The following is a 110,414-nucleotide window of genomic DNA, read 5'->3' on the forward strand; positions in this document are numbered from 1 at the left end:
GGGCGCGGCGCCATGGGTCAGGTGGCCGCCCGCGTCCAGGCTCATGCCCAGGATGGTGTCGCCCGGCTTGATCAGCGCCTGGAACACGCCCTGGTTGGCCTGGCTGCCCGAGTTGGGCTGCACATTGGCAAAGCCGCAGCCAAACAGCTGCTTGGCCCGCTCGATCGCCAGGTTTTCGGCGATGTCGACATATTGGCAGCCGCCGTAATAACGCCGGCCGGGGTACCCTTCGGCGTATTTGTTGGTCATCACCGAGCCCTGCGCCTGCATCACGGCGGCCGAGACGATGTTTTCGGACGCGATCAGCTCGATCTCGTCGCGCTGGCGCCCCAGCTCGGAGGTGATCGCCCCGAACAGCTCGGGATCACGCTCCGAAAGCGCCTCTGTGAAAAATCCGGGGTCCTGGTGGCTCGCGTTCATGACAGCTCCGCATGAGAAGGGTCGATTTCCGCGATTTCCTATCGGAAACCGGGGCAACGCAAAAGGCTGTAAAGCGACGAATTGGCCAACTGCGGCGTCAAGTCTGGCCACTGGGGGAAAGGTGTGGTTGTTTCGGAACCGAATGCGCAACACCGGAAACCTCGATAGATGCCCAAAAGAATCGCCTTTCTCGCCAGCGACGCGCCGGTGGCCCAGACCGCGCGTGCCGCGTTGATTGGCCGCTACGGCAACGTGGCCCCCCGCGACGCCGAGGTGATCGTCGCACTGGGCGGGGATGGCTACATGCTGCGCACCTTGCACAGCACCCAGCATCTGGATGTGCCGGTCTATGGCATGAACCGGGGCACCATCGGCTTTCTGATGAACGAATATGCCGAGACCAACCTGCTGGAGCGTCTGGCGGAGGCCGAGGAAGAGATCATCAACCCCTTGTCGATGACCGCGATGGATCAGGCGGGGCAGATACATCGGGCACTGGCGATCAACGAGGTGTCGCTGCTTCGCGCGGGGCCACAGGCGGCGCGGTTGAAAATTTCGGTCGACGGGCGGCTCAGGCTGGCGGAACTGGTTTGCGATGGGGCGCTGGTGGCGACGCCGGCGGGGTCGACCGCCTATAACTATTCGGCGCATGGGCCGATCTTGCCGATCGGGTCGGATGTGCTGGCGCTGACCGCCATTGCCGCCTTTCGGCCGCGCCGCTGGCGTGGGGCGCTGTTGCCAAAGACCGCCAAGGTCCGGTTCGATGTGGTCGATGCCGACAAGCGCCCGGTCATGGCCGATGCCGATTCAACGTCGATCCCGGATATCGACTGGGTCGAGATCCAGTCCGAGCCCACGATCCGTCACCGGATCCTGTTCGATCCCGGCCACGGCCTCGAAGAGCGGCTGATTTCCGAACAATTCACCTGATCTGTCATCCGTTTACGGAAATTTCGCAGATATGTGACCAACTTCACAGGAAAGTGTGCGGCTTTCTGGCAGCTTAGATCATGCCGATACATCGCATGGAGTGGAAGTGAGTGGCTGCTTCGTGTCGGGTGTTGGGACGAGTTCGCATGGTAAGCAGCGGACGCAGGTTTAGGCTTGCGTCCGCGCGTCCATCGACCGTCTAATTTTACTGAAGAGATGGCCCCGGGCAGTTCCCGTACCCCTTGCCCGGGGTCAATTTCGGCAAAACATCCCTTCGACTGTCATGCCATTAGTGCCCACAGATGCGGCGCCATGCGACCGACGCGCGCCTCGATCGCGGCGGCGGCGTCCACCGCCATATCCTCGCGCCAGCGGCGGGAGGTGATCTGCACGTTGATCGGTTGCGGCCCCTTCGGCAGAACCGCCAAGCGCGACGGCAGACAGGCGGCAGGCAGGCCCATGAAGTTCATCGCGTAGGACCAGACCGCGGCGCCCAGAACCTCGTGGACGCCCTCGGCGCCCTCGGTGTCGCGGTCGGGACCAAAGAAGGGCTGCGGCAGGAACGGACCCAGCACAAGGGGATAGCGTTCCAGAAAGAGTGACCATTCGCGCGCATAATGGCTGCGTTTGGCCATCACCTGCAAAAGTTCCGTACCGTGGAAGGGCGGGAATTCCTGGAAATAGACCTCGAAGATATCGCGCACGGTGTGCGAGCCAGAAGCGTCGACATCCGCCTTCATCAGCGCCCAGACCTCGCCCATCAGCGCACGGTATCCGGCGCGCCCGGCCTCGAAGGCGTCGGGGGTCTCGACCTCTTCGACCAGATAACCGGCATCGCGCAGCGCGTCGCGGGCGGTGTCCAGCGCCGCCTCGACCTCGGGATGCAGGTCATAGCCATAGGTAGCCTTGGTAAAGGCAACCCGGATCGGCCCTTCGACCGGCGCGCCGCGCCAGGGCAGGGGCACGTGGAACGGATCGCGCGGATCGGGGGCGATCAGGCTGGGCATGGCCAGGTGCAGATCGGCGGCCGAGCGGGTGATCAGCCCCTGTACCGACATTGATTGCGCCAGCATGCCACGCTCGGCCTTCTGGCTGGGGTTCCAGGCAGGCACGCGACCCAGACCGGGTTTCACGGTGACGGCGCCATTCGCTGCTGCCGGAAAGCGCAGCGAACCGCCGATATCGTTGCCATGGGCCAGCGCGCCGATCCCCGCCATCACCGCCGATCCGGCCCCGCCCGAGGAGCCACCGGGCGAGATATGCCGCCCCCAGGGGTTATGGGTCCGGCCATATAGCGGATTGTCGGTATCGGCGCGGAACGAGAACTCGGGCGTGTTGGTGCGCCCGATCACCACCGCGCCCGCATCTTGCAGGTTGCGCACCACGGGTGCGTCATCTGGCGCGATCATGTCCTTCAGCGCGGTCACACCGTTGGTGGTGGCATAGCCGGTCTGATCCACATTGACCTTGATGGTGACCGGCACTCCGTGCAGCGGCCCGCAGGGCTTGCCCGCGGCGCGGGCCTTGTCCAGCGCGCGGGCGCGGTCCATCGCCGCCTCGGCGCAGCTGTCGACCACCGCGTTCAGGTCAGGGTTCACCGCCTGCATCCGGTCGATGGCGGCACCGACCGCCTGTTCGGCGCTCAGCGCGCCGGTTGTGGTATGTTCCGCGATCTGGGTCGCGTCCAATTGCCAAAGCGCTGTCTCTGTCATGTCCGGGGCCTCCTGCCATCAGGTTAGGCGGCCCTTTGTCCAAACGCTACGCCCGGAACCGAAGGTGACGCTAGGTTACAACCCCTCGCTGCCCAGGTATTTGCGCGCCAGTTCCACCACCCGGTCCGAGCTGAGGATGGGCGGGAACAGGCTCAGCACCTCGCCCTTGGCGTCCAGCAGATAGATAAAGGCACCATGGGTATAGACCGGCCCGTATTCGGGATCGACATAGGCCAGTTCGCGCTCGACCGAATAGGCGCTATAGGCCGTCTGCAATTCGGCCTCCGATCCGGTCAGGCCGATGAAATCCGGGTGATAGCGCGCCAGGGGCGCGTTCATCTCGCCGGGGCGGTCGCGTTCGGGGTCGACCGTGATCATCACCGGGGTGACGGGGATGCCCGCATCCGCCAGCCGGTCCACCGCGTCGGCCATCATCGGCATTGCCGCCGAGCAGATGCCGGGGCAGGTGGCATAGCCAAAGAACAGAAGCTGCCCGTGCCCCTGAGGATCGGCCTGACTGCGCCTTGCGCCATACTGATCAGTCAGTTCGAAAGGACCGCCCACAGCGAAAGGCAACGGAGCGTTGCCCGCCTGTGCGGGAGCCGTCAGAACGGCCCCCATCAGCAGCGCGGCCCGAAGCAGGAGACGCATCAGAACCACTCCTTGATAAAGGCCTCGTCAGTTTCCAGACCCAGGCCCAGATAGCCCTTGTCCTCGATATGATTGAGAATGCGCGGATCGCGGCGGAACCAGGGGCCCTTGCCGGTGGCCTCGGGGTTCTCTTCCTCCCAGACCTTGGTGAACCGATTGGCGGTTTCCCATTCACTGCCGGGCAGGCGGATCTTTTGCACCTGATAGACATGCTTGGCGCCTAGATCGGGGTCGTCGATCAGCAGCCCGTCCACCTCGACCGTCTGGCCGCAATAGGGCGCCAGATCGGCGGCGGCGCCAGAAAACACCGGTTGGCCGTTCTTGAGCGGCAGGACCATCACGTTATCGGCGCTGCGCAACAGGCCCAACTGCCGCTTGCCCGCGCCGCAATCGGCGGGGCAGTCTCCGGTCAGCTCACACAGCAGATCGACCACCTTGGCCTCGAAAAACGCGGGCTGTTCGGCATAGAGGTTCCAGGGCTTGGCGGTGGACCCGGCCGAGAAATCCTGGGCGAAGGCGGGGCTGGCCAAGAGGGCCAATGCAAGCGAGAGGCGCTTCATTCCTTGGGCTCCGGAATGGCGAAACCGGGCACGGGACCATAGTCTTCGTGATTGAGGTTGGTAATGTCGAGATCGCTGATTACCTGATCGACGATCAGGTAATTGATACCGTCGCGCTGGTAATGCATCCCGTCCGCCTCGACCGTGTGCGAGGCGAGACGAAGCGCGGTATCGCCCCCGGCCAGCTGGTCGTCCTGCTCGATCTTGAGCACCATGTAGATGGTGCCGTCCTCGGCCTGCAATCCCACCGGGATGCCACCCGCCGAGCACCACAGGGCGCAGGTGTGATGTGCCGAGCCGACCACCGCCTCGGGGCCGCCCATGACACCGGAATAATAGCACCAGGTATCGATCAGTTCTCCGGTGACCTGGATGCGGTGCCCTTCGCTTGCCAGGGCGGGCAAGGCGGGCAGGGCGGCGGAACAGGCCAGTGCGGTCAGGAATGCACGCATGGGTAACCTCGTCAGTTGCAGCGATTGCGGTCAGGGTAGAAAACGGCCCAGAGTCTGGCAATCGCCGGGGCGATGACGGGCGATCACAAGCTGTTGGGCGGATGCGATGCGGGCAACAAAAAAGGCGCCACCCCGGGGGGGGCGGCGCCTGTTTTTGCGGTTGCGCTAGGGGTTACTTGGCGTAGCCCAGCGATTGCAGCGCGACCTTGATCTCGTCCAGGATGGCCGGATCGTCGATGGTGGCAGGCATCTTGTAGTCCTTGCCATCCGCGATCGAAACCATGGTGCCACGCAGGATCTTGCCCGAGCGGGTCTTGGGCAGGCGGTCGACCACGACGGCCAGCTTGAAGGCCGCGACGGGACCGATCTTGTCGCGCACCAGCTTGACCACCTCTTTCACCACATCCCCATGGTCGCGGTTGCAACCGTTGTTGAGGCAGAGGAACCCCAGCGGCATCTGACCCTTGAGGTCGTCGCTGACGCCGATCACCGCGCATTCGGCCACATCCTCATGGCTGGCCAGCACTTCCTCCATGCCACCGGTGGACAGACGGTGGCCCGCAACGTTGATGACGTCATCGGTGCGCGCCATGATATAGAGGTATCCGTCCTCGTCGATCATGCCCGCATCGCCGGTCTCATAGTAACCGGGGAAATGCTCCAGATAGGATTTCCTGAACCGCGCCTCGGCGTTCCAAAGGCCGGGCAGGGTGCCCGGCGGCAGCGGCAGTTTCACCGCGATGGCGCCCAGCTCGCCCGGTTTCATCTGGTGGCCGCCCTCGTCGAGGATCTGCACGTCATAGCCGGGCATTGCCTTGGCGGGCGAGCCCAGTTTTGTCGGCAGCTCCTCTATCCCCAGCGGGTTGCCGGCGATGGTCCAGCCGGTTTCGGTCTGCCACCAGTGGTCGATCACCGGCACACCCAGCGCCTTTTGTGCCCACACGATGGTGTCCGGGTCGGCCCGTTCGCCCGCCAGATAGAGCGCCTTGAGGCAGCTCAGGTCGTATTTCGCCAGCATCTCGCCCTTGGGATCTTCGCGCTTCACGGCGCGGATCGCGGTGGGGGCGGTGAAGAAGCTCTTGACCTTGTGCTCGGAAATCACCCGCCAGAAGGTGCCCGCATCGGGGGTGCCCACGGGCTTGCCCTCGAACACGATGGTGGTGTTGCCGTGGATCAGCGGGCCATAGCAGATATAGCTGTGGCCGACGACCCAGCCCACATCCGAGGCGGCCCAGAACACATCGCCCGGATCGACGTTATAGATGTTCTTCATCGTCCAGTTCAGCGCCACCAGATGACCCGCGGTCGGACGCAGCACCCCCTTGGGCGCGCCGGTGGTGCCAGAGGTATAGAGGATATAGGCCGGATGGTTGCCCTCTACGGGGACGCATTCGGCCGGTTCGACGCCATACTGGAACCCGTGCCAGTTGTAATCGCGGCCCTCGATGAGTTGGGCCACTTCCTGTTCGCGCTGGAAGATGACGCAGAACTCAGGCTTGTGCTTGGCCAGTTCGATGGCGCCGTCGAGAAGGGGCTTGTAATGCACCACGCGCCCCGGCTCCAACCCGCAGGATGCGGCGATGATCGCCTTGGGCTGGGCGTCGTCGATACGCACGGCCAGTTCGTTGGCGGCAAACCCTCCGAAGACCACAGAATGCACGGCGCCCAGACGGGCACAGGCCAGCATCGCCTCCAGCGCCTCGGGGATCATTGGCATGTAGATGATGACGCGGTCGCCCTTTTCCACACCCTTGGCGCGCAGGGCACCGGCCAGCATGGCCACGCGGTTGCGCAGCTCGACATAGGAAATCTGCCGCTTGGTATGGGTGATCGGGCTGTCATAGATGATCGCGATCTGCTCACCTCGCCCGGCCTCGACATGGCGGTCGACCGCGTTCCAGCAGGTGTTGACCTTGGCATCGGTGAACCATTCATAGAGCGGCGCGTTGCTGTCATCGAGCGCACGGCTGGGCGCCTCGACCCAGTCGATGCTCTTGGCGGCCTCCATCCAGAAGGCTTCGGGATCGCTCTTCCAGCTCTCGTAAACGTCCTGATATGCCATGGCGTCCTCCTCACGTTCGGCTGGATGGTGTGTTAGGCATAGCGGCGCCACCGGGCAAGCCGGACAAAGGACGTCGCGTCACATTATCGCAAGAAATTTGCAGAGGTTTCCTGATCGGGACTGCAAATTTTTGCAAAGCCGCTTTTCTCGTCTGGTTTGTCGGAAAATTCGAGCCTCTTTGCAAAGTTGCAAATGATTGATCTGCAAAGGTGCCGGAATCGCTTTTAGTCGGTCGTGCGGTCGAAGCGACGCAGATCGTCCTGCAAGTTCAGCCAGGGAAGTCGCGCGGCATGAAAGACGTGAAACCGGGGTGGGAGCACCGACGGGTCCTTCAGCGTTGCGGTATAAAGATGGATGTTCACGCGATCATCGGCGTTGCGATAGGCCATCTGGGTGCCGCAGGAGCCGCAGAACAGCCGCTCGACACGGTCTGATGAACGATAGATGCGCGGGGTATCGCCGCTCCACACGACGCTCTCATGCGGGAGCCCGAAAAACGCAGTGACAGGGGCAGCGCAATTGCGGCGGCAATCGGCACAGTGGCAATAACAGCTCCACGCGACCTCGCCGTCGCTCTGCCAGCGCACCGCGCCGCAATGGCAATGTCCCTTCATTGCGATCTCTCCCTATTGGCGGCAAGACGCCACCGGGATCAACCGTAGTGAGCGACCGGGGTTCCGGCAATGGCCGCCATGTTCAAAAGCCCGCGCGCGGTGATCGAGGGGGTCACGATATGCGCCTTGTTGCCCATGCCCATCAGGATCGGCCCGACCTCGATACCGCCCGCTTTCATCTTGAGCACGTTGCGGACGCCGCTGGCCGCATCCGCATGAGCAAAGATCAACACATTCGCCGCGCCGCGCAGTCGTGAATTGGGAAAGATGCGCTGGCGCAGTTCGGGGTCCAGCGCGCTGTCGAGGTTCATCTCGCCTTCATAGACAAAGTCACGGGCCTGGCTGTCCAGTATCTCTATCGCCTGCCGCAACCGCAGGCCCGAGCCTTCGGCCTGATTGCCGAATTGCGATTGGGAGCAAAAGGCGATTTGCGGTTCGATGCCGAAGCGGCGCACATGGCGCGCGGCGCCCAGCGTGATCTCGGCCAGTTCCTCGGGGCTGGGGCGGCTGCGCACATGGGTATCGGCAATGAACAGAGGCCCGTCTTCCAGGATCATCAGCGACAGCGCTCCATGCGGGCGCAGATCATGGGTACCCAGTACCTGCTGCACATAGTTCAGGTGCCAGCGATATTCGCCGAAGGTGCCGCAGATCAGGCTGTCAGCCTCGCCCCGATGCACCATGATGGCGCCGATGGCGGTGGTGTTGGTGCGCATGATCGCCTTGGCCAGATCCGGGGTGACGCCGCGCCGCTGCATCAGCTGATGATACGAGGTCCAGTAATCGTAATAGCGCGGGTCGTTTTCCGGGTTCACGATCTGGAAATCCTGGCCAGGGCGCACCGACAGGCCCAGTTTTTCACAGCGCGCCTCGATCACCTCGGGGCGGCCGATCAGGATCGGGGTCTCGGTGGTCTCTTCCAGAATGGCCTGTGCCGCGCGCAGAACGCGTTCGTCCTCGCCCTCGGCAAAGACCAGTCGCCGCGCCGCCTTGGCTGCCGCCTCAAACACCGGGCGCATCAGCAGGGCGGATTTGAACACGCTCTGGTTCAGCTTCTGGCGATAGGCCTCCAGATCGGTGATCGGGCGCCGCGCCACGCCGCTCTCCATCGCGGCGCGCGCTACGGCAGAAGAGACAACCCCGACAAGACGCGGATCGAACGGTTTCGGGATCAGATAGTCGGCCCCGAATGTCAGCTGCTCGCCCTGATAGGCCGCCGCCGCCTCGGCACTGGTGGTGATGCGAGCCAACTCGGCGATCCCCTCGACACAGGCGATCTGCATGGCGTCGTTGATCTCGGTAGCGCCCACATCGAGCGCCCCGCGAAAGATGAAGGGAAAGCAAAGGACGTTGTTGACCTGGTTCGGAAAGTCGCTGCGACCGGTTGCGATGATCGCATCCGGGGCCACTTCGCGCGCCGCATCGGGCAGTATCTCGGGCGTTGGGTTGGCCAAGGCAAAGATGATCGGGCGCTTCGCCATGCGCGCCACCATCTCGGGCTTCAGCACGTTGGGCCCGCTGAGGCCCAGGAACAGGTCAGCGCCCGCGATCACATCGTCTAGCGTGCGCAGGTCGGTGGTCTGGGCAAAGGCCGCCTTTTGCGGGTTCATGTCCTCGACGCGCCCCTCATAGACCAGCCCGTGAATGTCGCAGAGCCAGATATTCTCGCGCTTCACGCCCAGTTTCACGAGCATGTTCAGGCAGGCGATCCCGGCAGCGCCACCGCCGGTCGAAACGATCTTGATATCTTCGAGTGCTTTCCCGGCGACATGCAACGCGTTGCGCGCCGCCGCGCCAACCACGATGGCGGTGCCGTGCTGGTCATCGTGAAAGACGGGGATGTTCATCCGCTCGCGGCACAGTTTCTCGACGATGAAACAGTCGGGCGCCTTGATGTCTTCCAGGTTGATGGCGCCGAAGGTCGGCTCGAGCGCGCAGACGATATCGGCCAGTTTCTCCGGGTCGCTCTCGTTCACCTCAAGGTCGAAACAGTCGATGCCTGCGAACTTCTTGAACAGGACCGCCTTGCCCTCCATCACCGGTTTCGAGGCCAGTGCGCCGATATTGCCCAGACCCAGAACCGCAGTGCCGTTCGACACCACCGCCACAAGGTTGCCGCGCGCGGTATAGGCCTCGGCGCTGCTGGCATCCGCCTTGATTTCCAGACAGGCCTCGGCCACACCTGGCGAATAGGCGCGCGCCAGATCGCGGCCGTTGGCCATCGGTTTGGTGGCCCTGATCTCCAGCTTTCCGGGCTTGGGAAAGGCGTGGTAGTCTAGCGCCGCTTGGCGCTGGCTGGGCTGGTCGGACATCTCGGAAAATCCTCCTCGGGGAGCTAGTTTAGTATTAAACTAAATTTGACGCCGGGGAAACCGGGATTTTCGAGCAACAAGGTCGCAGCCCGGCTTGCCAAAGCGGTACTCTGCCGCCACTCTCGCGACCCGAGGGAGGATCCGATGACCGATACGATAGCCGAGATGCGCCTGCCGACGCAGGAACTGCGCGATGATATCCCTTTTTATACCAAGGTTCTGGGCATGCGGATGGACATGATCTATCCCGCTGACGACCCGCGCATCGCGGTGTTCTCGGGCCACGGCCTGCGCTTGCGCATCGAAAAGGGCGCGCCCGAGGCGCCCGGCACCCTGCGCATCCTTACCGAGAACCCGGATGAATTCGCCGATGGCCAACGCAGCCTGACCGCGCCCAACGGCACACGGATCGAGATCGAGGAACGCCACCCGCCGCTGGTGATGCCGCAGACCGAACACAGCTTTGTCGTGCGCCGGCTCAAGGATCAGGCGCCCTGGATCATCGGCCGCGCCGGCATGCATTACCGCGATCTGGTGCCCTCGCGCCTAGGTGGCTCGATCATCGCCAGCCATATCCGTATTCCCGATGGTGGGCCAGTGCCGGACATGGTGCATTTCCACCGCGTGGGCTTTCAGCTGATCTTCTGCATCCATGGCTGGGTCGATGTTGTGTACGAGGATCAGGGCGACAAGATGCGCCTGACCGCCGGGGATTGCTTCATCCAGCCGCCCGAAATCCGCCATCGCGTGCTCGAGGCCAGCGACAACGTGCAGGTGATCGAGATTGGCGTGCCGGCCGAGCATGTCACCGAGATCGACCACGAGATGACCCTGCCCACACCGCACCTGCGCCCCGACCGCGAGTGGCAGGGCCAGCGCTTTGTCTATAACCGCGCCGAGGGCGCCGAATGGGGCTCCTTCCGCTTGCCGGGCTATATCTGCCGCGACACTACCATCGCCGAGAATACCAAGGGCGTGGCCGGGGTGCAGGTGGTGCGCCGGGGGCAGGGCGCGCCGCAATGGACGGCCCATGACACCGATATCCTGTTCACCTTCGTGATGAACGGCACCGTGACGCTGATGGGCGAGGGGCGCGATCCCTTCCCGCTGGAACAGGGCGACGCATTCGTCATCCCGCCGGGCATGCGCACCTGCCTGTCCGACCCTTCGGATGATATCGAACTGCTTGAGGTCACCTTGCCCGGAACCTTCAATACCACGCTGGGCTAAAGCCGCTTCATTTCGCCAAAAATACTCCGGGGGAGTCCGCTGGACGGGGGCAGCGCCCCCTTGCCCGGCGGTTCCTCTCGCGCGCGGGTGCGGGATAGGCTATGCATTTCCGACCAGATGATCAAAAACCGGGGAATCGCCATGAGCCTCAAATCCGCCGCCCTGACCGTTCGTGAAAACGCCCATGCGCCCTATTCCCGGTTCAAGGTGGGCGCGGCGATCCGGGCCGCCTCGGGCGTGGTCTATGCCGGTTGCAACGTGGAGAACATCGCCTATCCCGAAGGCACCTGCGCCGAAGCGGGTGCCATCGCTGCAATGGTTGCCGCGGGCGAAAGCCGCCTGACCGAGGTCTATGTGGTCGCCGATAGCCCGGCGCCGGTGCCGCCCTGCGGTGGCTGCCGACAGAAACTGGCCGAATTCGGGGATCCGGATGTGGTCGTGACCATGGCCAATCTCGATGGGATCGAAACCGCGATGACCATCGGTCAGCTCCTGCCCGGCGCCTTCGGCGCGGCCCATATGGACAAAAGCTGAACCATGGATGCACGTGCCATCATTGCCCGGCTCAGACGGCACGAGGTGCCCAGTGCGGCTGAGCTGGCCTGGTTTGCCCAGGGCCTTGCCGACGGTTCAGTCAGCGATGCCCAGGCGGGCGCCTTTGCCATGGGAGTCTGCATGGGGCGGCTTGGCCCCGAGGGGCGCGCGGCGCTGACGCTGGCCATGCGCGATACCGGCGATGTGCTCCACTGGGATTTCGACGGGCCGGTGATCGACAAGCATTCCACCGGTGGCGTCGGTGATTGCGTCAGCCTGGTGCTGGCGCCCGCGCTGGCCGAATGTAGCGCCTATGTGCCGATGATCTCGGGCCGGGGGCTGGGCCATACCGGCGGCACGCTCGACAAGATGGAGGCGATCCCCGGCGTCACCACCCAGCTTGGGCCCGACCGACTGGCGCAGGTGGTGCGCGACACCGGGGCCGCTATTGTCGGCGCCACCGCCCGCATCGCGCCCGCCGACAAGCGGCTCTATGCCATCCGCGATGTGACCGCCACGGTCGAAAGCCTCGATCTGATCACCGCCTCGATCCTGTCCAAGAAACTGGCAGCCAGCCCCGATGCGCTGGTGCTGGACGTGAAACTGGGCAGCGGCGCATTCATGAAATCAGCGGACGAGGCCCGCGCGCTGGCCCACGCCCTGACCGAGACCGCCAATGCCGCCGGATGCAGGACCTCGGCCCTGATCACTGATATGAACCAGCCGCTGGCGCCGAGCCTCGGCAATGCGCTTGAAGTGGGCGAGGTGATGCGGGTGTTGACCGGCGGTCATGCCAACGACCCGCTGGCGCAGCTTTCGGCGGAACTGGGCGGCGTGCTGCTGACGGACGCGGGGCTGGCCTCGGATGCGGCCAGCGGCGCCGTGCGCCTTGCCGAAATCATCGCTGACGGGCGCGCCGCCGAACGCTTTGGCCGGATGATCGCGGCCGTCGGCGGGCCGGTGCAATTTGTCGAGAACTGGCAGCGCTTCCTGCCCGAGGCGACCGTCATCCGCGAGGTCACTGCGCGTGCATCAGGCTATGTCACCGCCATTGATGGCGAGGCGCTGGGCCTTGCCGTTGTGGCGCTGGGCGGCGGGCGGCAGGTCGAAAGCGATACCGTCGATCCTTCGGTCGGCCTGTCCCGCGTGATCCGTCTGGGCGCACCAGTCAGCGCCGGAACCCCACTCGCCACCATCCACGCCGCAAGGCAAGAGGCGGCAGAGGTCGCCGAGGCCACCCTGCGCGCGGCGATCACCATCGGGCCCGAGCGGGTGGCCGCGCCACCGCTGATCCATGAAAGGATCACGCCATGACCCGTGCCTTTCTGGTGGTGATGGATTCGGTTGGCATCGGCGGTGCGCCGGATGCCGGTACCTTCTTCAACGGCGACCGCCCCGATACCGGCGCCAACACGCTGGCTCATATCGCCCAGGCCTGCGCGCGGGGCGAGGCGGAGGAGGGGCGCAGCGGCCCGCTGCATCTGCCCCATCTCGACCGGCTGGGGCTGGGCGCGGCCACGCGATTGTCTTCGGGCGCGGCCACGCCGGGGCTGGCGGCGGACCCTTCGGGCCTCTGGGGTTGCGCGCGCGAACACAGCCGGGGCAAGGACACGCCCTCGGGCCATTGGGAACTGGCGGGCCTGCCGGTGCCGTGGGACTGGCACTATTTCCCCGACACCATTCCCGCCTTCTCGAATGATCTGGTACAGGCGGTGGCCGATGCCGCTGGCAGCGACGGCATCCTTGGCAATTGCCACGCCTCGGGCACGGTGATCATCGACCGCCACGGGGCCGAGCACATGCGGACGGGCCAGCCCATCTGCTATACCTCAGCCGACAGCGTGTTCCAGATCGCCGCGCATGAGGAAACCTTCGGCCTCGACCGCCTCTTGGAGCTGTGCAAGGCCGTCGCGCCGCGCCTGCATGCGATGAAAGTGGGGCGGGTGATCGCGCGGCCCTTTGTCGGCACGCCAGAGACCGGGTTCACCCGCACCACCAACCGCAAGGATTTTGCCATCACTCCGCCCGCGCCGGTGCTGACCAACTGGGCGCAGGATGCGGGCCGCCATGTGCACGGTGTCGGCAAGATCGGCGATATCTTCTCGATGCAGGGGATCGACGATGTGGTCAAAGGGTCGGATGCTGATCTGATGACCCATTTCGCCCGTTTGCTCGAAACCGCCGAAGAGGGCAGCCTGACCTTTGCCAATTTCGTGGAATTCGATAGCCTTTATGGCCACCGCCGCGACATTAGCGGATATGCACGGGCGCTGGAGTGGTTTGACCGCGAGATCGGACAAATCCTGCAAAGCCTACGGCCCGGCGACCTGATGGTTCTGACCGCCGATCATGGCAACGATCCCAGCTGGAGCGGTACCGATCACACCCGCGAACAGGTGCCGGTTCTGGTGGCCGGACGCGGGGCAGGGCAGATCGGACAAGTGAATTTCGCCGATATCGCAGCCTCGGTCGCGGCACATCTGGGCATTCCGGCACAGGGACCGGGGAGGAGTTTTCTGTGAGCGAAGAACAGCCCCCGGTTGCCGACCTGCCCAAGGTCGAATTGCACCTGCATCACGAAGGCGCCGCACCGCCCGCCCTGATCCGGCAGCTGGCGCATGAGAAAAAGATCGACCTGCGCGGCATTTTCAAGCCGGACGGGACCTATGATTTCCGCGATTTTACCCATTTCCTGAGCATCTACGAGGTCGCCTCCTCGGTGCTGACAGGACCCGAGGAATTCCGCCGCCTGACCTGGGCGATCCTGGAACAAAGCGCCGAGAACGGGGTGGTCTATTCCGAGACCTTCCTCAGTCCTGATTTCTGTGGCGGCGGCGATGTCGCCGCCTGGCGCGATTACCTGGCCGCCATCCGCGACGCGGCGGACGAGGCCGAGGCGAAATTGGGCATCACCCTGCGTGGGGTCGTCACCTGTGTGCGCCATTTCGGCCCCGATCAGGCCAAGCGCGCCGCCCGCTGCGCGGCCGAGACAGCGGGCGACTGGATCGTTGGGTTCGGCATGGGCGGCAACGAGGGCGTGGGCAAACAGGGCGACTATTCCTGGTCCTTCGACTGCGCGCGCGAGGCGGGCTTGCGGCTCACCACCCACGCGGGCGAATTCGGCGGACCGCAGAGCGTGCGCGACGCGGTGCGCGTGCTGGGGGTCGAGCGCATCGGTCATGGCGTGCGCGCCATAGAGGACGCCGACCTGGTACATGAACTGGCCGACCGGGGCATCACGCTCGAAGTCTGTCCCGGCTCGAACGTGGTGCTGGGCCTTTACCCCTCGTTTGCGGCCCATCCCATCGCGCGGCTACGCGATGCGGGCGTCCGCGTCACCATTTCCACCGACGATCCGCCGTTTTTCCATACCACGATGCGGCGCGAATATGAGATGCTGGCCAAGGCCTTTGGCTGGGGGGCTGAGGATTTCGCCGACCTGAACGCCACGGCGCTCGGCGCAGCATTCTGCGATGAAGACACCCGGAGCCGGGTTGCAAGGAGACTGGAGACAACATGAGCCAACATCTGACCGTCGTCGACCACCCGCTGGTGCAGCACAAACTGACCCTGATGCGGGACAAGGGCACCTCGACCGCATCATTCCGCCAGCTTCTGCGCGAGATCACATTGCTCCTGGCCTATGAGGTCACCCGCGAGTTGCCGCTGACGACGCGCGGCATCGAAACCCCGCTGGAAGAGATGGAGGCCCCCATCCTGGCGGGCAAGAAACTGGCGCTGGTGTCGATCCTGAGGGCGGGCAACGGCATGCTGGACGGGGTGCTGGAGCTGATCCCTTCGGCGCGGGTCGGCTTTGTCGGGCTCTATCGCGACGAGAAGACGCTGCAACCGGTGCAATACTATTTCAAGGTGCCCGAAGGTTTGCAGGACCGGCTGGTGATCGCGGTCGATCCGATGCTGGCCACGGGCAACAGCTCGGCCGCCGCCATCGACCTGCTGAAACAGGCGGGCGCCAACGATATTCGGTTCCTGTGCCTGCTGGCCGCCCCCGAAGGCGTGGCGCGGATGAAAGAGGCGCACCCCGATGTGCCCATCGTCACCGCCTCGCTGGACCGGGCACTGAACTCCAAGGGCTATATCATGCCCGGTCTGGGCGATGCCGGAGACCGCATGTTCGGCACGAAATAGGGCGAAACTGAGGCAAGTGCCGCTTTACTATCAATAGGTTTTGCGGCATCCTGACTTCCATATCTTGTGGGGGCAGGCATGAGAGTTACAAGGATTATTGCACTTTCGGTCATCGGTCTGAGCGTCGGGTTCAGCACGCTGAACGCTCAGACCTTGCGAAATGCCTCGCCGCCAGCGGAGTTTCCGCCTGCCTCCTACAAGGGAAAGCAATATGTGGACAGCCGCGGCTGTATTTATATCCGCGCCGGGATCGACGGCAATGTGACATGGGTGCCGCGTGTCTCGCGCGAGCGCAAGCAGGTCTGCGGATACAAGCCCACCGCCGTGGCGGGGGCGACCAGCACCGCGCCGCAACAGGCCGCGCCCAAGGTGATCAGCCTGGACCAACCCACCGCGAAACCCGCCGCCGCAGCGGCACCGAAGCCGCAGGTGCGGACAACGGCCAGCCCCGCACCCCGCACGGCGTCCACGCCCACGGTTCGGGCCACCACCGTGCGCCCTGCCGCTGTTCCAACCACGCGGACCACCACCGCACGCCCGACGCCCGTTATCGTGCCGGTCGCTCCGGCCCCGGCCCCGGCCCCGGTCAAGCCGCGCGCGGTGGCTCCGGCGGCGTCCTCGGGGGGCTGTCCCAATGCCTCGCCACTAAGCCAACGGTATATCAATCAGACCGGTGTGCGCTGTGGTCCGCAGGCAGAGCCGCCGATCACCTATGGTACCCGCAAGAGTTCCTCGCTGAAGGTAGGGGATACCGGTGTCAGGGTCTCGCTCAACACCCGCGTGGTGCCGCAGCATGTCTATGACAAGCGGCAGAACACCACCAATGTTCAGGTGCCTGCCGGATACCGTCCTGTGTGGAACGATGATCGGCTCAACCCGCATCGCGCCGAACGCACCCTGCGCCCGGCGATCCAGTACAGCAACTTTCGGACCCCCGCCGGGTTTCGGGCCGTCGATCGCGAGGATGACCGGCTGAACCCGATGCGCGGCATGCGTACCGCCGAGGGGGACGCGCAGATGGAACAGCTCTGGTCGCGCGATCTTCCGCGCACCTTGCTGCCGGTCGAGACCAATCCCAGAACCGTTACCGTCGTACATAGCGAGCGCTCTTACACCAATGGCGCCAAACCGCCATGGAACCTGCGCCTGTCGACGCGGAACGCTCCAGCCAAGGAACCCCCGGCGCCAACGCGCGGCCGCCGCTAAAGCGGAAGCGACCGAAATGGAACCGATCAGGCCGCCCAATGAGGCGGCCTGATCCGTTTTGTCCTTAGCCGCCGCAGATATCCTGCAATCGGACCCAGTCGCGGTCGGCCAGAATGGGTTCCAGCTTGCGCCCCGTCATCGGGTCTGCCTCGATCAGGCCAAGTACCGACTCGCCGGTGATGTCGAGGGCATAGGCATAGGGGGAAGAAGGGATGGCTGCCTGGCTGAACATCGCCAGCAACGCTTCGTCCGGCTGGTCGGGGCGCGTCTCGGCCAGCACCCGCTCGGCGTAACTGTCGAGAATTCCGGGCGTCAGCCCGCCTGTGGTCAAGAGCCGAAACGAGGCGAGCGGCCCCGCGCGATAGAGAAGGTCATCCAGCGGATCCTGCGCCTTGGCGCGGGCGCGCTCGGCCAGGATATAGCCGGCGGCGACCGAGCTGTCCTCGTGATCACCGATCAGCGCATGGTTCAGCACCACGATGCCGCCGGGCAGGAACAGGCTGTCGGCGCGTCCGCCGGGCACCACGACAAGCCGCTGTACGCCGGTGCGTTGGGCCAGACGGGACAGGATTGCGTCGGTATCCTCGCCCATGCAAGCCTGGCCGGTGACCCGCTCGATCCGGTTCAGCACGGCGCGGCCGATCTCGGCCCGCTTGATCTCGGGCACCACGGCGACCACATGTCGTCGCAAGGCACCCGGCAGCCAGAGTGTCAGGACTGCCAGCACAACCGTCACCATCACCGCCACCGTGATCCAGCGGATGCGTCCGGGATGCGCCCGGCGGCTGTCGATGGCCCGCTGCAACCGGTCGATGGCGGTGATCATTGTTGTCTCGCTCTCGGCCAGTTCCAGCGTCTCGCCGGGGTCGCCGTCGGGACAATAGATCGCCGGAAAAGCGCCGGGGTTCTGCCGTTCCAGCGCCGCCAGCGACCAATGCGTCAACGCGCGGTCGTTGAAGTCGGAAATCGTCAGCGTCGCCTCGCCGATCGAGACCACAACCTCGCGCCGTTGCGCATCGGGGGTGGGGCGCCAGAGGCCGGTTGCCTCGATCCGCTCGTATTGCTTGAGAGCTGTCATGCCTGGTACGGGATGCTCGTTCTTGTTTTTTGCCCAGACTACACCTTTGACGGGCCAGCGGCAAACGGCTTGCGCGGCGCCCGAAGTCGCAGGCAAAAACCCCTCTCAGGTGTCGCTACGGGACAAGACCGGGGTCCATGGCCCGGCTATCAGCTTGGGATGCAGGCAGAAAATCCTTCGGCCCCTCTGGCGGCGGCACTCTACATGATCGCGGCGATGAGCATCATCGGCGTGATCGATAATTTCGTGATCCGGCTGGCCGAGAGCATCGGGCTGTGGCAGTTCCATTTCACCCGCGCGGTGATGATGCTGCCCCTGGTGGCGCTGATGTCTCTGATGGGTCTGGGCGGGTTGTTGCCACGCCGCAAGGGCTGGGTGCTGCTGCGCAGCCTGTTGTTGACGGTGGCGATGCTGTTCTATTTCAGTGCTTTGGCCTTCATGCCGATCGCGCAGGCGCTGGCGGGGTTGTTCACCTCGCCGATCTTCGTGCTGCTGATCACCGCCTTTGGATTGCGTCAGCGGATCGGACCCTGGCGCATCCTGGCGGTTCTGATGGGCTTTGCCGGTATCCTGTTCGTGTTGCAACCCGATCCGAGCGCCTTCGATGCGACGGTGCTGATCCCGGTTGCGGGAGGGTTCTTCTATGCACTGGGTGCGGTGGTCACCCGCAACCACTGCGCGGGCGAGAGCACGGCGGCGCTGCTGGCGGCGATGGTGACGGCGCTGGGCCTGACCGGTCTGGCGGGATTGATCTGGCTGACGTTCTTTCCTGCGGCGCCGGTGCCTGGGCCGGACGGGTTCGTCGCGCGCGGTTGGGTATGGCCGATGGCCGAGGCATTGCCCTGGGTCGCGTTGCAGGCGGTGGGGTCGGCCACTGCGGTGTTCATGCTGATCCGTGCCTATCAACTGGGCGAGCCGTCCTATGTCTCGGTCTTTGAGTTTTCGGTGATGATCTTTGGTCCGCTCTTTGCGTGGGTCGTGCTGGGTGTGGGATTGGGGCCCTGGCAAATGCTGGGCATCGGGCTGATTGTGCTGGCGGGCGCGATCATCGCGCTCAGATCGGGTTGAGGGCCGCTGCCCGCGCCGCTACCGTGACGGCATGATCATCTCACCGGGTCGCGGCTATATCTTCGTGCATATTCCCAAGACGGGCGGCACCTCGCTGGCGCTGGCGCTTGAGGCGCGGGCGATGAAGGATGACATCCTGATCGGCGACACGCCCAAGGCGATCCGCCGGCGCGGTCGTCTGAAAGGGGTTCGGGCGCGCGGTCGGTTGTGGAAACATTCGACCCTGGCCGATATCGACGGGCTGATCGCGCCCGAGGTGCTGGCCGACCTCTTTGCCTTCACCCTTGTGCGCAATCCCTGGGACCGGGCCGTCAGCTATTATCACTGGCTGCGGGTGCAGGACTTCGACCATCCGGCGGTACATCTGGCCCGGCGGGTGGGGTTCGAGGCGTTTGTCACCGATCCCCAGACGCTGGCGGCCTTTCAGGCCACGCCCGCGGCCAGCTACATGCGCCGTGCCGACGGCGAGGAGCAATGCGCGGCCTATGTTCGGCTGGAGCATCTTGAGGCGGATCTGGCGCCGGTCACCGCGCATCTGGGTTTTGCGCTCAACCTGTCGCGGGCGAACCGGTCCGACCGCGCCGCCGATTACCGCGACTATTACTCGGACCGCGCCGCCGAAATGCTGGGTGCAGCCTGTGCAAGCGATATCGCGCGATTTGGTTATCGCTTCGATTGAGGCGCTGTTGCGCCCGTGGCGCCAATCCTCTGCCAGGTGGTGTATTGTCTGAAAAGACCCGGCCAATGCCACAAACTCGCCCTTGTCGTGGCATGGTTCTGGCATCCGAATCGCGTGTCCTGACCTCATAAATTGGTTAATCCGGCAAGCCAGGCTCTTGCTGCTGCCACATGTAGGGACGGCGCGAATGTTCGGATGGAAAAACAGGAAAGCGGGGGTGAGCCCGGCCGGTGGGGAAGCCATGGCGACCCTAGACGGGTTGCTCATTACCGGGCAATCGGGATTTTTGGCGGGGACAATGGTTGCCTCGAATCTCGGCTGGCGACCGGTCGAGACGCTCAAGGTCGGCGACAAGGTGCTGACCTTTGATCACGCGATGCAGACAGTCGCCGATATCCAGCGGGAAACGGTTTTGCTCCCGCATGGGCTGCCTGCGACGCTGCGTCCGGTGCGACTGCCTCGGGGCGTATGTCACAATCGGCGTGACCTGTGGCTGATGCCCGATCAGGGCCTGCTGGTGGAATGCGAGGCGGCACTGGACGTGTTGGGGGATCCTTTTGCGGTGGTCCCCGTACGGTTGCTGTGCGGTTATCGCGGCATCGATGCCGGTCGGCCCAGCGAGCGGGTCGAGATCACCACGCTGGCCTTTCACCAGGACGAGGTCGTCTATGTCGAGGGCGGTTTGCTTGCCCATTGTCCTGCGCCTCGGCAGGTGCTGGACGAAACCGATTCGTTGCAGCCCGCGCTCTATGAGCGGCTCACCGGGGCGGCGGCGCGGTTTCTGGTGAACTGTCTGATCGACGATGGTGACGATGACGCGCTGGGTTGCAATCCTGCCGATTTGCCGGGCCTGCCAATACGCCCCCCGCGCCCTGGCCGCCCGATTGCCGCGAACCCTTTCGGCTGACCGGTATGCGCGCGCGACATTTTCTTGCAAAGAAAATGTCTAAAGAAAATTTCAATTTTCTTTAGCAGAATTTCGCGGAAATTCTGCGCAGCTCCGATACGCTCGGGTATCAGCCTTTCATCAACCGGTCGGCCTTCTTGCGGACCAGCACCGAGCGCAGGTCGTGCATGGCCAGCAGCAGCGCATCAGTGACCTCTTCGAGTTGCGCGTCGCTTGCCTTGGACTGGACCCAATGGGTGGTCAGGTTCAGGTAATCCACCGCCCGGTGGATATCGTCGATATCACGCCGGGCGAGCAGATCGGTGCGCTCGGTCATCCAGCGCTTGATCTCTCGCAGATCCTCGGGGCTGAGCGTGCGCCCGCCCTGGGGCTTGATATCGCCATTCTTGATGTTGACGACGGCAATGTGATCCATTTCGATCCGGCGCTGGCGGTTTTCCGTGTCGACGCGAAAGACAAAGGCGCCATTTTCCCGGACCCGGAAGTAATAGTCTGGCAATTCGGCGCCCATTCCGGTGTCTCCCGTTTCAGGTCAGTGACGCGCAGAAGCGCTGGATGCGGGTGCAGGCCTCGGTCAGGGCCGCATCGGAGGCAGCGTAGCTGACACGGAAATTCGGGGAAAGCCCGAAGGCCGCACCAAACACCACCGCCACGTCGGCCTCTTCCAGCAATGCGGTGCAAAAGGTCTCGTCACTGTCGATCACGGTACCCCTGGGCGTGGTCTTGCCGATCAGGCCGGCAATCGAGGGATAGACATAGAACGCGCCCTCGGGGGTGGGGCATTCGATGCCGTCGATGGCATTCAGCATCGAGATCACCAAGTCGCGGCGGCGTTTGAAAAGCGTCGCGTTCGGGGCCAGGAATTCTTGCGTGCCGTTCAATGCTTCGACCGCTGCCCATTGGCTGATGGTGCATGGGTTCGAGGTGGATTGCGACTGGATCTTGCGCATGGCGGCAATCAGCTCCACCGGCCCGGCCGCATAGCCGATCCGCCAGCCGGTCATCGCATAGGCCTTGGAAACGCCATTGCAGGTCAGCGTGCGGTCATACAGGCCCGGCTCCACCTGTGCGGGGGTGCAGAATTCGAACCCGTCATAGGCGAGATGTTCATACATATCGTCGGACATCACCCAGACATGCGGGTGACGCATCAGCACATCAGTCAGGCCCTTCAACTCGTCCCGGCTGTAGCCCGCGCCGGTCGGGTTCGAGGGCGAGTTGAAGATGAACCATTTCGTGCGCGGCGTGATTGCGGCCTCAAGTTGCGCGGGCGTCAGCTTGAATGCGGTCTCCAGCGCGGTTTCCACCACCACCGGCGTGCCGCCGCCCAGCAGTACCATGTCGGGATAGCTGACCCAATAGGGGGCGGGGATGATCACCTCGTCACCGGGATTAAGCGTTGCCATCAGCGCGTTGTACAGCGTCTGTTTGCCGCCGCTGCCGACCGAGACCTGGGCGGGTGTGTAGCTCAGCCCGTGATCGCGCTGCATCTTGGCGCAGACCGCCTGCTTCAGCTCGATGATGCCGTCGGGCGCGGTATATTTGGTCTTGCCCGCCGCGATGGCGGCGGTTGCGGCGTCCTTGATGTTCTGCGGCGTGTCGAAATCCGGCTCGCCCGCGCTCAGCCCGATGATGTCGCGGCCTTCGGCCTTGAGTTCGGCCGCCTTGGCCGTCATGGCAACGGTGGGCGAGGGTTTGACGCGGGACAATGTCGCAGACAGGAAACTCATGGCGGCCTCGGTTTGAATGTTGCGCGTCCCTGTCATAGGGTGCGCCCAACCGACGATCAAGCAGGTTGCGGAGGCAACCGGAAAGGACCGCTATGAGCGACGAAACCGATTGGTACGGACCCGAGGCCGCGACCTTTGGCGACCGTCTGGCTGCGGCGCGCGAGGCCGCGGACATGACCCAGGCGCAACTGGCCCGCCGTCTTGGGGTGAAGAAGAGCACGATCAGCGGCTGGGAAAACGACCTGTCCGAGCCGCGCGCCAATCGTCTGTCGATGCTGGCGGGGCTGCTGAATGTCTCGATCGTCTGGCTGATCACCGGCGAGGGGCAGGGTGGTGAGGCGCTGAACGAGACCGATGAAACCGCCCGCGACATGGCGGCCTTGCTGACCGAATTGCGCAGCCTGCGCGCCGATCTTCAGGCCAGCGGCCAGCGTGCCGCGCGGCTGGAAAAGCAGCTGCGCCAGATCATGGAGCAAACCGAGTGAGCGAAAGCCGCGAAACCCGGATCAAACGGATGCGCATGCGCTCGATGCGGCGCGGGATCAAGGAGATGGACCTGATCCTGTCCGCTTATGCCGACCGCAATATCGAGGCGATGGATGCGGGCGCGCTCGATCTTTACGACGCGCTGCTGCACGAGAACGATCAGGATCTCTATCAATGGGTCACGGGGCAGGTTTCTGCCCCGGACCGCTATCGGGATTTGATCGCGGATATCGCGCAAACGTTTCAAAAATAACACAGTTTTCAACTTAACTGATTCTTTGGGTTTTCGTCTGAGAGTATTCGGCAAGCAGCAGCGAGTCGGAGAGACGGATGAGTATGGAGAGGCAGATCGCCCAGGCCGGCGCCAAAGGCTTCATGGCAAACTATCTGGAGGCGCTGTCGCTGGTCGAGCGGTTGCACCGGCTGCTGCTCGACGTCATCAAGGACGAGTTCGAGCGGGTCGGCGTGCTGGAAATCAACGCGGTACAGGCGCTTTTGCTGTTCAATATCGGCGATAACGAGGTGACTGCGGGCGAATTGAAAAGCCGCGGATATTACCAGGGCAGCAATGTCAGCTACAACCTCAAGAAGCTGGTCGACATGGGCTATATGCACCACCAGCGCTGCGAGATCGACCGCCGCTCGGTTCGGGTCAGGCTGACCCAGCGGGGGCGCGAGATCCGCGATGTGGTCGCCGAGTTGTTCATGCGCCATGCCGAGGGGCTGCAAAGCCGAGGCGTGCTGGGTCCCGACGGGATCGAGGAGATCACCTCGGCCCTGAAGCGGGTGGAGCGGTACTGGACCGATCAGATCCGGTACATTTATTGAGGCAGGACAGGCCTAGGCAGGACAGGCGCGTGTAGCTGCGTCGCGGTGCGGGCGGGAAGGGCAGAGAGAACCAGCCCCTCCAGCTCGCGCCTCAGTTTGCGCTCCATTGCGGCCTGATAGTCGTCATATCCCAGCGCAACCTCGACAAAGGCGCCGGGTCCCAGGATCACCCAGGCGCCGTAATAGGCCGACAGCTCTCCAATCTGGGTCTGGCGGAGGTCCGTGGAGGTCATGCTGTCCGCGCCAATGACCAGCGCGTTGACGGTCAGGCCGGTGTCCTCCAGCGCGGCCTTTACTGCGCGGGGATGCGGGCCCATGTTGTGCTTGCCATCGCCCGACAGGTCGAGCGTGCGTTTCCAGCAGTCAGGTTGTTGAGCCAGCAGGGCGGCACCATGACGCATCGCGGGGCCGATGGCGGTGCCCGGTGGCGCAGCGGCCCGGCGGGTGGCGCGCAGGGTGGCCGCGACCTCCTCAAGATCGGCGGCGGTGTCGATCTGCCGCCAGGGCAGGATCAGGCGCTGAAACCCTGGTTCGCTCCATTCATAGACGGCCAGCCGGATCGGTTGGCCAGGCATCGCAAGCAGGCGCGACTGAACCGCGGGCACCAGCAGCGCCGCGGCCAGCCCGTCGAGCTGCAACCGGTATTCACGCGCATCGACCGAACCGGAGACATCAAGCCCCAGCGCCAGCGCCTGCCGGCATCCGGCCCAGCCGGGCACGGGCAGCAGCAGGACCAGAAGGGCCAACACGCGGATCATCGCAGCCCCCCGATCACCAGCCCGGACAGTTCCCGCTCCAGCTTGCGCCGCATGGCGCGTTCGAAATCGGCAAAGCCCTGTGCCACCTCGAGAAAGGCGCCGGGGCCATGCAGCACCTCGGTCTCGAAATAGGGGATCAGCTGGATCTCGGTTTCGTATTCGGCACCGTTGATCGCCAGCCCATTGACGGTGATGTTGCCAAAGGCCGGGGCGGCATAGGCCGCGCGCGGTTCGAACCCCTCATTATTCTCGCCATCGCCCGACAGGTCGATAGTGCGGAACAGACAGTTTGGACCGCGCTCCAGCAGTGCGGCACCATAGGCAAGCGCGTGCCCCATGGCGGTAGGCGCTTCGGTCGTTGCTCGACGAGAGGCGCCCAGACGGGCGGCGGCAGCTTCCATATCGGCGCGCGTGCGTATGACTGTCCAGTCGAGCAGCAATTGCTGATCGGCCGGTCCACTCCATTCATAGGCGGCGAGTGCAACCGGCTGCGGTGTTGAAAAGGCGGCGCGCACCACCTCGGGGGCCAGCAACGCCGTCGCCAGCCCCTGCCGCTGCAACCGGTCCTCGCGCGCGTCGATCGAACGCGACACATCAAGCGCCAGGGCAAGGGCCAAGCGGCATTCCAAAGCCGACGCCTGCGTTGCCAGCAGTGCTAGCAGACAGGCAGCGGTGGCCCGGCACATCACCAGTGGCCGGTGCTGTCCATGCTGACCCAGGGCTCGGCCGGGTCCAGCGCGGCACCGTTCTGCAGCAATTCGATCGAGATATTGTCAGGCGAACGGACAAAGGCCATGCGCCCGTCGCGCGGTGGCCGGTTGATGGTTATGCCGTTCTCTTGCAGCATCGCGCAGGTTGCATAGATGTCGTCGACCCCGTAGGCCAGATGCCCGAAATGGCGGCTGTCGCTGGGCAGCCCGTCGTCACCATCCCAGTTATAGGTCAGCTCCAGCGGGGTCTCGTCCTGGCCGGGCGCGGCCAGATAGACCAGTGTGAACCGTCCCTCTTCGCTGTCGTAGCGGCGGATCTCGCGCAGGCCGAGCAATTCGTAGAAGGCCATGGATTTTTCCAGGTCCTTAACGCGGACCATGACGTGCAGATATTTGAGCGGCATCGCTTGTTTTCCTGTTCTGGGTGTCGCGACGAAGCCTAGCGCAGTGGCCGTCAATGTCGAGCCGCCTAGAACGCGGATTGGATGCCGAAATTCACCCCGAACCGGCGCGCATCATAAAGCGCGATGTTGCTTTCGGTGCGCGAGGCGCTGATGCGCATGGTGGGGTTGAAGCCATAATAGTCTATCTTGTTGAAGATCAGCGTGAAATCCGCCTCGTACTTGTCTTCCTGCCGGCCGTTGCGATCATGTGGCGACACGTCATAGTCGCGGCTGCGGGCCCACAGCCCCAGCTGCGCGGTGGCGCCAAGGATCGGTTTGGCAAAGGTGATCTGGGCGCGCAGCGCGATTTCGTCGAACTCGTCGGCGGCCAGGTTCGAGGTCGCCACCGCCCCGGTCAGATTGGTCCACAGCGTTGTCCCCCCCGCGAGCGGCAGGGTATAGGACAGATCGGCGCGTATCGTGTCCTGATCACTGCGGGTGACACCCCATTGCCGCTCGGTGGCGATGCGGGCGTTGATCTGGCGCCCCCTGTCCAGCTTGTAGCTTTGCCCCAGGCTGAGCCGCGCAAACCGGGCATATTCGTTGCCGCCATACCAGCTCTGCCCGACATCGACAAAGAAACGGTATTCGCCGCGCCGGTCGAAATTGATGCCGCGCTGGCCATAGCCCAGCGTGTAGGAGGCGAAGGAGAAATCGCTGGCACGGGCGGTGGGGGCAATGGCCTTGGCCTCGGAGGACAGCGAATAGGCGCGCAGATCGACCGACAGGATCAGGTCATGCGCGCGGGTCGGCAACTCGCGAAAACGGTAGCGGGTGGTCAGGCCCAGTGCGTATTCGATCCCCGACAGCGCCCGTGCCGATCCGCCCAGCTGATATTCGACTGGTTGGCCATAAAGGACTTCGGACAGTTTGTAGTTCAGGAACGAGGATCGTTGTGACGAGCCGTTGTTGATATTGCTGTCCGGGGTGATCGCAAAGGACAGCCTCGTCAGCCAGGGGTTGCGCGCCCGCACATAGCGGAAATCGCGCACGGCGATCCGGCTCAACTCCTCGGTGGGGGCGTGTTCGACGGCGCGGCGCAGCCACCATTGAGCCAATGTGCGGCGGTCATCCGAGGCGAGTGCCTGGGCCATGACCATCGAGCTTGCGAATTTCTGCTCGTCGGTTTCGGACAGCCGCCAGGCCTGTTGGGCAGAGCTGCGCGCCTCGTCAAAGCGGCCAAGCGTGCGGGCCGCGCGAGAATGTACCAGCAGCGCCTGCCGGTCCGCTGGATCGCGCTGCAACAAAGCATGAGCATAGCTATAGGCCTGTTCAGGCGCCCCGATGCGGAGCGCCTGGACGGCGGTGGCCCTGAGTTCATCGGGGCTCAGCTTGACCGGCGCCTCGGCACCGAGCACAGAGGGCAGCAACCCGGTCAGAAGGGCCAGAGCCGCGATGGGGCGGCGTATCTTTCCCCACGGCCGCATCACCGGCCTCAGTTGTAGACGATGAAGCCGCCGGTCTCGCGAACCGAGGTCGCAGCCGGGTCACGTTTGGTTTCCAGCACCACCACGCCCACGATCTCTTGTGCCCTGTCACCCGAGACGATGGCATAGTAATTGCCTTCCTCGAACAGCAGCGCCTGGCCTTCGTTGTTCACGAAATAGCTGGTCATCTGGCCCAGGATCTCGCCATTGTCGTCCATCACGCCGGGGCCGACGGTGAATGTGGCGGTCGGGATTTCCCTCAGGGTGGCGTTGTTCTGGGTGTTGATCCGGTTCAGCGTGGTTTCGGTAACGTCGTTGCCGTCCATGTCAAAGATGCGGCGATTGCGGATTTCGCCGCGTACCGCGTCCCCTCGGGTGCCGGTGCTATCGTTGAAATCGTCAAAGTCGATGGCGATGCGGATATCACCGGTGGTGTATTCCAGCGCACCGATACCGTTGTAGTCGCGCAAGCCCGCAACATTACCCGAGAACAGCGCCTGGCCGGTGGTCGGCAGGTTCACCTCGTTGTTGCGCTGGTAGATGAAACCGCCAAACCCATAGCCAACATAGGCGCCGGTCCGCACGATGGCGAATTGCGTATTGCCCGAGGTCGAGACGCCATAAATGGCACGGTGGCGGAACTGGTTGACCGGCTGGCCATCGAAACTGTCCAGGAACTGTGCGTCGGCCTCGTAGACCGCATAGGGGCCGAGGCTGCCGACTGTGGTTCCGCGGGAATAGGTATTGTCGCCGTCAAAGCCGAGGTTGTCGACCGAGAAGGTGTCGTCGGCGGCATTGTAACGGACATCACGGGCAAAACCGTTACCATTGTAGGCGGTTTCGGTGCTGGTGGGCTCGCTTCTGAAGATCCCGGTTCTTGCGGTGGGCGAAGTTGTTCCCGGCGGAAGCGTACGATCACCTTGAATGGGCGAACCTGTATCGCCGCCAGTGTCGCCACCGCTGCCACCGTCGCCGGTTCCATCACCAGTTCCAAATACGGCATCGGAGCCACCGCACGCTGCCAGCACAACGCACGTTGCGACCGCAACGAGATGGGGTTTCATAACTGCCTGCCTCTGCTCTTTTGTCAGATCATTTTGGCCGATAGTCCGGTCTGCTGACGCGAAAGTCAATCGCAACCTGAGCGGGTTGTCGGAAAGCGAAACAGGGTGTCCGAAAAGCCATACCTCATATGGCGGTTTTGGTACGGGGCGCGGCCATATATAGTATGGCTGCGACTCATGTAGTGAAAGGACACCCGATGCCGCTTTCCCCGGAACAATTGGCCGAGATCGAGGCCCAGCGGGCGCAGAACGCGCCAACCCGCCGTGTCGTGTCGCCGGGGATGGAGGAGCATCTCTATACCGCGCATCCGGTGCTGGATCACGGCTTTGTCCGGGTGATCGACTATATGGGCGACGATGCGGCAATCTGTCAGGCGGCACGCGTCAGCTATGGCAAGGGCACCAAATCGGTGCAGAATGACGAAGGTCTGATCCGCTACCTGATGCGGCATTGGCACTCGACCCCGTTCGAGATGTGCGAGGTCAAGCTGCATGTGAAACTGCCGGTTTTCGTGGCCCGACAGTGGATCCGGCACCGCACCGCCAATGTGAACGAATACTCGGCCCGCTATTCGATCCTGGATCGTGAATTCTATATCCCGGCGCCCGAGCATGTTGCGGCACAATCGGCGGTCAACAACCAGGGCCGGGGTGAGGCGCTGCAGGGAGAAGAGGCGGCGCGCGTGCTGGAGATCCTAAAGGCCGACAGCGCCCGCTGCTACGACAATTACGAAGCGATGATCGGACAGGACGGTCAGCAGGGCCTGGCGCGCGAACTGGCGCGGATGAACCTGCCGGCCAATATCTATACCCAATGGTACTGGAAGGTCGATCTGCACAACCTGTTCCATTTCCTGCGCCTGCGCGCAGATGCGCATGCGCAATACGAGATCCGGGTCTATGCCGAAACCATGTGCCGCCTGGTCGCCGACTGGGTGCCCTTTGCCTATAAGGCGTTCGAGGATTACCGGCTGGGTGCGGTGAACCTGTCGGCGCAGATGGTCGACAGCCTGCGCCGGATGCTGGCAGGCGAGGCGGTGACGCAAGAGACCTCGGGCCTCTCGGCGCGGGAGTGGCGCGAATTTCAGGATGTAATCGGCCGGTAATACGCCCGGAAGTTGAAAAATCGTAGATGATCTGCCATCCTCCCTCTGTTTTCCGGGGGGAGGATCGATGCGTAGATCGTTTCTGGGTTTGTGCCTTGCTGTGCCGCTTGCCGCCTGTGTGCAGCATGAAGGAACCTCGGGGGGAGATACTGCCAGGCTGATATTCTTTGGCGGCGCCAATACCGACAGGATGAACATCGTTCTGCCGGATTTCCCGACCGAACGCTGTGCTCTGCGCAAACCTCCGCCACCGCCGACGGACGGCGACCGAGAAGCGGCGCTGTTGCGGACAGCTCTCTTGTCCATTGTGACCAACGTGTTGACCAATGCGGTGGTCGAGGGAGCGCGAAAATGGGCACAGCGCTATCAGGCGCGCTATGTCGGTTCGGCGAATTTCTCGAATTTCCAGATCGGGCGCACCACAAACGATATCCGCTGCGTCGGTATCGTCCGCATGGGGCCCTTGAGTAGCGACAAGACCCGTCGCGATCTCTATTCGGCGATCGTGCTCGAGCTGAAGGAAATCGGCGATGGTGCCATGTTCGTCAGGCCCGTCTATTCCTATACCCCGGTGCTGAAGGCCGCGACCAGCGTGAAGGCCGAGGAAATCGGATGGGCAGGGGCCGCCGTCACCCTGTCTGTGGCTGCGGTCAATGCCGACGGCGAATTGGTCAGCCACTCGCAAAGCCTGGGATTGAAACCTGCAAGGGCAAATGTCTCATCGCCTTTCGGGGGCGTCCGGCACAGGGCGGTTCCCGAGATCTATCCCGACAGTCCCGAGGGCGGATACGATACGGCGATCATGCCTTATCATCAGGGGCGGCCGGTCACGTTGAGTATCGCCGTTACCGAGGTTGGCGCGGGCGCAAACGATGCCAAGGCCCTTGCCGGCGCGGTAGAGGCGAACAAAGGGGCGATTTCGACCCTGATCAGCGGGTCGCTACAGCGGGCATCCGATTGAGGCCGGAGGCCGCGTCGCGGCCATCGGGTGACCGGCGGCCGTGCGTCCCGGCCGCCGCCAGATGCATGACCCGGAAACAACCGGGCTGGTCCCGTTACAGTGGCTTGATGTCTCCGGCCATCTTGCGGCCGTCACGTCCGTCCAGCATTTCAAAGGACACTTTCTGGTTGTCGGCGAGTCCAGTCAGACCGGACCTTTCGACAGCCGAAATATGTACAAAAACGTCCTTGCCCCCATCATCAGGGGCAATGAACCCGTAACCTTTTGTTGCGTTAAACCATTTCACGGTGCCGGTAGGCATGTCCCGTGTCTCCTTCTACCTTCCAGGTCACCCCTGTAATTGTCGGGGTCGTGATCGGGCGACCGGATAGACGAACGCCCGGTCCAGCATGAACATGCCGGACGCCGACAGGCCGGAAGCTCCGGCCACAAGATTGCACGGTGCGTGCAAAAATCAAGAAAAAGGGGGTGTCGAGGCGCAAAATGCGCGATATTTCCGCAGTAACAAGAAGGGGGCGCCATGCTGATCTATGGTCTGAAGAACTGCGATACCTGCCGCAAGGCGTTGAAATCATTACCTGATGCGCGGCTTGTCGATGTGCGCGCCGATGGCGTCGACCCGGCGGTTCTGGGCCGGGCCTGGGCGCAGTTCGGCGCCGATCTGCTCAATACCCGCTCGACAACCTGGCGCGGGCTGGACGAGGCCGAGCGCGCCGGCGCGCCGCTGGATCTGATCGCGCAATATCCCGCCCTGATGAAGCGGCCGCTGATCGAGGCCGGGGGGGAATTTTACCTCGGTTGGACCCCTGCCACCCGTCAGGCCCTTGGTCTGGGCTAGGCGCCGCCTTATGTCGGACTGGTAGGGAAACGCAGGAGAGAACCCAAGATGCGCAATGCCGCCCTTGTTCTGGGGATCATCGCCGGTCTGATCGGTATGCTGGTCGGCTTTTTCAGCTTTGGCTATGTCGAGGCGATCGAGCATTTCGGCGAGATCGACGGGCTGGCCGAGCAGGTCGAGAATGCCGATCTGGTGCAGATGACCTCGATCATCGCGCCGATGCTGGCGATTGCGGGCGGTGCCATGGCCCGGGCGCGGGCGCTGTGGGGCGGGGTGTTGCTGCTGATCTCGGCGGCAGGCATGTATCACGCCTTTGGCTTCAACGTGTTCACCATGTTCCCCATCGCCTTTGCCGCGGTGGGCGGGGTTCTGGGCGTGGCCGCGGGCAAGCCGGACGAGCCCAAGGCGCATTTCTGAAGGTTTTGGCCCGCGCCGGGAGCGCGGGCCAGCCTGGTGTTCAGGCCATGGCGGCCTGGGTGCGACCACGCATCAGCGCATCGACCGACAGCGCACCGGCGCCCTTGATCACCAGCAGGCTGAGGGTGAACACCCAGAACAGGCGCTGGTCCATGATCACGCCGCTGGCCTGATTGTCGAACCAGGCGCCCAGCGTTGCCAGATCGGTGGCGCCGTGGCCATAGACGTCGGTCAGCGACTGGACCACCACGAAACCGATCATCCCCAGCGCGGCCAGCCGGGTGAACAGTCCGATCACGATCAGCAGCGGCAGGATGAACTCGGCATAGGTGCCCGCCATGACCACGGCCCAATGGAACATCCCCAGTTGCGAGACGTCATAGCCGACCGCTTCGAGCTGTTTGGGGAAAATCTGGCTATAGGCGCCGATCGAGGGGCTGAAGAGACCGAAGATGCCGTCGCCCAGCTTGGTCAGGCCGGAATTCCAGTAATAGACCAGCAAGACGGCGGCAAAGGTGAACCGGGCAAACAGCGGCAACAGCCAGTCTCCGGCGGTTTCCACCAGATCAAAGACACGGTTATGGATCGAGACGAGTGGGTTCATTGTCTTGTCCTTGCTCAGTGAGTGAGGTGATGGCGCCGCCCTGGAGCAGCAGGGAAAGCGTGGCGCCAAGGTCGAAATCGGGGGTCTGTTCGGCGGCGGCCTCATAGGCCGCGCCGATGGTGGCGCCGCCTTGCAGCGTCGCGATCCAGTCGGCGCCGCCGGGGGGCAGCAGCTGCGGGATCGGGTCGTATTCGGGCCGGGTGATCAGCACGTCCTGACCGCCGGGTTCGGGTTTGGGGGCGTCGTCCTCGGTATTGAACCGCCAGATCGCATGGACCGGCCAGGGCGAGCGCAAAAGGCGCATGGCGGGGGCGAAATCCAGCCGTGCAGCCATCAGCGGCTCGGGGTCGATGGCCAGCGCCTGCGGGTCGATGGGCGTGCTGTCGGCGGCGTGATAGGCCTGGCGCAACGCCAGTTCCAGCCGCGCCACATCCGGCAGATAGCCCAGATGCGACAGCTGCTGCATCCCGGCCAGAAACTCGGGGAATGTCTCGCCATAGAACATCATCAGCGGCGATGTGGGGGGATGCTGGCGCAGGTAGATGCCTGCAAGCCCGTCCATGTTCTGCGTGCCCAGCAGTTTGGCGATGACGGGAAAGGCCTGGTGCATCGCCTCGGTCAGCGAGACCGCGACATTGTTGCGATAGACGTCAAACCGCCGGCCCGCCGGCTGCGCGCCAGCGTCGCACAGGCCCTGCGGCACCGCGCTGGCCGGGTCCAGCAGGGCGGTGTGGAACTGGGTTTGCGAGACGCTCATGCCGGGATGCGCTCCAGCGCCTGTTGCGCGCGCGCGGCCTCGGCCCGCAACACGGGCCAGTCCGGCACATCGGTATCCCATTCGATCAGAACCGGTTTCGGTCCCGAGCGGTCGAGCACGTAGTCGAGAAGAGACCAGACCGGGTCCACCACCTCGCGCCCGTGGCTGTCGATCAAGAGAGGGCGGCCGTGGTCGTCGGTATCCTCGTCATGCCCGCCCAGATGAATCTCGCCCACATGTGCCAGCGGATATGCGTCGATATAGCCCTGCGGCGAAAAGTCGAGATTGGTGGCCGAGACAAAGACGTTGTTGACGTCAAGCAGCAGGCCGCAGCCGGTGCGCCTTGCGATCTCGCGCAGGAAATCGGGCTCCGACCAGCTGCTTTCGGCAAAGGCGAGGTAAGAAGAGGGGTTCTCCAGCAGCATCCGCCGCCCGACCACATCCTGCACCTGGTCGATGTGATCACATACACGCGTCAGCGTGGCGTCGGTATAAGGCAGCGGCAGGAGGTCGTTGAGGAAATGGCTGTCATGGGTGGACCAGGCCAGATGTTCCGAGAAACTGGCCGGGTTCAGCCAGCCTACCAGATGTTTGAGCCGGGCCAGATGGTCGGCATCCAGCGCGCCTTCACCGCCGATCGACAGGCCGACCCCATGCACCGAGATCGGGAACCGCTCGGACAGGTGGCGCAGCTGCGCCAGCGGGCGGCCGCCGTCTCCCATGTAGTTCTCGGCATGGATTTCCAGCCAGCCCACCGGGCCGGGCGCCTCGAGGATTTCGGCGAAATGCTGCGGCTTGTACCCGACGCCCGGCTTGGCGGGAAGATGGTTTTCGGTACGGGTGTTGTCGAGCATCTGTCCAATCCTTTGCGGCAATGGGGGATGGGCAAGGGGATAGAAAGAATAGGGGCGGGCCGATGCTCCGGCCCGCCCCGCGATCTGGTGCCGGTTTATGCGGGCAGGTCGCGCTCCAGCGCTTCAAGCGAACCCTTGCGGGCCGAGCCATCGGCCTGGGCCGGCAGTTCCATGCTTTCGCAGGTGCCGGCATCGACCAGAGTCCAGGCGTTGCCCTGGTAATCCACGGTCGAGGTCCCGGCACAGGTGGTGCCGGGGCCGGCGGCACAATCGTTCTTGCCGGCCAGCGAAACGCCATAGCATTTCTCCTTGGCCTGGGCGCTGGCGGTGGTTGTGGTGCCGGCCAGTGCTGCTGCGACGGCGCCTGCGATGGCCAGGGTCTTTGCGGTGTTCGACATGTCGGTCATCCCTTCGTGATCGTGTGATATGTCTGCTTTGGACAAGTCAAAGGTAGTGTGCGGTGGGCGCCGTTTGAATTCACGACCCCGTGTCTCACATTCCCGTCAGAATTCTTGGGCAAGCGTTACGATAAACAAAGGGATTCTTGCGGCGGGGGCCGGAAATGTTACAGGCCAGCCCCCGGTCCGAGGGCTGGCCTGCGCTGCTTTCGTGAGAATTGTTACAGAAGATCGGGGGGCGTCGCGGCCTGTCCCAGCTCTTTTGTAACATCCGCCAGGCTCTGCACGCTGGTTTGTTTCTCGCCCAGCCGACGGACCGATACGGTCCGCTCCTCGACCTCGCGCTGACCGACGGCCAGGATCACCGGAACCTTGCCCACCGAATGTTCGCGGACCTTGTAGTTGATCTTTTCGTTGCGGGTGTCGGCCTCGGCCCGGACGCCCGCGGCGCGCAGTTCGGCCACCACCTGATGCACATAGTCATCCGCCTCCGAGGTGATCGAGGCGACCACCACCTGACGCGGCGCCAGCCAGAAGGGCAGCTTGCCCGCGTGTTCCTCGATCAGGATGCCGATGAAACGCTCAAAGGAGCCAAGCGTTGCGCGGTGCAGCATCACGGGGCGATGCTTGGCCCCGTCGGCGCCGATATAGGTGGCGTCCAGCCGCTCGGGCAGCACGAAATCGACCTGGAAAGTGCCGCATTGCCAGTCGCGCCCGATGGCGTCGGTCAGCACGAATTCCAGTTTCGGGCCGTAGAAGGCGCCTTCGCCCGGATTGAGTTCTGGCTCGATTCCGGCGGCGCGGGTGGCGGACAAGAGGGCGCTTTCGGCCTTGTCCCAGACCGCGTCCGATCCGGCGCGGGTCTCGGGCCGGTCCGAGAACTTGACCTTGAAGCTTTCGAAACCGAGATCCTTGTAGATGGCGCTGAGGAAGCGGATGAATTCGGCGGTTTCCGCCTCGATCTGCTCCTCGGTCGAGAAGATATGCGCGTCATCCTGCGTGAACCCGCGCACCCGCATGATGCCGTGCAAGGCGCCCGAGGGCTCGTAACGGTTGCACGAGCCGAACTCGGCCATCCTGAGCGGCAGGTCACGGTAGGATTTCAGCCCGACCTTGAAGATCTCCACGTGGCAGGGACAGTTCATCGGCTTGAGCGCATTGACCGCCTTTTCGCGGGCGTGTTCCTCGTCCACTTCGACGATGAACATGTTCTCCTGGTATTTCTCCCAATGGCCCGAACGCTCCCACAGCTTGCGGTCGACGACCTGGGGCGTGTTCACCTCGACATAGCCACCGCGGCGCTGTTGGCGACGCATATAGTCCTGCAACTCGGTATAGATCGTCCAGCCGTTGGGGTGCCAGAACACCTGGCCCGGCGCCTCTTCCTGCATGTGAAACAGGTCCATCTCGCGGCCCAGCTTGCGGTGGTCGCGCTTGGCGGCCTCTTCCAGCATGTGCAGATGCGCCTTGAGCTTTTCCTTGCTGGTGAAGGCGACGCCATAGATGCGTTGCAGCATCGGGCGTTTGCTGTCGCCGCGCCAATAGGCGCCGGCGATGGACATCAGCTTGAACGCGTCGCCGGGGACCTGGCCGGTGTGTTGCAGGTGCGGGCCACGGCAGAGGTCCTGCCAGTGGCCGTGCCAGTACATGCGGATCGGCTCGGTGCCGGGAATGGCCTCGATCAGCTCGACCTTGTAGGGCTCGTTGTTGGCCTTGTAGAACTCGATCGCGCGCGCGCGGTCCCAGACCTCGGTGGTGACCGGGTCGCGCTTGTTGATGATTTCCTTCATCTTCTTCTCGATCAGGCCGAGATCTTCGGGGGTGAAGGGTTCGGCGCGGTCGAAGTCATAATACCAGCCATTCTCGATGACCGGGCCGATGGTGACCTTGGTTGCGGGCCAGATCTCCTGCACGGCGCGGGCCATGATATGGGCGAGGTCGTGGCGCACCAGCTCGTTGGCCTGCGCCTCGTCGGCCATGGTGTGAATGGCGATCTTCGCATCGGCTGCAATGGGCCATTGCAGGTCCCAGTGCTTGCCGTCGACGGTGGCCGAGATCGCCTTTTTCGCCAGCGAGGTGGAGATGTCGGCGGCGACCTGCGCGGGCGTTACGCCTGCGTCATAGGATCGTGCATTGCCATCGGGAAAGGTGAGAGAGATCTGTGCCATATCTGGCGGCTCCTCGTCGGTTTGGCGCCCACTGAACGCCCGGTTGCGGGTTATGGTGTCCGCCCGCTTTGGCAGGGGCCGCTGACGAAGTCAAGGCAGCAGACTTTCGCAGAAAGTCTGTGCCCAAAGTTTCGCGAAACTTTGGGCCGGCCGCGCGGTCAGCGCGCGGCAAAGATGGCATAGGCCATCAGCAGGGTGCAGACCCACCCCGCGCTGAACAGGATCGGGCGCAGCGGCATCCGGGCATAGCCCGAGATCATGCCCGCCGCATGCAGCACCCGGATCCAGAAGAAGGCGATCGCGCTCCAGTAGGTCAGCGTCGAGAACCCGTTCATCAGCGCCAGGATGAGCACCAGCACCGCAAAGGGCATCGCCTGTTCCAAAAGGTTCAGATGCGCCCGGTGGGCGCGCTGCACCCAGGGGCGCAGATTGGAAATCTGCGCGGGTCGGGCGAAGGCCTCTTCCTGCGAGGGGTCGGTGGAGATGCCGATCACGTAGGGGATCCAGAGCGAGGCGGCGAGGATCATCAGGCAGGTGAGGATGCCCAGTTCGGTGGGAAAGCTTTCCATCAAGCGGCTCCTTTCAGCGCGGTTCCGGTTTCCAGATAGCTCTTGAGCGAGGCAGCCAGACGCGCCCAGCCTTCGCCGATACCGTCCTGACCGGCGGCGAGGTTGTAGTGTTCGATGGTCAGCTTGCAGATCTCGCCCTGTGGCTCAATCAGGTAAACCATCTCGGACGGTACCGCGCCCGGTCCCATGAAAAGCGGCTCGAAACTCATCTCGATGCGGGATTTCGGGTCCAGCCGCCGGGTCACCTGTCGCAGCATGGCGTCCCCGGCAGGGGTTATGAATTCGACCGTCTTGCCGGGCGAGACCTTGCCCTGCACCTCGTTGCAGAGGAAGTGATAGGCGGCCATCTGCTCTGTCGCAGTCAGCGCCGCCCAAAGCGCATCCTGCGTGCAGCGGATGAATGTCTGCATCATGAAATCGGGCTTTCCCATTCTGTTCTCCGTTTCCAATTTCTCTTTCAGCGCGGCCAACCCCTGTGCGTGCGGTTGCAGGAAGGGCGCCACCCAGCGGTTGATCATGTCCTGCAAGGGCAGGGGGTTGAGGTAATGGTATTTGAACCGCCCCTCGCGCCGGGTGAGGACCAGATGGGCCTCCTCCAGCAGCTTGAGGTGTTTCATGACCCCGAACCGGGTCATGTCGAACTTACTTTCCAACTCGCTCAGGCTTTGCCCGTCCTTCTGGCGCAATTGATCCAGAATGGCGCGGCGGGCGGGGTCGTTGAGAGCTTTGAAAAGTATGTCCATGTTGCGACTATATGTGATTCTATAGTCACGTGACAATATGGTAACTTAATGAGCCTTGCACCCGCCTGCAAAGCGATGGAGGCTTGGGAAAACGACCAGCAAAGGAAAAGCCCGGTGAGCGATACTCTGACAACCGACCAGGGGCGCAGCCTCGCCTATCATCTCACCCCGGGCGACGGCCCCTGCTTCGTGTTCCTTGGCGGGTTGAAGTCGGACATGGAGGGCACCAAGGCGGTGCATCTGGAGGCCTGGGCACGTGGGCGGGGGCATGCGTTTCTGCGGTTCGATTACTCGGGACATGGTGAAAGCTCAGGCATATTCGACGAGGGCGCGATCGGGGATTGGCATCAGGACACGCTGGCCGTTGTGGATGCGCTGACCAAGGGGCCGCTGATCGTGGTGGGCTCGTCGATGGGCGGCTGGCAGGCGCTGCTGCTGGCGCGGGCGCGGGCAGATCGCATCGCGGGCATGGTCACCATCGCCGCCGCGCCGGATTTCACCGAAGACGGCTGGTGGGCCGGGTTCGACGCGGGCCAAAAGGCACAACTGGCCGCCGAGGGCCGGGTGGAGCTGCCCTCGGACTATATGGAACCCTATATCGTCACCCGCCGCATGATCGAGGACGGGCGGAACCATATGGTGTTGCGCGCGCCGCTGCATCTGCCGTTTCCGGTGCGTTTCCTACAAGGCACCGCCGATACGGCGGTGTCGGTCGATACGGCGGTGCGGCTTATGCAACATGCCACCGGGCCCGACATGCGGTTGTTGCTGGTCAAGGACGCGGACCACCGCTTCTCGGACGAGACCTGCCTGAAGATCATCGAGGATGCGGTGATCGACGTTCGGGGCGCGGCCTGATGCGGCGGTTTGGAAAGTTTCTGGGGCGTGCCCTGGCTATTCTTGCACTGGCGGGGGGGCTGGCCTGGTGGTTTGGCCCCTATGAAACCGTCGATCTGAAGGCCCGGTTCGACCCGCGCAAGTTCGGCGAAGGCGTGCAGGTCTATTTCGAGAGTATCGAGTCGCGCTTTGCCGATATCACGCCGGGTGTCGAAAAACGGGTAATCTGGGCGCCGGACGGATATGAGCGTCGGACGCCCTATGCGCTGGTCTACCTGCACGGGTTCTCGGCCACTTCCGAGGAAATCCGCCCGGTTCCCGACCGCATCGCCCAGGCACTGGGCGCCAATCTGGTCTTTACCCGGTTGCAAGGTCATGGGCGCGGCAGCAATGCGATGGAGCAGGGCAGTGCATCAGGCTGGATGCGGGACGCGGCCGAGGCGCTGGCGGCGGGCCGGGCGGTTGGTGAAAAGGTGATCATCCTGTCCACCTCGACCGGCGGCACGCTGGCGGCGGCGGCGGCGCTTGACCCCGAACTGTCGGCCGATGTGGCTGCGATGATCCTTGTCTCGCCCAATTTCGGGGTGAACGATCCGCTGGCCTTTGTTCCGACCCTGCCGGGCGCGCGGTATTGGTTGCCCGCGGTCATGGGCGGCGAGCGGGATGCCAGCAGCCCGGACCCGGAGAAAAACACCTATTGGACGACACGTTACAGTTGGTCGGCTCTGGTGCCGATGGCGGCCTTGGTCAAGACGGTGGTGGCGCTTGATTTCGGACAGGCCCGGATGCCGGCCCTGTTCTGGTTTTCGCCCGACGACAAGGTGGTGCGCCCGGAGCTGACCGGCGAGGTGGCCAGGCGCTGGGGCGGTCCGGCCGAGATGCGCACCGTCACCATGGGGCCGGGGGACGACCCGTCCTCGCATGTGATCGCGGGGGACATCATGTCGCCGGGGCAGACCGATATCGCGGTCGCGGGCATGCTCGCGTGGTTGCGGGAGCAGGGAATCGAGTGATGGAGCAACGGGTGAGCCTGATCACCGTCGGCACCGAGGATATCGAGGCGGCGGCATCCTTTTACGAGGCGCTGGGCTGGCGCCGTGTCGAGACACCCGACGGGGTGATCGCGTTCGACCTGATCGGGCAGGTACTGGGCCTTTACCCGCTGGGCGCGCTGGCCGCGGATATCGGCCTGCCGGTGGCGGCGCTGGGGCAGGGGGCGATGACGCTGAGCCATAATTGCGCCGACCGGGAAACGGTCTCGGCGCTGCTGGAACGCGCACAGGCGGCGGGAGCCGAGATCCTCAAACCCGCGTCAGAGGTATTCTGGGGCGGCTATCACGGCTATTTCCGCGCGCCGGATGGCAGCATCTGGGAAATCGCCCATAACCCGTTTTCGGCACTGGGGCCCAACGGCGAGTTTCGCTGGAACGGGTACGGCTGATGCGCCGCCCGGGCAGCATGTGGAGCCTTGAGACCCTGGGCCGCGTGCGCCTGTCGCGGCATTTCTTCATGCGTGATTTCCTTTATTCCGAGATTGGCCATTACCATGCACAGCAGAACATCCCCGACGATCCCGATCTGGCGATCGAGACCGGGCGGGCGTTTTGCAAAACGCTGCTGGACCCGTTGGAGGAGACGTTTGGCCGTATCGCGGTACGCTCGGGCTATCGCTCGGCATCACTCAACCGGTTCGGCAACGAAAACCGGCTGAACTGTGCCCGCAACGATCATCCGCTGGAATGTCACATCTGGGATCGGGGCAGGGGAGAGCATCGGATTGCCGGGGCCTCGGTGGTGATCCCCTGGTTCGCCGACCGCTATGCGCAGGGGCGCGATTGGCGAGATCTGGCGTGGTGGATGCACGATCATCTGGACTATTCCGAGATCTGGTTCTTTCCCAAACTCTGCGCCTTCAATCTGGTGTGGCGGCCCGTGCCCTTACGCCGGATCGACAGCTATATCGCACCGCGCGGGCGGCTGGTGGTGGCGGGAGAAGAGCCGCCGGTGCCGCTGGACACGCGGCAGGCGGGCTATGCCGATTTTCCGCCCTTCCGTGGCATCGCCTATCCCTGAGAGGGCTTGTTCCGTCGTCGAAAACTGCCCATTCTGCCAGTGGTTGACGGTTCTGGTGCGAAAGGGAAACACATGGATGAACCACTGATTTTCCTGCCCGGCATGTGCTGCGACGCGCGGCTCTTCGCGCCGCAACTGGCGGTTTTCTCGCGTTCGCGCCCGGTCACCGTCTGCCCGGTTGGACAGGCTGATCAGATCAGCCGGATCGTCGAGGACCTGCTGCCGCACCTGCCCGCGCGCTTTGCACTGGCGGGGCTCAGCATGGGTGGTATCGTGGCGATGGAGATGATCCGCCGCGCGCCAGACCGGGTGAGCCGTCTGTGCCTGATGTCCACCGATGCTCAGACCGACACGCCCCAGATTGCCGCCGCGCGCGAACCGCTGATCATAAGCGCCCGCGTGGGCAAGCTGGAGCAGGCGCTGGGCCAAGTGCTGCGCCCCGACAGTCTGGCGCCGGGGCCGGGACGGATGCCGGTTCTGGAGGTGGTGCGCCAGATGGGGCTTGAGGCCGGGCCGGACCAGTTCGTGCGCCAGATGCGAGCGCTTCAGAGACGCCCCGACCAGCAGGGAACATTGCGCCGGATCCGGGTGCCGACCCTGATCCTGTGCGGTGCCCATGACCGGCTGACGCCGGTCAAGCGGCACAGTTTCATGGCCGATCTCGTCGCCGATGCGCGGTTGATGGTGATCGAAGAGGCGGGTCACCTGCCCACGCTTGAGACGCCAGAGGTGGTCACAGAGGCTTTGCAGGAGTGGCTGGCCGAGCCTCAGCGATAGAGCGCGGCGCGCGTTTCCTTGTCCAGCACATGCGGCTTGGCCACCGGTTCACCGGTTTTGCTGTCAAAGAACGGCGTCTTGCGCCAGCGACCCGATAGCCGCCCGGCCAGCATACGCGTCAGCAGTCCATAGACGGCGGGGGCGATATTGCGGTGTTTGCGACTGCCATCGGGCTGCGGCACAAAACCATAGGCGCGGGTGCGGCCCAACGCATCGGGATCGGCCAGCCGACGCACATTCACCCCGACAAACGGCTTCTTGGCCGAATTGAGCGTCGTGGCCAGTGGGCTGTTGCAGCATTTGGCGTACCAGCGGAACAGGCCCTTGGGGGACAGGCGCATCAGTGCAAGATGTTCGGCGCCACGGTCGATCACGAAACCGTCGGGGCTGGTCTGGAAGATATCCACCGGACCCGGCGCCGGGTCCGGCTGATCGAAGTAAAGCTCGGCCGCGCGACAATCGGGGCAGTGGCACCCGACCCTGGTGCCAGTGCGGACAGCATCGGCAGTCAAATGTCCCGCCAGCGCCCCGCATCCGCAGGCAAAGGCAAGCTCGGCCGCCCCGGACCGTGCCATGATCAGGCGGCGCTGTTCTTGTTGGCTGGACGCAGCGATTTGCCCTTGCGGCTGTTGGTGTTCATGAAGTCGATCACCAGCGGCCGGATGTTGTCACGCCAGCTGCGCCCGGCGAAGATGCCGTAATGGCCCGCGCCCGGCTCCAGATGATTGGCCTTCTTGCTGTCGGCCAGTCCGGTACACAGGTCGAGCGCGGCGATGCACTGGCCAGGGGCCGAGATATCGTCATTCGCGCCCTCGACTGTCATCACGGCGACATCGGTGATCTTGCTGATATCGACCTTGTGACCATCGACGATGAATGCGTTGCGCGCGATCTCGCGTTTTTTGAACACCCGCTCGACGGTCGAGAGGTAGAATTCGGCAGTCATATCCATGACGGCCAGATATTCGTCGTAGAACCGGTTATGGGCATCATGGTCCGAGGCCTCGTCGCGCATGACCCGCTGGATCTGATCGGTGAACGCCTTGGAGTGGCGGTCGGCATTCATTGACATGAACGAGGCCAGCTGCAGCAGGCCCGGATAGACCATGCGGCCCACGCCCTTGTATTTGAAGCCAACACGCTGGATCATCGACTGTTCCAGCTGGCCCATGGTGACGCGGCGGCCGAAATCGGTCACCTCGGTCGGGGTGGCGTCGGGGTCGACCGGGCCGCCGATCAGGGTCAGCGTGCTGGGCTGCGCCTTGGGGTCAAGCTCGGCCAGATAGGCGGTGGCGGCCAGTGTCAGGGGGGCGGGCTGGCAGACCGCGATCACATGGGTGTCAGGCCCCAGTTCGCGCATGAAATCGACCAGATAGAGCGTGTAATCCTCGACATCGAACTTGCCGGCCGAGACCGGGATATCACGGGCATTGTGCCAGTCGGTGACATAGACCTCGCAATTGACCAGCAGGCTCTTGACGGTCGAGCGCAGGAGCGTCGCGTAGTGACCCGACATCGGCGCCACCAAAAGCACCTTGCGCGGCTGCGTCTCGCGCCCGGTGACGTTGATGTGGATGAGATCGCCAAAGTCACGCTCGACCACGGTTTTGATCTCGACCAGATGGTCCTTGCCATCCTCGCAGGTAAAGGTGCGGATGCCCCAGTCCGGCTTGACCACCATGCGCTGGAACGTGCGCTCGGTCACCTCGCCCCAGGCAGACATCCAGTTGAAGACAGGGTTCGGAACCATCGAGAACAGCGGATAGGAAGCCATCGAATTGGCCGTCGCCCCCATCCATTGATTGGTATTACGAACGGTTTCCATCCAGTCGTAGGTCATCATGTAACGCATGAAACGGGCCTCCTAAGCCACACCTGGAGATTTCGGACCATTCGTCGCTTTGCCCCCCGCAATGCACGACGTTATTCTGCACAGCAGCGAGGTTAGGGGGGATTCCTTAAAATGACAACAAGTGAAGATATGTCGACGCATTTGACCGGCGAACAATTTGAACAGCTTAAGGAAAACATGACCAAGGTCGAGGAACTCTCGAAGCGTCTGGTCGAGATCATGGCCGGTAAAAAGCCCCATACCCCGGCACTGGATGCCCCGAATCAAGAGCTTTTCGCAAAGGCAGCAACCGCCTATTGGGCCGAGGCCTGGCAGAATCCCGCCAAGCTGCTGGAACAGCAACTGGAATTCTGGGGGAAATCGGTGATGAATTTCGCCGAGGCGCAGCAGGCGCTGATGACCGGCGGGGTCGAGGACGATGAAGAGACCCCCAAGGACCGCCGCTTCTCGCACCCCATGTGGGAGAACAACCCCTATTTCCGCTTCATTCGCCAGCAATATCAAACCAACGCCGCCGCCTTGGCCCAGGCGGTCGCCTCGGTCGATGACCTGCCGGACAAGGACCTCAAGCGGCTCAAGTATTTCTCGCAGCAGATCATCGACATGATGGCGCCCACCAATTTCCTCGCCACCAATCCCGACGCGCTGGAACGCGCCGTCGAAACCGAGGGTCGATCGCTGATCAAGGGTTTGGAGAACCTGATCACCGATCTCGAGGCCAATAATGGAGAATTGGTGGTCAAGCTGGCCGATGAAAAGGCGTTTCAGGTGGGCGGCAATATCGCCACCACCCCCGGCGACGTGGTCTATCGCAACCGGATGATGGAACTGATCCAGTACAAGCCGGTCACGGATACCGTGCACGAGATCCCGATCGTGCTGTTCCCGCCCTGGATCAACAAGTTCTACATCCTCGATCTGAAGGCGCAGAACAGCTTCATCAAGTGGGTGACAGAGCAGGGGTTCACCATCTTTGTGGTCAGCTGGATCAACCCGGATGCCAGCTATGCCGACGTGGGGATGGAGGATTACATCCAGGACGGGTTCCTGGCCGCCATCGACGAGGTCAAGAAGATCTGCAAGGTCAAGCAGGTCAACGCGGTGGGCTATTGCATCGCGGGCACCACGTTGAGCCTGACGCTGTCGCTGATGAAACAGACCGGCGACAAGTCGGTTAAATCCGCGACCTTCTTTACCGCGCTCACCGATTTCTCGGATCAGGGAGAGTTCACCCCCTTCCTGCAAGACGATTTCATCGACGGAATCGAGGAAGAGGTCACCCGCGAGGGCGTGCTGCGCTCGTGGATCATGGCGCGGACTTTCTCTTATCTGCGCTCGAACGACCTGATCTACAAACCCGCGATCCAGAGCTACATGCTGGGCGAAACGCCGCCCGCCTTCGATCTGCTCTATTGGAACGGTGATGGCGCCAACTTGCCGGCCAAGATGGCCGTGCAGTATCTGCGCAGTCTCTGCCAGCGGAATGAATTCGCGGGCGAGGGGTTCGAGTTGATGGGCCATACGCTGCATGTGCGCGATGTGGATGTGCCGCTGATGGCGATCACCTGCGAAACCGACCATATCGCCGCCTGGAAGGACTGTTATCGCGGCGTGCAGAAGATGGGGTCGCGCTCGAAAACCTTTGTGGTGTCCGAATCCGGCCATATCGCTGGCATCGTGAACCCGCCCTCGAAGAAGAAATACGGCCATTACACCAATCCTGATCTCAAGGCCGATGCGGACACGTGGCTGGCCGAGGCCGATTTCAACGAAGGGTCCTGGTGGCCGATGTGGGCGGCCTGGCTGAAACCGCGCGCGGGCAAGCAAATTCCGGCGCGCGACACCGGCGATTCGGAGCATCCCCGCCTGTGCCCGGCCCCGGGCACCTACGTGGTGGCCAAGGCAAGTACCTGATTTTTCGTAACTCTTAAACTTTTTCTGCGGCGCAGCATTATTTTCCTTGAAATGCTGCGCCGCAGAAAGCATATTCCTCTCAAGCCGAAGGAAACGGGGTGGGCCCGGACCCGGCAAAGAGGATTGAGACAATGGCAAAGACCCAAGACTTTTCCGCCGTCATGAAAGACATGATGGGTGCATTCCCGGTTGACACCAAGGCAATGGAAGACGCGTTCAAGTCGACCGCAGCCCTGAACGAGAAACTGTCGGGCGTTGCTCTGGAAGCCGCCGAGAAATCGGCCGAGATCTCCAGCAAGTGGACCAAGGAAACCCTGGCCAAGCTGAGCGACATGTCGAAAGCAAAGGCAGAGCCGGCAGACTATGCCAAGGCGATGACCGATTTCGCCAGCGCATCGGCTGAAGTTGCTGCCGAGAACATGGCCGCTTTCGCCGAGATCGCGAAGAAAGTGCAGATGGACACCGTCGAGCTGCTGATGGCTGCTGGCAAGGACATCACCGAAGATGCGACCGCTGCTGTGAAAAAAGCCACCAACGACGTGACCGCAGCCGCCAAGAAGGCCGCAGCCGCGAAGTAAGACGACAGGCGGGGCGCACCGCTCTCCTCCCCCTTGGTGCGATACCGCAGGGCAGGTCGAAAGACCTGCCCTTTCTTTTTGCGGGGGCGCTGTTTTCCGGTCCGGAAAACGGCCAGGAAAATTACTTGAATTTTCCGAGCCGGAATTTGTGCCAAATTCCGGTGCCGCCCGTGGCGGCGGTGCACGGTGCCGTTTCTCTTTTCTTTTGTTCTGCGCTCGCATAGGCTCGCTGCAATGCGACAATGATGGGGAGTAACGTCGTGGCCGAACAGGAAAAACCGCTGCTGATCAAGCGCTATGCAAGCCGACGTTTGTACAATACCGAGACCAGCGATTACGTGACGCTGGAAGATATCGCGGGCTTTATCCGGGCCGGGCGCGAGGTTCAGATCGTCGACCTCAAGACCGGAGATGACCTGACCCGGCAATACCTTCTCCAGATCATTGCCGAGCATGAAAGCCGGGGAGAAAACGTCCTGCCGGTCAATGTGCTTAATGACCTCGTTCGCAGCTACATGGTGCCAGGCGGCGGAATGATGCCCCAGTTCCTGCAAAGCTCCTTCGACATGCTGCGTGAAAGCCAGTCCAAGCTGATGGAGAACATGAACGCGATGAACCCGATGGCGCAGATGCCCGGCTTTGAGGCGCTCAAGGCCCAGCAAGAGGCCTTCATCCGCGCCATGACCGGTGGCTTGGGCAACACCTGGAGCGCGCCGGGCAAGGACGGGGATGGCGCCAAGGGCGAACAGGGCGAAGACCTGGACGACATCAAGAAACAGCTCGCCGAGTTGCAGCGCAAGCTTTCCAAGCTGAGTTGATCCAGGGGCGGCTATCGCTGCTGGCGCTGCTGGCGCTGTTGGCCCTGCTGCCCGTCGGCGCTGGCAAGGCTCAGGGCGTCTGGAAACCAGAATATGACGGGATCTGCGGTTTCGGCAGCCAATCCGAGACCGGATGTGCGGATATCCGTGCGCGCCGGATCGTGGATGCGGCTGAGCGCCCATGGCGTGCCATCGGACGCGTGAACTTTGCCGGTTCCGATACCAGTATGCATTGTACCGGTGTTCTTGTCGCTGATCGGCTGGTGTTGACGGCCGCGCATTGTCTGTACAATCAGGCGCGCAAACGCTGGGTGTCGGCTGTTTCGGTGCAATTCGTGGCAGGATACCAGAGGGGCGAGGCCGCCGCGACCTCCTCGGTACAGCGCTATCGCCTGGACCCAAAACAGGGTTTAGACGGCAGGTTCCAGACAGACCCGGCGCTGGATTGGGCGGTGCTGGAACTGGCGCAACCTCTGGGGCGGTCGGTCGGCATGCTGCCGGTTGTCCGGCCGGGAACTGCCGGGGTTCTTGCCGGATACAGTGGTTTACGTCCGCATGTGCTGAGCTTGACGGGGGAGTGTCCGGTAGGCCCGACGGCAGATGGGCTGCTGCGCGGTCTCTGTCCGGTGATGCGGGGAGATTCCGGTGCGCCGCTGCTGATCGGCCCGGCCAAGCAGCCCGGGGTGGTGGCGATCCTGTCCCGTGTCATGCCCACATCCGAGGGCGTTTCGGCGCTGTTCCTGCCGGTAGCGCTATTCGACCTGACAGGGGAGTGAAGGCCCCCACGTAGAGCGTAGACCGCTTGCCATGCGGGCTACTCCGGCAATCCGGCCCGACGCAATCCTTCCAGCCAGAGTTCCCAATCGGCCTCGTGGCGGACCGGTACTATTGCACGCACGCGGGCCACGGTCAGTCCGGGCATCTTCTCGACTAGCCTGCCGACTGAGGCGAGCGCCTCCTCCTGTCGTCCCAGCATCGCCAGCGCGGCGGCCTCCTGCCGCATCAGAGAGGCATATGCCGGTGTCTCTTTCAGGCCGACCTGCGCGTTGTGGAGGCAGGTCTCAAAATCCGCCGCGACATAGGCGCCGATGCCGAACCCGCCCCGCCAGAAAGGTTTCAGCGGATCCCGCGGGCTGAGCGCGGCGGCCCTTTCATAGGCCGCCTTTGCCTCGGGGTACTGGCCAGAGACACCGTAAAGCGCGGCGCAATTGCCGTATCCAACCGCCAGGTTGGGGTTGAGCCGGATTGCGCGCATCAGATGTGTCTCGCTCTCATCGAAATCACGGGCAAAGAGACAGGCCATGCCCATAATGGCATGGGCATTGGCGTTGTTGTCGTCCAGTTCGACCGCCTTTGCCGCCGCAGCCTTTGCCGATTGGATCGCGGCCTCCGTGTCGGTTCGCCAGACATGTAGCATGGCCATCAGGTCGCAAAGGGCAATCCCTGCATGCGCTTCGCTCATGTTGGGGTCGTTGGCGACAATCTGGCTCAGCAGCGCGCGCGCCTCCTCATTGTCGGGCTGCGAAAACTTGCCCAGATGCCAGCGCGCGCGCAACACCTTGTCCCAGGAGGACAGGCTTTCGGGCCGGCTGCGGGCGCGTTTGAACTCGGCGTTCATTGTCTCGGGCGCCACCGCCTCGACAATGGCCTGGGTGATCTCGTCCTGCACCGCAAAGATGTCGTCGATAGAGCGGTCATAGCGGTCTGCCCAGAGATGGGCACCGGTCTCGCCGTCGATCAACTGGGCGGTGACCCGAACCTTGTTGCCGGCCTTGCGGACGCTGCCTTCGAGCAAATAGCGAACGCCGAGGTCCCTGCAGACCTGGTCGACGCGAACGGCTTTGCCCTTGTAGGTAAAGGTGGTGTTGCGGGCGATGACCTTGAATTCGCGGAAATGCGACAAGGCAGTGATGATGTCCTCGGCGATCCCGTCCGAGAAGTATTCCTGCTCGGCCTCGGTGGACATGTTGTCAAAGGCCAGAACGGCGATGCCCGGCCTGTCAAACCCCGGTTCGGCCAGGGCTGCTGCGGGTTCCATGTCGGGCGACCAGCGCAGTACCCGCACCGGCTTTTCGATATTCTTGAGTTGCTGCAATCCGCTATCGGCAAAGCGTGGATCTAGTCGGCTGCCAAGGCTGTCGGCGACGGGGCCGGATATACAGAGGCCGCCAGGTTCGGCCAGCGCCTCCAGCCGGGCGGCGATGTTGACACCGTCACCGTAGAGGTCAGAGCCTTGCAGGATCACATCGCCCAGGTTGACCCCGATCCGCAGCTTCAGCGTCGGGTCCGGAGCGAGGCGTTCCTGCACCGCGATGGCGCAGGACACCGCATTGGCGACGCTGGAAAACTCGACCAGCGCTCCGTCGCCCATCAGCTTGACGATACGGCCGCCGGTGCGCGCTACTTCCGGGTCGAACACGGTCTTGCGCATGTCGATCAGGCGGGCCAGCGTGCCGGCCTCGTCCCGGCCCATCATCGCGGAAAACCCGACGACATCGGCAGCAAGGATAGCGGTCAGGCGTCGGGTCATCGGGGTCTGCTCTGTTGGACGGGCAAGTCCATTCCAACAAAACGGCGGCGATTTTCCTAGTAAAATCTATGCCTCAGGTTCCATAGGCCCGGGCCGGGCCGGTGACCTCGGTCATTGCGGCCAGAAGGATATCGGCGATCACGTCCAGTTCTGCCCGGCTCAGCCGCACCGGCAGGCGCACGTCGCAGGCGCGCATCAGCATGGCGCGGGTCTGGGGCAGGTTAGGCACATCGCCCAGGAACTGCCAGTTCCAGAAGGCGCGGGCATTATCCTCGCTCAGGCCAAAGACCTGCACCTTGACCCCGCGTCGCTCGGCTGCGGCGGCAAAGGCGCGGGTTTCGGCCTCGTCCAGCCCGATCAGGTTGAACTGGATCGAATCCGGGGCGCGCCGTTCCGGAGCAAGCGGGGCGGGGACGTCGATGAAGGGCGAGATGTTGAGGCGGTCCGCCACATAGTCGTGGTTGGCCAACCCGTCGCGCACCCGGCGGGCCAGTTCGGGGATTTGCGGGCGGATCACCGCGGCGCTCAGGTTCGACAGGCGCAGATTGTAAAGCGGCAGCTTGTTCTGCCAGCGGGCAAAGGCCTCGGCCAGTTCCGGCGAATTCTGCCCCTCGGGTCCCTTGTGTTTCTTCCAGTTATGCTCATAGGCGCCCGACATGATCACCGCGCGCGCCACCAGATCGGCGTCGTCGGTGACCAGGATGCCGCCTTCACCCGCGTTGATCATCTTGTAGGACTGGAACGAGAAACAGCCGACCCGGCCGATGGTGCCGATATTGCGCCCGTGCCAGGTGGTGCCCAGCGAATGCGCCGCGTCCTCGATCACGGGGATACCGCGCGCCTCGCAGAGCGCCATGATCGCATCCATATCCGAGGTATGGCCGCGCATATGACTGATGATCACCGCCTGCACGCCGTCCAGCCTGGCCTCGAAATCGGCCATGTCGATGCGATAGTTGGCGCCGACCTCGCACAGCACCGGCACGCAATCGGCATGCACGACCGACGAGGGCACGGCGGCAAAGGTAAAGCCAGGGATCAGCACCCGCGCATCGCGCGGCAGGCCCAAGGCCTTGAGCGACAGGAACAGCGCCGCCGAGCAGGACGACACCGCCAGCGCGTATTTCGACCCCAGAAGTTCGGCGAACTCTGCCTCGAGCAGCGCAACCGGCGCATCCTGCGGCGCGGTGTAGCGGAACAGGTCACCCGATTGCATCAGCGCGTCGATAGCCTCGCGCGCGGCGGCGGGGATGGGTTCGGCGTCGTGAACGTTGGGCGGCAGTGTCATATTTGGGATTCCCGAATTAAACCTTTCAAAATTGTAAATCAGTTGTGTAACAGAGCCAAGAAGATCCTGAGCGGACATACAGAAATCCGCCGCGCGGCAAATATGGGTTGCGCAGCCGTGTCGACCCGCAATGCGGGACATTAAGGTCTTTTGCGGGAACCCGGTCGCTGGCGTTTCCTGCTTGTTGATTGCCAGGCAGAATAGTGGTCACTTTTATCTTTGTGATTAATCTGCTCGGCAGGTTGAGAATTTGGAGGAAACCATGCTTTCGAGACGGGATTTCATTGGCTCGACGACCGCGAGCCTCGTATGCGCAACCGCTGGCCAGCGATCTTCGGCGCAGGTTTCAGACATTCGGCAAGTTCTGTTAACCATGGACGGTCTCGGTCTTGCGGCACTGGTCAAATCCGGAGAGGTGACGCCTTCAGAGCTGTGCGACGCCGCGGTCGAAGCCGCCTTGGCGCTTGACCAGCGTCTCAATGCGATCACGACTCCGATGTATGGCGAGGCGAGAGACAAGGCCGCGGACATGCGCCCGCAAGGGCCGTTCGCCGGGGTACCGTTTGTGGTGAAGGATAACCTTGATATTGCAGGGCAATACACGACGCAGGGTTCGCGCGCTTACCGTGATAACTATCGGCCACGGTCCGCGCCGCTGGCGCTGGCCCAAGAGGCCGCCGGGCTGAACCTGATCGGCAAGAGCAATATGCCAGAGGTCGGAGCGCTTCCAGTCACAGAAGGTCAACTGCTTGGGCCGTGTCGCAACCCGTGGAACCTCGACCATTCCTCCGGCGGCTCCAGCGGAGGGTCCGCGGCTGCGGTCGCGGCAGGTATCGTCCCGCTCGCTCATGCCAGCGACGGCGGCGGGTCCATCCGGATCCCTGCATCCTGTTGCGGTGTTTTCGGATTGAAGCCAAGTCGCCGTCGTATGTTGTGGGGGTCGAGCGATCAGACGACCTATGCCGCTGACAACTGCGTAAGCCGCTCGGTACGAGACAGCGCGATGCTATTCGCGTTGGGGCAGGACCGATCACCGACCGCGCCGCACAGACCGATCCCGTTCGTCTCGGGACCGTCCACCGACCGGCTGAGGATCGGTTTCGATCTGCGCAATTACTACGGTGATTTTCCAGAGCCCGAGGTGCAGCGCCTGATCGAAGAGATGGCAGAACTCTGCGAACAGCTTGGTCATACCGTCATCGAAACGCACAGCCCGGTGGACGACGAGTTCGAGCTGCGATTCAACCAGATCTTCGGGTTCCGCATGGTTGGCCTCGCAGACGCTGCGACGGCCAAGGCGGGGCGACCACCAGAAGAAACTGGACTGCTTGACGTATTCGTCCGCGACTGGGCCGCCTTCGCGCGCAACTTCACTCCGGAAGATCAGGAAGCTGCAAACTCGTACATGCTGAAACTTGGCGCCAGATATGATGCATGGCTGTCGGAGCTCGATGTATTCCTGTCACCAGTCACGCCAGGCACAGCACCTGCTATTGGCACGCTTTTCGATGAGAGCGTCCCATTCGAGGAGATGTTCGCGCGCGTTGCGAGGTTCACGTCCTACACCCCAATTCAGAACGCGCTTGGATTGCCAGGCATGTCTGTGCCCGCAGGGCTGACCCGCGAAGGTTTGCCGGTCGGCAGCCATTTCGTTGCACCCGCCGGTCGGGAGGACAAGCTTTTCGCCCTGGCCTTTGAGATCGAACAGGCGAAGCCATGGTGGGGTGACTGGGCGCCTGTTTCGGTGGCCAACCTCTAGCATCCATTCAAATGCGATAAGTGCGTTGAAATAAAGAAAGGCCAAGGCGGCTGTGACCGCTCAGGGCTCGAGCGGACCAGCGCGATACGCGGAGATCGCGAAAAAGGGGAAGGGCAAGCCCTTCCCCATCACAGAAAGAAAAGTTCGGCCCGATCCGGGGTGCCTTGCCGGAAATGCCCGGGAATGCCAAAGGCAGACCCGGGCTTTTCCGGTTCATGTCGTTCGAAAGCTGATCGCCGCCGCTTAGACGTTCATCAGCAGGTGTTCGCGTTCCCAGGGCGAAATCACCTGTAGGAACTCGTTGTATTCGGCGCGTTTCACGATGCTGTAGACGCGGGCGAAATCGGGGCCGAGCACCTCGTGCAGGGCCTTGGCCTCGTCGAACAGGTCCAGCGCGTCGCCCATCACCTGCGGGATGTCGCCCTCACCGTCATAGGCATCGCCCTTGAATTGCTTGCGCGGGCGCGCCTCTTCCATCAGCCCGAGATAGCCGCAGGCCAGCGAGACCGCGATGCCCAGATAGGGGTTGCAATCCATGCCTGCGAGCCGGTTCTCGATCCGCCGCGATGAGGGACCGGAGAGCGGCACGCGAATGCCGGTGGTTCGGTTGTCGCGGCCCCATTCCAGGTTGATGGGCGCGGCGTGGTCCTTCACATAGCGGCGGTACGAGTTCACATAGGGCGCCATCACCGCGAGGCCCGAGGGCAGGTGGTTCTGCAAACCGGCGATGAAGTGATAGAAGGCGTCGGTTTCGCCCCCCTGCGGACCGGAAAAGATGTTCTCGCCGGTTTCCATGTCCACGATCGAATGGTGGATATGCATGGCGCTGCCCGGCTCGTTTTCGATCGGCTTGGCCATGAAGGTGGCGAAACAATTGTGGCGCAGCGCCGCCTCGCGGATCAGCCGCTTGAAGTAGAACACCTCGTCGGCCAGCCGCACCGGGCTGCCGTGACGCAGGTTGATTTCCAGCTGGCCGGCGCCGCCTTCCTGGGTGATGCCGTCGATCTCGAAGCCCTGCGCCTCGGCAAAGTCATAGATGTCGTCGATCACCGGGCCGAACTCGTCGACCGCCGTCATCGAATAGGCCTGCCGTGCGGCGGCGGGGCGGCCCGAGCGGCCCATCATCGGCTCGATTTCCTTGGCCGGGTCGAGGTTGCGGGCCACCAGATAGAATTCCATCTCGGGCGCCACGACCGGTTTCCAGCCTTGCGCATGATAGAGCGAGACCACCCGGCGCAGCACGTTGCGCGGGCTGAACGGGATCGGGTCGCCGTCGCGGTCATAGGCGTCGTGGATCACCTGCAATGTCCAGTCGCCGGTCCAGGGCGCGGCGGTCGCGGTCGAGTAATCAGGGCGCAGGATCATGTCCCGCTCGATAAAGCCCTCGTCTCCGGCGGCATCGCCCCAGTCACCGGTGATGGTCTGGTAAAAGATGCTGTCGGGCAGGTGGAAATAGTCCTGCCGCGCAAACTTGCTTGCCGGAACCGCCTTGCCGCGGGCAATGCCGGGCAGGTCCGAGATGATGCATTCCACCTCGTCCAGGCGGCGGTTTTCCAGATATGCCTTGGCGGCATCGGGGAGATTGTCTGTCCAGTCGGCCATGTCAGGCCCTCGCTTTCTTGTAGAATTCCGCCATGCGTTTGCCGATGGCGGGGCTATCGAGCGGGCTGTCGAGACGCGTGGTCGCATCGTCGAGCACGGTGTCGGGCACCACGCCGCGGCCACGGGTCCGGATCAGCCCGCCGATAAACTCGTTGTCGTATTCTGGATGCGCCTGGATGGTCCAGATATTGTCGCCATAGGCCACCATCGCATTCCGGCAGAAGTCGTTCGAGGCCAGGACCTCGGCGCCTTCGGGCAGGGCGATGACCTGATCCTGGTGCCAGGCATTCACCGTCACCTGCTCGCCGCCCATGTCGTATTCGGTGGGGCCGATGGCCCAACCGCCCTGGAATTTCTCGACCTTGCCGCCAAGGGCCTGGGCGATGATCTGGTGGCCGAAACAGACCCCGATCAGCGGCTGACCCTGATCGCGGATCTGACGGATAAGCGCCTCGAGCGGCGGGATCCAGGGGTGGTCCTCGTATACGCCGTGGCGCGAGCCGGTGATCAGCCAGCCGTCGGCGGCCTCGGCGCCGCTGGGGAACTGACCGTCCACCACCGCATAGGTTTCGAACTCAAAATTCTGCGGGCCCAGCAGGCGGACAAAGAACGTGTCATAGTCGCCGGTCGCGTCGATGAGCGTGTCCGGGGCGTGGCCCGTCAGGAGAATTCCGATCTTCATGTGTCACCAGTCGTCAATGTTGCCGGATCGGGGCTCCGGCAGTGCCCATGTCGTGATCAGGTCAGACCGTGTCCAGATAGACTTCGGTTTTTTCCGCCTCGGTCAACTCTTGAAAGTAGCGGAATTCCTGCCGCTTGGTCATGACATAGTTGCGGATCAGCTCGGGCGCGAAAATCCGCGCGACGGCTGGGTCGGATTCGAAGGCGTCGATCGCCGTGTCCCAACGGTCGGGGATCTGCGCCAGGTTCGCCTTGTAGGCATTGCCTGAGATCGGTTGCGGCGGCATCTGGCCATCCTCGATCCCGTTCATGGCGGCGCCCAGAACCGCGGCGATCATCAGATAGGGATTGACGTCGCCGCCCGCGACCCGGTGTTCGATCCGGCGCGCGACCGGGCTGCCCGAGGGGATGCGGATGGCGGCGGTGCGGTTTTCATAGGCCCAGGCGACCCCGGTGGGGGCGTGGGCATTGGGCACCAGCCGGGCATAGCTGTTGTCATGAGGGGCAAAGATCAGCGTGCTGCCGGACATTGCGTCCAGACAGCCGCGCACCGCATGCAGCATGGTATCACTGCCGCGCTCGGTGCCGTCGTCAAAGACGTTGTTACCCTCGTCATCGAGCACCGAGAAATGCATATGCATGCCCGATCCGGCATAATCCTCGTAAGGTTTGGCCATGAAGCTGGCGGCAAAGCCATGCTTGCGCGCTAGCCCCTTGACCAGCATCTTGAACAACCAAGCATCGTCGGCGGCGCGCAGGGCGTCGTCCTGATGCATCAGGTTGATCTCGAACTGGCCAACACCCGCCTCGGAGATGGCGGTATCTGCGGGGATGTCCATCACCTCGCAAGCGTCGTAAAGCTCGGTGAAGAAATGATCAAACTGGTCCAGTGCGCGCAGCGACAGGATCTCGCCCGCCTTGCGACGCTTGCCGGACCTCGGCGATTGCGGCACCTGAAGATGGCGACCGCTGTCGTCGATCAGGAAAAACTCCAGTTCGACCGCGACCACCGGTTTCAGACCGCGCGCCTTGTAGCGTTTGACCACGGTGTTCAGCGCATGGCGCGGATCGCCTTCATAGGGGCGGCCATCCTCGTGGAACATCCAGATCGGCAACAGGCCGGTGGGCGTATCCAGCCACGGCATCGGCATGAAACCACGCTCGGTCGGTTGCAGAACGCCATCGCGGTCACCCGAGGCCAGCACCAGCGGGCTGTCCTCGATATCCTCGCCCCAGATGTCGAGATTCATCACCGACAACGGAAAGCGGGTGCCGCCCTCGATCGCCTTTTCAGCAAAACGCCCGGGCACGCGCTTGCCGCGCGGCTGGCCGTTCAGGTCGGCGGCGGCCACACGAATTGTTCTTACCTGCGGGTTCTTCCGCAGCCAGTTTTTGGCTTGCATGGGCCCTTCTCACGCGATGTCTGTTAGATTTGATCAAATTTCTACTACTAGCCATGGGGGGCTGGCAAGCGATATTTCCGGGGTCTTGTCCGACCGCGCGTCAGGGCAAACCGGTCATGGATCAAACCATGTCCAGACAGCCGGGGCGCCAGGTTGGGAATAGCAGCCAGACCAGCGCCCGGCGACCCCCACGGGAAAGGGTCACCGCATCAGGTTGGGGCGCAGGCGCATCTTGGGCCGGCGTTCGGCGGGCAGGTGCCGGTTCAGCCGCGTGTTTATCACGCCGAACACGCCCACAACCGCTAGGGTCAGCAGGATGAAATAAAAGGCGAGAATCGGGTAAGGGACGAACGGGTTGAACGTCTTGTCCGCGAAATAGCTGGCGTAATAGAGCGCATCGCCGCGCTGTTGCCAGGCCGGGAAGGCCGAGAAAAACACCAGCGTTGTGGCGTGAAACAGAAAGATCGCCTCGTTCGTGTATGCGGGCCAGGCCAGCCGCATCATGGTGGGCCAGACGATGCGGCGGAAGCGGGGCCAGCCGCTCATGCCATAGGCGTCAGCGGCCTCGACATCGCCCTTTGGGATCGTGCGCAGCGCGCCATAGAAGATCTCGGCCGAATAGGCGGCGGTGTTCATGAACAGCACGATCAGCGCACCCGCCCAGGCCGAGGTCAGCATGTCGAACATCGGATAGCTCTTCTTCAGCGACAGGAAGAAGAAATAGGCAAAGAAGAACTGGATGAAGAGGGGCGAGCCGCGGAAGATGAAGATGAACCATTCCGCCGGTTTCCGCGCCCAGGGGTTGGACGCGCTTTTGCCCAGCGCCAGGGTGACAGCCAGGAAATAGCCGGTGACCAGCGCCATCAGGCCGAAGTAGATGTTCCAGATCATGCCAGAGCCGATCAGTGTGAACTGTTCGCAAAGCGTGAAATCGGACCTTGGCAACAGCCGCTCTCCGATACCGATCGAGCGCAGGCCGTAGTCCTGGATAGTGTCGATGCAGGATTTCATGCCGCGGCCTCCTTGCGCAGGGCCTCGCCGCCGGTGGTGGCCTGGCCGTGGCTCAGTCGCACGGTCAGCCTCTCAAGCATAATCTCCGAGATACGGGTGAAGCTGAGATAGAAGACCAGCAGGAACAGGAAATACCACATGCGCCAGTCGCCATGCGGGTAATCGGTGAATTGCGAGGTCTTGGTACCGCCGATCTCGCGTGCCCAATAGACGATATCCTCGATCCCCAGCAGGAACAGCAGCGGCGTTGCCTTGATCAGAATCAGCCACAGGTTCGACAGGCCGGGCAGCGCATAGATCCACATCTGCGGCACCAGGATGCGCCAGAAGGTCTGGCGCCGGGACATGCCATAGGCGGCGGCGGTTTCCAACTGGGCATGGGGCACGGCGCGCATGCCGCCGCGCAACACATTGGCCGCAAATGCGCCGAAAACGATGGCAAAGGTCACCACGGCCAGGAAGAAGGAATAGGTCTGATGCACCCATTCAGCGGCCCGGCCCAGCGGCAGCTTGGCATCGGGGCAGACCAGAAAATCGTTGCCCTGCCGGATCGGATCGGTCCAGTCGGGGCACAGGATCTGGTGCCGGGTCCATTCGAAGGCCTGATCCAGCGCGATCACGAAGAACAGGAAGAAGGCAATGTCGGGCACGCCGCGCATGATCGCGATATAGCCCTCGCCCAGCCAGCGCAGCGGCGGCAGCGTGGCGCGCGTGGCCATGGCCCCGGCAAAGCCCACCGCCAGCGCCACCGGGGCGGTGACCAGCAGAAGGACCAGAACCTTGATGAAGGACATGTAGAAGGACAGGTGCACGCCGTTGGTCAGAAAGCAGGAGAACCAGCGGACCGTGTCCAGCGTATCGGGATCGGTGCAGTAGGAGAACATCGGCGGGCCTTTGCGGGGCAGGGCGCGGCAATGGTGGCCGCGTGGGATCGGGCCTGCCGCGCTCGGCAGGCCCGCCCGCAGGGTTTATTCGTAAACGGCGGCGTCTTCGCCGAACCATTTCTTGATCATCGTGTTCAGCGTGCCGTCCTCTTTCATCGAGGTGATGGCAGCGTCGAACTTGCCGCGCAGCTCGCCGTCGCTTTCGCGCAGACCCATACCGACGCCACCGCCCAGCGGCACGTCATCGCCCACGAACATCAGCTCGCCACCTGATTCCGCGACGATCGGAACCAGATAGTCCCGGTCGGCAAACACTGCATCGGCCTCGCCGTTGCGGACGGCGGCGATGGTTTCCTCAGGCGTGGCGAATTCCACCAGTGTCGCACCGCTTTCGGCGATGTATCCGGCCTGGATGGTGGCGGTCTGGGCCGCGACGATGCCCGACAGGTCTGCGCCTTCGGCGGCGGCGACATAGGACGAGGCGGTCGGCGGGATGTAGTTCTGGGTGAAATCGATCACCTCGTCACGCTCGTCGGTGATCGACATGCCGGCGATGATGGTGTCGTAGTTGCCCGACACCAGGTTCGGGATGATCGAATCCCAGTCGTTCTTGACCCACTCGCAGGTCAGGCCGGCGCGCTTGCACAGCTCGTCGCCCAGTTCACGCTCGAACCCGTCGACCTCGCCCGCGTCGTTGATGAAGTTGTACGGAGGATACGCGCCCTCGGTGCCCATGCGCACGGTGTCGGCCATGGCCATGCCGGCGGTCAGCGCCAGCGCGGCGGTGGTCAGAATCAGTTTCTTCATTGAGAGACTCCCATTGTCGTTGGTATTTTGATTATGCGGCCTTGGTGACGGAAAGAAAGCCCTGCAAACGCTCGGATTTCGGCGCTGCAAAGATATCTTCGGCGGTCCCCTCTTCCTCGACCAGCCCCTGGTGGAGGAAGATGACATGGGACGAGATATCGGCGGCCATCTTCATGTCATGGGTGACCAGGATCATGGTGCGGCCCTCGGCGGCCAGGTCCCGGATCACCTTGATCACTTCCTGCTCCAGCTCGGGGTCAAGCGCCGAGGTCGGCTCGTCGAACAACAGCGCCTGCGGCTCCATGCACAGCCCGCGCGCGATGGCGGCGCGCTGCTGCTGGCCGCCCGACAGCTGGGCCGGATAGTTGTCGCATTTGTCACCGATCCCCACCTTGTCGAGATAGCGCCGCGCGCTCTCCTCGACCTCGGCCCGGTCGCGGCCCAGCACGTGGATCGGGGCCTCCATCACGTTTTGCAGGATGGTCATATGGGCCCACAGGTTGAACTGCTGGAACACCATGCTCAGGTTGGTGCGGATGCGCAGAACCTGTTTGGCGTCGGCGGGGCGGCGGTGGCTGCCGCTGCCGGTCCAGCGGACCGGCTCGCCGTTGAACAGGATCTCGCCCTGCTGACTGTCTTCCAGCAGGTTGCAGCAACGGAGCAGCGTGGATTTGCCTGATCCCGATGAGCCGATCAACGACACCACGTCGCCGCGATGGGCGGTGATATCGACACCTTTGAGGACTTCGAGCTGGCCAAAGCTCTTGTGCAGGTTCTTGATCTGGATGACGGGGGCAGTCTCTGTCACGTGGTGTCCCGATGTCTTGTTTTGCGTGTTAGGGCGGTACTAGGTCGGAAAATCCGACACATTGCAATGTTCAAATCGACGGTTTGTACCGGTTAACCCGACGAAATGATCAGTCTGCGGAACAAATAGCAGACGGTGCCGGCGGATTGGGGATGCTCAGATAAGCCGAGGCAGGAATGTCGACCAGCCCCTTGAGATGCAGTGCCGCACGATCGGCCGGGTCCAGATTCGCAATCGCCGTCCGGACGGCGGCGGCAATAGCGGCGGCATCCCGTCCCGGCGCAGTGATATAGGGCAGCACCGGGGTGGGCGTGGTATGGGCCACCTCGCGCAGCCGCCTACCCAGATCGGTGTGTTCGCACAGCAGGGTCCAGGTCAGCGCATCCAGCGCCGCCAGATCGGCCCGCCCCTCGGCCACGGCCGCGGCCGAGGCCGCATGCGCGCCGCTTTCCAGCAGCGCGGCAGGGACCAGCCCGGCCCCTTGCAGATGGGTCATCGGCGCCGCCCAGCCCGACTGCGACAGCGCCTCGTTATAGGCAAAGGTGCCACCTGCCAGCGCGGGCAGGTCGCGCGTATCGTCGACCCGTGCCACAAAGACCGAGCGGTAATGCCCCGGCGGGCAGCCCGACAGCCCGTAATCGGGCGTGCCCACCAGTTGCACATGGCCATGCAACCGGGTGCGATAGGGCATGCCGCAGGTCTGTGCCAGCACCAGTTCGGGATCGCGCCAGATCGCCCAGACATCGCGCGTCCGGTCGAGCGTTTCGGGGCCATATCCCAGTTCCGCACCGATCAGCGCCCAGAACCGGTCATTGGCGGCGCGCAGGGGCGGCAGGTCATACATGCCCAGCATGGCGGTCATCGGCTTGCCGCTTTTTGCCGTGCCAGGGCCGAGTCACGGTCGTTGACGCCCAGCAGGTTCGCCACCAGCCGCAACAGCGCGTCCTCTTCCTGGGCGCGTTCTCCATCGGCTAGTACCACCGACCACAACGCTTCGACCACGGCGCGGCGCTCCTCATAGGCGACGGCCTCCTTGATCGCGCGGGTAAAGCGGACGGTGTCGGGTGCCTCGGCCTCCAGCTCTTCGGCGCGGGCGCGCAGCTGCGCCGCCTCGAACGGGCTCAGCCCGTAGCGGGCGGCTGCGATCCGGTCGATCCGGTCGCGCTCGGCCTGGGCATAGTCATTGTCCGCGCGGGCGATCCGCACCAAGAGCGCGGTCAGCGCCAGACGCGCATCGCCATCGTCAAGCGGCGTGGGCTGCGGCTGTGTCAGCCGGGTCAGAAACTCTCGGAACATGGCGACTCCATCCGGGTCTGGTCGTTGGTGGCGACGGACCTAGCCCGCGCGCGCCAGTATGCGGTCGCGGGCGCCGTCGCTGTCCTTGCGGCTGAGACCCATGGCAATCCGCGCCTCTTCGACGATCTTCAGCTCTCCCTCGCGTTGCAGACCATCGGCCAGCACCACTTCCCAAAGCGCATCCAGCGCGGCAAGCCGCTCTTCGAGGCCGGTGGTCTCGCGGATCAGCTTGCCAAAGGTATCGGTGTCGGGCGCGGCGGCGTGCAGCTTTTCGCAGGTTGCGCGCACCTTGGCCGCCTCTATGGCGTTGTGACCATAGAGCCGGGCCAGGATCCGGTCGATCAGGCTGATCTCCTCGACCTGGTATTCGCGGTCCGCCTTGGCCACGCGCACCAGAAGCGCACCCAGCGCAAGCTCGGCATCGGGGTCGGGCAGGGGCGATGGAGAAGGCGGGCGAAAGGCCTGAAGGAACTTTTTCAGCATGGGCGCAATCTATCCCATATGTTGCGTCTGGCCAAGCGTGTTCTACCCGTCATAGCCTTCGATGATAACCAGATCGCCGGTCGAGACCGGCTCGCGCAGGGCCTTGGCCGCCTGATAACCGGGACTGTCATAGCAGGCCAGAGCCGCCTCGTAACTGGGAAACTCGATCACCACGGTGCGCGCGCGGGCCTGGCCCTCACGCGTCTCGCGCCCGCCACCACGGACCAGGAACCGGGCGCCATATTCGGCAAAAGGCTCTGCGTTGGCCGCGATATAACTCTTGTAGATCTCCATGTCGTCCACATCCACATGGGCGACCCAGTATCCTTTGGGCATGATTGTCTCCTCGTCGTTCAGGCCGCAGGGTGGCCCGCAATGCGCGGCGATGCAATCCCGCTTGTGCAGGCGCGGAATTCGGGCAAACTTGCTGGCATGATTGTCTTCGATGGCCATAACGATGTCTTGACCGAGCTGGCTCGCGCCGGTGGCCGGGCTGCCGCAGGTGGGTTCCTGACCGGGTTGCCGGGGCAACTCGACCTTCCGCGCGCGCGGGCTGGCGGGTTTGGTGGCGGTTTCTTCGCCCTTTGGGCGCGCTCTGACGGCGCCACGGATTTCAGCGCGCTGGGCGCGGAATATGATCTACCTCTGCCCGAGCCAGTACCCGAACCGCAGGCCTGGGAGATGATCCGGGCCCAGGCCGATACGCTGGTGGCACTGGAAGAGGCAGGCGCGCTGCGGATCTGTACAAGCGCTGGCCAGATCGCGCGGGCACGGGACGAGGGGCTGCTGGCGGCGATCTTGCATCTGGAAGGGGCCGAGGGAATCGGCCCCGATTTCTATGAGCTGGAAGAGCTTTATGCGCTGGGCCTGCGCTCGCTGGGTCCGGTCTGGAGCCGGCCGAACGCCTTTGGTCACGGTGTACCATTCCGCTATCCTTCCGGCCCCGATATCGGGCCGGGCCTGACCGAGCGCGGCCGCGCCCTGATTGCGCGCTGCGAGGAGATGCGGATCCTGGTCGATCTCAGCCACCTGAACCTGGCCGGATTCCGTGACGTGGCGGCGATATCGACGCGCCCGCTGGTGGCGACCCATTCCAACGCGCATGCACTGGTGCCGCATGCGCGCAACCTGACCGATGAACAGTTGCGGATCATGGCCGAGAGCGGAGGCTTGGCGGGGGTGAATTTCGAATCCACCTTCCTGCGCCCTGATGGGCGCCCAGACGATGACATACCCGCAGCGTGGCTGATGGCGCAATTCGACCACTTGCTGGACAGGCTGGGCGAGGAGGGCGTGGCAATCGGCTCGGATTACGATGGCTGCACGCCGCCTGGCTGGCTCAATTCGGTCGACAAGTTGCCGACGTTGGTCGAAGCGATGGAGCGGCACGGCTACCCTTCGGCCCGGATCGAGCGCATTTGCTGGGGGAACTGGATGCGGGTACTGGCCGATACCTGGGGCGAGGCCGCCTGACTGTTCATAAATTGAGCGCCTGCGGCGCACCCGCCTTGTGTCGCGCCTCTGGCGCTGGGGGCGAGGCGCTGCCTCGCGCTCCGGAGTATTTCTGGCGAAATGAAGAGGCGGGCCTGCGTCTTTCCTCTTGCCGAAAATATCCCGGGGGAGGCACCGCAGGTGACGGGGGCAGAGCCCCCTTCTTTTGCTTAGACCAGACGCGAGCTTTCCTTGGCCGCGCGCACGAAATCGGCGAACAAGGGATGCGGCGCGAAGGGTTTCGATTTCAGCTCGGGGTGATATTGAACCCCGATGAACCACGGATGGTCCGCCCACTCCACGATCTCGGGCAGGCGGCCATCAGGCGACATGCCGGAGAACCGCAGCCCCGCCTTTTCCAGCTTGTCGCGGTACTTGATATCCACCTCGTAGCGGTGGCGATGGCGTTCCTCGATGTTGCAGGTACCATAGACCTCGGCCACTTTCGAACCTTCGGCCAGTACCGCGTCATAGGCGCCGAGGCGCATAGTGCCGCCCTTGTCGTCGTCGACCTTGCGGCTGACCTTGTAGTTGCCCTGCACCCATTCCTTGAGGTGGTAGACTACCGGCTCGAACCGTTTGGCGCCCGCCTCGTGATCGAACTCCTCGGATCCGGCGCTGGCCATGCCCGCGACGTTGCGCGCCGCCTCGATCACCGCCATCTGCATGCCGAGGCAGATGCCCAGATAGGGCACCTGGTGTTCGCGGGCGTATTGCGCCGCCTTGATCTTGCCCTCGGTGCCGCGTTCGCCAAAGCCGCCGGGCACCAGGATGGCATGGAAGCCTTCGAGATAGGGCGCGGGATCCTCGCGGTCGAAGATCTCGGCATCGACCCATTCGATCCTGACCTTGACCCGGTTGGCCATGCCGCCGTGGGTCAGCGCCTCGGCGATGGATTTATAGGCGTCTTCCAGCTGGGTGTATTTGCCGACGATGGCGACCTTGACCTCGCCCTCGGGGTTGTGGATGCGGTCGCTGACGTCTTCCCATTTCGTCAGGTCCGGCTTGGGCGCCGGGCTGATCTGGAACGCGTCCAGCACCGCCTGATCCAGCCCCTCGGCATGATAGGCCAGCGGCGCGTCGTAGATGGTCGAGAGATCCTGCGCGGCGATCACCGCTTCGGGGCGGACGTTGCAGAAGAGCGCCAGTTTCTCGCGTTCCTTCTGCGGGATCGGGCCTTCGGAGCGGCAGACGAGGATATCGGGTGCGATGCCGATGGAGCGCAACTCCTTGACCGAGTGCTGGGTGGGCTTGGTCTTGAGTTCGCCGCTAGCCTTGATATAGGGCAGCAGCGTCAGGTGCATGAAGATGCACTGGCCGCGCGGCTTGTCCTGGGAAAACTGGCGGATCGCCTCGAAGAAGGGCAGGCCCTCGATATCGCCGACGGTGCCGCCGATCTCGCAGAGCATGAAATCGACCTCGTCCTCGCCGATCGAGATGAAATCCTTGATCTCGTTGGTGACGTGCGGGATCACCTGGATGGTCTTGCCGAGGTAATCACCGCGCCGCTCTTTCTCCAGCACGTTGGAATAGATCCGGCCCGAGCTGACCGAGTCCGTCTTGCGCGCCGCCACCCCGGTGAAGCGCTCGTAATGGCCAAGGTCCAGGTCGGTCTCTGCGCCGTCATCGGTGACGAAGACCTCGCCATGTTCAAAGGGTGACATGGTGCCCGGATCGACGTTCAGATAGGGGTCAAGCTTGCGCAGGCGGACCGAGAAGCCGCGCGCTTGCAGCAACGCGCCCAATGCGGCCGAGGCCAGACCCTTGCCAAGCGAAGAAACGACACCGCCGGTGATGAAGATGAAACGCGCCATGAGTGTTCGGCTGCCCCCGTGAGAAGTCATAATTCAGCTGCCCGGCGGTTTCGCAAAAAACCGCAGCATCACGGGACTTCACGTATAAAGGATTCGCGCCAATTGCGCAAGAGAACCGCAAGATGCTGTTGCGGCCCTCACCGGGAATGCAAACTGTTGTGGATCAGTCAGCTTTTGGCACCAGGGGTGCATTGTCACCGGCGCTGGGCGGCAACAGGTCACTGCCTGCCGGAACGCTGGGTGTCGTCGGTTCGGATGCCGCAGGCGCGGGAACGCCCAGGCGGTCGATGACCGAGGTGCCGGATGCCTTTTGTGCTGCGATCACGGTCAGGGTGATCGAGGTCACGATGAACGCAATGGCCAGAACCCAGGTCACCTTGCTGAGAGCGGTTGCCGCCGCCCGGCCGGTCATCACACCGCCGCCGCCGCCACCCATGCCCAGGCCGCCACCTTCGGACCGCTGCATCAGGACGACGGCGATCAGGCCCAGAGCCAGGAGAAGGTGAATGATGAGGACGACGTTTTCCATGGTATTCCTGCGGCCGGTGGCGTGTACCGCGTGGTATCTATGCAAGTTTGCCCGCAGGGGCAAGTCGCGAGTTTGGATCACCTGCGGTTAAGCGGCCGATCACATCAAAGAGGCTGGACAGGGGTGGGGTCGCGCGGCAGTCTTTGTGCCATGCCACATGACCATCACGACCACCCGCATTCCCTTCTTCCCTCGGACCCGACGCTGCGCGTCAAGGCGCTCGAGACGATCCTGACCCGCAAGGGGCTGATCGATCCGGCCGCGCTGGACGAGATCATCGACACCTATCAGAATCGCATCGGCCCGCAGAACGGGGCGCGTGTGGTGGCGCGGGCCTGGGCCGATCCGGCGTTCAAGGCGGCGCTGTTGGCCGATGCCATGCCGCTGTTGACCGAGCTGGGGTATTACGGGCGGCAGGGAGAACACGTGGTCGTGGTCGAGAACACGCCCGAGACTCATAACATGGTCGTCTGCACCCTGTGCAGTTGCTATCCTTGGCCGTTGCTGGGCATTCCGCCGGGCTGGTACAAATCGGACGCCTATCGCGCGCGCGCGGTGCGCGAGCCGCGCAAGGTGCTGGCCGAGTTCGGGGTGATCCTGCCCGAGGGGACCTCGGTACGGGTGTGGGATTCGACGGCCGAGATCCGCTATCTGGTGCTGCCGATGCGGCCCGAGGGCAGCGAGGGTCTGGACGGGGCGGCGCTGGCCGAACTGGTCACGCGCGACAGCATGATCGGCACCGGGCTGGCGCGGGTGCCTGCATGACACGGGTGCATGACATGGGCGGGCGGTTCGGCGATGGGGCTATCACGCCCGAGGTCGACGGCATCCCGCAGCTGGGCGACTGGCAGGCGCGGGCCTTGGCGCTGACCTTGGCGGCGGGGGCGCTGGGACAGTGGAACATAGACATCTCGCGCCATGCGCGCGAGCGGCTGTCACCGGCGGATTATGGCCGCTTCAGCTATTTCGAGAAGTGGATCGCGGCGCTGGCCGATCTGCTGGTCGAGACCGGGGTGCTGACCGAGGATGACCTGCGCGGGCAGGGGCGCGACGTGCCCCACCCGCTGGCCGAACGCGCGATGAAGGCCGAGGCGGTGGCGGCTGTGCTGGCGCGCGGCGGTCCGGCGGACCGCCCGTCGAACGTGGCGGCGCGGTTCGAGGTGGGGCAGATGGTGCGCACCCTGCGCCCGGCGGCGAACCGGCTGGTGGATGGCGGCCATACCCGGCTGCCCGCCTATGCGGCGGGCGCACGCGGGCGGATCGTGTTGAAACACGGCAGCCATGTGCTGCCGGACAGCAATGCGCACCGGCTGGGCGAGGCGCCCGAGCCGCTTTATGCGGTGGCCTTTCCGGCCTCCGAGCTGTGGGCCGACCCCGAGGCGCCGGGGGACGAGGTGGTGCTGGATCTCTGGCAAAGTTACCTGGAGCCGGCATGAGCGAGTGCCCCGATATCGCCGCGCCCGAGCCGGTCTTTGCCGAGCCCTGGCATGCGCAGGTCTTTGCCCTGACGGTGCATCTGAACGAGGCGGGGCGGTTCACCTGGGCCGAGTGGGTCGACCGGTTCTCGGTCACGCTGAAACGGCACGGCCTGTCTCGTGATCTGGACGGCGGCGAGGATTACTTCAACGCCTGGCTGGAGACGCTGGAGACGCTCTTGAGCGAGGCGGGCGAGGCCGCGCCCGAGGAGCGCGCGCGCATGCGCGCGGCCTGGGAACACGCCTATCTGACAACGCCGCATGGCCAGCCGGTGCGGCTGGCCGAGTGATCAGCCCTTGTCGTCGGGGTCGGCCTGACCGACCCCGCGAAACACGGCCTTGAACGGCAGGATCCAGAGGATCCCGAGACCGACGAAAATCACCAGTTCGACCAGCACAGGCAAGCCGTCAAACCGGGCACGCAGCCAATCCGTCAGGGTGACCGCCATCACGATATAGAGCGGTAGCGCCACCAGCAGGACGACGAGCGACCAGCGGCGGCGGGCCTTGTGCGACAGCGCCATCAGTCGGCGAACGGGTCGGTCACCAGGATGGTGTCCTCCCGCTCCGGGCTGGTCGAGAGCATGGCGACCGGACAGTCGATCAGTTCCTCGACGCGACGCACGTATTTGATCGCATTGGCAGGCAGGTCGGCCCAGCTGCGCGCACCCTCGGTCGATTCCGACCAGCCGGGCATTTCCTCGTAAATGGGTGTGCAGCGCGCCTGCTGATCGGCGGCGGTGGGCAGGTAATCAAGCCGGTTGCCGTCGAGGTCGTAGCCGACGCAGATTTTCAGCGTCTCGAACCCGTCCAGCACGTCGAGCTTGGTCAGAGCGATGCCGTTGATGCCGCTGGTGGCGCAGGTCTGGCGCAAGAGCGCCGCGTCGAACCAGCCGCAGCGCCGTTTGCGCCCGGTGGTGGTGCCGAATTCATGGCCGCGCGTGCCAAGACGCTCGCCATCGGCGTCGTGCAGTTCGGTCGGGAAGGGGCCTTCGCCGACACGGGTGGTATAGGCCTTGACGATGCCCAGAACGAAGTCGATCGAGTTCGGGCCGATGCCCACCCCGGTGGCCGATTGACCCGCGATCACGTTAGACGAGGTGACAAACGGATAGGTGCCAAAGTCGATATCCAGAAGCGCGCCCTGAGCCCCCTCGAAGAGGATGCGCTTGCCCGCCTTGCGTTTCTCGTTGAGCACCTTCCAGACCGGTGCGGCAAAGGGCAGGATGCGCGGCGCGATCTCTTTCAGCTGCGCGATCAGCGCGTCACGATCCACCGGTTCGACACCCAGCCCCTTGCGCAGGGGGTTGTGGTGCTGCAATGCGCGGTCGACACGGGCAACCAGCGTGGCCTCGTCTGCCAGATCGGCAACGCGGATTGCACGGCGGCCTACCTTGTCCTCATAAGCCGGGCCGATGCCGCGGCCGGTGGTGCCGATCTTGGTGCCCTTGCTGGCAGCATCCTCGCGCGCGCGGTCCAACTCGCCATGCAGCGGCAGGATCAGCGGCGTGTTCTCGGCGATCATCAGCGTTTCGGGGCTGATCTCGACACCCTGCGCCTGTACCGTCTCGATCTCGCCCAGCAGATGCCAGGGGTCCAGCACCACGCCATTGCCGATCACGCTCAGCTTGCCGCCGCGCACCACGCCCGAGGGCAGCGCGTGCAGCTTGTAGACCTTGCCGTCGATCACCAGCGTATGACCGGCGTTATGGCCACCCTGAAAGCGCGCGATCACATCGGCGCGCTCGCTGAGCCAATCCACGATCTTGCCCTTACCCTCGTCGCCCCATTGGGCGCCGACAACGACGACATTGGCCATGATAGGTCCTTTGCTGGTGTTACAAACCCGCGCCCATATATCGGTGCGCGCGCGGCAGGGAAACCGCAATTTCGACGCATGTGATCTGAATCACTGGACAGATTCACCTATTTGGGTGATTCTCGTGCGCAAAAAAGAACAGGCGGTTCGGGACATGGGCATTTTCCTGCGATGGATGTTTGCCTTCGGTTTGTTGGCATTGACCTACAATCCGACGGAGATAAATTTTGTCCGATGGGCATACTGGAACTACCAAACCCATCTGTCGGTCGCCGTGTTCATGGGGCTGTTGCTGACGATCGGTTATATCATCTATCTGCGGGCCACCCTGCGTTCGATCGGGCCGTTCGGGATGGCATTGGTGCTATCGGTGATCGCCTCGCTGCTCTGGGTTCTGTTTGATTTCGGTCTGCTGCATCTGGATAATACCACGGTGAATGTCTGGCTGGGCATCTTTGCCCTGTCGGTGGTGCTGGGCGTCGGGCTGAGCTGGAGTCACGTCCGGCGGCACTTGGCCGGTCAATCCGATGTCGATGATGTCGACGAGTGATCCGCATCCTTGAAAATGCAAAACGGCACCGCGATGACCGGGCGCCGTTTTGCATTCATGGGTCTTGTATGGGTCAGCCAGCGGCGCGTTTGTCCGGTCGGAACCCGATCTGACCCGAGGCGGTGAACTGACCGCTGGCGGTTTTCTTCAGCTTTCCCTCGCGCAGAAGCTGCCCGAACGAGCGCAGCCCGTCCTCTCGGTTGAATTCCTGATCGTCGAGCTGGCGCACCTTGTTCATCAGCTGCGGGCGCGAGAACTGGTCGCGACCCTCGACAAAGGACAGGTACGAGGCCGCGGCTTCCAGCAATTCGTGCAGGCCGCTGGCACCGGTCTCGGCGACAAAATCGGCAAAGCTGCCTTCGGCGGCCTTGGCCGTGGCCTCTTCGGCGACCAGGCTGGCCACGCGCCGGGGGCGGACCGGGCCGCTGCCCATGGCGCGCTTGGTATCGATGCGTTGTTCAGCCACCAGTTTCAGCGGCGCCGGACGCTCCTCGGTCCGGGCGCGCGGTGTGCTGCTGCTGGCGACGGGGCGGCGCGGGCGCACAACCTCTGACAGGTCGGTGCGGTATTCGTCCTCGCTGGAATGGGTGCCCAAAGTGCCGCCAGCCGACCGCTCGGCGCGGGTCGCGGCAACTGCCGCTCGCATCTGCGAATAGGTCTCGCGGGTGGTGGACAGATCCGGGTCTTCGAGTTTCTCGTCGGCGGCGGCAAGCAGGCGCGAAATGTCGTCGTCGCCCCCGGCTGGAGCGGTCCCGGCCGTTTCAGGGCCACCCTCGAACGTATCGACGTCATCGTCATCGCTGGTGGCGTCGGCCTCGGCAAAAAGCGATCCATCCACATCCGGGGTATCTTCGTCATCGTCGTCAAGGCTGAGCAGGTCGATGTCGTCGTCGTCGTCCTCCACATCCACATCCGTGCGGGCGGTGTCGCCGCCACGTTCGGCCAGGTATTCCGCCTCTACAGCGGCGAGTTCGCGCAGCAGATCATCTTCGTCCTCGGGCGAGAGCGAGCCGGTTGCGCTGGCATCGACCTCTTCCGTTTCGACCTCGAACTCGGTGCGCTTGATCTTGCTGACACGGACGGCCACACGCGGGGGGCTTACGGCTTCGGGCTGTGCTGCCTCTTCGGCAGTGGCGTCGGCAATCGCCTCTTCGCGTTCTTCCTCGGCGTCTACGGTTTCCGTAACGAAACGCGCCGCGAGCCCGCTGTCGATCTGGTCGATCGGATTGGCGTCCTCTTCGATCGTGTCGAGTTCGGCGACGTTTTCTGCATGTTCGTCTTCGGTATAGCGCGCGTCAGCTTGGCTGGCCTGTTCGTTACGCGACACCACGGCGCGGATGCGTTGCAGCTTGGCCGCGATGGAATCGGGTGCGGCAGGCGCTTCGGGGGCGTCCTCGACCGCTTCGGCCATGGGCAGGATGTCGAGTTCGTCCTCATCCTCGATCTGCGCTTCAACCGCGTCCTCGGGCAGGTCGTCGAATTGCGCGGCGATGCTGGCGAGCAGGGTCTCGCTGTCGGCATCGTCCTCGACCGCCGCGGCTGCCACTTCGGCTTCCGTCGGCGCTTCGGCGATTTCGGGCGCCTCGGTCACCGGCAACTCGGGTGCCTCGTCGTCTGATGCCTCGATAATCGGCGCGTCATCAGCGGGTGCGGGCTGTTCCTCGGCGACTTCCGGCGAATCCTCCGGGGCCTGCGCGGGGGGCTCCTCTACTTCAACCGGAGCCTCGGCGACCGGTCCGGCGGTCGCTGGCGCCGCATCGGCGGCGGGGATGTCGGAAACAGGTGCTTTGGCGACCGGTCCTGCGGTTTGGGCGTCGCTCACCGCTTCCGCAATCGCGGGCTCTGCTGCCAGCGCGGCGGGCGCGGCTGCGCGCAGCACGATGCCCTTGTCGTCACGCCGGGCCTCGACCTGGCGGGCGATCTCGCGCTCGGCGATCCGGGCCAGCATGTCGGCATCCGGCTGTGGCGGTTCGGCCCCGAAATACCGGTCATCGGCGGCAAGGTCCCGAAAGTACTCGGCAATGGCCTTCATCGTGTCAAAGGAATCCTCGAACCCCTCAAGGGTGCAGGAAAACGTCCCATAGGAGACGGTCAAGACCTTGTTGTTCTGTACCATGGGATGCTCGTCCTCTACATAGATGTGCCTAAGCGTTTACCATCCCTTGGGCGTCAATTTCGGCCCGATTCTGTGCAAATGAGCGTATCATTTTGTGACTACAATATGTCCTGTTTCCAGAAAGGGCGACAATCCCGCCATGAAAACCGCGATTGTTGAGGCGCCGGAACCAGTAACCCTGATTGGCGGCGGTGAGGTCGGTTCAGGAGACCTGGATCTGGCGCTGGAGCGCGCCAGAGTGCTGGTCGCCGCCGATAGTGGCGCGCTGGTGGCGCTGGCGCAAGGGCGGATGCCCGATGCCGTCATCGGGGATATGGACAGTCTGCCGGCATTGCAACGCGTCCGCATCCCTGACGAACGGCTTCATTCGATTTCCGAGCAGGACAGCACCGATTTCGACAAGGCACTGCGCCATATCTCGGCGCCTCTGGTGTTGGGGGTGGGCTTTCTGGGCGCGCGTGTCGATCACCAGCTGGCCACGTTCAATACGCTGGTGCGGCAGGTGGATCGTCCCTGCCTGCTCATCGGCGCGGTCGAGGTGATCTTTCACCTGCCGCCCCGGCTGGAGCTGGATCTGGTGCCGGGCGATGTCGTGTCACTGTTTCCGCTGGCGCCGGTGACGGCGCGGTCCGAGGGGCTGTTCTGGCCGCTCGACGGCCTCGGGATGGCGCCCGACGGGCAGATCGGCACCTCGAACCGGGCGACGGGGCCGGTGGTGATCGAGGCAGACGGGCCGGGGTTGCTGGCGATGGTGCCGCGTGGGGCACTGGACGGGATTATCCGCTGGTTCCTTTCGCCGAACTGCGGGCGCTGGCCTGCTCGCGCAGGATGACGTAGAGGCCCGCGGCCATGGTGATCAGGATGCCCAATGCCGCCAGCCCGTTGGGCAGGTCGTGGAAGATCAGCCAACCGATGGCGGTGGCGACCGGGATTTCCAGATACTGCATCGGCGCCAGTGTCGCCGAGGGCGCATAGCGCAGCGACCAGGTCATCAACAGATGCGCCGCAGTGCCCAGCACGCCGATGGCCAGAAGCAGCCAGAGTGTTGTGCCGGAAGGGGCGACGAATGTCAGCGCCTCGACCCCGGTGACATGTCCGACCATCAGCACCGGCGCGAGGGCTACGCTGGCCATGACTCCGGACACTGCCTGAAGCGCGATCGGGTCGGTATCCTTGGCCAGTTGCCTTGTGACCAGCATGAAGAGGGCAAAGACTACAGCCACCACAAGCGGCAGAAGGGCGGGCAGGCCGACCTCGGCAAAGCTGGGCTGGATCACCAGAAGCGTGCCGACAAAGCCCACGATACAGGCGCCAAGGCGGCGGTGGCCAACCTCTTCTCCCAGAACGTATTTGCCCAGCAGCAGCATGATGAAGGGCATGACAAAGGCGATGGCGATAGCATCGGCCAGCGGCAGATAGCGCAAGGCGGTGAACATCGCCCAGATGCCGGTGATATGCAGCGCGGTGCGCAGGGCGGTCAGGCGCAAGAGCCGCCCGCGCAATTGCCAGGGGCGTCCGGTGGCCTGGACCAGGGGGATCAGGATCACGGCCTGAATGGCAAAGCGCACCAGCAAGAGCTGCATGGTGGGCATGGTGCCGCCCAGAAGTTTGGCCAGCGCGTCGCCCATCGGGGCGAGCACACAGAAACCGAGCATCAGGAAGATGCCGAGAAGGGGGCGGTCGGCGGTCATTGCGCCACGCTAGTTTCCCGGTGGGGGCGATACAAGCGGCACGCCACGAAACCGACCGGAATTTTGCAAAAATTCCGGCCCAGAAAATCGCGGATTTTCTGAGCCATTTTCTGTGTCAGAAAATGGCGCCCGCCTCAGCAGTTCGGCACGTTGACTGCGAGCCCGCCCAGCGAGGTTTCCTTGTATTTCTCGTGCATGTCGGCGCCGGTCTGGCGCATCGTCTCGATCACCGCATCGAGCGGCACGAAATGCTTGCCGTCGCCGCGCAAGGCCAACGAGGCTGCCGAGACCGCCTTGATCGCGGCCAAACCGTTGCGTTCGATACAGGGCACCTGGACCAGCCCCTTGACCGGGTCGCAGGTCATGCCGAGGTGATGTTCCAGCGCAATCTCAGCCGCGTTTTCCACCTGTTCGGGCGTGCCACCCATCACCGCGCAAAGGCCTGCCGCCGCCATGGCGGCGGCGCTGCCGACCTCGGCTTGACACCCCGCTTCGGCGCCCGAGATAGAGGCGTTGTACTTGACCAGCCCGCCGATGGCGGCGGCGGTCAGCAGGAAATCCTCGACATGGCTGGGCGCCGCGCCCGGCACGTGGTCGAGATAATAGCGCAGCACCGCGGGCAGGGTGCCCGCCGCGCCGTTGGTGGGGGCGGTCACCACCTGTCCGCCGGCGGCGTTTTCCTCGTTCACCGCCATGGCATAGACGCTCATCCAGTCGTTGATCGTGTGCGGCGCGTTCAGGTTCATGCCGCGTTCGGCCACCAGCGCGTCATGGATCCCCTTGGCGCGACGGCGCACGTTGAGGCCGCCGGGCAGGATGCCGTCGGTCGCCAGCCCGCGCTCGATACAGTTGTTCATCACTTCCCAAAGCCGCGCGGTGCCGCGGGCAAAGGAGACCTCGCAGCCGCGCGCGATCTCGTTGGCGCGTTTCATCTGGGCGATGGATTTGCCCGAGGCGGCGGCCATCTCCAGCATCTCGGCGGCGGATTTGAACGGGTAGGGGACAGGCGGGCCGTCATTGCTGTCCTTGCCCTGGGCCAGTTCCTCTTCGGTCAGGACAAAGCCGCCGCCGACGGAATAGAACACCTGCCGCAGGATCACGTCGCCCTGTGCGTCGGTGGCCATCAGGATCATGCCGTTGGCGTGGCCCGGAAGGGTGTGGTCATAGTCGAAGACAAGGTCGCGCTTGGGGTCGAAGACCAGCTTCGGCAGCCCCTCGGGCGTCACCGTATGGGTGGCGTGGATCGCAGCCAGCGCTTCCTCTGCCTTGTCGTTGTCATAGCTGTCGGGGACAAAGCCCGCGAGGCCCAGGATGGTGGCGCGGTCGGTGGCGTGACCCACGCCGGTAAAGGCCAGCGAGCCATGCAGCGAGCCCTTGACCCCATGAAACTCGAAGGGTGAGGCGCGCATCATGTCGAGGAAGCGCGCGGCGGCCACCATCGGCCCCATTGTGTGCGACGAGGACGGGCCGATGCCCACTTTGAACATGTCGAAGACGGAGAGGAACATATCAGGTAGCCGAACCTTCTGGCGGGTTTGCGTGATGGGGGGCGGTGAACGGGGTGTCGCCCAGCCCCTCGGCCACTTGGGCGGCACGGGTGGCGGGGCGGGTTTCCAGCGCTGCGAGGATGCGGTGCAGATGGGGCGTGTCGGCGGCGGCGAACCAGCTGCGGTCGCTGTCCTGGGGATAGAGCGCCAGCCAGCGCATCAGGCAGGCCAGATACCAGCTCAGCACGGAGGGCGCCTCTGGCGATAGCCAGTCCGGCGCCTCGGCCGCCACCGCATCGAGCAGGGCCAGATGGGTGCGCAGGCGCGGGCGCAGGCCCGCGCGCAGGGTCTCGGCCTGCGCCTCTGCGATGTATTTGTCGGGATAGAACAACATGCGCATATCCGCATGCAGCGTGTTCGACGCGAAGAAAAGCCATTTCAGCAAGGCGCCGCGCGCCGGATCGGCGGGGGGTGGGGCCAGGCGGCCATGTGTATCGGCAAGCCACAAGAGAATGGCGGCGGTTTCAAAGATCGGACCCTGCGGGGTTTCCAGCACCGGGATCAGCCCGGCGGGGTTGAGCGCGCGATAGGCAGCGCTGTCCTGCGCCCGGGTGGTGCGGTCCACCAGCACGGTTTCATAGGGCAGACCCATATCCTCCAGCGCCAGCCGGATCACCAGCGAGGCGTTGTCGGGGGCGTAATGCAGGCGATAGGGCGCGGTCATGCCTTCGATATAAGATGCACGGGCGATTCTGCATTCGCCGATTGCGACGTTTCCCATCGGAAACGCGTAAGCTTGCCGCGAGTCACGGTTTCTGTGCCTGACAGACGAAATGGTTCAGGGAAAAGAAGAACCGCCCCGCGCGCGCCAGCTCCTGCTGCTCCTGTGCCCAGGCCTGTGCCTCGGGTTCGGGCATTGCGTCTGTCTGGATGGCATAGGCGGTCATCAGGCGGATCATCATTGCGGCCAGCCCATCGGGGCGCAGCTGCGTGTCGCAAAAGGCAAGCGGCGTCATGCTGACTGCGCGAAACCCGACCTCGGCCAGCAGCGCCGGAAGGCGTGCCGGAACATCGCGGCAAGCGAGGTGGCGGTCCCAGATGCGGCACATCTCGGCCATGCGCTCGGGCTGGTCGCTGTGCCAGGTGAGCGTATCGAAGTGCATGTCGCCGATCACCAGCCGGCCACCGGGCTTCAGGGCGCGAAAGAGCTCGGCCAGCGGTGGGCGCATGTCGTGGAAGTATTCGAACACCTGTAGCGAGACCGCTCCGTCGAGGCTGTTTTCATCGCAAGGGAGGGCCTCGGCGTTGCCCTTCAGGAAGGCGACATTGCCGCGATCCGCGCAGCGGGCGCGCGCGAGGTCGAGCATGTCGGCGCTGGGATCGAGGCCCAGCACATGGCCGGTGTCGCCCACGGCGCGAGACAGGTCTAGTGTCAAGAGTCCGTTGCCGCATCCCAGGTCCAGCAATCGATCTCCTGGCGATGCTGCCAGAGCGTCAAAACTGGCGCAGCGGCGGCGGGTGATATCGGCGCCCTGATAGGCATCCTCCAGAACGCGGGCGGTGTCTTCGTCGAATTGCAGCATGCGATTGGTCCTCCTGCCGCGACCATAGCACATTCAGCGAAGCGCCCAAAAATCGGCCGGGCCCGGCAGGGCCTTGCCCTGTTCGGAGTCACCCTGCGCGGCGGCGGCGCAAGGCCAGACCTGCGCGCAGGTTCAGCGTCAGCAGGGTGATGTTGGTGGCCCCAGCCAGAAGTTCCAGCGCCTGCACGAAATAGAAGAGCGTATCGAACTGACCGGCATTGGCGCCGAGGGCGAGGAACACGGCGCTGGGCAGCAGGATCAGCAACCCGTTGGCGGCGATCAGCTTCATCCGCCGCGATTTGGCGGCAACCTCGGGCAGGCGCCAGCCCTTGCCCAAGGCCGCGCCGGTGGCGCCAGCTGTGGCCATGGCCGGGATCAGCAGCGCCATGCCGTAAAGGATAGCCGTCTTGACCTGCGCGATCTGGGCATGGGTTCCGAACAGCTCGACCAGCGCGGTCGAGGTCCAGAAACACGCGATGGTGAACAGGGCGATGCCGCCACTCAGCGCGTGCAGTTTGAGTTTCATGGCGGGGTCTCCAATTAAATAGCGTGCTATGTAAATAATGTTGCATAGCACGCTATGCAAGAGGTAGGTCGCAGGCATGGATCAGTTTCAACACAATTCGGCCGGGTATCTGGCCAATCACATGGCGCGGCTCTTTGCGGCGGGGCTGGCGCGGCGCATCCAGCCGCTGGGGCTCGCCCCTGCACAGTTCATGGTGCTGCTGGAGCTGTGGCACAGCGATGGGCGCACCCAGGCCGACCTGACGGCGGCGCTGGATGTGGAGCAGGCGACCATGGCCAATACGCTCAAGCGGATGGAGCGGGACGGGCTGATCCGGCGCTTGCCGTCCGAGGAGGACCGCCGCGCCCGGCTGATCCATCTGACCGACCGCGCCCGCGCGCTGGAGGCAGAGGCCAAGGCGGCGGCAGGGGCGCAGAATGCACAGGCACTGGCAGGGTTGGACGCGGCGGAACGGGCGACCTTCACCGCGCTGATGCGCCGGGTGATCGGCAATATGCAACGGGGCTGAGGCGCGGGTCTGGGGCTGACGGCCGGATTTGGTCTCGCAGTTGGGCGGGGCGTTGCGTATAACGCTGGCAATCATCGACAGGGGATACTGCCATGACCGGAGAACTCTCGCCCATCGACAAGGCGAAATTCGTTGCCGCCAAGCGGGCGGCGGATCTGGTCGAGGATGGTATGAGGGTCGGCCTCGGGACAGGGTCCACAGCCGCCTGGCTGGTGCGCTGCCTTGGCGAGATGGTGCGCAAGGAAGGGTTGAAGATGCGCGGCGTTCCGACCTCGACCCGCACCGCGCAGCTGGCGCGAGAGGTGGGGATCGAGATCATCACGCTGGACGAGGCACGCTGGCTGGATATCACCATCGACGGTGCCGACGAATTCGATGGCGACCTGAACCTGATCAAGGGCGGCGGCGGCGCGCTGCTCCACGAAAAGATCGTGGCGACAGCCTCGGACCAGATGGTGGTGATTGCCGATGTCGGCAAGGAAGTGGGCCGACTGGGCGCCTTTCCCCTGCCGGTCGAGGTGATCCCCTTTGGCTGGCAGACGACCCAGGCGCTGCTGGAGGAGACGCTGATCTCGATGGACGTGCTGGGGCGGACGGCGACCTTGCGGATGAACGGAGACGCACCGTTCATCACCGACGAGGGCAACCACATCCTGGACCTGCATTTGCAACGGATCGGCAATGCCCGACAGTTGGCGCTGGTGCTGAACCAGATCCCTGGCGTGGTGGAAAATGGTCTGTTCATCGACATTTGTGACACGGTCGTGGTGGGCCATGGTGACGGGCGGGTGGAAATCCGCGATATCAACCAGGGCACGGTGGAACATGACCGGCTGGATTTTGTCGAAAGCGACAACCTTTTTACCGATCTGGCGGATTGAGCGGGCGCTCACGCGGGTGTGATCGGCGTTGTTTTCGGCAGGGTCGGCCATATGTGAACAACTCATGCAGGGCCGGCGGGCCGGCACAGGATCAAAAGGCTGCCGCCCGGCTGGGCAGCGGCGGGACTACGAGGCGAACAGATGAGTTTTGACTACGACCTTTTTGTCATCGGCGGCGGTTCGGGTGGCGTGCGCGCGGCGCGGGTCGCGGCGGGCGAGACCGGGGCCAAGGTGGCACTGGCAGAAGAGGACCGCTATGGCGGGACCTGCGTGATCCGGGGATGTGTGCCGAAAAAGCTGATGGTGTTCGCCAGCGAATATGCCGGCATGGTCGAGGACGCGCAGGCCTATGGCTGGGACATCCAGCCGGGCGCATTCGACTGGGACGTGTTTCGCGGCAAGCTTTATACCGAGCTGGACCGGCTGGAAGGCGTTTATCGTAATATCCTCAAGAACAATGGGGTAGAGACCTTCGACACCCGCGCGCGGCTGGTCGATGCGCATACGGTCGAACTGTCTGACGGAACCCGCAAGAGCGCCAAGCATATCCTGATCGCCACCGGCGGCCGTCCGGTCAAGCCCGAGATCAAGGGGGCCGAACTGGGCATCACCTCGAACGAGATTTTCCATCTGGATAAGCTGCCCGAACGGATGCTGATCGTCGGCGGTGGTTACATCGCCTGTGAATTCGCGGGCATCATGAATGGTATGGGCGTCGAGGTGACGCAGTATTATCGCGGTGCCCAGATCCTGCGCGGCTTCGATGACGAGGCGCGCGGGCTGGTCAGCGAGGAAATGTGCCAGAACGGTATCAAGCTGCATCTGGGCACCAATGTGCTGGAGATGGAGCGCGAGGGTGACCGGATCCGGGTCAAGGCCACCAATGGCGACGAGGAACTCTTTGACCAGGTGATGTTCGCCACCGGCCGGGTGCCTAATGCCGACGATCTGGGGCTTGAAGGGCTAGGCCTCGAGCTGGGTCGCAAGGGGCAGATCGTGGTGGATGACTACAGCCAGACCGCCGTGCCCTCGATCTATGCGATCGGGGATGTGACCGACCGGGTCAACCTGACGCCGGTTGCGATCCGCGAGGGCATGGCCTTTGTCGACACCGTGTTCCGGGGCAAGCCGACGCCTGTCGATCACGCGCTGATCCCGACCGCGATCTTTACCCAGCCCGAAATGGGCACCGTGGGTTTGAGCGAGGAGGAGGCCGCGGCGCAGGAGCCGGTCGAGATCTATGCGACCTCGTTCAAGCCGATGCAGACCGCCTTTGCCGGACGCAGCCAGCGGGTGCTGATGAAACTGATCGTGTCCAAGGCCAACCGCCGCGTTCTGGGCTGCCATATCGTGGCCCCGGGCGCGGGCGAAATGATCCAGCTGGTCGGCATCGCGGTCAAGATGGGCGCCACCAAGGAGGACTTCGACCGAACGGTTGCGGTTCACCCGGTTATGGCCGAAGAACTGGTCACCCTGCGGCAACCGGTCCGCAGCGCTTGATTTACGGAGCGAAATGCTCAGGTTAAGGAAGAGGCCGGTCACGGTCGTGTGAACAACAAGGAGACGGAAACCAGATGGCGGGCAACTCAGGTGGCCCCTGGGGGGGCGGAGGCTCTTCCGGTGGCGGCGGAAACAGGGGAAACAATGGCGGTCAGCGGCCGCCCGAAGGTGATGGCCCGCAGATCCCCGAGATCGACGAATTGGTCAAGAAGGGCCAGGAACAGCTGCGCGTCCTTATGGGCGGGCGCGGCGGAACCGGCAATCGGGGCGGCGGCAACGGTCGCGGCACCGGCGGTGGCGGTGGCCCGGCCTTTACCCGCGGCACGCTGGGTCTGGGCCTTGTGGTTGCGATCGGTCTCTGGGGCATGGCGAGTTTCTATACCGTCAAACCCGAAGAACAGTCGGTCGAACTGTTCCTGGGCGAGTTTTCCGGGATCGGCACCGAGGGTCTGAACTTTGCGCCTTGGCCGCTGGTCACCGCCGAGGTGATCCCGGTCAAGGTCGAACAGACCGAGACCATTGGCTCGGGCGGGCGCGGCAGCGATGCCGGGCTGATGCTGACCGGGGACGAAAACATCGTCGATATCGATTTCCAGGTGGTGTGGAATATCACCGATCCGGCCAATTTCCTGTTCAACCTGCGCGACCCTCGCCAGACCATTCAGGCGGTGTCGGAATCGGCCATGCGCGAGATCATTGCGCAATCGGAACTGGCGCCGATCCTCAACCGGGATCGTGCGGTCATCGCCGAGCGACTCGAAGAGCTGATCCAGCTGACGCTGGACAGCTATAACTCGGGCATCAACATCGTCCGGGTCAACTTTGACGGAGCCGACCCGCCAGAGCCGGTCAAGGATGCCTTCCGCGAGGTGCAATCGGCGGGTCAGGAACGTGACCGGCTGGAGAAACAGGCCGATGCCTATGCCAATACGGTTCTGGCCGGCGCGCGCGGTGAAGCGGCGCAGGTGCTGGAAGAGGCCGAAGGCTATCGCGCCCGCGTGGTCAACGAGGCCCAGGGTGAGGCCAGCCGCTTCTCGGCGGTGCTCGAAGAATACTCCAAGGCGCCCGATGTCACCCGCAAACGTCTCTATCTGGAGAGGATGGAGCAGGTGCTGGGCGATATCGACAAGGTGATCCTGGACAGTGACGGGGCGGGCAGCCAGGGCGTGGTGCCTTATCTGCCGCTCAACGAACTGCGCAAATCCGGCGATAAGGAGAACAACTGATGCGGAAAACGACCTTTCTCCTGCCTGTCGTCGTGGTGCTGGTCGCGCTGGGCCTGTCGTCGCTGTTCATTGTGGATGAACGCGAAAAGGCGCTGGTGCTGCAATTCGGCCGTGTGATCGACGTCAAGGAAGAGCCGGGACTGGCCTTCAAGATACCGCTGATCCAGGAAGTGGTGCGCTATGACGACCGCATCCTCAGCCGCGAGGTCGGCCCGCTGGAAGTCACCCCGCTGGACGACCGCCGCCTGGTGGTCGACGCCTTTGCCCGCTATCGCATCACCGATGTGCGGCAGTTCCGTCAGGCGGTGGGTGCCGGTGGTATCGCAACTGCCGAGACGCGTCTGGACTCGATCCTGCGTGCCAAGACCCGCGAGATCCTGGGTTCGGTCAGCTCGAACGACATCCTCAGTTCCGACCGCGCCGCGCTGATGCTGCGCATCCGCAACGGTGCCATTTTCGAGGCCCGCGATCTGGGGCTCGAGGTGATCGACGTGCGGCTGAAGCGCACTGACCTGCCCGAGGCCAATCTGAACGCCACCTTTGCCCGGATGCGGGCAGAGCGTGAACGCGAAGCCGCCGACGAGGTGGCGCGCGGTAACGAGGCGGCACAGCGGATCCGAGCCCAAGCCGACCGGACCGTGGTCGAACTGGTATCGGAAGCGCGCCGCGAGGCCGAGATCGTTCGCGGTGAGGCCGATGCCCAGCGGAACGGTATCTTTGCCGAAGCCTTTGGCAAGGACCCGGAGTTCTTCGAATTCTACCGTTCGCTCTCGGCCTATGAAAAGGCGCTGCAAGGGGGCAACAGCTCGATGGTGATGAGCCCGGATTCAGAGTTCTTCAACTATCTGAAGTCGCCTTCGGGCAGGTCCGAGTAAGCCACGTGGCATCGACGGATACCGAAAGGGCCGGCCACTGCGCCGGCCCTTTTCGCGTTCTCCCCACAGTTGTCTTGATCCGTGGCCATGAATGCCGTCAAATGCGGCAAGACCGGAACTCGGGAATTGAAATGCGATTGATTTATGCCTGTTTGACGGCCCTCGCTCTGGGCACTCCGGCGCTGTCAGAGCCTGCCATCGTGCTGGGCGACACCGCTTATGACACCTACGGCAAGCGGGTCTCGGTCAGCAGCGTCGTGCGCCTGGCCACCATAACCGGCGATCGCGTCAGCATGAGCGCCACCCGCGCCTATCTGCCGGCGGGCAAGATCCTGTTGGTGGGGCGCGGCCCGCTCTGCCGCAAGCAATCTCTCGATCTTTGGTGCTTTGCCGTCACCCAGGACGGGCTGCCCGTCTATGTGCGGGCTGACAGCAAGGGCTATTTCAAGGCCGATGGCTATGACGGCTTCATTGCCGTGGCGCAGCGTCCGGGGGCGGTGGAAACCACAGATGGCCGGCTGTTGGAATACAGCAGCTCCGAGCGATATCAGCTGGTCGATCACAGCGAGGATACGGTGACGCTGGCCGTTGGCCCCGAAAACCAGAAACCGGGGTTCGATGTCGCGACCACCGTCGAGATCCCGCGCGAGGACAGCGATTTTGTCTTTGTCGATACCGACGAGCTGCGCAGCGACATCAGCTATGCGCCGATCCGGCCCCTAACACGCGGCGATGCGTTGGCCCGGCTGGCGCGGGATATTGTCGACCTTGACCTTGACGCGCAAAGTTTTCGCGAAGCGCGCGACTTCTTCGAACGTCTCCTGGTCGAGGAGAAGAATTGCAGCGACGAGATCACTCTGGAACAGACCGCTGGTGTGGAACTGGCGGCAGGCGTGGGCGGTCTGCTCTCGGCCATCGACGCCAAGCTTCAGATTACCGCGACCTATGCCAAGAGCACCAGCTATCCCAAGGGGATGCAGATGCGCGCGCTCCGCTATGTGCAGGACCCGCCCGAGGATGGCGCCCGCTATTTCGAAATCTGGGAGCGCCTGAGCCATGAGGACGAGAGCTGCAAGGGCGTCATCTCGGCCCGGCTGACCGGGGCAGACGATGCCGAACGTGGCGGCGAAAGTGGCGAGATAACCACCCAATCGGCCCGTGACATGGGGCTTGGGGTCAGCGAAAGCCGCAAGTTCCCCTCTTATTCATGCGACCGCGAGTATTTCATCGCGCTCGATCACCTGACCTCGGCCGATGGGCGGCTGTCGCAGGCGGGAGCGGAGCTTATGGTCACCTACGCGATGCGCTATCAGGGTGCGGGGGGCATCAAATCGTGCCGTGACCGGGGGGGCAACGGATGATCGGCCTGCTAGTGTTGGCGCTGGGGCTGGTGCTGATCGCTGAGGGGGCGGTTTACGCGCTGGCGCCCGGCATGGTCGAAAGACTGCTCGAGATTCTACGTAGCCTACCATTGGCGGCGCGGCGGCAGACCGGCCTGCTGAGCATGGTGTTCGGTCTGATCCTGGTCTGGGGCGCCTATCAGATCGGGTTTTGACAGGTTTTGCGGGCGCCGGGGTGCCTGCGCTCTCATTTCCCCGCGATCCCGAGTTGCGGGCGGGGGCAAACTGACTACATTGTTGTCGAGACAGTGACTGGGCAGGGCCGCGCCCCCCGGTCGGCAGGTAGGTGACAAGGAGACCCCCAGTGCAGCCACAGGCACGCAGTATAGCCCGGACGCAGGATAGCAGGATGATCACCAACGCCCGGTTGATGGCGCTGGCGGGTCTGAGCGTGCTGTTCCTGCTGCTCCAGACCCTCATCGCCCAGGCCCGGCCCGAAAGCCTGGCGCCGCTGGCGGACAAGGTCAGCCCGGCGGTGGTCAACATCACCACCTCGACCCTGGTCGAGGGTCCGACCGGCCCGCAGGGAATAGTGCCCGAAGGTTCTCCATTCGAGGATTTCTTTCGCGAGTTTCAGGACCGCAACGGCGGTGGGGACCGGCCCCGGCGCAGCTCGGCGCTGGGCTCGGGCTTCGTGATCTCCGAGGACGGCTATATCGTCACCAACAACCATGTGATCGCCAAGGCCGACGAGATCCTGATCGAGTTCTTTCCCGGAGATGGCCAGCCGGCGCGCGAATTGCCGGCCAAGGTGGTGGGCACCGACGAGAATACCGATATCGCGCTGTTGAAGGTCGAGGCCGACGGGCCGCTGAAATATGTCAAGTTCGGCAATTCCGACACCGCGCGCGTGGGCGACTGGGTGATGGCGATGGGCAACCCGCTGGGGCAGGGCTTCTCGGTCTCGGCCGGTATCGTGTCGGCCCGTAACCGGGCGCTCAGCGGCAGCTATGACGATTACATCCAGACCGATGCGGCGATCAACCGGGGCAACTCCGGCGGCCCGCTGTTCAACATGGATGGCGAGGTGATCGGGGTGAACACCGCGATCCTGTCACCCAATGGCGGCTCGATCGGCATCGGTTTCTCAATGGCCTCGAACGTGGTTACCAAGGTGGTGGGCCAACTGCGCGAATATGGCGAGACCCGCCGGGGCTGGCTGGGTGTGCGCATTCAGGACGTGACCGAGGACATGGCCGAGGCGATGGGGCTGGAGAAGACCGGCGGCGCGCTGATCAGCGATGTGCCGGATGGTCCTGCCAAGGAGGCCGGGCTCAAGGCCGGTGACGTCATCCTGAGCTTTGACGGGGCCGAGGTGCGTGACACCCGCGACCTGGTGCGCCGGGTGGGCGAGAGCGAGGTCGGCAAATCGGTGCGTGTGGTGGTGTTCCGCGACGGTGGCACCCAGACCGTGCTGGTGACCCTTGGCCGTCGCGAGGACGCCGAGCGCGCCGGTTCGGGAACCGAGGACGAGAACGATGGCGGCCAGTCTGAGCCGGAAGCCAGCAAGAAAGAGTTCCTGGGCCTGACGGTCAGCGTGCTGACGTCGGATATGCGAACCGAGCTGGGCCTTGCCGACGATGCGACCGGGCTTGCAATCATCGCGGTCGACGAAGCGTCGGAAGCATTTGAAAAGGGATTGCGCACGGGTGACGTGATCACTGAGGCGGGGCAGCAGAAAGTTGCCACACTGGCCGATCTGGAAAACCGCATCGACGAGGCGCGCGAGGCGGGTCGCAAGTCGCTTCTGCTGCTGGTGCGGCGCGGCGGTGAACCGAGGTTCGTGGCGTTGAGCCTCGATCAGTGACGCGCGAGCACAATGACAAAAAAGCGGCCGGTTTTCCCGGCCGCTTTTCATTTGGCGAGGGGACGTGATGGGAGATTTGGTCGAAACGCTGCTGGAATGTGAAAACCGGGTCTGGCAAGCGCTTGTCGCGGGTGATGCCGCGGCGGATATCGCGGCGCTCGATCCGGGTTTTCTGGGGGTTTATCCGGACGGCTTTGCCGGACGGGACGACCATGCGGCGCAGCTGGCCGATGGTCCGACGGTTGCACGGTTCACCCTGTCGCAGGCCCGGGTGCTGGAACTGGCTCCGGGCTGTGCGGTGCTGAGCTATTTTGCCCGGTACCGCCGGGTCGGGCGGAAGGCGGACGAAGAGATGTATGTCAGCTCGATCTGGCGGCGGGATGGCGATGGCGGCTGGCGCAACCTGTTCAGTCAGGACACACCCGCGGTCGGTTGAGGCGCCAGAGAAAAAGAGCCATGTGCGGGGGCACATGGCTCAAGTGAGGTAATAGAGGTCAGTATGGGACGGAACACTGGGGATGCTCCCCGACCTCAGGACGGTAACCACGGTCAGGTATGATGGCGGTGACGATTCGGGTCTGTGACTCATGTCACAAGGGATGAAAATCCGGTGCCGGGGCCACGGTTCTCAGGCCGCAGGCACGGGTCAGATCTGATCGGGATCGGCCAGCGCCCGCAGAGCATGCGGGTCGCGGATCGCAAGTGTCCCGCGCCCCACATCGATCACGCCCAACCGCTTCCAGGTGGCCAGGGTCTTGGAAATCGCCTCGCGCGTCGCGCCGACATATTCTGCCAGCTCCGCCTGTGACAGTCGCACCGTCGCCCCGCCCGCGTCGTGCTGCGGTGCCAGGTGCAGCAGCTTGCGCGCCAGCCGGGTCGGGACCGGCAGAAACACCTGTTCGTTGAGTTGTCCGCCCATCCAGCGCATGCGCTGTCCGGCCAGCCGCACCATGTCGATGGCCAGTTCGGGATGCCGGTGAAGCTCAGCCATCACGTCGGCGCTGAGCACCCTGAGCACCCGCGACGGTTCTAGCGCCGTCACCGTTGCGGTGCGCGGGCCGGGATCGAACAGCGCGATCTCGCCGAACACCGCGCCGGGGCCGACCAGATCGAGCGATAGCTTGCGCCCGTCTAGCGAGAGGATCGAGATCTCCATCGCACCCGCCAGCACGGCATAAAGCGAGTCGCCCGGATCACCCTGCTTGAAGAGCGCTGCGCCGCGCTCAAGCCCGATCTCGGTGGCCTGGGCCGCCAGCATCTGTTTCAGCCTTGGCGAGGCGTCGGCCAGAAAGCCGCTATCGGGCAGGGATATCATGGCGTCGCGGACCTTTCACGGGCTTCAGGTCAATACCCTATGCCGGGGATGAGCGACACTCAAGTGGTGCGGCGGATCAGCCCTGATCCTGATCGGGGTCGATCATATGGGCCTGCAACAGGCCGAATTGCAGCATGATGAAGCCCATCAGCAGGATTGGAAAGCCAAAGGTCTCGATCTTGACCCAGAGATCGGTGGACATGTTGCGCCAGACAAGCTCGTTGGCCACCGCCAGTCCGGTGAACGCGCCGCACAGCCGCCGGGTCAGGATCATCCAGCCCTCATCGCGCATGGGCAGCACGTCGCCCAAGACATAGGCCAGGTAGGACCGACCCCGCATCAGCCCGATTCCCAGCAGGATGGCGAATACGCCATAGACCAACGTTGTCTTCATTTTAAAGAAGCGCTCGTCGTTGAACCAGGCAGTCAGCCCACCGAAGAAGATCACCATGAAGGCGGTGAAGATCTGCATCCGGCTGAGCTTGCCCGTCAGGGCCCAGAGCACCCCCATCGCCGCCAGCAGGATGGGGATGAAGACCAGCGTTGCCACTATGAATCCCGAGTATTCGGCCCCGGCGATCTCGAAGGTCTTTTCCTTGAGCCTGAGGTAGATCAGGAAAAAGGCCACGGTCGGGCCCAGTTCCAGCACCTGCTTGATGATCGGGTTGATGTCCTTTTCCGCCGCCATGCCGTTCCTGTCCATTCCTTCAGCCTCCGAACTCAACTATCACCGCACCCGCTGCGATCAACCCCATCAGAGCGATCCGGCGTGGCCCAACCGTCTCTTTCAGCACCAGCCAGCCGATGAGCGCGGCAAACACGGTCGAGGTTTCGCGCAGCACCGCGGCCTCGCCCACCTTGTCGAGCCGCGTGGCCAGCATGATGGCGCCGAAGGAGAGAAAGGCGGTAATGCCCCCGGCAAAGCCGCGCAGGATCAGGGGACCGGGTACGGGGCGGTGGATCATCGACCGCCAGCGCAGCCCGGCGATGACCGGAAACACCAGCCCGTCGATGAAGAAGAACCAGGCCAGAAAGGTGAACGGATCGGCGGTGGCGCGAATGCCATAGGCGTCATAGGTGGTGTAGAGTGCCACAAAGAGGCCGGTGACCGCGGCCAGCCCCAGCGCGGGCATCAACGTCTCGCGCGCGGTGTCGAGAAAGATCATGTTATAGACGGCAAGCCCGAAGATACCCGCCAGCAGGACGCCGACGCCCAGCCATTGCAGGCCGGTGAAGGTCTCGCCAAAGAGCAGATAGGCGCCGATCACGGTAAAGAGTGGCGCGGTGCCGCGCACCACCGGATAGACCACCGTATAGGCGCCCTTGGTATAGGCCATGGCCTGGAACAGCTTGTAGAAGACATGGATCAGCCAGGCGGTGGCGAAGATGGGCCACATATGCGGCTCGGGCCAGGGCACGACGAAAAAGGCGAAGGGCGCGGCCATCAGCGCATAGGTGCCGTCGATCGCACCCCGGCTGAGCCAGGGATCGTGACGGCCCTTTTGCAACGCGCCAAAGACCGCGTGCAGGAAGGCCGCCATGAGTGCGAGACCCAGCGCCAGGTCGTGACCGGCGGCGGTGCCTTCGAGCGAGACGAGCCAGGTGCTCATGATCGCGGCGGAGTGTTTCGGGGCCAGCGCCGGGGGGCTGTCTGCCCCCCGGACCCCCCGAGAGTATTTCTGGCGAAATGAAGGGGGATGGGCGTCATGCCTGGGTGTCGAGCCCGGTCAGCGCAGCGGCGAAATCCTGTGGATCGAAGGGGGCCAGATCGTCGATCTGTTCGCCCACCCCGATGGCGTGGATGGGCAGGCCGAAGCGATCGGCGAGCGAGACGAGAATGCCGCCCTTGGCGGTGCCGTCGAGCTTGGTCATCACCAGGCCCGAGACATCGGCCAGTTTCTGGAAGGTCTCGACCTGGCTGATCGCGTTCTGGCCGGTGGTGGCGTCGAGCACCAGAAGCGTGTTGTGGGGGGCGGTGTCGTCCTTCTTGCGGATGACGCGGACGATCTTGGCCAGTTCCTCCATCAGGTCGGCGCGGTTCTGCAACCGGCCCGCCGTGTCGATCAGCAGCAGGTCGGCGCCGTCCGCCTGGGCGCGGGTCATGGCGTCAAAGGCGAGCGAGGCGGGGTCGGAGCCTTCGGGCGCGGTCAGCACCGGCACACCGGCGCGGTCGCCCCAGACTTGGAGCTGTTCAACAGCCGCAGCGCGGAACGTGTCGCCTGCGGCGATCACCACCTTCTTGTCGGCGGCCTTGAACTGACTGGCGAGTTTGCCGATCGTTGTGGTCTTTCCCGAACCGTTGACGCCCACCACCAGCACCACCTGCGGGCGCTTGGGGTAAAGCGGCATCGGGCGGGCGACCGGTTCCATGATACGGGTGATTTCCTGCGCCAGCAGTTCCTTGATTTCTTGTGTCGAGAGTTTGCGCCCGATCCGCCCCTCGGCCATGTTGGCGGTGACGCGCAGGGCGGTATCGACGCCCATGTCGGCGGCGATCAGCAGCTCTTCGAGCTGCTCCAGCATGTCGTCGTCCAGCGTGCGGCGGACCACCGTCGCGGCGCCGGGGCGGGCGAAGAGGCGGCCCAGCAGGCCGCGACCCGTGCCGGTTTCCGCGGGCGGGGTCGGGTCGATGGGCTGCGGCGCCTCGGGCGGCATCGGTGCCGGGGTCGGATCGACCGGTTGGGGTTCCGGCATCTCGGGTGTGTCTGGCAGTTCCGGTACTGGCTGCGGAGCCGGGTCGGGCTCGGGGATGATCGGGTCGGGTTGCGTCGCAGTGATCGTCTCCTCGACCCCGCCATCCTCGACAATCGCGTCGAGCCCCTGTTCGATCTTCGAGGACGATTTGAACAGACGGTCCTTGAGTTTCGAGAAAAACGCCATGTCCGGCCCTCCGCTTGCGATCCTGTCTCACCTAATGCGGATTGGCGCCGGTTGCAAAGGGTCAGGTGAGCGCAAGGGCAAAGCCCATCTGCGCGCCCCAGTAGAGCGGCCAGACCAGGTAGGGGGTCAGGCGCAGGGCCGGGTGGCCGGAGGGCAGCAGGAATTTCTCGGTCGCGAGGATCATGTCCGAGGCGATGAAGGCGGCCGCGGCAGGTAGAACCCAGGCCAGCATGCCCGCCTGCGGCAGGGTCAGCGCCGCCATACCCATGCCGAGGATGATCGGGATATAGGCCAGCACCGGTCCCTTGAGGTCACCCGCACGGGTGCCGAGCAGGCGGGCCATCACCAGCCCCAGCACCGCGAGGCTCGCCACCAGTGGCCACTCTTCGGCAAGCCGCCCGGTCTCGCTGGTGGCATGGGTCAGGAACAGGGCGACATAGGCCAGGTGACCGGCGGCAAAGGCACCGACACCGGCCATGAAGGTGGCCTCGGTCTCGCGCGAGAGGAGCCAGTCGCCGAGCGAGCAGAGGGCCAGTGCCAGCACCAGCAGCGCAGGGCCACCCGTGACCAGCACCATCAGCGCAAGCAGCGCCACCGAGGCGGTCTTGACCGCGCTGCGCATCAGGCTGGCGGGGCGGGCGGTCAGCGCCAGATAGGTCAGGGCACAGGCGGCGGCAAGAAACAGGGATTGGGTCAAGGGTTCCTCCGGGCTGGTGCTTCAGTTGACGCGGGGTGCGCGTGGCGAGCAAGGGGATTTCCGCCAACCTGACGCGATGTTAAGCAAAGGTGACGATCGAGAGAGAGCCTGCATGTACCGCTATTTCCTTGCCAGCCTGTCGCCCTATGCGGTGCTTGGCACCGCCTGCCTGCTTGGGGGGGGCTGGGCCTGGGGCGCACTGATCTGGATGACCGTCTATGTCGCGGTGATGGACAAGCTGCCGGTGCGGCCGCTGGCAGCGACTGACTGGTCGGGTGCGCAAGCCTTGCCGGTGGTGCTGGCGAGTGCGCATTTCGCGCTCCTGGCACTTGCCATCCCGGTGCTGGCGCATGGGCCGCTGAGCGGCGCGCAGGCTGTGGCGCTGGGGATCGCTGTGGCGCTCTGTTTCGGGCAGGTGTCGAATTCGAACGCACATGAGTTGATCCACCGGGGGGACCGCTGGCAGCACTGGCTGGGGGCGGCGATCTATATCAGCCTGCTGTTCGGGCACCATGTCTCGGCCCATATGCGGGTGCATCACCTCTGGGTGGCGACACCGCGCGATCCGAATTCGGCCCGCCTGGGGCAGGGGTTCTGGAGCTTTCTGCCCCGCGCCTGGGCAGGTTCGTTTCAGGCCGGGCTGGCGGCCGAGCGGGCGCTGAGGAAGGGCCGGGGTGCGACACCCTATCGTGCCTATCTGGCAGGAGCGGCGGCGACACTGGCGGCAGCATGGATACTGGCAGGCGGACGTGGCGTTATGGTGCTGCTCTTGCTGGCAGCCTATGCGCAGATACAGCTGCTGCTGGCCGATTACATCCAGCACTACGGGCTTCGACGCAAGGCGTTGGCGGATGGCAAATACGCGCCCGCTGGCGCCTGCCATTCCTGGAATGCGCCGCATTGGTACAGTTCGGCGATGATGCTGAACGCGCCCCGCCATTCCGATCACCACCAGAACCCGGCTCGCGATTTCGCGGCGCTGCGGCTGGACCCCGGGATGCCGCAATGGCCCTATGCGATGCCCATCATGGCGGTTCTGGCAACGGTGCCGCCGCTTTGGCGGCGGGTTATGAATCCTCGGGTTCACGAGGTCACAGAGAACTGTGAGTAGCCCCCGGCGGCGGCTTCTGCCAAACTTGAGCGCATGATGCGATTGGCCCTGATTCTTGCGATGCTGGCACCACCGGTGCTGGCGCAGCCTGTCATGTCGGCGGAGGAGTTCGACCGCTATACGCAGGGCAAGACGCTGTTCTACGGCTTTGACGGTACCGCCTATGGTGTGGAGCGCTATCTTTCCGGGCGCAGGGTGATCTGGTCCTTTCTCGACGGCGATTGCAAGGAAGGCATCTGGTACGAGGCGGCGGGACAGATCTGTTTCGTTTACGAGGACAGGTCCGACCCGCAATGCTGGGTGTTTCGCGATACCGGCGGTGGGCTGGTGGCGCAGTTCGAGGGCGATCCGACCCAGACCGAACTCTACGAGGCCGACGAGATCGGCGAAGAGATGCTCTGTTACGGGCCGGATGTCGGGGTCTGAGGCCGGGCAGGGGGCGCTGCCCCCATCGCCTGCGGCGATTCCCCCGGAGTATTTTGGGCGAAATGAAGCGGTTCAGTTAACGCGGAGCTCGTCGTAAGAGACCATCACATGCTGGCGGAAGGCCGGACGCGCGCCGAGGCGTTGATAGTAGAGTTGCAGATGCGGCAAGGATGTGCGGGCGATGTCGATCTCGTAATAGCGATAGAGGATATGCCCCAGCTGAATATCGGCCAGGGTAAAGGCGTCTCCGGCAATATGTGTGTGGCGCGAAAGCTGGGTGTCGGCGACGGCGAGCTTTATCTCGAGTTCACGCACGGCACGGCTGATCGCGTCGAAATCGCGGTCTTTGGGAGCGGTGCGGACCACGCGCCAGAAGACGGGGGTGGTAAAGGCCAGGGCCACGTTCAGCTTGGCCCATTCCGCCCATTGATCGACGCGCGCCCGGCGGATGGGGTCGGCGGGCCAGAAGCTGTCCTTGCCATAGCGGGCGGCGAGATAGCGCAGGATTGCACCGGTTTCCCAGATCGGCGGGTTGGTGCCGTCCTTGAGCACGGGGATGGTGCGGTTGGGATTGAGGCGGGCGAACTCGGGCGTGTCGAGTCCGCCGTAGCGATGCCCGGCGTCATGGCGGATATGGGGCAGGTTGAGTTCACCCACGCACCACATCAGCGCCTGCACGTTCGAGGATGTCTTGCGCCCCCAGATCGTCAGCATCAGAACAGCGAGCCCTGCTCGGGCGGTTTCTGTTTCGGTTTGCTGGCGGGTTTTACCGGAGCGGCGCCGGTGTCGAGCGTGCCATCGGCGAATTCGATCTGCAGCGCGGCGGCCTTGGCGGCCTGCGCCCGGGTGGTCAGCAGCGCGCCCGCGTCGTCGCGCACGACGGCGTACCCGCGCGCCAGCGTTGCCTTGTAGCTTAGCTGGATGCGCAGCCGGTCCGTGGCCTCCAGTTGCTGGCGCAGGCGGTCGACTCGGCTGGTGTGGGCGTTTTGCAGGCGGTCAGAGAGTCGGGTGAGCTGTTCGCCTTGTGCGGTGATCTCGCGCTCCAGTGCGCGCGGCGACAGGCGCGAGCCGAGATGGGCGAGGCGGTCGCGGCGGGCATTGACCAGCGCGCGCAAGCTGGCGGGGCGCAGGGGAGCCGAGAGTTCGGCCAACCGCAGCCGACGCCGCTGCACCCCTTGGGTGAGAGCGGCGGGCAGGCGTTCGGCGGCGCGGTCGAGCCGCTGACGCGGCGTCTCCAGCAGGCTGTCGGGCCGGGGCAGCGCGCGCGACAGGTCGCGCAGGCGCTGAGCGCGGCGCTGCACCGCATCCGAGGCCGCGCGCGACAGGCGGGCGCCCTGTTCGCCGGTCCAGGCGAGCAGTTCGAGGCGGACGGGGACGGCCATCTCGGCCGCTGCTGTGGGGGTCGGTGCGCGCCGGTCCGAGACAAAGTCGATCAGCGTGGTGTCGGTCTCGTGCCCCACGGCCGAGATCAGTGGGATCTGGCTGGCCGCCGCCGCGCGGGCGACGATTTCCTCGTTGAAGCCCCACAGATCCTCGATCGAGCCGCCACCACGTGCCACGATCAGCAGATCGGGCCGGGGCAGCGCGCCACCGGGTGAGAGCCGGTTGAACCCTTCGATCGCGCGGGTCACCTCTGGGGCGCAATTGGCGCCCTGCACGGCCACCGGCCAGATCAGCACCTTACGCGGGAACCGGTCGCGCAGGCGGTGCAGAATATCGCGGATCACCGCCCCCTGCGGCGAGGTGATCACCCCGATGACCTGCGGCAGATAGGGCAGCGGCCGCTTGCGTTCGGGCGCGAACAGCCCCTCGGCCTCGAGCTGTTTCTTGCGTTTTTCCAGCAGCGCCATCAGCGCGCCCTGACCGGCGACCGCCACCTCGTCGACGTTCAGGTTGTATTTCGACTGGGCGCCAAAGGCGGTCAGGCGGCCGGTCACGACGACCTCCAACCCCTCTTCGGGCACCACCGACAGGCTGGCGACCTGACCCTTCCAGGTGGTGCAGGCCAGCACGTTTCGGTCGTCCTTGATGTCGTAATAAAGGTGTCCCGACCGGGCCTTGAAAACGCGCCCGACCTCGCCCCGCACCCGGATGCGGCCAAAGCTGCCCTCGAGCGTGCGCTTCACCTCGCCCGAGATCTCGGTGACGGTGAATTCGGGCATGTTCTGGCCCGGTTGGGGGTCGTCGAGGAGGTCCATGTCCGTGTCCTGATTTGCCTGCCGGGCCAGACTAGACGGGTCGGCGAAGAAGGCCAAGCTGGTCGCGCAACGCGCGTGTTTTTACCGTTTGATCCGTCCACGATGACAACTGTGGCCGCTTTGGAGCGGAGCCGCCGGTCCGAGAAGGGAATGAACCCAGTCGCCGGGCGTTTTTAGGGCTTTCAATGGCACAGCGGTCAAAGTTAACATTGGGGCCTGTTCATTTCTTGGCTGGCAACGAAGGGCTACGGGTGGCGCGTCGGCTAGCAGCAATCTTTGCCGCCGACATGGTCGGCTATTCGCGGCTAATGGCGGCCGACGAAGCTGGGACAATTAAGCGCCTGAAGACCTTACGCGGGGATATTCTCGATCCGGAAATCGCCCGGGCGGGAGGCGAGATCGTCAAGCTGACCGGTGACGGGATGCTGGCGCTGTTCGGCAGTACTGTGAATGCGGTTGAGGCGGCGGTAGCTATACAGCGGTCGATTGACCGCACCGAGACCGATGGGCCGGACCAACGCGTCCTATACCGCATCGGCATACATGTCGGGGATGTCGTGATCGACGATGGCGAGATCTATGGCGACGGCGTGAACATAGCCTCGCGCCTCGAAGCCCGTGCCGAGGCCGGCGGGATCGTCGTTTCAGAGGATGTCTGCCGCCAGGTCCGAGGCAAGGCCGCGGTTTCGTTCGTCGATTTGGGCGCGCTCAGGTTGAAGAACATTCCCGACCCGGTACACGCGTTTGCAATCGAATTTGGCGGTGCTGAGACCCACTCAACGGTCCCCGCGAGCGTATTGGTGCCGCAAAAACCATCGATCGCGGTGCTGGCATTCCAGAACATGTCTGCCGACCCGGAACAGGAATATTTCTGCGACGGGGTCAGCGAGGATATCATCACCGCGCTGTCGCGGTTCCCCGAACTGTTCGTGATCGCCCGCAATTCATCTTTCTCTTACAAGGGCAGGCCGGTCACGCATGGCGAAATAGCCCGAGACCTTGGTGTGCGTTACATGCTCGAGGGCAGCTTGAGACGCGCGGCAAAGCGTGTTCGTATCACAGCCCAACTGATTGATTGCGAAACCGGCGCTCATGTCTGGGCAGAGCGGTACGACCGCGATATCGAAGACGTTTTCGAGTTGCAGGACGAGATCACCAGCCGCGTGGTTGGCGCAATAGCGCCGCAGATCACCAAGGCCGAGTTGGAGCGCGCGAGGCGCGTGCGCGAGATTGACATAAGCTCCTACGATTTGGCGCTTAAGGCACAGGCGGTGTTTCAGGATGGTGCTTTTGCGGACGCTGAGGGCCATGAAAAGGTGCTTGAGATTGCGGAGAGGGCGCTGGAACTTGATCCGAGCAATACAGATGCTCTGTGGATCCGGGCCTTTGTCTTCAAGCTCCGGTATCTCTACCAGTTCGGAGACGCACCCGAGGTGTCTCTGGCGCATGCAGAGGCCGCAGCGGATCGGCTGTTTCAGACCGACCGAACCGACCCGAGAGCGCTGACGTTGCGGGGCATGGTCCGTCATTTCCGGCAGGACTATGACGCGGCCACCGCCGATTTCAGACGCGCCTTTGATCTGAACCCGAACTTTGCGTTGAACCTTTTCTTCATGGCCTGGCACGAGTCGCTGGTAGGGCGAACCGAAGACGCGAGGGAGCACGCACTGCTGGCGCTGCGGCTGTCGCCGAGGGATGCCGATGTCTGGGTCGGAGACGCCTATCTGGCGCTTGCTCAGGCCAGTTTTGCCGAAGGTGATTTCGACGAAGTCCTGAATTGGGGCGAACGGGCGATCGAGATGACGCCACGTGCCCCGATCCGGCGGGCTTTGATGATTGCTGCGGCGACCCATCTCGGCCGACCAGAGCAGGCGCGGCCTCATGCCAAGGCACTGGCTGACTTTGCGCCTGCTTTCCTGGGCAGTTTGGTGTCGGGCCGACTGAGGCTCTATCGCCTGGCCGAACACAACGCGCTTCTGGTGGAGGGACTGAGGAAATCAGGGCTGTGTTCCTAGCCGGGCCGTCTTTTCCTGTCCAGGCGCAGGGTGTGACGGTGACGCTCTTGCAGGGGGCGGTTCCGGGGGGTAGACCGCGCCCGACGGCAATGCGTGGAGATCCCGATGAACATCCTCATTCTCGGCAGCGGCGGGCGCGAACATGCGCTGGCCTGGGCGGTGATGCAGAACCCCAAATGCGACAAGCTGATCGTGGCGCCGGGCAATGCGGGGATCGCGCAGATCGCGGAATGTGCCGAGCTGGACATCATGGATGGCGGGCTTGTGGCGACATTTGCCGAGGAGAACGCCATCGACTTTGTCATCATCGGCCCCGAGGCACCTTTGGCCGCAGGGGTGGCCGAGCGGCTACGCGAGGCGGGGTTTCTGGTTTTTGGTCCCTCGGCGGCGGCGGCGCGGCTGGAGGCCTCTAAGAGCTTCACCAAGGAGATCTGCGATGCCGCCGGTGCTCCCACCGCAGGCTATGCGCGGTTTACCGAGGCCGAACCGGCCAAGGCCTATATCCGGGCGCAAGGGGCGCCTATCGTGATCAAGGCCGACGGTCTGGCCGCCGGCAAGGGTGTGATCGTGGCGATGGACGAGGCGACCGCGCTGGCGGCCATCGACGACATGCTGGGAGGTGCCTTTGGCGATGCGGGCGCCGAGGTGGTGATCGAGGAATTCATGGAAGGTGAAGAGGCCTCGCTTTTCGTGCTGGTGGATGGCGAGGAGGCGCTGTCGATCGGCACCGCGCAGGACCACAAGCGGGTGGGCGAGGGCGATACCGGCCCCAATACCGGTGGCATGGGCGCGTATTCCCCGGCGCCGGTGCTGAGCGCCGCGGTCGAGGCACGCGCGATGGACGAGATCGTGCGCCCGACCATGGCCGAGATGGCGCGGCGCGGGATGCCGTTCCAGGGCGTGCTCTATGCCGGGCTGATGATCAAGGACGGCGCGCCGCGACTGGTGGAATACAATGTCCGCTTCGGGGATCCGGAGTGCCAGGTGCTGATGCTGCGGCTGGGCGCGCAGGCGATGGACCTGATGCATGCCACCGCCGAGGGCCGTCTGGGCGAGGCGCGGGTGAACTGGGCCGACGATCATGCGATCACCGTTGTAATGGCGGCCAACGGTTATCCTGGTTCCTACGAGAAAGGCAGCGAGATCAGGGGCCTGGATGCGCTTCCCGAAGATAGTCGCAACATGGTGTTCCATGCGGGTACCGCCGAACGCGAGGGCGCGATCGTCGCGACTGGCGGCCGGGTGTTGAATGTCACGGCGCGGGGCGACAGCCTGCAAGAGGCGCGTGACCGGGCCTATGCCATGGTCGAGGCGATCGACTGGCCGGGCGGATTCTATCGCCGCGATATCGGCTGGCGTGCACTCTGACCGGGCGGGGGCGCTGCCCCCGGCCTACAAAATTCGTCGAATTTTGTAGGCTCCCCCGGAGTATTTGACGCGAAATGAAGGGGGAGCGGTGCGGCCCGGAGAGAGGTTTTCATTCACCTTGGTCGCACGATATGATCGGGACAGGGAGGAACGGCATGCCGGGACCGGTCGACAAGGATCTGTTGGACAACGCCTATGCCACGCGCGAATTGCGCGGGCTGGCCTTTGACTGGGTGCCGGTCGGGATCGTGGTGACCGAAGCGCGGGTGATCCGCGAGGTCAATCACCGCTTTTGTTCCATGTTCGGTTATGCGCGCGAGGAGTTGCTGGATCGACTGTTCGTATTCCTCTACCCCTCGGACGAGGAGTTTCAGAACATCCTGCATCGCGGCGACAAGGATCTGGGCGAGGGCAATCTCTATTGGGACGAGCGGGTGATGCGGCGTCGCGATGGCGAGCTGTTCTGGTGCCGAGTGCGCGGCCAGACCTTCACCCCCGAGGAACCGCTGGCGCGTGCGGTCTGGACCTTTGCAGACCTATCCGAGATCCGCCGCTATCAGCCTTTGAGTCGGCGCGAGCGCGAGGTCTATTCGCTGCTGGGCGAAGGCAAAACCAGCAAGGAGATCGCGCGCGAGCTGGACCTAAGCTATCGCACGGTCGAGGTTCACCGGGCGCGGCTATTGAAGAAGTTCGGGGTCAGCAATACCGCAGCCCTCTTCCAGTCACTGGGCGATATCGGCGGCGAACATGTGGTGCCGTCTGCCGGGTGAGGGGTGGTTAGAGGGGCTTACATGTGAGCTCGGCAGCAATCGCGGTAGTTGAAAAGCGGCCAATCGCCCGGCTTTGCCAGCCCTCGTCATGGCGCAGGGCGATGATCTGGCGCCAGTCGGCGCTGGCCAGAATGATCTCGGGGCCGTTGCCACAATCGCGGATGCTGCCGGTGATGAACTCTTCGCCGATGCGGTGATTGGTCAGGCCGGGCAGGGCGGCGATTTCGGTCAGGCCGCCGTCGCGGTAGCGCCAGATACGCAGGATCTTGGCCAGGTGCGGGCGGTCGACATAGGCGATTTCCACATACCCGTCGCCGTCCAGATCAGCAGCGCCCAGAACCGCCAGCCAGCGGTTGCGGGTGCCGATCGGGGGAGTTGCAGTCAGCAGGCGGGCGCGACGATCATAGATTTCAAGCCGAGCGCCCTCGGTCACCGTGCTGCGCACGACTATCACCTCGGGCAGGCCGTCGCCATCCAGATCGGCCAGATGCGGCGCGATATCCTCGAACACCGCCCCGGCGGGCAGGGTGGCCTCTGCCGGGCAGGTGATGCGGGGATCGCCTGGGCGCGAGACATGGATGGTCAGCGCCTTGGCATCCTTCAGCTCGCCCAGCACGCCATGGCCGTATTCGTCGGTCTCCACCGCATAGGCGGCATGGAACCGCAGTTCCGCGTCGCGCGGGGCCCAGGCCTCGTGCCGGCCCGCGGGGGTGCGGTTGGAGAAGGAAGTCTCGACGCCGCGCCCGGGCAGGCCGTGCTCGGGATAGCGCGCCTCACAGGCCCAGGCGCCGATCGGGGCCAGCCACAGGCACCACGTCAGAGCCGCGCCGCGCAACAGCGCGTGAAAAGGGCGCAGCGGTCGACGCGGCGCCTTGTCTGAATTGCGCGCAATGCCGTCGGGAAATCCGCTCCCATCGGGGGTTGGCATCGCGCCGGTCATCAGATTTGCTTTTCGGGCATCTGCACCACAAGGCCGTCCAGCGCATCGGTGACCTTCAACTGGCAGGTCAGGCGCGAGCGGGCGGGATCGGGCTCGTAGGCGAAATCAAGCATGTCCTCTTCCATGTCGTCCTTTGCGGGCAGCTTCTCGACCCAGTCGGGATGGATGTAGACATGGCAGGTGGAACAGGCGCAGGCGCCGCCGCAATCGGCCTCGATGCCCGGAATGTTATTGTCGCGGGCGCCTTCCATTACAGTCAGGCCGTTGGCGACCTCGACCGTGTGCTGGGTGCCGTTATGCTCGATATAGGTGATCTTTGCCATGGCTCGGATGTTCCTTTGTGACGTTGCGCAGACTCCAATAGCCAAGCCATTTAGGTCTGGCCAGCCCGTTTTGCCAGCCAGAGCGGTGTCTGCCGTTTTTGCGACGCCACAGCCTGGGCCCTCGAGGCTTTGCGCGGGGGGCAAGATGGGGTAATGTGCCGCAAAAGCCCCAGAGGCCCGAGCATGACGTCACGATCCGCCCTTTTCTGTGCGTTGGCCTTTCTTGGCCTGAGCGCCTGCAACGCCGGCTTGCCGGATGTGGATGCGCTTCGCGAGCCGGAAGTGTCGCGCTTTACCGCCGAAGCGCCACCGGGGGCAGCGCCGGGCACCTGCTGGGGCAAGCAGGTGACACCCGCGATCATCGAAACGGTGACCCATCAGGTGATGCTGCAACCGGCCGAGGTACAGAGCGATGGTAGCGTGCTGCGGCCCGCCGTGTACAAGACCGAGACCCGGCAAGAGATTGTGCGTGAGCGCAAGGAAACCTGGTTCGAAACTCTCTGCGCCGAGGAAATGACGCCGGAGTTTGTCGCCTCGGTACAGCGCGCGCTGGCCGCGCGAGGCCTCTATCGTGGCGTGCCAAGCGGCGAGATGGATGCCCGCACCCGCGCCGCCGTGCGCCGCTACCAGAAGCCGCAGGGCCTCGACAGTGGCATCCTGTCGCGCGCCGCCGCGCGCGACATGGGTCTGGTGGCTGTCGAGCGCGCCTAGATTGCCCCGGTTTTCGCAAGAAAACCGGCTCGGAAAACGGCAGGTTTTCCAACTCGGAATTCTTGCAGATTTCCGCCCAGCACTTCGAAGAAACGGGCCGATGACCGGATCGCGATCCGACGCATGCAGGCTTGACGCAACCGTCGCACGGATCTAAAGCCCCACTCAGGAACCACGTGGCGATTTGTTACCGGATTGCGGGCCACGCTAAACATCACCGCTAAAAGGTCAGGATGAAAGACCCCCTTTCGCTTGACCCGCGATTGGGGTTTTTCTTTGCCCTTCTGGTTCCGGGGCCGAAAGGAACGGATATGAGCACGGATTGGAGCAAGCGCACGCAGGCGGTCCATGGCGGCACACGCCGCAGCCAATGGGGCGAGGTGAGTGAGGCGATCTTTCTGACGCAGGGTTTTGTCTACGAGACCGCCGAACAGGCCGAGGCGCGGTTCATCGAATGCGGGCCGGACGAGTTCATCTATGCCCGCTATGGCAACCCCACGGTGGCGATGTTCGAAGAGCGCATCGCCGCGCTTGAGGGGGGCGAGGACGCCTTTGCCACCGCCTCGGGCATGGCGGCGGTCAATGGCGCGCTGGTGTCGATGCTGAAGGCAGGCGACCATGTGGTGTCGGCCAAGGCGCTGTTTGGCTCGTGCCTTTACATCCTTGAGAATATCCTGACCCGCTACGGAGTGGAGGTGACATTCGTCGACGGCACCGATCTGGATCAATGGCGGGCGGCGGTGCGGCCCGGCACCAAGGCGGTGTTCTTCGAGAGCATGTCGAACCCGACGCTGGAGGTGATCGACATTACCGCCGTGGCCGAGATCGCGCATACGGTGGGCGCCAAGGTGGTGGTGGACAACGTGTTCTCGACGCCCGTCTTCTCGCGCGCCATCCAGCAGGGCGCCGATGTGGTGGTCTATTCCGCAACCAAGCATATCGACGGGCAGGGCCGGGCGCTGGGCGGGGTGATCATCGGCAGCCGCGAGTTCATCCGGGGCACGGTGGAACCCTATCTGAAACATACCGGCGGCGCGCTGAGCCCGTTCAACGCCTGGATCATGCTCAAGGGGATCGAGACCATGGCGCTGCGCGTCAATGCGCAGGCCGAAACCGCGCAGAAGCTGGCCGAGGCGCTGGAGGGGCATCCGGCGCTGGCGCGCACGCTTTATCCCGGGCTGAAGAGCCATGCGCAGAACGCGCTGGTGCAGACGCAACTGGGCGGCAAGGGTGGCACGGTTCTGTCGCTGGATATCGAGGGCGGCAAAGAGGCTGCCTTCCGCTTCCTGAACGCGCTGACGATCCCGGTGATCTCGAACAACCTGGGTGATGCGAAATCCATCGCCACGCATCCGGCGACCACCACCCACCAGCGGCTGAGCGAGGAGCAGCGCGCGGCGCTGGGCATCACGCCGGGGCTGATCCGGTTTTCGGTCGGGCTGGAGGACGCGGGCGATCTGCTGGCGGATCTGCGGAAGGCGCTGGAACAGGTCTGAGTCCTAGTCGCGCGGCAGGCCCATCGCGACGAGGGTTTCCAATTCTGCCCGGTGGCGATGGTTGATAAAACCGGAAATTGGAGTGTTGAAGGCGTCCAACCAACCTGAAAGGGTGAAGTCTGGCTGCATTTGCAGCACCCGATCCAGGTATCTTTGTGCCTGCTCGGGCCGGCCTTGTGCGGCATTGCACATCGCGCAGACGAAGGACGCCCAGCTCTCGGCATTTTCATAGGCGGCGGCGGCCTCGTAGGCTTCGCGCACCTCGGGCGCATGCATACCGCTGTGCTTGAACATGAGAGCGTGACCGACAAAAGCCTGGTAGGCCCAGGCATTCGGGTCTCGCGGACTCTGGCTCAGCGCCTTGCGCGCGGAGGCTTCCATGCGTTCGGCTTCGGGCTCTGACTGGAACAGGCAGAAGATGCAGCGCGCGAGGGAAACGGTTGCGCTGTTCGGGTTGAGCGCCTCGGCCTTTTTCAAGGCGGCGCGGGCATCGGCCTCGCGGCCCGCATAGGACAGGACACAGGTCAGGGCGACCCAGCCCAGTTCCTCGCGGTCGTCGATCTCGATGGCCCGGTGGCAATGGAAAAGGCCGGTCCTGATCTCTGCCTCGACATCGGCGGCGCGGCGGGTCATCAAGCGGTACCAGTGGAGCCGCCCCAGCAAGCTGTGTGGCAGCGCGAAATTCGGGTCGATCTCGACGGCGCGGCTGCACCATTCGAGGCAATTGGCATAGCCTTCCTCGGTGGAACTCAGGTAGGCGGCGTTGGCGCGCTGGAAGAGCTCCCAGGCGGTCAGGCTGCCCGTCGGTTTCGCCCGGGCCATGGCGCGTTCATGCGCGCCGAGTTCCGGTTCGACACAGGAGACGATGGCGCGGGTCAGCTCGTCCTGGAGGTCGAACAGGTCTTCCATCGTGCGGTCCCAGCGGTCGGCCCAGATATGGCGCCCGGTCTCGGCCTCGATCAGCTGGGCGGTGACCCGCAGGCGGTTGCCGGCGCGGCGGACCGAACCTTCGACCACGTAACGCACGTCCAGTTCGCGGGCGATCTGGCGGATGTCCTTGTGGGTGCCCTTGTAGGCGAAGGTCGAGTTGCGGGCGATCACGAAGAGCGATCGGAAACGGCTGAGTTCGGTGATCACGTCCTCGACGATGCCATCGGCCAGGAACTCCTGGTCGGGATCCGTTGACATGTTGTCGAAGGGCAGGATTGCGATGGTGGGGCGCAGGGTTTCCGTTTTCGGGACCGGCGCGGTGGTTTCCAGTTCGGCGCGCCAGACCTCCACCGGGTCGGGGATGTTCTTGACCATCTGCGGGCCGAGCGAGGTGAACTCGGCCTCGACCTTGCCGCGCACCTGGTCGTGAACGCTACGCGAGATGCAGAGGCCACCGGGCGGGGCGAGGCTTTCCAGCCGGGCGGCGATGTTGACGCCATCGCCCAGCACATCGTCGCCGTCGATGATCACGTCGCCCAGGTTGATGCCGACCCGGAATCGCATCCGGCGATCCTCGGGCTGGCCGGCCTCGCGGCTGGCGAGTTCGCGCAAGAGGCCGGTCACGGCGCGCACCGCTGCCACCGGAGAGGGGAACTCGGCCAGGAGCCCGTCGCCCATGGTCTTGATCAGTCGCCCGTCGCCCGCCGCCAGACCGGGAAGGATCACGTTGTCGCGCAAATCGCGCAGACGCTTTGCCGTGCCTTCCTCGTCCGCGGCCATCAGCCGCGAATAACCCACCAGATCGGCGGCGACGAGGGTGGTCAGGCGGCGTTGCATGGATAACCCGTTGGACGCGGAGGTATCGCAAGTTTGCAAACAACCAGCCCTACGGCAAGGAAATCTTTGCTCTGGCTTGGTGCTAGCCTGCCCGTCCGTAGAAGCCGATCCGCTCGGCCTCGTTGAAGGTCACGCCGGGCTGTTCGAAGTAGGAAAACACCGCGATGACGCGGGCGCGGGCGCCCTCGACGGGCGTGACGCGGTGGGCGGTGTTGCGGCCTCGGAACACGTTGAGCGTGCCGGGCCTGAGTGTCACGATCTGGCTGTCAGGGTCATCCCCGGCCAACAAGCGGGCGACACCGTCGTAATTTGGGTCGGCCTCGCTTCGCAGGTCGGTGCGGTATTCAAACCCGCCACCGGCCTCAGGCGCCTGCAACAACAGCGTTGTTGTAAATTCGGACCGGTCGAAATGCCAGTTGAGTGCCTGACCCGCGCCATAGGCCATGACATTTACCCGCGCCAGCGGATCGTCCATCACATGCAATTCGGTCTTGTTCAGTGCGGCGGCCAGGAACAGGGCGAATTCCGGCCATTCATATAGGCGCAACAGGGGGGATCCGATGATCTGGTCGGCGCACAAGGTCCGGTTGGCGGTTCTGAACTGCCGCAGCGCGGGGTGATCCTGGGGCAAATCCTCGACAGGCTTGAAATAGATGTTGTGCATGCGTTCGTGCAGGAAGGCGTCGCTGGCAAACCGCGGGATCATCGCCTCGACCATGCTGGCGGCGATATCGAGTGGTATCAGGCCGTCAAGGTCGAACATGCCCCTGGTGGCAAGGTCGGCACGGCAGCGATCCACCAGCGCCTGCCAGTCAGAGCTGCCGGGCCGGTCCAGCGGATAGCGATGTAGATCGATGATATCGTGCATTGGTTCTCTCCCCGCGGGTTTGACTCAATCTGATGGTATTCGGGCGCGCGTCCACTAAAAAAACCTGCTCTGCGCTTTGCGACCGGCAGGGGCTTTGTGCCGGTTTCGGACATCGAAGCGGTGGGTTTTGCAGGAAAAACAAATCCAGTCTGCTATGTTCTACGTAACAGGGAGCATTGGAACCCTGAGCGGGATCAGCTATGAAACCGCGATCAATCGAGGACGCACGGCATGAACATTCACCCTCGCGATGTGAACCCCACCCCGGACCGGGACGAGGCCGAGGCGGCGCTGGACGTGCTGAGGCGCTGGGCTGCCAAGGCGAGCGCGACCGAGGTCAGCCTGCTTGACCCGGCGGTGGCCAGACTGATCCCCGGCGCCATGCCATCGAACTATCCCGACCTGTCGCGTCACTATCCGCAGGACTTCGTTGCCGACGAAGCCTATCGCGACACGCTGCCCGATTTGCAGAACGGGCCCGCCAGTCTTATCCGCGGCGCCAAGCAGCAGATCCAGCATGTCGGCATCTCGAATTTCCGCTTGCCGATCCGGTTTCACCGCAAGGGCGGCGACGATCTGACGCTGGAAACCTCGGTGACCGGCACGGTGAGCCTGGATGCCGAGAAGAAGGGCATCAACATGTCCCGCATCATGCGGTCGTTCTACAAACATGCCGAGCGCACCTTCAGTTTCGAGGTGATGGAAGCGGCGCTGGACGACTACATGACCGATCTGGACACGTTTGACGCGCGCATCCAGATGCGGTTCTCGTTTCCCGACAAGGTGCGCAGCCTGCGCTCGGGGCTGGAGGGATACCAGTATTACGACATCGCGCTGGAGCTGGTCGAAAAGGATGGCGAACGGCTCAAGATCATACATCTCGACTATGTCTATTCCTCGACCTGTCCCTGTTCGCTGGAGCTGAGTGAGCACGCGCGTTCGGCGCGCGGCCAGCTGGCCACCCCGCACTCACAGCGTTCGGTGGCACGGATTTCGGTGGTGGTCGATTGCAACGCCGATTGCCTGTGGTTCGAGGATCTGATCGCGCTCTGCCGCCGGGCAGTACCGACCGAGACCCAGGTGATGGTCAAGCGCGAGGACGAGCAGGCCTTTGCCGAGCTGAATGCCGCCAATCCGATCTTTGTCGAGGATGCGGCGCGGTTGTTCTGTGCCGAGTTGCAGGCCGATCACCATGTCGGTGACTTCCGGGTGATCGCCAGCCACCAGGAAAGCCTGCACAGCCATGACGCGGTGTCGATCCTGACCGAGGGGCCCACCTTTGCCTCGGCCAGCATTGACCCGCGCCTGTTCACCACGCTGTTCCACGTCGGATAGCCGCATTCTTGGACAGTCGGGCGGCGCGGTGGCGGATTTATGCCGCGCTGCGGCATTTTTGCTACGCAATCACGGATTGTGTGCCGTAGACTGGCCTTGATGCAGATTCGCTTATCGGGCCGCCTCGCTTCCCGACCGGATGCTGCATTCGCCCGATCTGTCTGATGGAGTAAGATGGCGATGCTACAGATGACCTCTCCGCTACATGTTCAGGCCGCCGCCTATCGGCTGGCCGGATATGCGATCAGCAACCAGTTGCGCGTGATGCATATCCTGTCCCGCGCAGCACTCAATGCGCCGCTTGCGCAGGTTCAGGCGTTGCAGGCGGCCGCTTCGGCCCCTGCAACGAAAAAGAAGCCGGCATCTGCGAAACCGGTGTCAAAGCAGGAGGCAGCAGGCGAGGCGCCGGAGGTAACCGAAGTGGTCGCCAAGTCCGCCATGGCGCAGGAGCCCGAACCCAAACAGCCGATGACGCCGGTCGCGGCAGCACATCCGGCCCCCCGTCGGCGGCGCAAGCCCGCGACACCGGCGCCCTTGCCGGTCAAGGAAGAGTCCTTGGACAAGTGACGCGCGCAGCCGCTTGACTCCGGCGCCGAGGGGCGCCAACCCTGCGCCTCATGTTGGACATGCGCCCCGTCGGATATGTGATCGGTCTGCTGGTTGCCATTCTTGGCGCCACCATGGTGCTTCCGCTTGCCGCCGACCTGATCGATGGGCGCGGCGAATGGCCGGTCTTTCTGCAAAGCGGTGTGATAACCGTGCTGACCGGGGGCATTCTTGCGCTGAGCTGTGCCAATGGCGTCCGCGAGGGGCTGACCATCCAGCAGACCTTTCTGCTGACCACGCTGGTCTGGGTGGCGCTGCCGCTGTTCGGCGCCTTGCCTTTCATGTTCGGCGCGACGGAGCTGCGCTTTGTCGATGCGTTCTTCGAGGCGATGTCGGGCCTGACCACCACCGGGTCTACGGTGATCTCGGGGCTGGACGGGTTGCCGCGCGGGTTGCTCTTGTGGCGCGGGGTGCTGCAATGGCTGGGGGGCATCGGGATCATCGTGGTGGCGATGGTCTTCCTGCCCGAATTGCGGGTCGGGGGCATGCAGATCTTCCGCTCGGAAGGGTTCGACACGATGGGCAAGATCCTGCCCCGCGCGCAGGAGATCGCGGGCCAGATCACGGTGATCTACGTAGCGCTGACCTTTGCCTGTGCCCTGGTCTATGGCGCGCTGGGGATGAGTTTCTTCGACGCGCTGGTGCATTCGCTGACCACGGTCTCGACCGGTGGATTTTCGAATTACGACGCCTCATTTGGGACTTTCCAAGGTCTGCCGGAATATGCCGCCTCGGTCTTCATGATCCTCGCGGCGCTGCCATTCGTGCGCTATGTGCAGATGGTGAACGGGCATTCGGCGCCGCTGTTTCGCGACAGCCAGGTGCATGTGTTCCTCATCGTGATCGCGATCCTGGTCGGAATGACCACCGTGGTTTTGACAACGGTGTTTCCACATCATGTTGAACAGGCCTTTCGCGAGGCGTTGTTCAACATCACGTCAATCATCTCGGGCACCGGCTATGCCAGCGTTGATTACATGGGCTGGGGCGGTTTTCTGGTCACCATGTTCTTTGTCATCGGGCTGATCGGTGGCTGCGCCGGATCGACCGCCTGTTCGGTGAAGATCTTCCGCTATCAGCTGCTTTTCGCCTCGATCAAGGTGCAGTTGCAGCGGATCCGCACCCCGCACGGAGTGTTTCTGCCCCGCTTCCAGGGTCGTCCGATCGGGCCGGATGTGTTGGGCTCGGTGATGAGCTTTTTTGTCTTTTTCATCGTGACCATGGGCGTTCTGGCCTGGGGGCTGGCGCTCACCGGGCTCGACTTCATCACCGCGCTGTCAGGTGCCGCGACAGCGATTGCAAATGTAGGGCCGGGGCTGGGCGATCAGATCGGACCGGCGGGTAACTTCGCCGGGCTGAACGATGCCGCCAAGTGGATGCTGAGCGTGGGCATGCTGATCGGGCGGCTCGAAGTCATGTCCGTCTATGTCCTCTTTACCGTGCAGTTCTGGCGCGCCTGATCGGGGTTAGCCGTTTTTCGTCACGAAAAACGGCCTGGAAAACGGATGTTTTCCAGGCCGGAATTTTTGCAAAATTCCGGCTTTGCCGGAACGCCGGGTCTCAATCCCAGCAGCTGACAAGAACCGTCATGCCGCTGGCGCGTCGGTTCAGTTCGTCCGGAGTGATCCGTCCTGTCGGCGCCGCCTCACGTGGGGTCATTCCCGAAGCGGCGAGCACGTCGCGCAGGGCCTGCGCCTTGGCGGCAAAGCTTACTCCGCGCGGCAACTGCTGGCCGGTTGCAGGCTCCGGCAGCAGCATGCCAACCACCGCGCCCTGGTCGTCGATCACGGGTCCGCCCGCATCGCCGGTTTGCGGCAACAGGCCCAACCGCGCCAGTTCGGTTTCACCGCGCAGGCCCTTGACGTCGTCGAGCGTGCCAAAGGTCAGTGTCGGGGCGCCCAGGATACCTTCGTAGGCATAGCCCGCCACCGTGATCTCCGCGCCCAGGCGCGGCATCTCGCGGCCCAATCCGGCCACCACCATCGGTGCAAGCGCCTGATCGGGCCGCAGCACCGCCACGCCCAGACCGGCATCGGTATCGACCACGCGCGCGTCATAGCTTCCATCCAGCGTTACGCGGGTGCAGCCCTGCACCGCCTCGGCCACGGTTATCACGGTGCCCTTGCCATCGATATAGAAGCCCGAGCGTGACAGGCGCGGCTTGCGGATTTCCAGCCCCGAGACCAGATCGACGTTTTGTACCGCATCGCCACCCGTCGCCGGGTCCAGCACTCCTTCGGTGCGGGTAAAGCTGGCCCGCATCGCATCCAGAACCCTGGTACGGCGATCCTCGTCGCCGGTAGGCCAGATCAGGGTAAAACCCTTGATTTCGCCGCCACTCAGCGCAGCCTCGGTATAGGATACGATGCCATTGCCGCGTCCTTCGAGGGTAAAGCTGTCGCTGCGTCGTTCGCGCGGACCGTCCAGCGGCACGATCTCCAGCGTCTGCATGATGTCATAGAGACCATAGAGCGTCGCCTTGTCACCGGGCTGACTGATCAGCAGCACCCGAGCGCCGAGCGTGTCAGAGGCGTCGAAATGGGCAAAGGGTGCCTCGTAGCGGCTGAACCGGATCACGCCCAGCGGCAGGTCCATTTCGATCCCGGTAGCGGTGTCGCGGTGACGCGCCATGCCCGTCGAGATCAGCGGCGCGTTATACTGATCCATCAGCACCTTGCGCTGGCGGGTGGTCAGCACGCCGGTCACCTCGAACCCGTTGAAGCCCTGCCAGTCGGCCATCGACCGGCGGGTGCCAGCGCCGAAGGCGCCGTCGATTGCGGCATTGTAAAAACCGGCCGCCTGCAAGGCGATCTGCAACGCTTGCCGTTCTTCCCGGCTCAGCGCCTGTTCGCTGCGGCGGGCCTGGGCAGGGGTTTCGTCCGCCGGTTCCGGTTGCACCTGTGGCGCAGCTTCGGCCACCGGCTCGGGCGCGGTCTGCTCGACCGGCGCGACAACCGCGCCCCGGTTCAGCAGATCCGAGCCCACCGGCCAGAACTGTTGCCCCAGCGCGCTTGACAGGGCGATGAAACTGTCACCGGGGATGCGCCGCTCGGCCCTATACACGCGCAGCGCCTGTTCGGCATCGTCCCGCAGATAGGGGCCCAGCACGATCCCGTACCAGCCTCCGCCCAGCGAGAAGCCAGCCACGTCCGACAGGTCGGCTGCATAGGCCTGCGCGCGCTCTTGCGCCGTTCGCAGATTGGGTTGCGCCTCGATCTGGACCCAGACCACCTCATTTGCGGATTGCTGGGCCTGCGCGGCTGTGGAAATCAGAAAAAAAAGAGAAAGGACGGCGATCAGCGGTCTTATCATTGTTGGGTCTCGTACCTTCAAATACGTATCGTCCTCGCAGGTTATGCAGGAATTGCCGGCAAATGCCATGGGGCAGGCATGCGGTATGGGCCGGTGTGGCGATATCAGCGCAGCGGCGGGCCGGCGCAGGGCAGAAGCGCCGTTGACGCTGGAAGGGCGGTTGCATAGGAAAGGCGCGATCCTATCGCCATCCAGCGCCCGAGGCCGCCATGACCCATCCGACCCCTACCGCTCCGCGCTCGTTCCAGGAGATCATCCTGCGGCTGCAAACCTATTGGGCGTCCAAGGGCTGTGCCATTCTGCAACCCTATGACATGGAGGTCGGCGCGGGTACCTTCCACCCTGCCACCACGCTGCGCGCGTTGGGCAGTGCGCCCTGGGCCGCGGCCTATGTGCAGCCCTCGCGCCGCCCGACCGATGGGCGCTATGGCGAGAACCCCAACCGGTTGCAGCATTACTACCAGTATCAGGTGTTGATCAAACCCAGCCCGCCGGATCTCCAGGACCTTTATCTGGGAAGCCTTCAGGCCATCGGAATCGATATGGACCTTCATGATATCCGTTTTGTCGAGGATGACTGGGAAAGCCCAACGCTGGGCGCCTGGGGATTGGGCTGGGAGGTTTGGTGCGACGGCATGGAGGTGAGCCAGTTCACCTATTTTCAGCAGGTGGGCGGGTATGATTGCGCGCCGGTCTCGGGCGAACTGACCTACGGTCTGGAGCGACTTGCCATGTATGTGCTGGGGATCGACCATGTGATGGACATGCCCTTCAACGACCCGCACTCTCCGATTCCGCTGACCTATGGCGACGTGTTCAAGCAGACCGAAGAGGAATATGCCCGCTGGAACTTCGACGTGGCCAATACCGAGGTGCTGCTGAGGCATTTCGAAGAGGCCGAGGCAGAGTGTGCCGCGATCCTGGCGCAAACGCATGACGATCCCAAGACCGGCAAGCGCATCGTGATGGCGCATCCGGCCTACGACCAGTGCATCAAGGCCAGCCATATCTTCAACCTGCTGGATGCGCGCGGCGTGATCTCGGTGACCGAACGGCAGGCCTATATCGGCCGGGTGCGGGCGCTGGCCAAGCAATGCGCGGATGCGTTTGTGCAGACGACCGCCGGGGGGTATGCTGCGGCCTGAGGCAGGCAGGGCAGAACCGGCGGGCCGGATCGGGGCGCATCACGCCGCCCGCAAGGTCAATCTCGAACGGACCAGATATCGGGTCCGGGCACCCAATCGGAGAAACCCATGACAGGCAAGGTCTTGGTCATTGTGCTGCTGCTCTGTGCTGCGGCCGCCGGCGCGTCGATGTATTACCTTCAGGTCTATGGCTTCTACTACGAGGTCACGGGCAGGCCGGGGCAGGATGTGGCGCTGGTGCCGCTGGGTGGCGGCACACCGCAGCCCATTGCCTATGACGGGTTCCAGGCCATCGACGCCGACAGTTCGCCCATCCGCTATCGTGCGTGTTTCCGCACCGAACTGAGCCTCGATGCGTTGGGCGCGGCGTATGACCCCGTTCCCACGCCCGAACCGCTGACCGCGCCCGCCTGGTTCGATTGCTACGACGCATCCGCAATTGCTGCGGCGCTGGAAAGCGGCCGTGCGCGGGCGTTTCTTGGGACCAAGAACATCCATTATGGAGTCGACCGGATCGTGACGGTGACCGAGGACGGACGTGGCTATGTCTGGCATGCGCTGAACAATTGCGGGCAGAAAGCTTATGATGGCACCGTGGTCGGCGAGGAATGTCCAGCCCGGCCCAAGAACTGAGGAGGCGGCTCGGGACAGGTGACAGAGACGCTGCACATATCCGCCTTCATGACCGTGACCCTGGGGCTTGCGGTTTATCTGATCGGTGTGCGGATCAACGACCGGCTGCCGTTTCTGGAACGGTTCAGTATCCCCGAACCGGTGACTGGCGGCTTGCTCGCCTCGTTGGTGGTGCTGGGCCTTTATTCCCGCTTCGGTATCGAACTGGTCTTTGACCTGACCGGGCGCGATTTCCTGCTGGTTCTGTTCTTTACCGGCATCGGGCTGAACGCGCGGCTTGGCGATCTGATCGCGGGCGGCAAACCGCTGGCGATCCTCCTGGTGCTGACCCTGCTGACCATTCTGGCGCAAAACGTGATCGGGGTGCTGGGCGCGGTGATCTTCGGGTTCCCGG

116 protein-coding genes, 1 pseudogene and 1 riboswitch (1 of these 118 running past the window's edge) are annotated in these 110,414 nt (G+C 63.9%); of the genes and pseudogenes, 56 read left to right on the forward strand and 61 right to left on the reverse strand.

The window, feature by feature from the left end; all coding sequences use genetic code 11:
- Positions 1-420 (reverse strand): annotated as a pseudogene (glyA, locus tag AC2FNA_RS14890) (serine hydroxymethyltransferase); the annotation flags it as partial.
- A gap of 168 nt (positions 421-588) precedes the next feature.
- On the opposite strand from glyA, the gene AC2FNA_RS14895 reads away from it, so the two are divergent.
- Positions 589-1,350 (forward strand): NAD kinase, encoded by a 762-nt coding sequence (locus AC2FNA_RS14895; RefSeq protein WP_496827810.1) that lies wholly within the window; start codon positions 589-591, stop codon positions 1,348-1,350.
- A gap of 281 nt (positions 1,351-1,631) precedes the next feature.
- Here the strand turns inward: AC2FNA_RS14895 and AC2FNA_RS14900 are convergent, their stop codons facing one another.
- The 7 genes from AC2FNA_RS14900 to AC2FNA_RS14930 all read right to left on the reverse strand — a co-directional run bounded on the left by AC2FNA_RS14900 (position 1,632) and on the right by AC2FNA_RS14930 (position 9,713).
- The gene (locus AC2FNA_RS14900; protein WP_496827812.1) at positions 1,632-3,062 is read right to left on the reverse strand and encodes an amidase family protein; all 1,431 of its coding nucleotides are present in this window, start codon (positions 3,060-3,062) and stop codon (positions 1,632-1,634) included.
- A gap of 75 nt (positions 3,063-3,137) precedes the next feature.
- Positions 3,138-3,713: an SCO family protein gene (locus AC2FNA_RS14905; RefSeq protein WP_496827814.1), complete on the reverse strand. Its 576-nt coding sequence runs from the start codon at positions 3,711-3,713 to the stop codon at positions 3,138-3,140.
- Positions 3,713-4,273: a hypothetical protein gene (locus AC2FNA_RS14910; RefSeq protein ID WP_496827816.1), complete on the reverse strand. Its 561-nt coding sequence runs from the start codon at positions 4,271-4,273 to the stop codon at positions 3,713-3,715. The genes AC2FNA_RS14905 and AC2FNA_RS14910 overlap by 1 nt, the downstream gene beginning before the upstream one ends.
- Positions 4,270-4,725 (reverse strand): hypothetical protein, encoded by a 456-nt coding sequence (locus tag AC2FNA_RS14915; RefSeq protein WP_234144778.1) that lies wholly within the window; start codon positions 4,723-4,725, stop codon positions 4,270-4,272. The genes AC2FNA_RS14910 and AC2FNA_RS14915 overlap by 4 nt, the downstream gene beginning before the upstream one ends.
- A 172-nt stretch (positions 4,726-4,897) precedes the next feature.
- On the reverse strand, positions 4,898-6,787 hold the full coding sequence (gene prpE, locus AC2FNA_RS14920; RefSeq protein WP_496827818.1) for a propionate-CoA ligase PrpE: 1,890 nt from the start codon (positions 6,785-6,787) through the stop codon (positions 4,898-4,900).
- Positions 6,788-7,011: 224 nt separating this feature from the next.
- Positions 7,012-7,401, reverse strand: coding sequence for a GFA family protein (locus tag AC2FNA_RS14925; protein ID WP_496827820.1), 390 nt, complete (start codon positions 7,399-7,401; stop codon positions 7,012-7,014).
- Positions 7,402-7,439: 38 nt separating this feature from the next.
- Positions 7,440-9,713 (reverse strand): NADP-dependent malic enzyme, encoded by a 2,274-nt coding sequence (locus AC2FNA_RS14930; protein WP_496827822.1) that lies wholly within the window; start codon positions 9,711-9,713, stop codon positions 7,440-7,442.
- Positions 9,714-9,857: 144 nt separating this feature from the next.
- Here AC2FNA_RS14930 and AC2FNA_RS14935 point away from each other — a divergent pair, with 144 nt between their 5' ends.
- From AC2FNA_RS14935 to AC2FNA_RS14965, 7 genes are all read left to right on the forward strand, one after another.
- Positions 9,858-10,943 (forward strand): cupin domain-containing protein, encoded by a 1,086-nt coding sequence (locus AC2FNA_RS14935; protein ID WP_496827824.1) that lies wholly within the window; start codon positions 9,858-9,860, stop codon positions 10,941-10,943.
- 117 nt (positions 10,944-11,060) lie between these two features.
- The gene (locus tag AC2FNA_RS14940; RefSeq protein WP_496827826.1) at positions 11,061-11,477 is read left to right on the forward strand and encodes a cytidine deaminase; all 417 of its coding nucleotides are present in this window, start codon (positions 11,061-11,063) and stop codon (positions 11,475-11,477) included.
- 3 nt (positions 11,478-11,480) lie between these two features.
- Positions 11,481-12,791 carry a thymidine phosphorylase gene (locus AC2FNA_RS14945; RefSeq protein ID WP_496827828.1) on the forward strand — a complete coding sequence of 437 codons (1,311 nt, stop codon included), beginning with the start codon at positions 11,481-11,483 and terminating at the stop codon, positions 12,789-12,791.
- Positions 12,788-13,999: a phosphopentomutase gene (locus AC2FNA_RS14950; protein WP_496827830.1), complete on the forward strand. Its 1,212-nt coding sequence runs from the start codon at positions 12,788-12,790 to the stop codon at positions 13,997-13,999. The genes AC2FNA_RS14945 and AC2FNA_RS14950 overlap by 4 nt, the downstream gene beginning before the upstream one ends.
- Positions 13,996-14,997, forward strand: coding sequence for an adenosine deaminase (locus tag AC2FNA_RS14955; RefSeq protein WP_496827832.1), 1,002 nt, complete (start codon positions 13,996-13,998; stop codon positions 14,995-14,997). Before AC2FNA_RS14950 ends, AC2FNA_RS14955 begins: the two co-directional genes overlap by 4 nt.
- Positions 14,994-15,626, forward strand: coding sequence for a uracil phosphoribosyltransferase (upp, locus tag AC2FNA_RS14960; RefSeq protein WP_496827834.1), 633 nt, complete (start codon positions 14,994-14,996; stop codon positions 15,624-15,626). Before AC2FNA_RS14955 ends, upp begins: the two co-directional genes overlap by 4 nt.
- A gap of 78 nt (positions 15,627-15,704) precedes the next feature.
- Entirely contained in the window at positions 15,705-16,832 is a 1,128-nt protein-coding gene (locus AC2FNA_RS14965) for an SPOR domain-containing protein (RefSeq protein ID WP_496827836.1), read from the forward strand.
- Between the two features lie 64 nt (positions 16,833-16,896).
- Here AC2FNA_RS14965 and AC2FNA_RS14970 read toward each other — a convergent pair whose 3' ends face one another.
- Positions 16,897-17,910: a hypothetical protein gene (locus AC2FNA_RS14970; protein WP_496827838.1), complete on the reverse strand. Its 1,014-nt coding sequence runs from the start codon at positions 17,908-17,910 to the stop codon at positions 16,897-16,899.
- Between the two features lie 159 nt (positions 17,911-18,069).
- On the opposite strand from AC2FNA_RS14970, the gene AC2FNA_RS14975 reads away from it, so the two are divergent.
- The 3 genes from AC2FNA_RS14975 (at position 18,070) to AC2FNA_RS14985 (ending at position 20,564) form a co-directional block, all read left to right on the forward strand.
- Positions 18,070-18,978 carry a DMT family transporter gene (locus AC2FNA_RS14975; protein WP_234184152.1) on the forward strand — a complete coding sequence of 303 codons (909 nt, stop codon included), beginning with the start codon at positions 18,070-18,072 and terminating at the stop codon, positions 18,976-18,978.
- A gap of 31 nt (positions 18,979-19,009) precedes the next feature.
- Complete coding sequence (locus AC2FNA_RS14980) at positions 19,010-19,657, forward strand: sulfotransferase family 2 domain-containing protein (RefSeq protein ID WP_496827840.1); 648 nt, start codon at positions 19,010-19,012, stop codon at positions 19,655-19,657.
- 241 nt (positions 19,658-19,898) lie between these two features.
- Complete coding sequence (locus AC2FNA_RS14985; RefSeq protein WP_496827842.1) at positions 19,899-20,564, forward strand: Hint domain-containing protein; 666 nt, start codon at positions 19,899-19,901, stop codon at positions 20,562-20,564.
- 109 nt (positions 20,565-20,673) lie between these two features.
- On the opposite strand, the gene AC2FNA_RS14990 is transcribed toward AC2FNA_RS14985, so the two are convergent.
- Both AC2FNA_RS14990 and AC2FNA_RS14995 read right to left on the reverse strand, forming a co-directional pair.
- Entirely contained in the window at positions 20,674-21,075 is a 402-nt protein-coding gene (locus tag AC2FNA_RS14990; RefSeq protein ID WP_496827844.1) for a hypothetical protein, read from the reverse strand.
- Positions 21,076-21,091: 16 nt separating this feature from the next.
- A complete protein-coding gene (locus AC2FNA_RS14995) occupies positions 21,092-22,294 on the reverse strand; it encodes a pyridoxal phosphate-dependent aminotransferase (RefSeq protein ID WP_496827846.1) in 1,203 nt (400 codons plus the stop codon).
- Between the two features lie 92 nt (positions 22,295-22,386).
- Here AC2FNA_RS14995 and AC2FNA_RS15000 point away from each other — a divergent pair, with 92 nt between their 5' ends.
- The 3 genes from AC2FNA_RS15000 (at position 22,387) to AC2FNA_RS15010 (ending at position 23,608) form a co-directional block, all read left to right on the forward strand.
- On the forward strand, positions 22,387-22,779 hold the full coding sequence (locus AC2FNA_RS15000) for a helix-turn-helix domain-containing protein (RefSeq protein ID WP_496827848.1): 393 nt from the start codon (positions 22,387-22,389) through the stop codon (positions 22,777-22,779).
- Entirely contained in the window at positions 22,776-23,033 is a 258-nt protein-coding gene (locus AC2FNA_RS15005) for a succinate dehydrogenase assembly factor 2 (protein WP_234144791.1), read from the forward strand. The genes AC2FNA_RS15000 and AC2FNA_RS15005 overlap by 4 nt, the downstream gene beginning before the upstream one ends.
- An 83-nt stretch (positions 23,034-23,116) precedes the next feature.
- Positions 23,117-23,608 carry a MarR family winged helix-turn-helix transcriptional regulator gene (locus tag AC2FNA_RS15010; RefSeq protein WP_044028039.1) on the forward strand — a complete coding sequence of 164 codons (492 nt, stop codon included), beginning with the start codon at positions 23,117-23,119 and terminating at the stop codon, positions 23,606-23,608.
- On the opposite strand, the gene AC2FNA_RS15015 is transcribed toward AC2FNA_RS15010, so the two are convergent.
- The 5 genes from AC2FNA_RS15015 to AC2FNA_RS15035 all read right to left on the reverse strand — a co-directional run bounded on the left by AC2FNA_RS15015 (position 23,602) and on the right by AC2FNA_RS15035 (position 27,974).
- On the reverse strand, positions 23,602-24,366 hold the full coding sequence (locus AC2FNA_RS15015; protein ID WP_496827850.1) for a DUF1194 domain-containing protein: 765 nt from the start codon (positions 24,364-24,366) through the stop codon (positions 23,602-23,604). The two genes, AC2FNA_RS15010 and AC2FNA_RS15015, sit on opposite strands and share 7 nt — an antisense overlap.
- Positions 24,363-25,052 carry a DUF1194 domain-containing protein gene (locus tag AC2FNA_RS15020; RefSeq protein ID WP_496827852.1) on the reverse strand — a complete coding sequence of 230 codons (690 nt, stop codon included), beginning with the start codon at positions 25,050-25,052 and terminating at the stop codon, positions 24,363-24,365. The genes AC2FNA_RS15015 and AC2FNA_RS15020 overlap by 4 nt, the downstream gene beginning before the upstream one ends.
- Positions 25,052-25,480: a VOC family protein gene (locus tag AC2FNA_RS15025; protein ID WP_496827854.1), complete on the reverse strand. Its 429-nt coding sequence runs from the start codon at positions 25,478-25,480 to the stop codon at positions 25,052-25,054. Before AC2FNA_RS15025 ends, AC2FNA_RS15020 begins: the two co-directional genes overlap by 1 nt.
- Before the next feature lie 65 nt (positions 25,481-25,545).
- The gene (locus tag AC2FNA_RS15030; RefSeq protein ID WP_496827856.1) at positions 25,546-26,946 is read right to left on the reverse strand and encodes a surface lipoprotein assembly modifier; all 1,401 of its coding nucleotides are present in this window, start codon (positions 26,944-26,946) and stop codon (positions 25,546-25,548) included.
- An 8-nt stretch (positions 26,947-26,954) separates the two neighbouring features.
- Positions 26,955-27,974 (reverse strand): hypothetical protein, encoded by a 1,020-nt coding sequence (locus tag AC2FNA_RS15035; RefSeq protein WP_496827858.1) that lies wholly within the window; start codon positions 27,972-27,974, stop codon positions 26,955-26,957.
- Positions 27,975-28,207: 233 nt separating this feature from the next.
- Here AC2FNA_RS15035 and thyX point away from each other — a divergent pair, with 233 nt between their 5' ends.
- Complete coding sequence (gene thyX / locus AC2FNA_RS15040) at positions 28,208-29,116, forward strand: FAD-dependent thymidylate synthase (protein ID WP_496827860.1); 909 nt, start codon at positions 28,208-28,210, stop codon at positions 29,114-29,116.
- 67 nt (positions 29,117-29,183) lie between these two features.
- Positions 29,184-30,077: a hypothetical protein gene (locus AC2FNA_RS15045; protein WP_496827862.1), complete on the forward strand. Its 894-nt coding sequence runs from the start codon at positions 29,184-29,186 to the stop codon at positions 30,075-30,077.
- 94 nt (positions 30,078-30,171) lie between these two features.
- On the opposite strand, the gene AC2FNA_RS15050 is transcribed toward AC2FNA_RS15045, so the two are convergent.
- Entirely contained in the window at positions 30,172-30,378 is a 207-nt protein-coding gene (locus tag AC2FNA_RS15050; protein ID WP_011047016.1) for a cold-shock protein, read from the reverse strand.
- A gap of 219 nt (positions 30,379-30,597) precedes the next feature.
- Between AC2FNA_RS15050 and AC2FNA_RS15055 the strand changes: the two genes are divergently transcribed.
- A complete protein-coding gene (locus AC2FNA_RS15055; protein ID WP_496827864.1) occupies positions 30,598-30,915 on the forward strand; it encodes an ArsC/Spx/MgsR family protein in 318 nt (105 codons plus the stop codon).
- Positions 30,916-30,963: 48 nt separating this feature from the next.
- Positions 30,964-31,332, forward strand: a complete 369-nt coding sequence (locus AC2FNA_RS15060) for a hypothetical protein (protein WP_496827866.1) — start codon at positions 30,964-30,966, stop codon at positions 31,330-31,332.
- Positions 31,333-31,372: 40 nt separating this feature from the next.
- On the opposite strand, the gene AC2FNA_RS15065 is transcribed toward AC2FNA_RS15060, so the two are convergent.
- The 7 genes from AC2FNA_RS15065 to AC2FNA_RS15095 all read right to left on the reverse strand — a co-directional run bounded on the left by AC2FNA_RS15065 (position 31,373) and on the right by AC2FNA_RS15095 (position 37,425).
- Positions 31,373-31,936, reverse strand: coding sequence for a DoxX family protein (locus AC2FNA_RS15065; RefSeq protein WP_496827868.1), 564 nt, complete (start codon positions 31,934-31,936; stop codon positions 31,373-31,375).
- Positions 31,911-32,693: an HvfC/BufC N-terminal domain-containing protein gene (locus AC2FNA_RS15070; protein WP_496827870.1), complete on the reverse strand. Its 783-nt coding sequence runs from the start codon at positions 32,691-32,693 to the stop codon at positions 31,911-31,913. Before AC2FNA_RS15070 ends, AC2FNA_RS15065 begins: the two co-directional genes overlap by 26 nt.
- On the reverse strand, positions 32,690-33,547 hold the full coding sequence (gene bufB / locus AC2FNA_RS15075) for an MNIO family bufferin maturase (RefSeq protein WP_496827872.1): 858 nt from the start codon (positions 33,545-33,547) through the stop codon (positions 32,690-32,692). The genes AC2FNA_RS15070 and bufB overlap by 4 nt, the downstream gene beginning before the upstream one ends.
- A 95-nt stretch (positions 33,548-33,642) precedes the next feature.
- Complete coding sequence (locus AC2FNA_RS15080; protein WP_234138090.1) at positions 33,643-33,945, reverse strand: BufA1 family periplasmic bufferin-type metallophore; 303 nt, start codon at positions 33,943-33,945, stop codon at positions 33,643-33,645.
- A gap of 221 nt (positions 33,946-34,166) precedes the next feature.
- A complete protein-coding gene (gene thrS / locus AC2FNA_RS15085; protein WP_496827874.1) occupies positions 34,167-36,113 on the reverse strand; it encodes a threonine--tRNA ligase in 1,947 nt (648 codons plus the stop codon).
- Between the two features lie 158 nt (positions 36,114-36,271).
- A complete protein-coding gene (locus tag AC2FNA_RS15090; RefSeq protein ID WP_496827876.1) occupies positions 36,272-36,682 on the reverse strand; it encodes an MAPEG family protein in 411 nt (136 codons plus the stop codon).
- Positions 36,682-37,425, reverse strand: coding sequence for an ArsR/SmtB family transcription factor (locus tag AC2FNA_RS15095; RefSeq protein ID WP_496827878.1), 744 nt, complete (start codon positions 37,423-37,425; stop codon positions 36,682-36,684). Before AC2FNA_RS15095 ends, AC2FNA_RS15090 begins: the two co-directional genes overlap by 1 nt.
- A 75-nt stretch (positions 37,426-37,500) precedes the next feature.
- Between AC2FNA_RS15095 and AC2FNA_RS15100 the strand changes: the two genes are divergently transcribed.
- The 5 genes from AC2FNA_RS15100 to AC2FNA_RS15120 all read left to right on the forward strand — a co-directional run bounded on the left by AC2FNA_RS15100 (position 37,501) and on the right by AC2FNA_RS15120 (position 41,112).
- Positions 37,501-38,283 (forward strand): alpha/beta fold hydrolase, encoded by a 783-nt coding sequence (locus AC2FNA_RS15100; RefSeq protein ID WP_496828105.1) that lies wholly within the window; start codon positions 37,501-37,503, stop codon positions 38,281-38,283.
- Positions 38,283-39,275, forward strand: coding sequence for an alpha/beta hydrolase (locus tag AC2FNA_RS15105; protein WP_496827880.1), 993 nt, complete (start codon positions 38,283-38,285; stop codon positions 39,273-39,275). The genes AC2FNA_RS15100 and AC2FNA_RS15105 overlap by 1 nt, the downstream gene beginning before the upstream one ends.
- Positions 39,275-39,703, forward strand: a complete 429-nt coding sequence (locus AC2FNA_RS15110; RefSeq protein WP_496827881.1) for a VOC family protein — start codon at positions 39,275-39,277, stop codon at positions 39,701-39,703. The genes AC2FNA_RS15105 and AC2FNA_RS15110 overlap by 1 nt, the downstream gene beginning before the upstream one ends.
- Positions 39,704-39,720: 17 nt before the next feature.
- Positions 39,721-40,335 (forward strand): hypothetical protein, encoded by a 615-nt coding sequence (locus tag AC2FNA_RS15115; protein WP_496827883.1) that lies wholly within the window; start codon positions 39,721-39,723, stop codon positions 40,333-40,335.
- Between the two features lie 72 nt (positions 40,336-40,407).
- Positions 40,408-41,112, forward strand: a complete 705-nt coding sequence (locus AC2FNA_RS15120; protein WP_496827885.1) for an alpha/beta fold hydrolase — start codon at positions 40,408-40,410, stop codon at positions 41,110-41,112.
- Here AC2FNA_RS15120 and AC2FNA_RS15125 read toward each other — a convergent pair.
- Both AC2FNA_RS15125 and phaZ read right to left on the reverse strand, forming a co-directional pair.
- Positions 41,103-41,687: a DUF6151 family protein gene (locus AC2FNA_RS15125; protein ID WP_496827887.1), complete on the reverse strand. Its 585-nt coding sequence runs from the start codon at positions 41,685-41,687 to the stop codon at positions 41,103-41,105. The genes AC2FNA_RS15120 and AC2FNA_RS15125 overlap by 10 nt on opposite strands.
- Positions 41,688-41,689: 2 nt before the next feature.
- Positions 41,690-42,964, reverse strand: coding sequence for a polyhydroxyalkanoate depolymerase (gene phaZ, locus AC2FNA_RS15130; RefSeq protein WP_496827889.1), 1,275 nt, complete (start codon positions 42,962-42,964; stop codon positions 41,690-41,692).
- 111 nt (positions 42,965-43,075) lie between these two features.
- On the opposite strand from phaZ, the gene AC2FNA_RS15135 reads away from it, so the two are divergent.
- The 4 genes from AC2FNA_RS15135 to AC2FNA_RS15150 all read left to right on the forward strand — a co-directional run bounded on the left by AC2FNA_RS15135 (position 43,076) and on the right by AC2FNA_RS15150 (position 47,050).
- Positions 43,076-44,878 (forward strand): PHA/PHB synthase family protein, encoded by a 1,803-nt coding sequence (locus AC2FNA_RS15135; protein WP_496827890.1) that lies wholly within the window; start codon positions 43,076-43,078, stop codon positions 44,876-44,878.
- A 131-nt stretch (positions 44,879-45,009) separates the two neighbouring features.
- On the forward strand, positions 45,010-45,456 hold the full coding sequence (locus AC2FNA_RS15140; RefSeq protein ID WP_263826998.1) for a phasin family protein: 447 nt from the start codon (positions 45,010-45,012) through the stop codon (positions 45,454-45,456).
- A 260-nt stretch (positions 45,457-45,716) separates the two neighbouring features.
- Positions 45,717-46,274, forward strand: a complete 558-nt coding sequence (gene phaR / locus AC2FNA_RS15145) for a polyhydroxyalkanoate synthesis repressor PhaR (protein WP_496828107.1) — start codon at positions 45,717-45,719, stop codon at positions 46,272-46,274.
- The gene (locus AC2FNA_RS15150) at positions 46,271-47,050 is read left to right on the forward strand and encodes a trypsin-like serine peptidase (RefSeq protein WP_496827892.1); all 780 of its coding nucleotides are present in this window, start codon (positions 46,271-46,273) and stop codon (positions 47,048-47,050) included. Before phaR ends, AC2FNA_RS15150 begins: the two co-directional genes overlap by 4 nt.
- A gap of 38 nt (positions 47,051-47,088) precedes the next feature.
- Here the strand turns inward: AC2FNA_RS15150 and AC2FNA_RS15155 are convergent, their stop codons facing one another.
- Complete coding sequence (locus tag AC2FNA_RS15155) at positions 47,089-48,804, reverse strand: adenylate/guanylate cyclase domain-containing protein (protein ID WP_496827894.1); 1,716 nt, start codon at positions 48,802-48,804, stop codon at positions 47,089-47,091.
- A 73-nt stretch (positions 48,805-48,877) separates the two neighbouring features.
- Positions 48,878-50,092 carry a DegT/DnrJ/EryC1/StrS family aminotransferase gene (locus tag AC2FNA_RS15160; protein WP_496827896.1) on the reverse strand — a complete coding sequence of 405 codons (1,215 nt, stop codon included), beginning with the start codon at positions 50,090-50,092 and terminating at the stop codon, positions 48,878-48,880.
- Positions 50,093-50,342: 250 nt separating this feature from the next.
- Between AC2FNA_RS15160 and AC2FNA_RS15165 the strand changes: the two genes are divergently transcribed.
- Positions 50,343-51,851 (forward strand): amidase family protein, encoded by a 1,509-nt coding sequence (locus tag AC2FNA_RS15165; RefSeq protein WP_496827898.1) that lies wholly within the window; start codon positions 50,343-50,345, stop codon positions 51,849-51,851.
- Positions 51,852-52,094: 243 nt separating this feature from the next.
- Here the strand turns inward: AC2FNA_RS15165 and AC2FNA_RS15170 are convergent, their stop codons facing one another.
- From AC2FNA_RS15170 to AC2FNA_RS15220, 11 genes are all read right to left on the reverse strand, one after another.
- A complete protein-coding gene (locus AC2FNA_RS15170) occupies positions 52,095-53,453 on the reverse strand; it encodes a glutamine synthetase family protein (protein ID WP_496827900.1) in 1,359 nt (452 codons plus the stop codon).
- 1 nt (position 53,454) lies between these two features.
- Positions 53,455-54,135, reverse strand: a complete 681-nt coding sequence (locus tag AC2FNA_RS15175) for a type 1 glutamine amidotransferase (protein ID WP_496827902.1) — start codon at positions 54,133-54,135, stop codon at positions 53,455-53,457.
- A gap of 61 nt (positions 54,136-54,196) precedes the next feature.
- On the reverse strand, positions 54,197-55,537 hold the full coding sequence (locus AC2FNA_RS15180; protein ID WP_496827904.1) for a glutamine synthetase family protein: 1,341 nt from the start codon (positions 55,535-55,537) through the stop codon (positions 54,197-54,199).
- Positions 55,538-55,738: 201 nt separating this feature from the next.
- Positions 55,739-56,548, reverse strand: coding sequence for an ABC transporter permease (locus AC2FNA_RS15185; RefSeq protein WP_496827906.1), 810 nt, complete (start codon positions 56,546-56,548; stop codon positions 55,739-55,741).
- On the reverse strand, positions 56,545-57,432 hold the full coding sequence (locus AC2FNA_RS15190; RefSeq protein ID WP_496827908.1) for an ABC transporter permease: 888 nt from the start codon (positions 57,430-57,432) through the stop codon (positions 56,545-56,547). Before AC2FNA_RS15190 ends, AC2FNA_RS15185 begins: the two co-directional genes overlap by 4 nt.
- Before the next feature lie 84 nt (positions 57,433-57,516).
- Complete coding sequence (locus tag AC2FNA_RS15195; protein ID WP_496827910.1) at positions 57,517-58,239, reverse strand: transporter substrate-binding domain-containing protein; 723 nt, start codon at positions 58,237-58,239, stop codon at positions 57,517-57,519.
- Positions 58,240-58,270: 31 nt separating this feature from the next.
- The gene (locus AC2FNA_RS15200; RefSeq protein WP_496827912.1) at positions 58,271-59,047 is read right to left on the reverse strand and encodes an ABC transporter ATP-binding protein; all 777 of its coding nucleotides are present in this window, start codon (positions 59,045-59,047) and stop codon (positions 58,271-58,273) included.
- A 109-nt stretch (positions 59,048-59,156) separates the two neighbouring features.
- Entirely contained in the window at positions 59,157-59,909 is a 753-nt protein-coding gene (locus tag AC2FNA_RS15205) for a phosphate/phosphite/phosphonate ABC transporter substrate-binding protein (RefSeq protein ID WP_496827914.1), read from the reverse strand.
- Positions 59,906-60,343 carry a tellurite resistance TerB family protein gene (locus AC2FNA_RS15210; RefSeq protein ID WP_496827916.1) on the reverse strand — a complete coding sequence of 146 codons (438 nt, stop codon included), beginning with the start codon at positions 60,341-60,343 and terminating at the stop codon, positions 59,906-59,908. Before AC2FNA_RS15210 ends, AC2FNA_RS15205 begins: the two co-directional genes overlap by 4 nt.
- 39 nt (positions 60,344-60,382) lie before the next feature.
- Positions 60,383-60,826, reverse strand: coding sequence for a tellurite resistance TerB family protein (locus AC2FNA_RS15215; protein WP_234144818.1), 444 nt, complete (start codon positions 60,824-60,826; stop codon positions 60,383-60,385).
- Between the two features lie 42 nt (positions 60,827-60,868).
- Positions 60,869-61,162 (reverse strand): DUF1330 domain-containing protein, encoded by a 294-nt coding sequence (locus tag AC2FNA_RS15220; RefSeq protein ID WP_496827918.1) that lies wholly within the window; start codon positions 61,160-61,162, stop codon positions 60,869-60,871.
- A 96-nt stretch (positions 61,163-61,258) separates the two neighbouring features.
- Here AC2FNA_RS15220 and AC2FNA_RS15225 point away from each other — a divergent pair, with 96 nt between their 5' ends.
- On the forward strand, positions 61,259-62,299 hold the full coding sequence (locus AC2FNA_RS15225) for a dipeptidase (RefSeq protein WP_496827920.1): 1,041 nt from the start codon (positions 61,259-61,261) through the stop codon (positions 62,297-62,299).
- A 188-nt stretch (positions 62,300-62,487) separates the two neighbouring features.
- On the opposite strand, the gene pyrG is transcribed toward AC2FNA_RS15225, so the two are convergent.
- Both pyrG and secG read right to left on the reverse strand, forming a co-directional pair.
- Positions 62,488-64,131 carry a CTP synthase gene (pyrG, locus tag AC2FNA_RS15230; RefSeq protein WP_234137791.1) on the reverse strand — a complete coding sequence of 548 codons (1,644 nt, stop codon included), beginning with the start codon at positions 64,129-64,131 and terminating at the stop codon, positions 62,488-62,490.
- 163 nt (positions 64,132-64,294) lie between these two features.
- A complete protein-coding gene (gene secG / locus AC2FNA_RS15235) occupies positions 64,295-64,660 on the reverse strand; it encodes a preprotein translocase subunit SecG (protein WP_496827922.1) in 366 nt (121 codons plus the stop codon).
- Between the two features lie 150 nt (positions 64,661-64,810).
- Between secG and nthA the strand changes: the two genes are divergently transcribed.
- From nthA to AC2FNA_RS15250, 3 genes are read left to right on the forward strand one after another with little or no spacing between them, the layout of a single operon-like run.
- Entirely contained in the window at positions 64,811-65,425 is a 615-nt protein-coding gene (gene nthA, locus AC2FNA_RS15240; RefSeq protein ID WP_496827924.1) for a nitrile hydratase subunit alpha, read from the forward strand.
- Complete coding sequence (nthB, locus tag AC2FNA_RS15245) at positions 65,422-66,096, forward strand: nitrile hydratase subunit beta (protein ID WP_496827926.1); 675 nt, start codon at positions 65,422-65,424, stop codon at positions 66,094-66,096. Before nthA ends, nthB begins: the two co-directional genes overlap by 4 nt.
- Positions 66,093-66,425, forward strand: coding sequence for a nitrile hydratase accessory protein (locus tag AC2FNA_RS15250; protein ID WP_496827928.1), 333 nt, complete (start codon positions 66,093-66,095; stop codon positions 66,423-66,425). Before nthB ends, AC2FNA_RS15250 begins: the two co-directional genes overlap by 4 nt.
- Here the strand turns inward: AC2FNA_RS15250 and AC2FNA_RS15255 are convergent, their stop codons facing one another.
- Positions 66,426-66,659 carry a DUF2842 domain-containing protein gene (locus AC2FNA_RS15255; protein ID WP_496827930.1) on the reverse strand — a complete coding sequence of 78 codons (234 nt, stop codon included), beginning with the start codon at positions 66,657-66,659 and terminating at the stop codon, positions 66,426-66,428.
- Entirely contained in the window at positions 66,659-67,954 is a 1,296-nt protein-coding gene (locus tag AC2FNA_RS15260) for an adenylosuccinate synthase (RefSeq protein ID WP_496827932.1), read from the reverse strand. The genes AC2FNA_RS15255 and AC2FNA_RS15260 overlap by 1 nt, the downstream gene beginning before the upstream one ends.
- A gap of 16 nt (positions 67,955-67,970) precedes the next feature.
- Between AC2FNA_RS15260 and AC2FNA_RS15265 the strand changes: the two genes are divergently transcribed.
- On the forward strand, positions 67,971-68,504 hold the full coding sequence (locus AC2FNA_RS15265) for a DUF6524 family protein (protein ID WP_496827934.1): 534 nt from the start codon (positions 67,971-67,973) through the stop codon (positions 68,502-68,504).
- Positions 68,505-68,577: 73 nt separating this feature from the next.
- Here the strand turns inward: AC2FNA_RS15265 and AC2FNA_RS15270 are convergent, their stop codons facing one another.
- Positions 68,578-70,620, reverse strand: coding sequence for a chemotaxis protein CheA (locus AC2FNA_RS15270; protein ID WP_496827936.1), 2,043 nt, complete (start codon positions 70,618-70,620; stop codon positions 68,578-68,580).
- Between the two features lie 139 nt (positions 70,621-70,759).
- Between AC2FNA_RS15270 and AC2FNA_RS15275 the strand changes: the two genes are divergently transcribed.
- Entirely contained in the window at positions 70,760-71,452 is a 693-nt protein-coding gene (locus AC2FNA_RS15275) for a thiamine diphosphokinase (protein ID WP_496827938.1), read from the forward strand.
- Here AC2FNA_RS15275 and AC2FNA_RS15280 read toward each other — a convergent pair.
- From AC2FNA_RS15280 to AC2FNA_RS15300, 5 genes are all read right to left on the reverse strand, one after another.
- On the reverse strand, positions 71,397-72,311 hold the full coding sequence (locus AC2FNA_RS15280) for a DMT family transporter (protein ID WP_496827940.1): 915 nt from the start codon (positions 72,309-72,311) through the stop codon (positions 71,397-71,399). The two genes, AC2FNA_RS15275 and AC2FNA_RS15280, sit on opposite strands and share 56 nt — an antisense overlap.
- Positions 72,312-72,445: 134 nt before the next feature.
- Positions 72,446-73,819: an L-serine ammonia-lyase gene (locus tag AC2FNA_RS15285; RefSeq protein ID WP_496827942.1), complete on the reverse strand. Its 1,374-nt coding sequence runs from the start codon at positions 73,817-73,819 to the stop codon at positions 72,446-72,448.
- A 1-nt stretch (position 73,820) separates the two neighbouring features.
- Positions 73,821-74,522, reverse strand: coding sequence for a glutathione S-transferase family protein (locus tag AC2FNA_RS15290; RefSeq protein WP_496828109.1), 702 nt, complete (start codon positions 74,520-74,522; stop codon positions 73,821-73,823).
- An 82-nt stretch (positions 74,523-74,604) separates the two neighbouring features.
- Complete coding sequence (locus tag AC2FNA_RS15295) at positions 74,605-75,381, reverse strand: methyltransferase domain-containing protein (protein WP_496827944.1); 777 nt, start codon at positions 75,379-75,381, stop codon at positions 74,605-74,607.
- Positions 75,382-75,469: 88 nt separating this feature from the next.
- Positions 75,470-75,907 (reverse strand): hypothetical protein, encoded by a 438-nt coding sequence (locus AC2FNA_RS15300; RefSeq protein WP_496827946.1) that lies wholly within the window; start codon positions 75,905-75,907, stop codon positions 75,470-75,472.
- A gap of 76 nt (positions 75,908-75,983) precedes the next feature.
- Here AC2FNA_RS15300 and AC2FNA_RS15305 point away from each other — a divergent pair, with 76 nt between their 5' ends.
- The 9 genes from AC2FNA_RS15305 (at position 75,984) to AC2FNA_RS15345 (ending at position 84,540) form a co-directional block, all read left to right on the forward strand.
- Positions 75,984-76,415, forward strand: a complete 432-nt coding sequence (locus AC2FNA_RS15305) for a MarR family transcriptional regulator (protein ID WP_234184101.1) — start codon at positions 75,984-75,986, stop codon at positions 76,413-76,415.
- Between the two features lie 92 nt (positions 76,416-76,507).
- A complete protein-coding gene (gene rpiA / locus AC2FNA_RS15310) occupies positions 76,508-77,296 on the forward strand; it encodes a ribose-5-phosphate isomerase RpiA (protein ID WP_496827948.1) in 789 nt (262 codons plus the stop codon).
- 141 nt (positions 77,297-77,437) lie between these two features.
- Positions 77,438-78,796 (forward strand): glutathione-disulfide reductase, encoded by a 1,359-nt coding sequence (gor, locus tag AC2FNA_RS15315; protein WP_496827950.1) that lies wholly within the window; start codon positions 77,438-77,440, stop codon positions 78,794-78,796.
- A gap of 74 nt (positions 78,797-78,870) precedes the next feature.
- The gene (gene hflK, locus AC2FNA_RS15320) at positions 78,871-80,022 is read left to right on the forward strand and encodes an FtsH protease activity modulator HflK (protein WP_496827951.1); all 1,152 of its coding nucleotides are present in this window, start codon (positions 78,871-78,873) and stop codon (positions 80,020-80,022) included.
- Positions 80,022-80,897 carry a protease modulator HflC gene (gene hflC / locus AC2FNA_RS15325; protein ID WP_496827953.1) on the forward strand — a complete coding sequence of 292 codons (876 nt, stop codon included), beginning with the start codon at positions 80,022-80,024 and terminating at the stop codon, positions 80,895-80,897. Before hflK ends, hflC begins: the two co-directional genes overlap by 1 nt.
- 152 nt (positions 80,898-81,049) lie before the next feature.
- A complete protein-coding gene (locus tag AC2FNA_RS15330; protein ID WP_496827954.1) occupies positions 81,050-82,258 on the forward strand; it encodes a hypothetical protein in 1,209 nt (402 codons plus the stop codon).
- Complete coding sequence (locus tag AC2FNA_RS15335) at positions 82,255-82,452, forward strand: DUF2065 family protein (RefSeq protein WP_496827956.1); 198 nt, start codon at positions 82,255-82,257, stop codon at positions 82,450-82,452. Before AC2FNA_RS15330 ends, AC2FNA_RS15335 begins: the two co-directional genes overlap by 4 nt.
- Positions 82,453-82,646: 194 nt before the next feature.
- Positions 82,647-84,104, forward strand: a complete 1,458-nt coding sequence (locus AC2FNA_RS15340) for a DegQ family serine endoprotease (RefSeq protein WP_496827958.1) — start codon at positions 82,647-82,649, stop codon at positions 84,102-84,104.
- 67 nt (positions 84,105-84,171) lie between these two features.
- Positions 84,172-84,540, forward strand: a complete 369-nt coding sequence (locus AC2FNA_RS15345; protein ID WP_496827960.1) for a DUF4440 domain-containing protein — start codon at positions 84,172-84,174, stop codon at positions 84,538-84,540.
- A gap of 210 nt (positions 84,541-84,750) precedes the next feature.
- On the opposite strand, the gene AC2FNA_RS15350 is transcribed toward AC2FNA_RS15345, so the two are convergent.
- From AC2FNA_RS15350 to AC2FNA_RS15370, 5 genes are all read right to left on the reverse strand, one after another.
- The gene (locus AC2FNA_RS15350) at positions 84,751-85,419 is read right to left on the reverse strand and encodes a Crp/Fnr family transcriptional regulator (protein WP_496827962.1); all 669 of its coding nucleotides are present in this window, start codon (positions 85,417-85,419) and stop codon (positions 84,751-84,753) included.
- 76 nt (positions 85,420-85,495) lie between these two features.
- Positions 85,496-86,107, reverse strand: coding sequence for an inner membrane-spanning protein YciB (locus AC2FNA_RS15355; protein ID WP_496828111.1), 612 nt, complete (start codon positions 86,105-86,107; stop codon positions 85,496-85,498).
- Positions 86,108-86,126: 19 nt separating this feature from the next.
- The gene (locus tag AC2FNA_RS15360; RefSeq protein ID WP_496827964.1) at positions 86,127-87,029 is read right to left on the reverse strand and encodes an EamA family transporter; all 903 of its coding nucleotides are present in this window, start codon (positions 87,027-87,029) and stop codon (positions 86,127-86,129) included.
- A gap of 94 nt (positions 87,030-87,123) precedes the next feature.
- A complete protein-coding gene (gene ftsY / locus AC2FNA_RS15365) occupies positions 87,124-88,299 on the reverse strand; it encodes a signal recognition particle-docking protein FtsY (protein ID WP_496827966.1) in 1,176 nt (391 codons plus the stop codon).
- A 61-nt stretch (positions 88,300-88,360) separates the two neighbouring features.
- Positions 88,361-88,996 carry a lysoplasmalogenase gene (locus AC2FNA_RS15370; protein WP_496827968.1) on the reverse strand — a complete coding sequence of 212 codons (636 nt, stop codon included), beginning with the start codon at positions 88,994-88,996 and terminating at the stop codon, positions 88,361-88,363.
- A gap of 112 nt (positions 88,997-89,108) precedes the next feature.
- On the opposite strand from AC2FNA_RS15370, the gene AC2FNA_RS15375 reads away from it, so the two are divergent.
- The gene (locus AC2FNA_RS15375) at positions 89,109-90,107 is read left to right on the forward strand and encodes an alkane 1-monooxygenase (protein WP_496827970.1); all 999 of its coding nucleotides are present in this window, start codon (positions 89,109-89,111) and stop codon (positions 90,105-90,107) included.
- Positions 90,108-90,143: 36 nt separating this feature from the next.
- Positions 90,144-90,533, forward strand: a complete 390-nt coding sequence (locus tag AC2FNA_RS15380; RefSeq protein WP_439653282.1) for a hypothetical protein — start codon at positions 90,144-90,146, stop codon at positions 90,531-90,533.
- 72 nt (positions 90,534-90,605) lie between these two features.
- Here the strand turns inward: AC2FNA_RS15380 and AC2FNA_RS15385 are convergent, their stop codons facing one another.
- Positions 90,606-91,247 carry a glutathione S-transferase family protein gene (locus AC2FNA_RS15385; protein WP_496827972.1) on the reverse strand — a complete coding sequence of 214 codons (642 nt, stop codon included), beginning with the start codon at positions 91,245-91,247 and terminating at the stop codon, positions 90,606-90,608.
- Positions 91,247-92,731, reverse strand: a complete 1,485-nt coding sequence (xseA, locus tag AC2FNA_RS15390) for an exodeoxyribonuclease VII large subunit (RefSeq protein ID WP_496827974.1) — start codon at positions 92,729-92,731, stop codon at positions 91,247-91,249. The genes AC2FNA_RS15385 and xseA overlap by 1 nt, the downstream gene beginning before the upstream one ends.
- A 227-nt stretch (positions 92,732-92,958) precedes the next feature.
- On the opposite strand from xseA, the gene AC2FNA_RS15395 reads away from it, so the two are divergent.
- The 3 genes from AC2FNA_RS15395 (at position 92,959) to AC2FNA_RS15405 (ending at position 96,884) form a co-directional block, all read left to right on the forward strand.
- Entirely contained in the window at positions 92,959-94,746 is a 1,788-nt protein-coding gene (locus tag AC2FNA_RS15395) for an adenylate/guanylate cyclase domain-containing protein (RefSeq protein WP_496827976.1), read from the forward strand.
- A gap of 105 nt (positions 94,747-94,851) precedes the next feature.
- Positions 94,852-96,114 carry a phosphoribosylamine--glycine ligase gene (purD, locus tag AC2FNA_RS15400; RefSeq protein WP_496827978.1) on the forward strand — a complete coding sequence of 421 codons (1,263 nt, stop codon included), beginning with the start codon at positions 94,852-94,854 and terminating at the stop codon, positions 96,112-96,114.
- Between the two features lie 155 nt (positions 96,115-96,269).
- Positions 96,270-96,884, forward strand: coding sequence for a LuxR C-terminal-related transcriptional regulator (locus tag AC2FNA_RS15405; protein WP_234137822.1), 615 nt, complete (start codon positions 96,270-96,272; stop codon positions 96,882-96,884).
- A 7-nt stretch (positions 96,885-96,891) separates the two neighbouring features.
- Here AC2FNA_RS15405 and AC2FNA_RS15410 read toward each other — a convergent pair whose 3' ends face one another.
- Positions 96,892-97,824: an FG-GAP repeat domain-containing protein gene (locus tag AC2FNA_RS15410; protein ID WP_496827980.1), complete on the reverse strand. Its 933-nt coding sequence runs from the start codon at positions 97,822-97,824 to the stop codon at positions 96,892-96,894.
- Positions 97,824-98,147, reverse strand: coding sequence for a 2Fe-2S iron-sulfur cluster-binding protein (locus AC2FNA_RS15415; RefSeq protein ID WP_011047086.1), 324 nt, complete (start codon positions 98,145-98,147; stop codon positions 97,824-97,826). Before AC2FNA_RS15415 ends, AC2FNA_RS15410 begins: the two co-directional genes overlap by 1 nt.
- A gap of 183 nt (positions 98,148-98,330) precedes the next feature.
- Between AC2FNA_RS15415 and AC2FNA_RS15420 the strand changes: the two genes are divergently transcribed.
- Together AC2FNA_RS15420 and metZ are read left to right on the forward strand one after the other, a co-directional pair.
- The gene (locus tag AC2FNA_RS15420; protein WP_496827982.1) at positions 98,331-98,858 is read left to right on the forward strand and encodes a peptidoglycan-binding domain-containing protein; all 528 of its coding nucleotides are present in this window, start codon (positions 98,331-98,333) and stop codon (positions 98,856-98,858) included.
- A 166-nt stretch (positions 98,859-99,024) separates the two neighbouring features.
- A riboswitch (SAM riboswitch) is annotated at positions 99,025-99,102 on the forward strand.
- A gap of 67 nt (positions 99,103-99,169) precedes the next feature.
- Complete coding sequence (gene metZ, locus AC2FNA_RS15425) at positions 99,170-100,354, forward strand: O-succinylhomoserine sulfhydrylase (RefSeq protein ID WP_496827984.1); 1,185 nt, start codon at positions 99,170-99,172, stop codon at positions 100,352-100,354.
- Positions 100,355-100,357: 3 nt separating this feature from the next.
- On the opposite strand, the gene AC2FNA_RS15430 is transcribed toward metZ, so the two are convergent.
- On the reverse strand, positions 100,358-102,121 hold the full coding sequence (locus AC2FNA_RS15430) for an adenylate/guanylate cyclase domain-containing protein (protein ID WP_496827986.1): 1,764 nt from the start codon (positions 102,119-102,121) through the stop codon (positions 100,358-100,360).
- A gap of 82 nt (positions 102,122-102,203) precedes the next feature.
- Positions 102,204-102,989 carry a HalD/BesD family halogenase gene (locus AC2FNA_RS15435; RefSeq protein ID WP_496827988.1) on the reverse strand — a complete coding sequence of 262 codons (786 nt, stop codon included), beginning with the start codon at positions 102,987-102,989 and terminating at the stop codon, positions 102,204-102,206.
- 231 nt (positions 102,990-103,220) lie between these two features.
- Between AC2FNA_RS15435 and folE2 the strand changes: the two genes are divergently transcribed.
- The 3 genes from folE2 to AC2FNA_RS15450 all read left to right on the forward strand — a co-directional run bounded on the left by folE2 (position 103,221) and on the right by AC2FNA_RS15450 (position 106,390).
- Positions 103,221-104,324, forward strand: coding sequence for a GTP cyclohydrolase FolE2 (gene folE2 / locus AC2FNA_RS15440; RefSeq protein WP_496827990.1), 1,104 nt, complete (start codon positions 103,221-103,223; stop codon positions 104,322-104,324).
- Positions 104,325-104,498: 174 nt separating this feature from the next.
- Positions 104,499-104,891: a hypothetical protein gene (locus tag AC2FNA_RS15445; RefSeq protein ID WP_496827992.1), complete on the forward strand. Its 393-nt coding sequence runs from the start codon at positions 104,499-104,501 to the stop codon at positions 104,889-104,891.
- A 50-nt stretch (positions 104,892-104,941) separates the two neighbouring features.
- Positions 104,942-106,390: a TrkH family potassium uptake protein gene (locus tag AC2FNA_RS15450; protein ID WP_496827994.1), complete on the forward strand. Its 1,449-nt coding sequence runs from the start codon at positions 104,942-104,944 to the stop codon at positions 106,388-106,390.
- A gap of 100 nt (positions 106,391-106,490) precedes the next feature.
- Here AC2FNA_RS15450 and AC2FNA_RS15455 read toward each other — a convergent pair whose 3' ends face one another.
- On the reverse strand, positions 106,491-108,242 hold the full coding sequence (locus AC2FNA_RS15455; RefSeq protein WP_496827996.1) for a serine protease: 1,752 nt from the start codon (positions 108,240-108,242) through the stop codon (positions 106,491-106,493).
- Between the two features lie 209 nt (positions 108,243-108,451).
- Here AC2FNA_RS15455 and AC2FNA_RS15460 point away from each other — a divergent pair, with 209 nt between their 5' ends.
- From AC2FNA_RS15460 to gltS, 3 genes are all read left to right on the forward strand, one after another.
- Positions 108,452-109,387 carry a glycine--tRNA ligase subunit alpha gene (locus tag AC2FNA_RS15460; RefSeq protein WP_496827997.1) on the forward strand — a complete coding sequence of 312 codons (936 nt, stop codon included), beginning with the start codon at positions 108,452-108,454 and terminating at the stop codon, positions 109,385-109,387.
- A 108-nt stretch (positions 109,388-109,495) separates the two neighbouring features.
- Positions 109,496-110,020, forward strand: a complete 525-nt coding sequence (locus tag AC2FNA_RS15465) for a DUF6446 family protein (RefSeq protein ID WP_496827999.1) — start codon at positions 109,496-109,498, stop codon at positions 110,018-110,020.
- An 18-nt stretch (positions 110,021-110,038) separates the two neighbouring features.
- Positions 110,039-110,414 carry the beginning of a sodium/glutamate symporter gene (gltS, locus tag AC2FNA_RS15470; protein ID WP_496828001.1) on the forward strand. It continues 836 nt past the right edge of the window, so only the first 376 of its 1,212 coding nucleotides appear in the window; its start codon is at positions 110,039-110,041; its stop codon lies beyond the right edge, outside the window.

This window comes from Ruegeria sp. YKSD163 (genome assembly GCF_059612905.1).

Coding starts and splice junctions, on each gene's coding strand:
- AC2FNA_RS14895 (WP_496827810.1), top strand. CDS start 589: ATGCCCAAAAGAATCGCCTTTCTCGCCAGCGACGCGCCGGTGGCCCAG.
- AC2FNA_RS14900 (WP_496827812.1), bottom strand. CDS start 3,062: ATGACAGAGACAGCGCTTTGGCAATTGGACGCGACCCAGATCGCGGAA.
- AC2FNA_RS14905 (WP_496827814.1), bottom strand. CDS start 3,713: ATGCGTCTCCTGCTTCGGGCCGCGCTGCTGATGGGGGCCGTTCTGACG.
- AC2FNA_RS14910 (WP_496827816.1), bottom strand. CDS start 4,273: ATGAAGCGCCTCTCGCTTGCATTGGCCCTCTTGGCCAGCCCCGCCTTC.
- AC2FNA_RS14915 (WP_234144778.1), bottom strand. CDS start 4,725: ATGCGTGCATTCCTGACCGCACTGGCCTGTTCCGCCGCCCTGCCCGCC.
- prpE (WP_496827818.1), bottom strand. CDS start 6,787: ATGGCATATCAGGACGTTTACGAGAGCTGGAAGAGCGATCCCGAAGCC.
- AC2FNA_RS14925 (WP_496827820.1), bottom strand. CDS start 7,401: ATGAAGGGACATTGCCATTGCGGCGCGGTGCGCTGGCAGAGCGACGGC.
- AC2FNA_RS14930 (WP_496827822.1), bottom strand. CDS start 9,713: ATGTCCGACCAGCCCAGCCAGCGCCAAGCGGCGCTAGACTACCACGCC.
- AC2FNA_RS14935 (WP_496827824.1), top strand. CDS start 9,858: ATGACCGATACGATAGCCGAGATGCGCCTGCCGACGCAGGAACTGCGC.
- AC2FNA_RS14940 (WP_496827826.1), top strand. CDS start 11,061: ATGATCAAAAACCGGGGAATCGCCATGAGCCTCAAATCCGCCGCCCTG.
- AC2FNA_RS14945 (WP_496827828.1), top strand. CDS start 11,481: ATGGATGCACGTGCCATCATTGCCCGGCTCAGACGGCACGAGGTGCCC.
- AC2FNA_RS14950 (WP_496827830.1), top strand. CDS start 12,788: ATGACCCGTGCCTTTCTGGTGGTGATGGATTCGGTTGGCATCGGCGGT.
- upp (WP_496827834.1), top strand. CDS start 14,994: ATGAGCCAACATCTGACCGTCGTCGACCACCCGCTGGTGCAGCACAAA.
- AC2FNA_RS14965 (WP_496827836.1), top strand. CDS start 15,705: ATGAGAGTTACAAGGATTATTGCACTTTCGGTCATCGGTCTGAGCGTC.
- AC2FNA_RS14970 (WP_496827838.1), bottom strand. CDS start 17,910: ATGACAGCTCTCAAGCAATACGAGCGGATCGAGGCAACCGGCCTCTGG.
- AC2FNA_RS14975 (WP_234184152.1), top strand. CDS start 18,070: ATGCAGGCAGAAAATCCTTCGGCCCCTCTGGCGGCGGCACTCTACATG.
- AC2FNA_RS14980 (WP_496827840.1), top strand. CDS start 19,010: ATGATCATCTCACCGGGTCGCGGCTATATCTTCGTGCATATTCCCAAG.
- AC2FNA_RS14985 (WP_496827842.1), top strand. CDS start 19,899: ATGGCGACCCTAGACGGGTTGCTCATTACCGGGCAATCGGGATTTTTG.
- AC2FNA_RS14990 (WP_496827844.1), bottom strand. CDS start 21,075: ATGGGCGCCGAATTGCCAGACTATTACTTCCGGGTCCGGGAAAATGGC.
- AC2FNA_RS14995 (WP_496827846.1), bottom strand. CDS start 22,294: ATGAGTTTCCTGTCTGCGACATTGTCCCGCGTCAAACCCTCGCCCACC.
- AC2FNA_RS15000 (WP_496827848.1), top strand. CDS start 22,387: ATGAGCGACGAAACCGATTGGTACGGACCCGAGGCCGCGACCTTTGGC.
- AC2FNA_RS15010 (WP_044028039.1), top strand. CDS start 23,117: ATGGAGAGGCAGATCGCCCAGGCCGGCGCCAAAGGCTTCATGGCAAAC.
- AC2FNA_RS15015 (WP_496827850.1), bottom strand. CDS start 24,366: ATGATCCGCGTGTTGGCCCTTCTGGTCCTGCTGCTGCCCGTGCCCGGC.
- AC2FNA_RS15020 (WP_496827852.1), bottom strand. CDS start 25,052: ATGTGCCGGGCCACCGCTGCCTGTCTGCTAGCACTGCTGGCAACGCAG.
- AC2FNA_RS15025 (WP_496827854.1), bottom strand. CDS start 25,480: ATGCCGCTCAAATATCTGCACGTCATGGTCCGCGTTAAGGACCTGGAA.
- AC2FNA_RS15030 (WP_496827856.1), bottom strand. CDS start 26,946: ATGCGGCCGTGGGGAAAGATACGCCGCCCCATCGCGGCTCTGGCCCTT.
- thyX (WP_496827860.1), top strand. CDS start 28,208: ATGCCGCTTTCCCCGGAACAATTGGCCGAGATCGAGGCCCAGCGGGCG.
- AC2FNA_RS15045 (WP_496827862.1), top strand. CDS start 29,184: ATGCGTAGATCGTTTCTGGGTTTGTGCCTTGCTGTGCCGCTTGCCGCC.
- AC2FNA_RS15050 (WP_011047016.1), bottom strand. CDS start 30,378: ATGCCTACCGGCACCGTGAAATGGTTTAACGCAACAAAAGGTTACGGG.
- AC2FNA_RS15055 (WP_496827864.1), top strand. CDS start 30,598: ATGCTGATCTATGGTCTGAAGAACTGCGATACCTGCCGCAAGGCGTTG.
- AC2FNA_RS15060 (WP_496827866.1), top strand. CDS start 30,964: ATGCGCAATGCCGCCCTTGTTCTGGGGATCATCGCCGGTCTGATCGGT.
- AC2FNA_RS15065 (WP_496827868.1), bottom strand. CDS start 31,936: ATGAACCCACTCGTCTCGATCCATAACCGTGTCTTTGATCTGGTGGAA.
- AC2FNA_RS15070 (WP_496827870.1), bottom strand. CDS start 32,693: ATGAGCGTCTCGCAAACCCAGTTCCACACCGCCCTGCTGGACCCGGCC.
- bufB (WP_496827872.1), bottom strand. CDS start 33,547: ATGCTCGACAACACCCGTACCGAAAACCATCTTCCCGCCAAGCCGGGC.
- AC2FNA_RS15080 (WP_234138090.1), bottom strand. CDS start 33,945: ATGTCGAACACCGCAAAGACCCTGGCCATCGCAGGCGCCGTCGCAGCA.
- thrS (WP_496827874.1), bottom strand. CDS start 36,113: ATGGCACAGATCTCTCTCACCTTTCCCGATGGCAATGCACGATCCTAT.
- AC2FNA_RS15090 (WP_496827876.1), bottom strand. CDS start 36,682: ATGGAAAGCTTTCCCACCGAACTGGGCATCCTCACCTGCCTGATGATC.
- AC2FNA_RS15095 (WP_496827878.1), bottom strand. CDS start 37,425: ATGGACATACTTTTCAAAGCTCTCAACGACCCCGCCCGCCGCGCCATT.
- AC2FNA_RS15100 (WP_496828105.1), top strand. CDS start 37,501: ATGGAGGCTTGGGAAAACGACCAGCAAAGGAAAAGCCCGGTGAGCGAT.
- AC2FNA_RS15105 (WP_496827880.1), top strand. CDS start 38,283: ATGCGGCGGTTTGGAAAGTTTCTGGGGCGTGCCCTGGCTATTCTTGCA.
- AC2FNA_RS15110 (WP_496827881.1), top strand. CDS start 39,275: ATGGAGCAACGGGTGAGCCTGATCACCGTCGGCACCGAGGATATCGAG.
- AC2FNA_RS15115 (WP_496827883.1), top strand. CDS start 39,721: ATGTGGAGCCTTGAGACCCTGGGCCGCGTGCGCCTGTCGCGGCATTTC.
- AC2FNA_RS15120 (WP_496827885.1), top strand. CDS start 40,408: ATGGATGAACCACTGATTTTCCTGCCCGGCATGTGCTGCGACGCGCGG.
- AC2FNA_RS15125 (WP_496827887.1), bottom strand. CDS start 41,687: ATGGCACGGTCCGGGGCGGCCGAGCTTGCCTTTGCCTGCGGATGCGGG.
- phaZ (WP_496827889.1), bottom strand. CDS start 42,964: ATGCGTTACATGATGACCTACGACTGGATGGAAACCGTTCGTAATACC.
- AC2FNA_RS15135 (WP_496827890.1), top strand. CDS start 43,076: ATGACAACAAGTGAAGATATGTCGACGCATTTGACCGGCGAACAATTT.
- AC2FNA_RS15140 (WP_263826998.1), top strand. CDS start 45,010: ATGGCAAAGACCCAAGACTTTTCCGCCGTCATGAAAGACATGATGGGT.
- AC2FNA_RS15155 (WP_496827894.1), bottom strand. CDS start 48,804: ATGACCCGACGCCTGACCGCTATCCTTGCTGCCGATGTCGTCGGGTTT.
- AC2FNA_RS15160 (WP_496827896.1), bottom strand. CDS start 50,092: ATGACACTGCCGCCCAACGTTCACGACGCCGAACCCATCCCCGCCGCC.
- AC2FNA_RS15170 (WP_496827900.1), bottom strand. CDS start 53,453: ATGGCCGACTGGACAGACAATCTCCCCGATGCCGCCAAGGCATATCTG.
- AC2FNA_RS15175 (WP_496827902.1), bottom strand. CDS start 54,135: ATGAAGATCGGAATTCTCCTGACGGGCCACGCCCCGGACACGCTCATC.
- AC2FNA_RS15180 (WP_496827904.1), bottom strand. CDS start 55,537: ATGCAAGCCAAAAACTGGCTGCGGAAGAACCCGCAGGTAAGAACAATT.
- AC2FNA_RS15185 (WP_496827906.1), bottom strand. CDS start 56,548: ATGAAATCCTGCATCGACACTATCCAGGACTACGGCCTGCGCTCGATC.
- AC2FNA_RS15190 (WP_496827908.1), bottom strand. CDS start 57,432: ATGTTCTCCTACTGCACCGATCCCGATACGCTGGACACGGTCCGCTGG.
- AC2FNA_RS15195 (WP_496827910.1), bottom strand. CDS start 58,239: ATGAAGAAACTGATTCTGACCACCGCCGCGCTGGCGCTGACCGCCGGC.
- AC2FNA_RS15205 (WP_496827914.1), bottom strand. CDS start 59,909: ATGACCGCCATGCTGGGCATGTATGACCTGCCGCCCCTGCGCGCCGCC.
- AC2FNA_RS15210 (WP_496827916.1), bottom strand. CDS start 60,343: ATGTTCCGAGAGTTTCTGACCCGGCTGACACAGCCGCAGCCCACGCCG.
- AC2FNA_RS15215 (WP_234144818.1), bottom strand. CDS start 60,826: ATGCTGAAAAAGTTCCTTCAGGCCTTTCGCCCGCCTTCTCCATCGCCC.
- AC2FNA_RS15220 (WP_496827918.1), bottom strand. CDS start 61,162: ATGCCCAAAGGATACTGGGTCGCCCATGTGGATGTGGACGACATGGAG.
- AC2FNA_RS15225 (WP_496827920.1), top strand. CDS start 61,259: ATGATTGTCTTCGATGGCCATAACGATGTCTTGACCGAGCTGGCTCGC.
- pyrG (WP_234137791.1), bottom strand. CDS start 64,131: ATGGCGCGTTTCATCTTCATCACCGGCGGTGTCGTTTCTTCGCTTGGC.
- secG (WP_496827922.1), bottom strand. CDS start 64,660: ATGGAAAACGTCGTCCTCATCATTCACCTTCTCCTGGCTCTGGGCCTG.
- nthA (WP_496827924.1), top strand. CDS start 64,811: ATGCCACATGACCATCACGACCACCCGCATTCCCTTCTTCCCTCGGAC.
- nthB (WP_496827926.1), top strand. CDS start 65,422: ATGACACGGGTGCATGACATGGGCGGGCGGTTCGGCGATGGGGCTATC.
- AC2FNA_RS15250 (WP_496827928.1), top strand. CDS start 66,093: ATGAGCGAGTGCCCCGATATCGCCGCGCCCGAGCCGGTCTTTGCCGAG.
- AC2FNA_RS15255 (WP_496827930.1), bottom strand. CDS start 66,659: ATGGCGCTGTCGCACAAGGCCCGCCGCCGCTGGTCGCTCGTCGTCCTG.
- AC2FNA_RS15260 (WP_496827932.1), bottom strand. CDS start 67,954: ATGGCCAATGTCGTCGTTGTCGGCGCCCAATGGGGCGACGAGGGTAAG.
- AC2FNA_RS15270 (WP_496827936.1), bottom strand. CDS start 70,620: ATGGTACAGAACAACAAGGTCTTGACCGTCTCCTATGGGACGTTTTCC.
- AC2FNA_RS15275 (WP_496827938.1), top strand. CDS start 70,760: ATGAAAACCGCGATTGTTGAGGCGCCGGAACCAGTAACCCTGATTGGC.
- AC2FNA_RS15280 (WP_496827940.1), bottom strand. CDS start 72,311: ATGACCGCCGACCGCCCCCTTCTCGGCATCTTCCTGATGCTCGGTTTC.
- AC2FNA_RS15285 (WP_496827942.1), bottom strand. CDS start 73,819: ATGTTCCTCTCCGTCTTCGACATGTTCAAAGTGGGCATCGGCCCGTCC.
- AC2FNA_RS15290 (WP_496828109.1), bottom strand. CDS start 74,522: ATGACCGCGCCCTATCGCCTGCATTACGCCCCCGACAACGCCTCGCTG.
- AC2FNA_RS15295 (WP_496827944.1), bottom strand. CDS start 75,381: ATGCTGCAATTCGACGAAGACACCGCCCGCGTTCTGGAGGATGCCTAT.
- AC2FNA_RS15300 (WP_496827946.1), bottom strand. CDS start 75,907: ATGAAACTCAAACTGCACGCGCTGAGTGGCGGCATCGCCCTGTTCACC.
- AC2FNA_RS15305 (WP_234184101.1), top strand. CDS start 75,984: ATGGATCAGTTTCAACACAATTCGGCCGGGTATCTGGCCAATCACATG.
- rpiA (WP_496827948.1), top strand. CDS start 76,508: ATGACCGGAGAACTCTCGCCCATCGACAAGGCGAAATTCGTTGCCGCC.
- gor (WP_496827950.1), top strand. CDS start 77,438: ATGAGTTTTGACTACGACCTTTTTGTCATCGGCGGCGGTTCGGGTGGC.
- hflK (WP_496827951.1), top strand. CDS start 78,871: ATGGCGGGCAACTCAGGTGGCCCCTGGGGGGGCGGAGGCTCTTCCGGT.
- hflC (WP_496827953.1), top strand. CDS start 80,022: ATGCGGAAAACGACCTTTCTCCTGCCTGTCGTCGTGGTGCTGGTCGCG.
- AC2FNA_RS15335 (WP_496827956.1), top strand. CDS start 82,255: ATGATCGGCCTGCTAGTGTTGGCGCTGGGGCTGGTGCTGATCGCTGAG.
- AC2FNA_RS15340 (WP_496827958.1), top strand. CDS start 82,647: ATGATCACCAACGCCCGGTTGATGGCGCTGGCGGGTCTGAGCGTGCTG.
- AC2FNA_RS15345 (WP_496827960.1), top strand. CDS start 84,172: ATGGGAGATTTGGTCGAAACGCTGCTGGAATGTGAAAACCGGGTCTGG.
- AC2FNA_RS15350 (WP_496827962.1), bottom strand. CDS start 85,419: ATGATATCCCTGCCCGATAGCGGCTTTCTGGCCGACGCCTCGCCAAGG.
- AC2FNA_RS15355 (WP_496828111.1), bottom strand. CDS start 86,107: ATGGCGGCGGAAAAGGACATCAACCCGATCATCAAGCAGGTGCTGGAA.
- AC2FNA_RS15360 (WP_496827964.1), bottom strand. CDS start 87,029: ATGAGCACCTGGCTCGTCTCGCTCGAAGGCACCGCCGCCGGTCACGAC.
- ftsY (WP_496827966.1), bottom strand. CDS start 88,299: ATGGCGTTTTTCTCGAAACTCAAGGACCGTCTGTTCAAATCGTCCTCG.
- AC2FNA_RS15375 (WP_496827970.1), top strand. CDS start 89,109: ATGTACCGCTATTTCCTTGCCAGCCTGTCGCCCTATGCGGTGCTTGGC.
- AC2FNA_RS15380 (WP_439653282.1), top strand. CDS start 90,144: ATGCGATTGGCCCTGATTCTTGCGATGCTGGCACCACCGGTGCTGGCG.
- AC2FNA_RS15385 (WP_496827972.1), bottom strand. CDS start 91,247: ATGCTGACGATCTGGGGGCGCAAGACATCCTCGAACGTGCAGGCGCTG.
- xseA (WP_496827974.1), bottom strand. CDS start 92,731: ATGGACCTCCTCGACGACCCCCAACCGGGCCAGAACATGCCCGAATTC.
- purD (WP_496827978.1), top strand. CDS start 94,852: ATGAACATCCTCATTCTCGGCAGCGGCGGGCGCGAACATGCGCTGGCC.
- AC2FNA_RS15405 (WP_234137822.1), top strand. CDS start 96,270: ATGCCGGGACCGGTCGACAAGGATCTGTTGGACAACGCCTATGCCACG.
- AC2FNA_RS15410 (WP_496827980.1), bottom strand. CDS start 97,824: ATGACCGGCGCGATGCCAACCCCCGATGGGAGCGGATTTCCCGACGGC.
- AC2FNA_RS15415 (WP_011047086.1), bottom strand. CDS start 98,147: ATGGCAAAGATCACCTATATCGAGCATAACGGCACCCAGCACACGGTC.
- AC2FNA_RS15420 (WP_496827982.1), top strand. CDS start 98,331: ATGACGTCACGATCCGCCCTTTTCTGTGCGTTGGCCTTTCTTGGCCTG.
- metZ (WP_496827984.1), top strand. CDS start 99,170: ATGAGCACGGATTGGAGCAAGCGCACGCAGGCGGTCCATGGCGGCACA.
- AC2FNA_RS15430 (WP_496827986.1), bottom strand. CDS start 102,121: ATGCAACGCCGCCTGACCACCCTCGTCGCCGCCGATCTGGTGGGTTAT.
- AC2FNA_RS15435 (WP_496827988.1), bottom strand. CDS start 102,989: ATGCACGATATCATCGATCTACATCGCTATCCGCTGGACCGGCCCGGC.
- folE2 (WP_496827990.1), top strand. CDS start 103,221: ATGAACATTCACCCTCGCGATGTGAACCCCACCCCGGACCGGGACGAG.
- AC2FNA_RS15445 (WP_496827992.1), top strand. CDS start 104,499: ATGGCGATGCTACAGATGACCTCTCCGCTACATGTTCAGGCCGCCGCC.
- AC2FNA_RS15450 (WP_496827994.1), top strand. CDS start 104,942: ATGTTGGACATGCGCCCCGTCGGATATGTGATCGGTCTGCTGGTTGCC.
- AC2FNA_RS15455 (WP_496827996.1), bottom strand. CDS start 108,242: ATGATAAGACCGCTGATCGCCGTCCTTTCTCTTTTTTTTCTGATTTCC.
- AC2FNA_RS15460 (WP_496827997.1), top strand. CDS start 108,452: ATGACCCATCCGACCCCTACCGCTCCGCGCTCGTTCCAGGAGATCATC.
- AC2FNA_RS15465 (WP_496827999.1), top strand. CDS start 109,496: ATGACAGGCAAGGTCTTGGTCATTGTGCTGCTGCTCTGTGCTGCGGCC.